This is a genomic window from Dyadobacter koreensis (assembly GCF_900108855.1).
GTDB lineage: Bacteria > Bacteroidota > Bacteroidia > Cytophagales > Spirosomataceae > Dyadobacter > Dyadobacter koreensis.
In genome coordinates this window covers 276,929-381,575 of record NZ_FNXY01000010.1, presented here as the reverse complement: position 1 = coordinate 381,575, position 104,647 = coordinate 276,929, and the positions used below count along the sequence as shown (strand labels likewise).

The window sequence follows — 104,647 nt, the reverse complement described above, 5'->3', positions numbered from 1 at the left end:
GCCTTTTTTTTTACTGCGCAAGTACAAGCCAAAAGTATTTTGAAAGTTTTTTTGAAAAAATTTGTAAAACACTCAAAATGAGGAAAATCTGCCCCGGATTTTTTTTGAAGTTTTTTTAGAAAGGTCAGGGCGGAAAAAGAAACTGGCATTATGAAGATTAAAAGCAGTCACTGATTACCTGGATAAATACTGGAAAAGATGTTCAATCGCTCATTAGCATGAAAACATAACTAATCTACCGTGTGGGAGGGATGTTTCCGCAGTTTTCATTCCTGTTATAAGGAAAGAGAAGCTATCAATCACTTTCCTTTTTCTAATACCAGATAAATTCCATTTTTATAACCATTATATAAGAAGGAAAAAACATTAGTTAATTGCTAAGCTTTTGTAACGATTGATAAAAATAAAATTGATACTGTGAGGAGCACAGAAGCGTAAATTCGTCTAGGGAAGTTTAAGCATATTTTAAAGAACGATAAACTGAAGGTGGCTCATGAAATACCCACAAGTTGTAATCGATATTTACTTATTGGATTTTTACGCTCGTATAAAAAAAGTTTCAGGGTAAATTCAGATTTTAATCATCCATACAGTAAGTCAGCCATTCCTTGACTTTTAAAATATATTGCCTGATGTCATGAAGTTTCAGGTATTTATCACATGAACAATTTCTGAAATGTCAAATCTTAATATAGATTCAGTTAAGGCGCGGACTTTTGACGCTATCGTGATTGGCACTGGAATAAGTGGCGGCTGGGCGGCGAAAGAACTTACCGAAAAAGGCTTAAAAACACTTGTTCTGGAGCGGGGAAAAGATGTTAAACATATAGTTGACTATCCCACAACCAATATGCAGCCGTGGGAATTTCCACATTTGGGGCAACCTACACTTGCACTTCGCGAACAAAACCCAATTGCAAGCAAGCATTATATATTCAGAGAAGATTCTGTGCATTTTGTGATGAAAGACGCAGAGCATCCTTATGTACAAGACAAACCTTTCGACTGGATGCGCGGATATCAGGTTGGTGGCCGTTCACTTTTATGGGCGAGACAAACCCAACGCTGGTCTGATTTTGATTTTGAAGGCCCAGCACGAGATGGTTTTGCTATCGATTGGCCGATTCGTTACGCCGATATTGCACCATGGTATAGCTATGTTGAAAAGTTTGCGGGTATTTCCGGAAATAAAGACGGATTGCCTCAATTGCCGGACGGAGAATTTTTGCCACCACACGAACTGACCTGTGTTGAAAAACATTTCAGCGAACAATCCACAAAAAATTATAAAAATACTCGCCCTGTTATAATAGGAAGGGCTGCGCATATCACCGATCCTCAGCCGATTCATACGAAACAAGGTAGGGCGAAATGTCAGCATAGGAATATTTGTCAGCGCGGTTGTCCGTTTGGAGGATATTTCAGCAGTAACTCGTCAACAATTCCCTGGGCGGAACGTACGGGGAATCTGACTTTACAACCCTATTCTGTCGTTCATTCCATTATATATGATGAAAAGAAAAAGAAAGCAACCGGTGTTCGCGTGGTTGATACGAACACAAAAGAAATGACAGAATATTATGCTAAAATCATTTTCCTGAATGCCTCAGCTATTAATTCCAATTTGATCTTATTGAATTCAACATCCGACCGCTTTCCAAATGGCTTGGGAAATGACAGTGGTGTTTTAGGAAAATATATTGGTTTTCACAATTATCGCGGCCGGGTGACCGCCGAATATGACGGATTTCTGGACTCAACCACAGACGGAAAAAGACCGAATGCGGCTTATATTCCGCGTTTTCGTAATGTTTTTAAACAAGAAACGGATTTTTTGAGAGGTTATGCAGCATCATTTTCCTCTAATAAAATGGGAAACTCGACCGATGGATTAATTGGAGAATCGTTGAAGGCAAATTTATTGAAACCAGAATCCGGCGGATGGACAGCCGGCGCTCAGATGATGGGTGAAACGTTGATGAAAGAGACAAATTTCATACAATTAGATAAAAATCAAAAAGATAAATGGGGAATTCCACTCTTGCGTATGTCCGTTGATTTTGATGATAATGACATGAAAATGGTTCAGGATTTCTATGTTGAACTTTCTGAAATGTTTGATAAAGCCGGTTTTAAGAATATCAAAACCGCTGACACCAAACGAAATCCAGGAAGTGAAAATCATGAAATGGGTGGTGCAAGAATGGGAAAAGATCCTAAAACATCCATTTTAAATAAATGGAACCAGATGCATCACTGCTCCAACGTGTTTGTAACAGATGGCGCTTCGATGGTTTCCAGTGCCACACAAAATCCGTCTTTAACCTATATGGCGCTGACTGCAAGAGCCGTTGATTATGCCATTAAAGAAATGAAAAAAGGAAATATCTAAGCGCTAGCTTTATCCGGAATAAAACTGTTTTCCCATAATTTGCTCTGGTACTCTAGCGGTGAATTATCTCAGCGAGAGATGTTATTTCTTTTCCGATTGGACTAACATAACCCCAAAACCTGTACAATATAAAGATAATTTGTAACTGATATTATATTTATCACTATGCTTTTGGATAGTGCCGGATATCCGATGAGTTATACCCCTAACTTTGAGATTAGTGTAAATTTCTAATCCAAATATCATAACTCACTGCTATGTCTAAAACAACGTGGAATGTGGATAACCTACATTCAGAAGTACTTTTTAAGGTAAAACACCTTGTTATCTCAACCGTTACAGGTTCCTTTAAATCATTCAGCGGATACGCAACAACAGAAGGTGATCAGTTTGAAAATGCTGCAATCGAATTTTCAATCGACGCGAATAGCGTGGATACCGGACAACCTGGACGTGATGAACATTTAAGAGCCGCAGATTTCTTTGAAACAGAAGAGCATCCACAATTCAAATTTACATCCACATCATTCAAAAAAGCGAAAGGAGATGTGTATAATCTTCTTGGAAATCTGACTATAAAAGGAATAACAAAGGAAGTTGAGCTTGAAGCAGAATACGGCGGAACAGAAAAAGACAACTATGGTAATATCAAAGTTGGATTTGAAGTTACCGGTACTATCGACAGAAAAGAATTTGGAGTTACTTTCAATTCTTTAACTGAAACTGGCGGACTTGCATTAGGCGAGAAAATCAAACTCGTAGCAAACATCCAACTGGCAAAACAGGCTTAATTAAATAAAACTGAACCGCAGAAAAGCGGTTCAGTTTCCAATTCAAATTAGTAAGCTATCATCTTGAAATCAAAATTTTTCGTAAAGATGGAACCCCGTCTATTGTTGTTATCTTCACCAGATAAATACCTACCTTAAGATTTTTCACATCAATATTATTCAACGGCATACTTCCTGAATCGTAAACAGAAATGCCACTGTTACTGATCAATTGTATGTTAGTTACCTTCTCCCAATTGCTTGCACTGATCGTCAGCAACTCAGCAACAGGATTCGGGTAAATTTCCAGTTTTACATGATCTAAACGAATACTGCGAATTGGCCCATAAGCATAGGTAAGATCCCTGTCTATCATTTTTAAACGGTAATAATTTTCTCCACCGGAGGGATCTTTGTGAGTAAAACCATACTCCTTTTTTACTTTGCTATCTCCGTTGGAAGTCGAAGCTCCTACCAATTTCCATTGTTTTCCGTTTAGGCTATGCTCAATATCAAAACGTTCGCTGTTTGTTTCTTCCGAAGTTGACCAGTTAAGATTCACCAGCCCGCCTTCTTTATGTACCTCAAAGGAAATCAGCTTTACGGGAAGCGGCAAACAGATCGTTACGGGTGCTGATTGAAGATCGTTTGTGGGTGTAACGTTACCCGAGGAAGGATTACCTAGATTTGCGTCCGTCTTAACCGTTGCATATACAATATTCACATCATCCTTTATACCAATCAGCGGTATGGAAACATAACCGTTTGCTCCTCTGGGAATTCCATTTGGGATAATAAGAACAATCACCGTAGCACCCACAGAATTGGGCAACTGGCTCGCGACGCTTACCGCAAATGGAAGATTTGAGAAATCAAGCGGACCATTTACTTTCAAAATAGAAGGTATGGTTACAGTAAAAGTTGCGTCATAAGGTGAAAGCGCCTTTCCGGCAGACAGTCCACCCGAATAATTACCTATTTGAACTTGCAGCGTTACTACTTCGCCAACTTGTACAATGGATTTGCTAAAAGTCATCCCGGCAGAACCCGGATCAGCCTGCGCATGTGCTTCGGATATTGAACAAAGAATAATAAGAAACAGTGAGAGAATAGATCTTGATTTCATAACTACATTTTAATTTTTGGAGAATAAGGCTTCAAATTTTCTAATTTTTGAGTGTATCGAAATTTTACGAGTGTACGCGCTTTCCGGAGATCAGGAATTTTTTAAGGCTGATTTCTTGCAGTATGGACATAGTAATTTCCTCCCGGAATCAAACGATCTTGGATCAAGAGAAAACGATGAATATTATTCATTAAGCCTGCCAATATCTGCACACAGAACTAATCAGCTTATTCTTTAAGCGATTATAGAAGATACCAAAGCGGAGATGACAATATGCAAGAAATGATGCAGCTGCATCACGAGGAGTCGTGTGAATTCATCTTCATTATCAAGTGTGTGTATATGTTAATATTTACTAAGCCAGAAGTCTCTGATACTAAAATTTTCTCTATAAATGCGATAGAAAAAGTTTAAAAATATCAGTATATTATAGAGACAATAAGACTTCAATAGTAAATATATGCAATTAATATTTTATATATAAGCAAATAATCAAAATTTTATATTGATTATTTAAATTTACCTGCTTCGTTTGATGTCTAATTTTTATAACTTTTTGTTATCAAAATTCCCAACCTGTGTCATAGCGAGTGCCCTTTGACCATCCAGCTTATTATCAAATTCTGTCATGATTATTCGTACAGAAATTATCTTATAAAAGAGGTTAGTTGTAGAAGTGCAGATTTCAAATTTTATCGATTGTCCTGATTTCCCCCTCTCATTGTCCTGAATACCTTCTCAGAAACTGGTATGATTTAAAGTTATTTGTATTGATTAATCAGCACGGATTTTCCAGGACTGTTTTGGATATACGTATTGTAATTGTCAGAAATTATGGATAAAACTGATAACAAAGCTTCAAAAAACGAAGCACCAGAATACCGCCCGCTTTATCCGTTTATTGGGAAATGGAATACGCATGGAAACGCCAAGGCGGGCAAAGGAGAACCAGACGTCAAAATCGAAGGTACTGATACGTATGAGTGGGTTGCAGGAGGAGCTTTTGTTTTACATACAGTGGATGTCAGGATGGGAGCGGAACGAAAAGAAAGCATTGAAGTGATCGGTTTTGAGAAATCTACCAATAAATATTTCATGCGCAGCTATGATGACGCTGGCGAGATAACAGAAATGATTGCAGAGTTTGGCAAGGGAACAATACGGTTTTTATCGGATGACTTACGTTTTACCGGAAGTTTCAGCGACGACGAAAAGGTGCTGTCGGGAGTCTGGGAACAACGTAATAATGAAAAATGGGAGCCATTGATGGATATAAAATTATCTAAATCTTAAACCAATAAATCCTTATGGAAACGTTCGAATTCAAAGAAAATATCGAGATTATTTGCAAGACAGTCACCACTTTCCCTAATCAGATCAAAGAAGCATTTGATGCTCTGGAGGGATCATTGCCAAACTGTGAAAAAAGAAATTGGTATGGTATTTCCCGCCCGAACGAAACTGGAGAAATAATATACAAAGCTGCGGCAACGGAACTTGAAGACGGAGAAGCAGAAAAATTGGGATATGAATCTTTTACAATAAAAAAAGGAGTTTATATATCTGAAACCCTGGCGGACTGGATGAAACGGCCGCAGGTTATCGGAGAAACATTCATGAGACTTCTTGAAGATCCAAGAATCGATAAGGATGGATACTGTCTTGAATGGTATAAAAGCGATGATGAAGTAATTTGTCTGGTGGGAATTACTGTTTAAATGGTGTGATAAATTCTATTCTTGCCCTCTCGGGTTCCCACGTTCTCCCTGCTGTCTCGAAGGCTGGCTCTGTCTAGGTTGATTCGTGGTCGGTTGCCTTGTTGGTGCGGGGCGTGCCTGGCCCGGATTCACTGATGTTCTGTTTACTGGCTGACGTTCTCTACCGGGCTGAGCAGAGGGTTGTCTGCCGGATTCAACAGGCCTTTGTACTGGCCTCGTTACCGGCTGGCGGTTATTTTGCCCGTTTCCTATCGAAGGTCTTGCTCTGTCAGGGAGTGAGCTGTTTCCAGAACCTATTGCGGGTCTCGTGACGTCAGGACGCTCATTTTGTCCGTTGCCAATTGCCGGCCGGTTCCGGTCTGGTAATGTATTATTACCCGAACCAGTAGCTGGCCGCCCATTGTTTGGTCGCCCATTTTGTCCGTTTCCTATCGTTGGCCGGCTTCTGTCGGGCAATGCAATATTTCCTGAACCCGTCGACGGTCGTCCAACGTTCGGAAGAGTACCTGGATTATTCCCTGTGCCGGGACGACCGACATCAGGTCTTCCCACATTATTTCCATTCGAAGGACGGCCTGGATTCGGGCGCGTCACCGGCCTGAAAACATTATTTCTCGTAGCGACTACATATTTTCGGTCGCGGTATAAGTTGTTATTAGCAATGGGTCTGCTATAACCACTTCCCGGTTGATTGTAAGATCGTCCGGGACGGTTCACCACCACGTTAGGCCTTGGGCGATTCGGATAGTCCGGGCCATTATATCCTGGTCTGTTTCCATAATATCCTCCATTCCAGCCCCATGGACGATGTGGCGGACGATAAGCAGGAGGTCCAAACCAGCCTCCGCTATAATGTGGGCGAGAATAACCATAATGATACCATCCGACATTAAAACCTAATCCAAAACTCATAGACCAGCCTGTCCATGGATTGTAGTGCATTCCAAATCCCCAGGTTGCCGGTCGCGGCCGATAGTACCTTCCCCGCCATGGGCGATAATGCCAGCCCGTCCCCCAAACCACCGTTGGGCCATAAATATAATTTCCCATATACCCCTGTGTATAACCAACGTATACAAATTGTGGAGTGGTTTCATAAATATGCACATATCTGGCATTGTAAGCACTGTTACTCGGAGGAATTCTGTCCACATCCGATGGACGTTCATTGGCTACCTGCCATGGCCCGAAAGCGTTATTGCTGATAAACCAAATACCATTTTCGAGTGCATAAAACATATTATTTGCTGCACGCATAACAGTGATATTACTGTTTTCAGCAACTGATAAATTTGTATTTTCAATTCGCTCAAAACGGGGCTCTCCGTCATAGTTTACTTCAACCCGTGCCGTAGCGCGATCGACTTTTGCGGTTTGAGGAATCTGCGCTTCCATAACGGCATCATTCGCTTCGTCCGTTCCGCCAACACTCGCAAGAACCCCATCTTTTTCAGAGCCGGCAGGAATATCAGCAAACGCCCTGGGCAAAGCTTCCTGAGAAACATATTCCCAAGGTCCATTCAAGGATGAACTGCGATACCATCTTCCGGCAATAAGTATATAATTTTTCTGAGTGTCGATATCCTTAAAAATCTCATCCAGCGAATTATTGACATACAAAAGCGGTGAACCTTGCACAGACTGATAGGTCGGTTTGCCTTCTGTCTGGATCAGTTCCGCTGGTTCTGTCACTACCAAAATTGTTGTCGGGGTCGAAAACTTACTGACATTATCATTTTCAGTTGACGCTTTCTTTTCCTCTTCCTTCATTTTTGTATCTAAAGACTTAATACGTGAAGGCAATTTTTTAACATTTGTCCAGCCGTCTTTCACACGCGATGAGCTATACCAGAAACTGCCGCCATAGAGATAATATTTATTGTCGTCCGGATTTTTGACGATCAGATAAGGCGTGTTGACAACTCTTGTTAGTTTAAGATATTCGTCTTTTTCTTCCATCGGTTCACCATCGAGCACAATAAGTGTCGTTGGCTTATCACGATAAATAATCAGTGGAGGATCGTTTTTCAGGCTTTCTTCACCTAACTCTTGTTTAATGGCAGCCTGCAAACTTTCTTTCGAAAATTGTACACGAAGACTTGGAAAACCTTTTTCGACAGCTTTTTTAAAATCACTTGCTGAAATATTTTCGTCTTCAGCGAATTTAGACTGCCTCACCATAACTGAACTTACAACGGAGTTATTTCCCCGTGAATCCAGTTTGGCCAGCACCCACATCGCTCCAAACACAGGCTCATCGCCGCTGCTTCTACGGATCGAAACAGCTGCACGAAGATCAAGATCATCGCCGTAAAGCCGCTCCGGCTGAGGCTGGTATATGGTTATTGCTCCTCCTCCTGAAAAAGGAATTTCCTTCGGCCAGGTATCCTGGGAAAAAACTTCTCCGCCAGCCAGAAAAATAAAAAACAGACTTAAAGATCTGATTATGGGCATCATAATTGAATTCGTTTATTTACTGCCAGTAAAATGGCAACTACAGTAACTACTTAACAAATCTTTGACACCTGTTAATACTAATACGTTGGAAAAGAAGATATACCATCTTACTTTCCGGCAAAACCAAGACTTTCCATTCTCCCAACGTTAAACTTCTCGCGATACGATTTCGGGGTCATTCCCGCACTTTTTTTAAACAACTGACGAAAAGCCTTTAAATCGTTATATCCTGAATTTAACATGACTTCCAAAATGCTTTGGTCTGTCTGTTCCAATAACTTTTTAGCCGCTTCGATCCTGGTTTTCTGCAGATATTCAATTGGCGTCACTCCTGTTGCCAGCTTAAATCTACGAACAACATTTCTGCGACTTGCAGGGATATCCTGAATCATTTCTTCAATGGTACTGACATCCTGATATGCATCTTCAATTCGCCTCTGCGCCATCGTTACAATCACGTCCCCATGATTGTGAGGGGGCTGAAAAGTACCAAAATAAGCCTGTTGTTCACGATCCATGTCGATAGCAAACAATTTGGCGATATGGATCGTTACTTCCCGTCCACAGTATAATTTGATCAGATGAAGCATCAAGTGAAAACTGCTCGTAGCGCCACCACTGGTATAAATCCCTTCCTCAGCTGTTACAATTGCGTCCCCATATAGACGGACTGCCGGAAAACTTGCGGCAAAATTTGTAGTCGCATTTACGTGAGTAGTCGCGCTTTTTCCGTTTAACAGACCTGTGGCTGCCAGTAAAAAAGCTCCTGTACAAAAACTGGCAATTTCGGCTCCTTGTTGATATTGCCATTGCAGCCATGGAATTAATTCCAGATTTTCACCAACAGCTTCACGTGTTTCATCGGAAGCAAACGCAGGAATCAGGATCAAATCCTGCTTTTCGGCAATCGCGATTGGGTTGAGTTTATATTGCCCGAAAGCCAGATTTTCGGATGGCTCCGTCACTGGTCCAAATAGTTTAATGTCAAAAAAGGGTACTTCGTTATGTGATTTGTAAAAACTGTTCACTGATTCAAAAACATCAAGAATTGCGGCTACACTCAACAAACGGTGCCTGTTCGTAATTAAAAGAGCTAGTTGTACCATGTTATTATGTTTAAAATCATGACTAATGTAAAAATTTTTGTCTCAAATACCCCGTAAAGTTGACTTTTTATCCCTTCATTTCGGATCACCAATATACTTAAATTTGTCCTGTACTATAATAAATTAATGCTATGAAATTTGACGTTGTCAGGTTTTTCAAAACATTAAATAACTGCATGACGAACATACAAAACAGACCTGTATTTGACGGCGGCGTAAATGTCGCAGTTAAAATCCCACTCGACCGATACGATAAAACGATTCAGTTTTATCGCGATATACTTGGTTTCAAACTGACTCCGTATTTTCATGAATTTACTGGTCAAAGTCATTATTGCCGTTTTGGGACTCTTACGTTATGGCTTGACCGGGTTGATTATTTTAGCCAGACGGATATTTGGTTCGAATTAAACACAGATAATATCGTACAAGCCAGAAATTATTTATCAGAAAATGGAGTAAATTTCAGACCAGAACTTGAGAAACTGCCTGAAGACCTGAAGGCAGACTGGATCTCTGATCCAGCCGGTGTGGTAATGATTCTCAAAGAAGATGAACGTTTAAAAAAAACAGAATAACCAAATATGCACCATGGATGCCATTTTTAAAAAGCTAAACCTAAAAAGCCAAAAGGAGGTCGTTGCGATAAATGCACCTGGATCCTTTGAGGTTAACCTGGATAGTATTGTGGAAGAAGCTTCGGTGATCACTTCGTTGGAAGGTCTTAAAGAAATTGAATTCATTCTCATTTTTGTTACTAAACAAAGTGAAATTGATGCATTAATTCCATTGGTTGCCCACCTTTTAAAGGGGGATGCTCTGCTTTGGATGTGTTATCCGAAAGGCACTTCCAAAAAATATAAGTGTGATTTTAATCGTGATACCGGCTGGTCGATCATGGGAACTTACGAGCTCGAACCGGTTAGAATGGTCGCTATCGATGAGGACTGGAGCGCTCTGAGATTCAAAAAAGTTGATTTTATTAAAACCATGAAAAGATCTTCGGTACATGCATTGTCAGAAAAAGGCAGAGCAAAGGCGAAGCAAGTTGATAAGCCTGAAAACGAAAAAATATGAGCAAGAGCAAATTTGAAATTTCACTTGAATCCGGTATTCATCAGCAACTCCACGCATTTATTGGTAACTGGGAAGGAATAACCAGAACATGGTTTGAGCCGGGTATTTTGGCAGATGAATCGCTTATGAAAGGCAGTATTCGTACAATCCTGGGTGGCCGGTTTGTCATCCATGAATATCATGGAAGCCTGAACGAAAAGCCTTTTGAGGGGATTGCGACCTATGGTTTTGATCTTGCCAATGACGTCGTCCAGTCCACATGGATAGACAGTTTTCATATGGGAACCGGCATGATGCTATCGCAGGGTAATATAACTGAAAAAGGATTTTCGGTTTTAGGCAGTTATGGTGGTGCCGACATCCCCGAGCCCTGGGGCTGGCGAACAGTTGTAGAACTGGCTGATGAAAACAATCTGATTATTACGGCATATAATATTTCTCCCGACGGGCAAGAGGACAAAGCTACAGAAACTGTCTATTCACGGGTTAGCTGAGATTTCACAATTGACACCTCAATTCGCTGATACTCCTGTTTCCCTAAATACATTCCAATTCATAAAATTTACGTTTTATTTATTATTTGCCTCTTCATGCTGTTTTACAGCCAACTAGATCGAATCCGATCGGCCAGTTTCGGATCGTCAACTGTCTGTTAATCGCTTTAATGATACTTTTTCGAAGATTGATGCGGGTATTCTAAATGGTATTTTCCAAGAATTCCAAATTGCTCATTTTCAGTAAATCATACATGTGTGTTTGTCGTTTTTAAACAAAAACAGTACATCCTTCGAAATACCAGTCATGGCATGAATTTATTACCACCTGCAACTATGGTAACTAAAACTCAGGTCATGAAACTATTATTCAGGTGCTTAGCCGTTGCTTTCGCCGTTATTTATATATCATCTTGTAAACCAGTTCCAGTCTCTCACTGGTTTCCCGTTACGCCGCAGGAGCATTACGAGCAGGAATTATACAAAGCAAAACAGGAGAAAACGATAGCGGGACAAACCTGGTTCCGGGTAAGTAAACAGGTTTTGAACGACACACTTTTTTCACTGGCGCCTTATCAGGAAAGATTTTTTCTTGGTGATTCAACACCTGCCCAGTCCATCCGTTTGAAAATTCCCGAAGGAAGAAAATTGGTGATAACACCATCTAAAAACGACGAAGATTCACTTTCAAAGCTGGTTCTGGAACTCTATCGTATCAAATCAAATGGGAAACCACAGCGGATTGAATATTTAAAAGCAAACGAAAATACATTGACTATCGCGGATCATGAAGGCGATACACTGTTGTTACGCCTACAAACAGGCTTGAATGAAACGCTAAAAGTTTCTTTGGCTCTAACAACATTACCGACGCTAACTTTTCCAATTGCCAGTTACGGTATGCAAAATCTGATCAGTTTCTGGGGAGCGCAACGTGATGGCGGAGTTCGTTCTCACGAAGGTGTCGACATTAAAGCACCTCGGGGAACGCCGGTGGTTGCTTCGGACAATGGTTTTATCACACAAACGGGCACAAATAACCTGGGAGGGAAAATAGTTTTTCTGTCGGCGAATGGAAGCCCTTATTCTATTTATTACGCACATTTGGATAGTCAGCTTGTGTCTGTTGGGCAACGTGTAGTGCGTGGCGACACATTAGGCTTGGTAGGAAATACCGGGAACGCAATCACCACTACACCGCATTTACACTTCGGTATATACGCACGTGGTTCCGGCGCTGTCGATCCTTTCCCTTTTATAAATGACAAAAAGGAAAAATTACCTGGCTTACCAGTAACTTCAAGATGGCTGCTGGGTGATTCAGTAAGGATTAAATCAAAAACAAATCTCTACCTTTCACCGGTTTTTTCCAATGACGAAAAGATACGTATAATTCCCAAAAACGAAACGATCCGGATCCTCGGTGAGTTAGCAAAAGGATACCGCGTGGAACTGGCCGACGGAACAAAAGGCTATATTCCAACCGTTGGGCTGGAATCAGACAAGCAGCTGTCGAAAAAATAAGATGATAAGGATACAGGCCAGTTTCTAAAAACCCGGCCTGCATACTTCCTGGCTTCCCAACCTTCAATCCCACTATATATTATTTTTTAATTCTGACTGCCACTGCTGCGCGAAATTTCTGGCAGCATTAGTTGGTGCTGGTCCCATACGATAGCAGAATTTCCATAAATCATTTTTCCCCTCGTACGTGCCGTTCACGAATTTTTTACGGTTATTGACAAGCTTCGTTTGCGCCGCAAAATCTATTCCCTGAGTTTTGGTCAAAAACTCTCCCAGTTTTGATGAAAGTACCTTTTTCGGATCCTTCCATTTTTCAAATTCTGCTGCGTTAGAACTGTTATTATTAACCAATTGACTTCGTTCCTGCGCTATCTGCTCCTGCGCCTGTTGTTCGGCAAACTGCTTTTTAAATTCCGTATAATCCGTTTTTAAAAGCAGTTGCAGCTTTTTATAGATAACGACATTACGCTTTCCATTGTCGATCTGTTTCTTGAATTCAGCACGCTGATCGGCGGGCAAACTACTTAACATGCTTCCCATTCCTGCAAAAGTTTCGTTGGACTGGATCTGTATGTCAAGAATCGGAGCAATATCGTTCGCCTTCATCATTTCCACATTACGCAACTTATCTGCTTTGATATCCGCAATTCTTCGTTCTGGAAGATCAGTTGATTTTTGTACAAAGGTTCTTGTCAACCACTCCTGATACCGTTTTTGAAAATCTTCGGAAGCATAGTATGCTTTACAAAGTTTTCCAATTTTTTGAACCGCCGCCGCCTGCTGGTCTGTGGCAATGGCACGGCAAGCAGATTTTACTGTACTACTTACATAAGGCACGTGCAAACCTGTTTGCTGCAGACCGGACCATAAACGTTCATTTACTTCACGGGAAGTTGTCTGAAATTCTGAAAACTCATCGGCAAACCGAAAGTTCAGAAAAAGGAGTGCGGCAGAATAGATTAATAAAGAAAGTATTACATTTTTCATGACTAATAGATATTATTATTTCTCAAAAGTAGAACTGGCTTTCGAGGCTTCATTTCTGTTACATACCGAGATGCCATAATTTGTTCACGAATTGTCATTTTTGCTGATGAAGCGGTATTACGACGATGACATCAAAGGAATCGTATCTTCAAAATGAAAGCTTGAGGAACTGGTTTAATTGCAGGGCGTTTTCAAAAATTCGTCCAAAGCATCTTTTGCAGCCCCCGAATAATAAGCGGGACAAGATTTGAAAAAGCTGTTGACCGCAGATTTATATGCTTCACATTTCGCCGTACTTGTCGGATCAGAAGCGTAAGCGGTGCCAGCTTCCGACACCTTTTCAGCATTTTTTTCGCAGGAAGTAGCCGCAACCGGATCTGATTTTGAGCAGCTGAAAGCCAACCCCATCGCAACAAAAAGCGCTGCAATTTTGACGCCGTTAAATAGATTTTTCATCGTAGTTGAGATAAATATATGTGAACTGATTATTTTTTGCTGGCAATAATTTCTATTTCCGACCCTTCATCGATTACGGTAACGGTCAGGATATTGTCTTTACTCCAATGGCCCACTTTTTCAGAACCATCGAAGAGATCGATACCATTTTCGCCTTTATCTTTCAGTGTGACATCTCCAAGATCGTCAGCTCCGCTATCACCATCTGCTGTTGTATATTTCATAACTCCGTTTACTTCATTTGCTGTCGTTTTAGACAATACCAGCGTTATAGATCTTCCCTCGGTAAGTGGCACGTTAGTGCCATCAATTCTTAATTTAGTCGCTTTGTAAGTTCCCTGAACACGTGAACTAAGTTCGGGCTCCGGGTCATTTTTGTCTTTACAGGAGAAAGTGAAAGCAACAAGCGTCAGTAATAAAATTATTTTTTTCATAGCTAATAAAATTGTTATTTTGATAAATGTAAATCATTTAAGATGAGCTAAATAACTCGCCTTTTGACATCACAAAGGTAAGTTCTCCCACGCGCCGGAATCAATCATGCAAAAGCACGATTTTCGAAAAATCATGCTTTTAGAGGATATTATTAAAAGGTTTTGTTTCAGACCTTTACCCTTGTAATTTAACAGCCTAACAAATTCTGGCTCCATCAATGAAATCAGTTTTTAGCAGCCTTTTTTCAATTCTCATTTATACCATATCCTTTGCACAAACGACGTTACCGAATTCGGACCGCAAGGCAATTTTGCAGCGTATTGAAAAGAGCAAGGAAGATTCAATCCGGGTGCTGGCTTATATTGAATACGGGCAATTGCTTGAAGGCGAAAATTTGGATAGTGCCGCGAAATATTATATCAAAGCAGGAGAGCTAAGTGACAAGATCAGTTATCCAACCGGGAGAATCCGGTTCAGGACAAACTATACTTATGTATTAAATCTAAAAGGAAAATTTGTTCAGGCGCTTAAATTGAATTTGGAAAGTCTGGCAATTGCAAGAAGTATTAATGATCAGATTTATATAGGAAAAGCCTTCGCTAATATCGGAGCCAGCTATACGTATCTGGGCAATTTTACAGAATCGATAAAGTATTACCAGAAGGCCGCAGCCATTTTCGAAAAAGAAGGGAAAAATGAATACATCCCGCAGCTTTATTCCAACATAGGTGCCGCTTTTGAACAGGCCAATTTATTTAGTAAGTCTTATGTGTATAAACAAAAAGCACTCGCGCTTGCAAGACCAATGGGCGACAGCCTGCAGCTTGCTGATCTGCTAACAAATCTGGGTTTATGCTTATTTAACCTGAAAAAATATCAGGAAAGCATTCCTTATTTTAATGAAGGATTAAAGATAGCCCAAGCGATTCAATCCGATATTTTTATCACGCAGGCGTACAGCGGGCTTTGTGGATCCTACCGGAAACTGAATCAGATGGACAAGGCGAAAGAATTTGGAGAAAAAGGGTTGTTTTTAGCTCGCAAAAACAATAACGTATTTATGGAGATGGCGTGTTTGCGAGCACTGATGTTCATCGCAGAAGATCAGCAAAAGCCGGAAGAATCTGCAAAATACACGGCACAGGCATTAAAAATTGCAGAGAAAAACGATATGAAAGACCATCTTGTGGAGCTGTATGAAGATTATGCGGCAGATATGGCCAGAGCAAACGATTATAAATCTGCATACGAATATTTGCAAAAATATGTGATCCTGAATGATTCCATACAGGGAAAAGAGGTTCAGAACCAGTTGCAGGAACTGGACACAAAATACCAGACAGCGCAGAAAGAGAAACAGATCATTTCTCTTGAAAAAGACAAAGAGGCAAGAAATACACTGATTTACAGTCTTGTCGCCGGACTTGCAGCCAGCATAATCATTGCAGGATTGGTATACAGAAATATTATGATCGGGAAAAGGATTGCTGAAAATGAAGTAAAACAATTGCAGCAGGAAAAACAATTAGTAGCAACAAACTCAATTTTAAAAGGCCAGGAAGAAGAACGTACCCGTGTTGCCCGTGATTTACACGACGGATTGGGAGGTCTGCTTTCAGGTATAAAACTGACTTTAAACTCTGTGAAAGGAAATGTAATTTTACCCGAATCGAGCGCGTTTGCGTTTTCCCGGGCACTCACACAACTTGATGGTGCAATCAGTGAAATGCGCCGGGTCGCACATAGCATGATGCCTGAAACTTTGGTCCGCTTTGGCTTGCTTGATGCGCTGAGTGATTTTTGTGATGGGATTAATGAATCCGGCCATCTAAAAATCAATATTCAAACATTCGGCTTTTCGGAGAGACTGGAATCTTCTGTCGAAATTGTACTTTACCGGATTGTGCAGGAATTGATCAACAACGTTATCAAATATGCCGAAGCTTCCGAAGTGCAGGTCCAGCTAACCCATATCGGTCAGCAGGTAAGCCTAACCGTTGAGGATAATGGTAAGGGTTTTGATGTGGAAATACTGAAAAATAAAAAGGGCGCCGGGCTGCAAAATGTTAAGGCCAGAGTCGACTATCTGAACGGTAAACTGGATATTCAGTCGAAACCAAATGAGGGGACGTCTGTATTGGTAGAAATTGTCGTATAGAAATCTTTTAACGTTCCCGGTTAAGGCATTTATGAAATCTTAAAAACTGAAAGATGGCTATTAAAATACTTATTGTGGACGATCACCCCTTGGTTGTTGAAGGTTTGAAATCTTTACTTCATGACAGTGAGGGCATCACAATCGCCGGGACAGCATCCAATGCATTTGACGCTATTGCTTTTCTGAAAAATAACGAAGTAGACATAGCATTTCTTGATATCAACCTGCCCGATGTTAGTGGAATTGACCTTTGCAAAAAAATAAAAGAGCAGTTTCCCAATGTTAAATCACTGGCTTTAAGCACATTTAGCGAACGATCTTACATATCCCGTATGATTCAAAATGGCGCTTGTGGTTATCTTATCAAAAGTTCGGGCAAGGAAGATATTCTGGAAGCGGTCCGGCAGGTGCAACAGGGCGGTTATTTTATGAACGTAAATTTTGACCAAAATCCCACAGCGGATATTACGCCCAAAACAATTCCTTTTTTGACGAGACGTGAAAAAGAGGTACTCGTATTGATCGCAGAAGGGCTTACAAATCCTCAAATTGCCGAAAAATTATTTATCAGTGTCACTACTGTCAACAGTCACCGTGCAAATCTGCTTATGAAATTTGACGTTGGAAACACAGCTTCGCTTATCAAAATTTCAGCAACATTAGGTCTGATCTAAAATAGACCGGCCAAACTTTCTTCAATGATCATCAGTCCTTCTGTCAGTACTTTTTCGTCGGGAACGTTCCCTAGCGCAACACGAATTCCGTTATAACTGGTGTCGCCGGTAACGTTATACGCTGCACTTGTTACCACATCAACACCTTTTTCAGATAATCTTTCACCAAACTGCCTGGCATTTGCAGACTGCGGTAACGGAATCCAAAAGTGATAACTTGACACCTGCGTCAAATATTTATATTTCTTCAAAACATTGGCAGCCAGTCTTTGCTTTTCCGCGGCGGCCTGACGTTTCTCTTCAATAACTTTTTCAACAATTCCTTGTTTTACCCAATTGCTTACAAGTCTGTTATATAAAGTTACCGAACCACTGGAAGTCATCCAAGCTGCATTTTCAGTCTGCGATTTCCATTTCTCAGGTGTTACTATGTAAGAAGTTTTTATACCCGGGGCCAATATTTTCGAAAAACTGTAAATATAAAAACCACGTTCAGGAGCCAAATGAGCGAAACTTGGCAATGCTCCAGAATCCAGAAATCCGTATGCGTCATCATCGATCAGCAGCAGATCAAACTGACGGGCGACCTCAACAACTTCCTGTCTGCGTTGCAAAGGCATAATATAACAAAGCGGATTATGAATGGTTGGCATCAGGTAAACAGCCTTTATATTTTCAGCCTTGCATAGCATTGCGATCACATCCGGCCGCAACCCATCTTCATCAACCGGGCAAGGAATTAATGTGATATTAAACATGGAGGACAACCCGATGAAACCGTTATAGGTAACAGGGTCAACCAGAACTTTTCCGCCGGATAATTCGGTAGCAAGAATAATCATTGAAAGTGCATGATGCCCGCCACACCCGATTACAACAGCATCTGCAGCAATAGGAAAGCCGGGTTTCGAAAGCCAGTCTGCCGCTACTTTTTTGTCTTCCGGATGCCCGCCCGGTACCGCCATTTTCATGTAACTTTCATCCTGCTCCAGCTCCGATAATGCCTGCATTAAAAGCTGATGCTGAGATCGAAGAATTGGATAATTATAGCGAAAATCGATCATAATCAGTAGAAAATAACAAAATAGAATATTAATTCAGGAGTATCAAAATACCATAATTCCTTCAAATTAACTTAAATTGACAGCCAATTATTTTGGATTTATAACCTTATGACCCAGTCCGGCGATTTGCTTAAACACAAACATTTTATGCACCGCTGCATCGACCTCGCAAACATTGCAAAAAATAATGGCGAAAGTCCGGTAGGTTCGATTATCGTCAAAAATGGAGAAATTATCGGGGAAGGCATCGAAGGCGGAAAGGCGCATCTTGACATTACTTTTCATGCCGAAATCGAAGCTATCCGAAAAGCATCGCAGTTTTTGAAAAGCCAGGATTTATCAGACTGCATCTTATATACGACACATGAACCCTGCATTATGTGCTCCTACATGATCAGGCATACAAAAATCAATACTATTGTCTTTGCATTGACGACAGGCGAATATGGCGGGTTTAGCTCGCAGCACCCATTGCTTTTGGATACCACAATTCACAAATGGGGAATACCGCCAGTTATAATTTCGGGAATTATGGAAGAGGAATGCAGAAAATTGTAGCAAACGAATTTATTTTCCTTCCTTCCCAAACGGGAATATTGCCGAAGGAATATGCGATTGCTTCATAATCCTGCCTAACTCTTTTGCTTTATCGGGAAACTCAGTTGCCACATTGACGCGCTCTGCTGAATCCTTTGAAAGGTCATAAAGCTCAACGGGCGCGTTTGGATTTTCCGCTGCTTTCAATTTTACTGCTTTCCAATTTCCCTGACGAACCGCCTGACGTCCGCCCTGTTCATGAAATTCCCAATATAAATGGTCGTGCTTTTTCTGAATTCCAGTTCCGGTCATTGACGGCACGAAAGAAATTCCGTCAATGTGTGCAGGTATTCTGGCCCCGGCCAGCTCCGCGAACGTAGGAAGAATATCCCAGAAAGCGCCGACAAAATTATTTGTTGTTCCCGGTTTGATAACGCCTGGCCAGCGGGCAGCAAATGGCTCACGGATTCCGCCTTCGTACAGATCCCGTTTAACGCCTTTAAAACTTCCACTGCTATGAAAAAATACGGGATCAGCTCCACCTTCGATATGCGGACCGTTGTCACTTGTGAAGATTACCAGCGTATTTTTATCGAGCCCTTTTTCTTTCAGCTTATCCAGAATCTGACCAACGTAAAGGTCAAGCCGGGAAACCATGGCGGCAAATGCTGCATGCGGATACTTTTGTGACGCATAACCTCCGTCTTTCGCGCCAGCACCATAATCGGCTCCTTTGTAGGGCTCCTCGTCAAATTTTCCTTTATAGTATTGAAAAATGCTGTCCTCAGGAACGACCAGTTCAGCATGAGGCAAGATATAAGGAAGAAACAAAAAGAATGGTTCTTTTGCGTTTCTGGATTCAACAAAATCCAGTGCCTGTTTCTGAATAAGATCGGGCGCGTATTGTTTGTTATAAATTAAATTTTGGTTTTCTTCCAAAACAACCTTTTTCTGGTTGTCCCACAAATGGTCGGGATAATACCGATGTGCAAGACTTTGGCAATTATATCCATAAAACTGATCAAATCCCTGCTTGTTCGGATCGCCATAAGAACCGACCGGTCCGAGCCCCCACTTCCCGAAAGCACCCGTGACATATCCAGCCTTCTTCAAAACTTCTGCAACGGTCACTACCGAGTCAGCGATAGGCTCCTGCCCTTCCGGATCGACGCCTTTATTTCCCCGGATGTAGGTATGTCCCGTATGTTTTCCGCTCAACAACGAAGAGCGCGAGGGAGCGCAAACAGAGGTTCCTGCATAAAACTGAGGAAATTTAACGCCTTCTGCTGCCAAACGGTCGATGTTGGGGGTTCTTATCAATTTTTGTCCATTGAAACCAACGTCACCATAACCGAGGTCATCGGCAAGAATGAAAACGATGTTGGGCCGTCTTGTTTTGGCTTTTTGAGCGTATAAATTTTCAAGTGAAATGAAAATTGTCAGGGACGCCAGGACTAGGAATTTTTTTATTATCATCACTGAATTATATTAAACCGGGTTTTCGTGTTTCGTCACTCCTGCAAAAGAATGTGCCGGTAGATGTTATATTTGTGTCTGCCTGAACCCGAAAAATTCAGATTTCTTAAAACGATCTGACATAAGAAATCGTTTTAGATTGTAAAGGAAGAAACTTCTGAGGTCTATCGGGCAATTGCTGAAAAAATTCGCCGCTCCTGATACCCAGCGACAGCCCAGCCGGGCAAGCTTGAATTGACAACCACCGAAAATCCGGCATGTCCGGGTTGCGCTGTCTCCCGGGTATCAGGAGTGGATATATCGTTGCACTCAATATCGTTCACTGTTCTCAGTTTGTAACGATGAATTTGCATTAAATACTCTACTTATTTGATAGACAAAGTAAATATTTTGTTTTGATACTCACAAGGGCTTTGGGGAATTATTTCAAATCAAAAGTACTCGTTTTAACCGCAACAGGCACGATGGTTTGATTTTGAGAGAATTGAGAAAGGCTGCCGGACAATAATATTCTTAGAATTTCGGATCAATAAATTCCCATTCCTTAACAGTCGCACTCAGATGTTCTTTTTTTACAATCGCTTCCAATTTTGCGATAATATCCGGATGCTTTGAGGCAATGTCTGTCGTTTCTTTTTCATCGGAACGCATATCATACAATTCCCAAGAAGCATTTTTATTTTTTCGCATATTACTTTTCACAGCTTTAAAATCAGCAAAGCGAATGGCTATTTCACCCGATTTTTCACTAAATTCAAAATATAAATATTCCCGGTCTTTTGGTTTGCCTTTGCCTGTTAATACAGGCAATAAAGATATACCGTCGGACGGAGGCGCCTGGATTTCTGCGATATCCGAGAAAGTGGCAAACATGTCAAACTGGGCAGATACAAAATCTGATGTTTTTCCGGCTGCTATCTTGCCAGGCCATCTGGCAATGAAAGGCTCACGGATTCCTCCTTCATAAATATCCATTTTCAAACCACGCAATCCGGCTACGCTGTTGAAAAAATCAGCATCTGTCCCGCCATTAAAGGTTGCGCCGTTATCACTGGAAAACATTATGATCGTATTCTCATCCAGGCCCAGTTCCCTAACCTGAGCCATGATTGCCCCAACCTGTTTGTCGAGATAAGTAATCATAGCCGCGTACGTCGAAAGCGGGTATTTCGTAGAAGCATAATTCTTTTCGCCGTGGTATGGCTTTTCATCAAACTTCCCGATATATTCTTTGACAGCCTCATCCGGAACTTGCAACGAGACATGTGGAATCGTCATTGGTAAATACAAAAAGAAGCTTTCTTTTTGATGATCTGTGATAAATTGCCGGGCTTTACCGGCAATTTTATCAATGGCGTATTCCTTGCCTTTAAAATAATTGAATGCACTATCAGGCGCATCTGCTGCGAGTTTTCTGTGTACATCAATGACAGGATTATTCAGCGTATCCCACTTTCCGTTTTCCCACAAATGTGTTGGATAATAGTTGTGTGCCTGTTTTTGATCCAGATATCCGTAGAAATGATCGAAGCCTTGTTTGTTCGGATCTCCGGTTGTGTTGGACATACCCAAACCCCATTTACCAAAAGCACCCGTTACATATCCGGCATTTTTCAAAACTTTTGCAATGGTTACGGTTCCTTCCGGCAAAGGCATTTGTCCGCCCTCTTTATCATCAGGAAAACCGCCCATTTCGTAATTTCCACGAATAAAGGAATGACCTCCATGGCGACCCGTCAGTAACATGCAGCGTGCGGGTGCACAAACGGGAGTGCTTGTATAATGTTTTGTAAAACGGATTCCCTCTGCGGCCAGTTTGTCAAGATTGGGCGTTTTGATTTTTTTCTGCCCGTAACATCCCAGTTCTCCGTAACCCATATCATCGGCGTAGATATAAATGATATTAGGTTTTCGTGATGCTTTTTGGGCAAGGGATAAATTTTCGCCGAGCAGCAGATGAACAACGGAAATTAAAACCAGCAACATTATCGCTTTACTTTTCATACTAAAAAAGTGATAGAATTTAGGAAATGTCAGGGTATATGAACGAGCAAGAGAAGTCAGGTTATGAAAACCCTGCTTCTCTCCTTTTCACTCTATTTTTAAGCAAAATTCAATTCTTCACAGCCGAACCCAATGGTCTGTTATTTTTCCCAGTTCGCTTCTGAATATCATCACCCAGATCTTCACGCGCAGCCTCGGCAATTTTTTCCAACTCAGCTACAATTTCCGGATTCTGGTCATATACATTATAGCGCTCACCCGGATCACGTGCAAGGTTGTACAGCGCAAGCGGAATTTCATGATTTTCAGGAGCAGGTCCCGGCTGACCGTTCTTACCAGGTAATGAGCCTTCATAAGTACGGCCAGGATGTGCGAAAACTAATTTCCAGTCATGTTTGCGTACAGCTTCCAGACTGTTTTTACGATAATAATAAAGCAAATTTTCACGCGGAGTTTTCGTATCGTCACCTTTCAGTAAGTCAACAAATTCAATTCCGTCGATTTTCTCTTTTGGCAATTTTGAGCCGGTCAGTTTTGCAAGCGTTGGCAGAATATCGATGTTCGACAATAATTTGTTCGAAACTCTTCCGGCAGGCACCACCCCTGGCCAGCGGATAATTGCCGGAACGCGCTGTCCGCCTTCATAGGACGTTCCTTTTCCTTCACGGAAACCACCAGCCGAACCTGCGTGATCGCCGTAATTTAACCAGGGTCCATTGTCACTCGTAAAGATTACGATGGTATTATCATCCAGCCCCTGCGTTTTCAGTTCTTTCATGATTTGTCCCACAGACCAGTCCAGTTCCGAAATTACATCGCCAAAAATCCCTCTTTCGCTTTTGCCTTTGAAGTTAGCAGAAGCGGCCAACGGAACATGCGGCATCGGCTCAGGAACATACAGAAAGAAAGGTTTTTTCTTATTTTTCTTGATAAAAGAAACTGCGCGTTCCGTTACACTTGGCGTGATGAAACTTGCATCGTCCAGGTTTTTAATTTCTTTCACCTGCTTGTTTCCTTCGATCCAGAAAAGCGGCGGATACTGCGCTTTTTCCTGCCATGGGTGCAGCGGCCACATATCGTGAGAATATGGAACGCCGTAATATTCATCAAAACCCTGCTGTAAGGGCAGAAAAATGGAATCACTTCCCAAATGCCATTTACCAAAAATACCGGTTGCGTAACCATTTGCTTTCAAAACTTCTGCAATCGTTTCTTCTTTCGGATTAAGTCCTACTCTTTCTTTTGGCCCAAATGCTCCGAAAACACCTACGCGATTTGGATAACAGCCTGTCAACAGCGCAGCACGGGAGGCACTGCATACGGCCTGTGCGGCCATAAAATTTGTAAACCGAGTTCCTTCGGCTGCCAGTTTATCAATATTCGGGGTTTTGTAACCCAAGGCACCGGTAACTGACAAATCGCCATAACCCATATCGTCTATAAAAAACAAGACAATATTCGGTGTTTTGGACGCTGGCTTCGGCGCCATAGCCACCATAAAAATTGCTAGACCTAAAACGAAACATGACAAAAGAGCGACTCTTATTTTTTTAACTATCAGCATATTACCAACCTGTATTTTGTGTTAACGATGGATTCAAATCTCTTTCTTTTTGTGGAATTGGCCACAGGTAATGACGAGCTGCGTCAAAAACTTTATTGACGGCAACAACCTGAATAGTTACCAAAGCACCCGTAGCATCTTTATATGTGATACCGTAAACAGGCCCTGGCATTACTTTCTCCGCGGTTTTCCAACGACGGATGTCAAATAAATGCTGGCCTTCGAAAGCGAGCTCAACAGTTCTCTCCCGACGAACGATCTCGCGTAAATCAGTTTGTGAAGTTGCTGTTACAGAAGGCTGCTTAACGTCACTTCTACCATTTCTAACCATGTTAATCGCACTTAATACAGACGCATCTATTTGTCCCAATTCAATTTTTGCTTCTGCATAAGTGAGCAACACTTCCGCGTAACGCAACAAAATGAAGTTAATCCCGCTGTTTGTCGGATCGGCAAAATCTTCGTTAAGGATATACTTTTTAATATTAAATCCTGTCGTCGAAGCAATGTAAGTACTCCCGACCGCATCCGCAGTTCCGCTCGTAGGCTGTGGTTTAAAAGCGATCCCGCTTGGCAGAATATCGCCATCAAGAAAAACCGAATATTTCAGACGTGAATCTCTGTTCAGATAGGGTGTTGCGGGACTATAACCGCTGCCTGCGTCTGTAATTTTCTTCCCATCTGAAGTTTCGTAAAGGTCTACCAACGCTTTGGTCGGCACATAACTGCTTTGACTGTTCTTTTGGCTATACGGTCCCAACAGATAAAAAACATTGATTCGATAATTGTCTTTGATAAATTGTCTGTCAAGCAAAACTTCCCTATTGTTTTCAGCAGCATAACTGAACAATTTTTCATACGAATCATATAGTCCGTAAACGCCCGATTTAATTACCTTATCCGCTGCGTCCGCTGCCTTTTGATAACGACCTGCAAACAAATTTGCTCTGGCTGCCAATCCTAACGCAGCTCCCTGCGTTACCCTTCCTTTTTCTGAAGCAGGATAAGTTGTCGGTAAAAGTGCCGCTGCATCAGTAAGTTCTTTATCAATAAAATCCCATATCTGAGAAACCGGGGTACGCGTCAAAGTTCGTCCTTCTTCGATTGTTATCGACGTCGTGACTAATGGAACATCGCCAAAAAATCCTGCTAGTTTTATGTACTGATAGGCACGTAAAGTTTTCGCTTCTCCTTTCAACTGGTTTATCAGAGCCGTATTGGTGGATGTAACTTTATCAACATTTTCAAGAAAATAACTGGCCGCACGGATACCGCGGTAAGCTCTTCTCCATTCATTGTAAAGTTTGGAACTGGTCGCGTCATACGCACCTAATTCAATATAAGCCTGGACATCAAAGTTCTGGTTCGTATGGGCGATCTCCGTCAGTGCATCCCAGGTCACAATGTTAGTGCTATCCAGATCCAGATACAATGCGTTGACAGCCAGTTTCGCATCATTTTCGGTTTTCCAGAAAACATCGACAGAAAGACGATCGTTTGGAACAGTTTCTAAAAGATCATTGTCGCACGAAACCAATGCGCCCGCAGAAATTGCCAGAACAAACAGAATCAGGGTTTTTATTTTATATTTTTTCATAATTATTCAGACTTAGAATATTTTTTACGATCAGAATTGAAGGTTTAAACCAGCCGTATATAACGCTGTTTGCGGGTAGTAAACCGCACGTCCGGACGGTGCCTCCGGATCCAGATTCCATTCGTTCAGCTTTGAAATCGTAAATAAATTAGTTGCAGAAACATAAACACGAACTCTGTTCAAATGGATTTTCTGTGCTAATGGTGTTGGCACATTGTAAGCCAGCTGCACATTTTTCAATCGCAAATAAGAGCCATTCAGGACCAGTCTGTCGGAAGTAGCCACGTTGCGCAGGTCATATTTAACCGGGCGTGGGAAACGTGCGTTCGGGTTTTCCGGAGTCCAGTAATTATTGGTGTAAATCTCATGCGTAAAACCTTCCTGATTTCCCATTTCGGCCAAAGCACCTGCCAGGCGTGAATCCACTTTTGCGGCGCCCTGGAAAAGGATATTCAGGTCGAAGTTCATGTAAGAAAAGTCTGCATTCACTCCGAAAGTATACTTTGGAAATGAGTTTCCGATATTCGTCATATCATTCGCGTCGATTTTTCCATCGCCGTTTAAATCGACATATTTAACATCACCCGGTTTTGTATTCGCCGCATAGGTCGCCTTGTAATCAACAATTTCCTGCTGTGTCTGGAACAAACCGTCAGTTTTATACCCCCAGAGCGTATTAATCGGCAAACCTTTTTTAATAATATAACGAGGGTCAATATCAGAACCTGCGATGTATGGACCTGTACCTTTCAGATCCGTGACTAAATTTTGGTTGATACTCAAATTTCCACCGAAATTGTAGCGGAAACCACCAGCTGACGGAGTGCCTCTATAATTCAGACTGAATTCCCAACCCTTATTCTCCACAGAACCTGCATTTTGCGGCGGAGCAGTTAACCCGATCGTAGAAGGAATGTCCAGATTCAGCAATATGTCGTCTGTTTGTTTACGATAATAATCAATGGTAAGATTCAATCTTTTGCGAAGAAACGATGCGTCCAAGCCTAAATCCAGCTGCGTTGTAGATTCCCATCCAAGATTCGTATTAGCCAAAGTATTCTGACGATATCCCTGAACCGGAACTCCGCCGAAACTGTATCCGGCAGCTGTCAAGGCTGCATAATAACTATAAAGATCTACCGACTGATTTCCGGTAACACCCCATGATCCTCTGAATTTCAGATCATTGACCGTGCTCTCCAGTCCCTGCCAGAATTTCTCTTTTGAAATACGCCATCCCGCAGAAAATGATGGAAAGAAGCTGTATTGTTTTGAACCTGTAAATTTCGAAGATCCGTCATATCGGCCATTCACTTCGAGTAAGTATTTTCCGTCGTAATCATAATTTACACGACCAAAAAATGATCTAAGACCATACTCAGCGTCTCTGCCGGAATTGTTTTTTGTAGCATCATTTGCCCCCTGACCGATCGACCCGATATCATTGCTGTAAAAACGCTCACGATAAGCCATTAGAAATGTTTGCGTATTTCCAATCTGAGAATAGCCTGCCAATGCTTTCAAATTATGATTACCAAAACCTTTCTCATAGGTCAGCAAATTATTGATTGTGTATTCACGCAGGTTATTCCTGTTTTCATACAGGGAATTGATCGCGACCGTTTTAGTTATGTTGGTGTTTTTATCCGTATTAACGTACGAATTTGTATAGTTTTTTTGCTGCGTAAAAAGCCCTCGACCGGCGATTTGTGTAGAGAAAGTCAGCCCTTCCGCAATTTCAAATTCTCCTTTTACGTAACCTGCCAGATAATCCGTTTTCTGTAAAGATTGTCCGCCAATTTCCAAAAACATCAGAGGATTATTTCCCTGGGTACTTAAACCATATGTTCCGTCAGCGTATTTGGGAACTGCCCACAAAGATCCGTGAAAGAAATTATTTAGCGGCTGGGTTACTGTTCCTGTAATCGGATCCGTATTGGTCGTTGGATTTTCTGTAACGTTATATCGATAATTAATATCTGCGCTAACACGGATTCGTTTAGAAACCTCGTAATCAGAATTCAGCCTGAACTCGCCGATTTTATTTCCAAAACCCTGAATGACACCATCCTGATCCTGGTAGCGTATACTTAGCCGTGTACGTAAAACATCATTCCCCCCAGCGATCGATAAACTGTGATTTTGCTGTGGGGCAGTGCGTAATAAAGTTTCAAACCATGTATTCGGCAGAGGATATTTTTCCCGGTCCGTTGCATTGACATAGGCCTGAATAGATTCTTCCGTAAAGCGCGCCGGAACCGCGGCTCCGGCGTTGGTAAAGGCTGCAACCTGTTCACGCATATAAGCTTCCAAACCCATCATTTTGGGAACATTATTTGATTTTTGAAGTGCATAATATCCATGATAATCCACCTGAATTTTGCTTCCTTTTGCTCTTTTTGTTGTAATCAAAACAACACCGTTTGTAGCGCGGGAACCATAAATCGCAGTTGAGGCTGCATCTTTTAAAACTGAGACCGATTCAATATCGTCAGGATTGATATCACTTAATTGCTGCTCTATACCATCAACAATAATTAATGCATCATTTTTTCCAAGATCGTAACCGCTTGTACTATTGCTGTTAATATTAAAAGTTGTTATGCCGCGAACCCGAATCGTTGCATTTGATTTCCCCGGCGAACCTCCCAGATCATTTACCGCCACACCGGGCATAAGTCCCTGAAACGACTGCTGAATATTGGAAACCGGCCGACGCGCAACGTCTTCGCCTGAAATAGTAGACACTGCATTGGTCAGACTATTTCTTTTCTGCGTTCCGTAACCGACTACAACAACCTCATCAAGCACACTCTGATCCGGAGCCAGTTTGACTGAGATATTATCGCTGTTCCCAATCACAACTTCCTGCGCTTTATATCCTACAAAAGAAAAAACCAGCGTTCCATTTTCCGGAGCATTAAGCTGGAAATCGCCGTTGATATCGGTTGAAGTTCCAACTTTGCTGCTTTTTACAAGAACATTAACGCCTGGCAAAGCTTCTCCTTTTTCATCCGTCACCTTACCTTTTATCAGAATATCCTTCGCATCAGCTGCCGGAATATTCACAACGTTAGCCTGTTTCGCCGGAACAGCCTTAACGACTTCTGACTTGATCAGTACGTAATTTCCTTCAACTTCATAGTCAAGATGGTTTGGCTTCAGAATACTGGTCAGGATCGATTTGACTGTTTGATTTTTGGCATTAACAGAAACTTTATTCGTCTTCTTCAAGACTTCGGCGGAATACATAAACTTCACTTTTGTCTGTGAAGACAATTGATCGAGCGTTTCCGCAAGCGATTTGTTCTGAACAGCAAAGGATGTTTTCTGTTCGAGAAGTTTTTGTGCCTGAGCCACATCCGAAAAAGCAACTGCGCTTGCAATCGTCATTATCAGCATAAAAACAGCGGATATCCTCATCGCAAAAAGATAAGATCGTTTGGTAAACGATATTGATTTCATACTTTTAAAAATTAAATTAAGTGTTCATGATGCGTGAAAAAGTGTTGGTTTCCGAGGCCTGACAATTTCACTGTTACCTTATCCATTTGATTTTGCTCCCTGTTTAGGCAGGGAGTTTTTTTAGTTATGGGGGATTCTGTTTTTTCATAGCAGATTAAATTGAAGTACAGCCAGCACCCGTGATATGATATGTGTCATCAATTTTTTTAAGTTTTGCGTCCATCAGCCTGGTCAACGCTTTGAGTGTTAAATCAACAGGCTCGTTACCAATTTGTGCATAAACGTTGCAGTTTTCCATCTTGGCATCGAGCTGGATATTAATGGCAAATTTTCTTTCGAGTACACGCGCAACTTCTCTCATGGAGTTATTTCTAAAATTCAGAATTCCATTTTGCCAGGCAATTTCGTCCGTGCTATCGCATTCACCCTTTTCCAGTTTGCCTGTTGCAACCGTATAGCTGGCTTTTTGCTGTGGCGTCAATAATACGGATTGTCCTTTTTCATTGGAATCTACTGAGACTTTACCAGTGACGACGGAAACTTCCATACGTGTGTCTTCCCTGTATGACCGGACATTGAAACTTGTCCCCAAAACCTGTATATGAAGTTGGTCTGTACGAACCACAAAAGGCTGATCAGATCGCTTGGTTACCTCAAAAAAACCTTCTCCTTCTAAGCGAACTTCACGACGTGTTCCGCGAAATTTATTCGGGTACCTCAATTTACTTCCGGCATTAAGCGTAACCTGAGTGCCATCCGCCAAAGTGATTTTCGATAATTTCCCGGAGGGGACCTGTAATTCCGTGTACTCAACCGGAGAAACTAAATTGAGGATGGAATCCCATTGTGTGTACGAAAGCCAGCCAATACCAAGCGCGAGCACGATCGACGCCGCCATAAGCAGAGTTCTGAACTGTACTTGCCGAATGATTTTCTTTTCCCGGTCTTTTTGAATTCTGGATGTGATTTTTTGAAAAATCTCACTTTCTAATTTTTCCTTACTATTTTCAGAAAGTTCGGGCGCAGATTCTTTGTCAAATGAATCGTCGTACGCTTTGAGGAGTTCATTTTCCTCTTGCGTTGTCTGATTATTCAAGAACTTATTTATCAGGTCAGTAAGTAACTGTTTATCCACTTAACTATTAGTCTATATACTAACTAGTCAAGCTAAAACAGAAAAGTCCTACGTGGCTTTGAAAAAAGTTTTATTTTTTCAAATGCGTGTTTTAAAAATGCAAAATTATAAATGCTGGATCGTTGGCAAGATTTGAGGATTAATTATTACGGTGCGCTGCACCTTTGGGAAAATGATTTATTCTGTTATTGCTACAAGTAGCTCGGTGCTACGCACCTTCTGCAAAAAACGAAAAGGTGCGTAGCACTGGAAATATTTGTAGAGCCAGAAGTATCTCGATAAATCAAAAAAGGTGCAGAGCACGGAAATAACCTATGGAACTTGATTATTGAAATAAAAAACCGACCAATATAAAAATTGTTAACAAAGCCTCCTTAATCGTATCAACCGCCTTGATTAACTGGTTTTGAACTGTTTTTTGCGTGATCTGCAATTTATCTGCGATGGCCTGGGTTGTTAATCCTTCTTCGTAACGGAGATCAAAAACCTCTCTTCTTTTAACAGGCATTTTATTTAATACAGACCCGAATTTTTCCTGTAATTCTGAATAAATAACATTTTGATCCGCCGACGCGAACGAGGCTTCGAACGAAGATAAATATTTGAAGTATGTGTCATTCACCTGCTGTTTTGAGATCAGGTTATAAACCTGATACCTTGCAGCTGTTTGCAGATAAGCTTTGAGGTTATCAATTGCCAAGGTTTCCCGCTGATCCCAAAGTTTTACAAAAATGTCCTGGACAACATCTTTGGCTTGATCTTCGTCACCCAAACGCTTATAGGCAGTATCATGAAGTAACTTCCAATATGTTTTATAAATTTCAGCAAAAGCACATTCATCACTTTGAGACAAAGCGTAAAGTAAGTGTTGCTCGTGTTGAATAGTATCTGCCAACTTATTTAGATTGTTTAGGTGGCAAATTTAATAATCTATTAATTATATAGGTTATATAAATTAATAAAATTTTATTCCAGTTGATACACCCTGAAATTGTCGATAAAATGCCTTGACTTTGTCGAGCGGAATCCGAAATAACCTTTTGTCAATGGAGCCGCATCTTTGTAAAAGAAAAATTTCTCCCCATCTACCCAAAATTCTGAAACTCCATTTTTGACTATAATTTTGATCCTGTATGTATGATTCGGCATTAATAAATGCTCTTTATCAAGATACTCCTGAATTAAAATGCGCTCGCCATTTCCCGGATATTTTCTAAATCTGGTCGTTGTATTTGCGTTTCCACCCATTCCAACGTAATACAAAGCCAGCGAATCATATGCTTCCAGGACGCCGTTTCGTGTAAACAAATTCCGGTTTTCAGGGTCATTGGCCATCCAAAACTGGTTCAAATCTGATAGTCTGTCATTTTTCCCACCAGCAACTATAACCGTCCAGTCATAATTGATTTCAACATTTCCAGCTAGAGGTCTATTCAGCCATACCGTGACTCCTCCCTGTGTATCCAGAATCAGTTTTCCCTGATCGACCGTTACGGTAGAATTAGGTTGCGGTGCAATTTCAGGTATCCAGGTTTTGGAAGTCAAAGTTTTTTCAAAGTTGTCAGAATAAATCAGTTTCCTTTTTTCCGATTGCCCGAAAGAGAAAACTACGGTAAATAATGAAATGACAACACAGATGAATATTGATTTAGTAATATTTTTCAACATAATTGGAAATGACATTTTCGTTGTTAAATTTTATCTGCCGTACAAAAGATGCAGATATTGTTTTTGCAAAGATGAAAAATAAGCCCGCGACGTAATAATTAAGATAATCAAAGATGCAACAAGCGTTGGATGTGGATAAGAATAGATGTTACCAGGATATATTCCGAGAAACCCCGCCTTCTGATTTTGCGTATGCAATATAATCCGTGGCTAATTAACATGGCGGTGATCATCGGAGCGGTCAAACCTAAGGGTGGGTAAAATCGTAGCCAATGTAAAAATCTAAAAATGGTTCTCAATTTCTTTCTGACAAATCATTTGTTATCATTCCCCGGATCCAATGACCAATATCTTTTTTTGTTATTTACAAAAGCCTGGCTACATTCGATATTATCTACTATTCCAATGCATTGCTTTTGCTGGATCTGGAAAATTCAGGTATTCAGATCAGCTATTAATTTAAACTAAATGGAAAAAAATTCGACGTATTTTGGTGTAAAGGAAATTGCCCGCAGAGCTAACGTTTCAATTGCGACAGTCGACCGGGTGATTCATAACCGCACCGGCGTTTCGGAAAAAACGAAAAAGAAGATCAATGAGATCATAAAAGAACTGGATTATCAGCCGAATATTCTGGCAAGTCGCCTGGCTTCAAAAAATATTATTATTCTGGCTGTACTTATTCCGCGTGTTTCCGAAGAAACGGATTTTTGGGAGGTGCCTTTACGCGGAATTCAGCGGGCCGATGCCGAAATAAAGCAGTATGGAATTCAGACGATCCCATATTTCTTTGATCTTAGCGATAAAGACTCGTTTGTGACGCAAGCCAGGTTGATCCTGGAAAGAGGTGTACACGGCGTTATGCTCTCACCTTCTTTCATCGAGCAAGCCAGGAATTTTACGGAAGAATGTCAAAAGCTTAAAATTCCGTACGTTTTTATCGATTCCAATATTCCTGAACAGCGCAGCCTTTCCTATATCGGTCCGCATTTGTTAAAAAGCGGGTACGTAGGTGCAAAATTACTGACTTACCGCATGAAAAGTAACAAAAAGGTCCTGGTCGTTAATATTTCAAAAGAAATCGAAAATTACAATTATCTGCAAATTGAGGAAGGTTTCAGATCTTATTTCAACGATAACCAAATGGGTAATGAAATTGTCAGGATCGACATTAAGGAAACTGATTATCTGTCTGTTGCCAAACATATGACTTCTGTTCTCCATGACCACACAGATATTGAAGCAATTTTTGTGACCAATTCCAGGGTTTTCACCGTTGCGACCTTTCTAAAAAATAAAAACAAAAACAATATATCCCTGATCGGCTACGACTTTATCAAAGAAAATATCCAGTATTTGAATGAAGGCATTATCGATTTTCTGATTTGCCACAAGCCGGAAGAACAGGCCTATCGCGCAGTTATGGCTTTGTATCAGACACTGGTGATGGGTGGCTCTGTTGATAATATCCAGTATATGCCTATCGATATTATCACTAAAGAAAATTACGAGTTTTATCAAAACTGAATTTCCGATAAAATAGTTGGTTTTACGTCTTATCGCATTACAACGATAGCCTATCATACATTTTGACAGAATTTATGATATATTTTTCAAAAAATGCTGGTATTAAAAATATGTTTGTATATTTACGGGTACGTACCCGAAATTAGTTTTTCGGAGCTATTCCTAAACCTATATCTTTATATTGATGGATTCTTATAAAAGAAGATCTTTCATTAAAACCGCTGTCTTTACTGGTATCGGCCTGCAACTCGTTGATAATCTCTCCGCTTTTGCCAGTTCAGCAGAGGGAAAACGAGTCGGGATTATCGGGCTGGACACATCGCACAGTGTAGCTTTTGCCAAGGCATTGAATGCTTCCTCGCCTGATCCCTTATATGATGGCTACAAGGTTGTAGCCGCTTATCCGCAGGGAAGCAAGGACATTGAGTCAAGTGTAAAAAGAATTGCAGGTTACACAGAAGAGGTAAAAAAACTTGGCGTTGAAATTACCTCTTCTGTTAAAGACCTGTTGTCAAAAGTCGACGTCGTTTTACTTGAAACAAATGACGGCCGGCTCCACTTGGAACAAGCGCTGGAAGTTTTCAAGGCGGGAAAAAGAATGTTTATCGACAAACCCGTCGCTGGAACTTTGTCGGATACGATCGCCATTTACGAGGCTTCCAAAAGATACAAAATCCCGGTTTTCTCGGCGTCTTCCCTTCGTTATATCAAGGGAATTGAAGGAATTGATAAAGCAAAAGTCCTTGGCGCAGATACGTATAGCCCGGCTACACTTGAAAAAACACACCCTGATTTTTTCTGGTACGGAATCCATGGCGTCGAGACATTGTACACCGTTATGGGCACCGGTTGCAAAAGTGTAAGCCGTGTAAGTACGCCGGATACAGATATCGTTGTCGGCGTTTGGGCAGATGGAAGAACCGGAACTTTCCGGGGGACCAGAACAGGAAAACACGATTACGGCGGAACGGTTTTTACGCAGGATGGAAACAAGATTTTAGGCCCATATGCTGGCTATGAGCCTCTTTTAATTGATATTATTAAATATTTCAAAACGGGAGAAGTCCCAGTGACACCAGACGAAACAATAGAGATTTTTGCTTTTATGGAGGCTGCTGATGAAAGTAAACGCCAGGGAGGAAAAAGTGTAACATTGGAAAGTGTGATGACCAAAGCGAAAAAAAAGTGAACAGGTAGAATTTGTGTGACACATAACAGACTGACGATGCCTAATTATCGTTTTTTTCAAATTTCACTTAAACGTATAACAGTTAAGGTTGGAAAATTACAAGCTGCTTTTTCAAACTTACCGGCTTGTTAATCAAAAAATCTGGCTTAAACAACAGAAAAACAAACCTTTACGACCCGATTTCCTGGCATCGAAGTATAAGTAAGTATCCTTCGATCATTACTTTTCTATATCTCTGGCAGATATTAAATAATTCTGCTCCTATTTGAAAATTTAAACACCTGACCGCATGGAAGATAAAAATGACATAAACAGCAGCGCTCTCTCGGCATCATCGAATTCTGGATCAGTTGATACCAGACGGGAATTTATAAAAAAGACGTTGGCAGGAACGGCCTTACTTTCTTTTGGCGGCATATTACCGGGTTTCAGTCCGAAAAGTTATGCGAAAATCGTAGGTGCAAATGAGAAAGTTCGGGTTGCGATGATGGGTGTAAACAGCCGCGGATTTGCGTTGGCAAGTAATTATGCCTTACAGCCCAACTGCGAAGTAGTTTCTGTGTCTGATACAGATTCAAGAGCGGCGGCGAAATGTATTGCAAAGGTCGAGGAACTTTCCGGTTCTAAACCAAAAAGCCAACCTGATTTCAGGAAAGCGCTGGAAGATAAAAATGTGGATGCACTTGTTGTCGCTGCTCCTGACCACTGGCATGCACCAGCTGCAATTTTGGCTTCGAAAGCTGGAAAACACGTTTATCTGGAGAAGCCCTGCAGTCATAATCCTAATGAAGGAGAACTTTTGGTTGCTGCCGCAAAAAAATATAAAAATGTGATCCAAATGGGCAATCAGCGCCGCTCTTGGCCGAATGTGGCGGCGGGAGTGAAGGAAGTTATCGACGGATCAATCGGGCGCCCTTATTTTGCAAAGGGCTGGTATACGAACAATCGAGCTTCAATAGGAATTGGAAAAGAAGTAGCCGTTCCGTCGTGGCTGGATTATGAATTATGGCAGGGCCCTGCGCCGAGAACCGCTTATAAGGATAATCTTGTTCATTATAACTGGCACTGGCTTTGGAACTGGGGAACGGGCGAGGCATTGAATAACGGGACACACATGGTTGATTTGATGCGTTGGGGATTAGGTGTTGAATACCCGACCCACGTCACTTCATCCGGCGGCAGATACCGTTACAAGGATGACTGGCAAACACCTGATACGCAGGTTATCAGCTGGGATTTCGGCAACGACAAAGGCATGACATGGGAAGGCCGAAGCTGTAATGGAAGAACCATCGAAGGTGCAAGTGTCGGTGTTGTTTTTTACGGAGAGACAGGATCCATTCAGATTGAACCGGGAAATTCCTACAAAGTTTATGACCTGGAAAACAAACTTGTAAAAGATGTCAAAAACGATTACAAGATTGATGCAAGAAATAAAATGGACCCATCTCAGGCGCTGGATGCCATCCATATTCAGAATTTTTTCGACGGAATAAAAAAGGGCGTCACTGTCAACGCCGAAATTGTAGGCGGCCATCAAAGTACGCTTCTTTGTCAGCTTGGCAATATCGCCGTCCGCTCTGGCGGTTCACTGGAAATCGATCCTAAAAACGGGCATATCAAAAATAACAAGGAAGCTGAAAAGTTGTGGAAACGGGAATATGCCAAAGGATGGGAACCAACCGTTTGATTTAGTTAAAAATTGATATAAATGAGTGCTCAATCCACCGCTATCCAGGTTAACCAGTTGAATAAAAGCGAAACGATGATCTCAATTCTGATCATTGGCTTGATGTTTTTTATCTTCGGATTCGTTTCCTGGGTCAATTCGATTCTTATACCTTATTTTAAGATAGCCTGTGAGCTTACCAGTTTTCAGGCCTACCTGGTTGCGTTTGCATTTTACATTGCCTACTTCGTGATGTCTGTTCCTTCCTCTTTTCTGCTGAAAGCGGTTGGATTTAAAAAAGGTATGATGATTGGTTTCTGGTGTATGGCAGCAGGAGCATTTATTTTTGTCCCTGCGGCCATGTCCCGGACTTACGAAATATTCCTGCTCGGACTGTTTACGATCGGGATTGGTTTGGCGATTTTACAAACTGCGGCTAATCCCTATATCACCATTCTCGGCGCCAAAGAACGAGCGGCGCAACGCATAAGTATTATGGGGATTTGTAACAAAGCTGCCGGAATTTTATCACCAATTGTTTTTGCAGCGGTGATACTCCGACCGACGGATACCGATTTATTCGCGCAACTGGGATCGATGACCGATGTGCAAAGAAGCGCAGCACTCGATGAATTAATACGCCGCGTGATTAATCCTTATATCGGCTTGGGAAGTTTTCTTTTTGTTCTCGGTTTTCTCGTTTACAAATCTCCCCTGCCTGAAATCGATACCGAACATGAGAGCGAAGAAATAGCAAGTGCAAATGCTGGTAAAACAAGTATTTTTCAATTTCCTCACTTGATTTTGGGAGCTCTTGCGATTTTCCTTCACGTGGGAACGCAGGTGATTGCCATTGATACGATCATCAGTTATGCCAATTCGATGGGAATTAATTTGTTAGAAGCCAAGGTCTTTCCTTCTTATACCTTATTCTGCACGATTTGTGGTTATTTAATTGGGATATCGCTGATTCCTAAAATTATCAGCCAGGTTAATGCTTTGAGAATTTGTACACTTTTAGGGACATTATTTACGCTGCTGATTATTTTCACCCGCGGCCAAATCAATTTCCTTGGTCACTCAACAGATATTTCGATTTGGTTTGTAGTGCTTTTAGGATTTGCCAATTCATTGGTTTGGGCGGGTATATGGCCACTGGCACTTGATAACCTTGGACGATTTACAAAACTTGGTGCGTCTATCATGATCATGGGCTTATGCGGAAACGCGATCATGCCGTTATTTTATGGATACATCGCAGACTTGTACGACGTAAGAACCGCCTACTGGGTACTTCTCCCTTGTTATCTATATCTGGTTTTTTATGCTGTCAGAGGACATAAAATCCGGGAATGGATGGTTTAGCGATAGGTATAAATCAAGTAACCTATTATCAAATCAGAAAAACGCTGACCAAAACTCCGATTTTAGATTCCGAAAAGACGACAATATTACAGGAAACAGCAGTCTTACACGGATCAAAACCTTGAAAGGTTGACAGAACTCAGATGACGACATACTGAAAATACTGTCTGATTAAATAAAAACAGAATGAGTTTAACTAAAATATTTAACGGAAAAATACTGACGCCTCACCGTGTTATCAGCGGCGGTTGTCTTATCCTCGAGGAAGGTAAAATTCTGGAAGTAAGTGAAAAAAATATTGAAGTTTCAAATGCTTTAGAGATTGATGCTTCGGGAAAATATATAGCACCAGGCTTTATAGATCTCCATATTCATGGTGGCGGAGGCTTTGATTTTATGGACGGTACCGAAGAAGCCTTTCTCACGATTGCAGAAACGCATGTGAAATATGGAACAACCGCAATGGTACCGACCACATTGACCAGTGAAAAAAAAGATTTATTAAAAACACTGGACCTATATGAAACAGCGAATAAAAGCAATAAAAAGGGAGCTCAGTTTTTAGGAATGCACCTCGAAGGGCCTTACTTCGCAATGAACCAGCGCGGCGCTCAGGATCCACGTTACATCCGCGATCCGGATCCGGAAGAATATCAGGAAGTGCTTGCACATTCCTCATCCATAACCCGGTGGAGTGCTGCACCTGAATTAAAAGGCGCCATCGAATTTGCGAAATATCTAAAATCGAAAGGAGTTTTAGCAGCCTTAGCACATACTGACGCAATCTACGAAGAGGTTTTAGAAGGCTTTGAAAATGGTTATACTCTTGCGACTCACCTCTATTCCGGGATGTCGGGAGTCACGCGCAGGAACGCGTTCAGATATGCTGGTGTGATTGAAAGTGCTTTTATTATTGATGCAATGGATGTGGAAATTATTGCAGATGGCATTCACCTGCCAGCCCCATTACTGAAATTAATCATGAAAATAAAAGGCCCTGACCGCATTGCTCTGATAACTGATGCCATGCGCGCGGCCGGAATGCCTGAGGGTGACAGTGTTCTCGGGCCTTTAAAAACAGGCTTAAAAGTTATCGTGGAAGACGGTGTGGCCAAGTTGCCAGATCGTTCGTCATTTGCCGGAAGTGTTGCTACCGCCGATCGACTGGTTCGAAATATGATGCAGTTGGCCGATGTTTCGCTATTGGACGCCGTCAAAATGATTACGCTGACGCCTGCCAGAATCATGAATGTCCATAACCAGAAGGGATCGCTTGTTGCCGGAAAAGATGCCGACATCGTGATTTTCAATGAAAATATCCAGATTGAAAAAACAATAATTGGCGGTCGTGTTGTTCACGACGCATTAAACGTAAAGTAAAATGAGTTTTAACACGGAATTCCGCTGCTCTCTATTAACAAAAACACGGCGTAACTCTGCACAGAACTACTTTGACTCCGCGTTTAAAAACCTAACCAATATCATAAAATGAAAGCCGGTAATCTAGAAGTAAAAATATACGAGACCCGACAGGAAATGGGTACTGTTGCGGCCCGAACTGTCGCAGCTAAAATCAGAGAATTGTTAAAAACAAAGGAATTTATCAATATCATTTTTGCTTCAGCACCTTCACAAAACGAGTTTCTCGCCGTTTTATCGCAAGAAGAAAATATTGCCTGGGAGAGAGTTAACGCTTTTCACATGGATGAATATGTCGGGCTTGCGGGTGATGCGCCGCAGAACTTTGGCTATTTTCTTAAAACACGGCTGTTTGATAAGATCCCGCTGCATTCTGTCCATTATCTGAATGGCAATGCAGTTGATATTGAAGCCGAATGTGACCGTTACGCAAAATTACTGACTGATTTCCCAACAGATATTGTATGCCTGGGAATCGGCGAAAATTGTCATCTCGCTTTTAACGATCCTCATGTGGCTTTTTTTGATGACGAGCTTATTGTGAAACAGGTGAGTCTGGATGATGCATGCAGACAACAGCAGGTTAACGATGCATGTTTTAATTCCTTTAACGAAGTTCCTGCTAACGCGCTGACCATCACGATTCCTGCTTTGTTGAAAGCCAAGTATGCTTATGCGATTGTACCCGGGCAAAAGAAAGCCGAGGCGGTCCAGCATACTATTGAAGATGAAATCAGTGAAGAATATCCATCCACGATTCTTCGAAACCATCCCGATGCAATTTTATATATTGACAAAGATAGTGCGGGGAGATTGACAGAAATTTCGTCTTATAAGTAAAAGCCGGGTTTCTTTTTATTGACCCGAACAGATAAGATTAATCATTTTCAACTTTCCACTGTCAATTAATATTACATGAAGGGAAAACTTTTGACAATCGCTTTAACCGGTATCATTGCATTGAATCAGGGATGTACTACCAAAAAAGAAGAAAAATCTGATCAAAAAGAGGAAAAACCGTTAAGTCTGATCGTTGTTGAACCTGGCCACTTTCATGCGGCTTTGGTACAAAAATCAATGTATGCCGATGTAAATCCCCTCGTGCATGTGTACGCTTCCGAAGGCCCGGATGTCAAAGCATATCTCGACAAAGTAGAAAAATACAATACGCGCGCTGAAGACCCGACTAAGTGGGAAGAGAAAGTATATACGGGTCCGGATTTCCTGGAAAAAATGCTGTCCGAGAAGAAAGGAAATGTTGTTGTTCTGGCTGGAAACAATCAGAAAAAAACCGATTTCATTAAGAAGTCAGTTGACGCGAGTCTGAATGTTCTGGCAGACAAACCAATGGCAATCGATGCTGCAGGGTTTGATTTATTAAAAGAAGCATTTACAAGCGCTGAGAAAAACAAAGTTTTGCTTTACGATATTATGACCGAGCGTTATGAAATCACTAATACTTTGCAGCGGGAATTAGCCGAACTTCCGGATATTTTTGGAGACCTGCAAAAAGGAACCCCCTCAGATCCGGCAGTTGCAAAGGAAAGTGTTCACCACTTTTTTAAATATATTTCAGGCGAAGCACTTGTTCGCCCAACCTGGTTTTTCGATGTCAACCAGCAAGGTGAAGGAATGGTGGACGTAACTACACATTTGGTAGATTTGGTACAATGGAGCTGCTTTCCGAACGTGACGCTCGATTATCAGAAAGATATAAAATTACTCTCAACAAAGCGTTCTGCAACTCAGATGACACCTTCGCAATTCAAGCTGGTCACAAAAAGCGACACCTATCCTGAGTTCCTGAAAAAAGATGTCAAGGACAGCATTTTGAATGTATATTCAAATGGGGAGATTAATTACACATTGAAAGGCGTTCATGCCAAAGTTTCGGTAATATGGAATTTCCAGGCGCCGGAAGGAACTGGTGATACACATTATTCGATCATGAAAGGCTCGAAAGCAAACCTTATCGTTCGTCAGGGAAAAGATCAAAAATATAAGCCAGTACTTTATATTGAACAAGTTTCGAAAGATAAGGGATATGAAGAAGCCCTTACGAAAAGCTTTAAAACTGTTCAGGACAAATTTCCCGGCATCGAGTTAAAGAAAAATACGAAAGGCTGGGAAATCACCATTCCTGCGAAATACGATACAGGTCATGAATCGCACTTCGCACAGGTTGCAAACAAGTATATGGAATATCTGAAAGCAGGAAAGTTGCCTGAGTGGGAAGTCCCTAATATGATCTCAAAATATTACACAACCACGCAAGCTTTGAAACAAGCGAAAGCTGGTAAATAAAATTTAATAACTTGTGAGGAAAGCGGTACGGAATCCAATTCCGTATCGCTTTTTCCTTAACGAGGCTCAGAAATCCTGAATTTCAATGGATTAGCTTTATCTATCTGTCTCCGTTTTGATTCAAAATGAATTCATCTATGGAAATTACCGGTATCGATCCGTTAGAATTTAACGGAACATACAGTTACGCCGGCAATGAAAATTATCGGATTAAAACCGTTCACCGAAACAGAGGTTTTAAGATCAGATGTTATTAATGGTATTAAGGTTCTGGTCAAAGAAATTTTTGATATCTAATACAACGGATATACTAAAAAAAATGCCCGCGTCAGAGATTCTGTGCGGGCATTTTTTTTCAAACAAACGATGCCTATCAGACTTTGCCCATCACAAACATATCTTCCATGGTTGGGCTTGGGCTTCCTCCTGTCTTTTCCAAAGTAATAGCAAATGCCACTGCGCCAGGGTTAGCTTGTTTCATTTTCAACACTTTGTTAGAAAATTCCTGATCAAGAACGCCCATGTCAACCGGTTTTCCGTCAACAATCGTCCAGAGCTGATACTGTTTTCCCGCCGGAGCTGCCGGTAAGTTCTGAACGTCAAGTAATACGTCATTAGTCTTCACATCCCAAATGGCAGCCACAACACTTTCCGGCGATTTTTCCAGGCCTGCCATTCTTACCACCTTATGATTTGGATTTCTGTAAAGGCTTGCCAAAGCCTCCTTATACTGCGCCTCTTTTTTCATGGCATCCATATCGGATTTCAACATATCCATGTCAGCAGCGTATTGTTCATTTTGCTTTTTAACACCCGACATTTGCAGTGCAGACCAGCCGAATAAAATGGCAAACAAAATGGACGCTGCCACAGCAAACTTAGCCCAGGAAGGATAAATGACCGTCGCACCACCGTTGGCAGTGGTCATATCCGCGTAAACTTCCTGCGCCGATACCGGTTGTGTTTCCGCTATCAAGTCATTTTCAACAGGTAATTTTTTTATATTATCATCAGCCTGCACCAATGTTGGTTCAGCGCTGGTTAATTCAGCAGATTCAGGTTCTTCTGTGACCTCATCGAAATTCATCTGAGCAAAAAGCGTTTCTTTTAAAGAAGCCGGTGGTGGTGTCTGATGTTTCAGTGCATATTGCTCCAAAGCGCTCTCGGTGCGCATCAACTCCTCTTTTATCTCGGGATAAATATGAGACATACACTCCACTTCCTGCTTCTCCTGAGAAGAAACGGTGCCCAATACATATTCCTCTAATATACCGGACTCTATGTAGGCTTGGATATTCATACTGAAAAGTATTGTTTTAACTCTTGTAATGCTGTTCGGATTCTCGATTTCACCGTTCCCAGCGGGATCTTTAATTCTTCGGAAATTTCTTCATGAGTATAGCCCTGGAAATAAGCCATATCAATAAGAATCTTCCGCTCGGGCCGAAGCATATTAACGATTGATTTTATCTCGGAACTTGCGGTACTCAACTCTTCACTGGTGTCACGTTCATTTAACGCGGCCCGATCGTCGATATCGTCCATGACCGGTTTTCTGCCCTCAACACGAGCGGCATCAATCGCACCATTACGGGCAATATTTAAGATCCATGTAAACAGTCTTCCCTTTTCCGGATTATAAGACGCAATGTTTTTCCAGATTTTCAAGAAAGATTCCTGAAGAACATCAGCAGCCCGCTCCTCATCACGCAATGTTTTGCATATTATATTAAATAATGCCCCAGAGTAGTGATCGTAGAGGAATTCAAATGCAGCCCTCTCATTCCGTTTGAGAGCAACCACAAGTTCTTCTTCCGAATATTTTACTTTGCTAGTCGCCAAGAGTCGCTTAACATTTAATTTAACATTTCTTATTGGCAAGCTAATAAAATTTTCCAAGATCTGGTCTACTGGTAAGTATATAATTACCTGCCTTTGAACATAATCAGAAATCGTTAGTAATCCGGGCGGTGAGGCCCCAATCGTCAAACTTAGTGAATTGATCATCGTAGTGTGCTTTTTATTATATACGTGAAAAGCAGATTCTTAGATCAATTCAGATTTGCAAGATCAAAGAGAATATGAAAAACTTTGCCGGAGTAAGTACGAATATTAATATTAGTTGTAAACAAATGATTTTTTTGCATTTCCAAGATCAGAAATCAACGGCAACTTTAACTATTATTAACAGGATTTACCACAAGTTTTCCGGCCTTGCTACTTCCGGAGCGCTTCAACACGCCAATGTGTAAGGAAAAGAAAAAAAATCATCAGACTGAAAAGATAAATTACATTTCGTGAATCTACCAATCCTTTGCCCAGTGCACGGTATTGTTCATCGAGTGCAGTCCATGAAAAAATGTCAGCCGCAAATCCGCTCCCAAGCAAGGCCGATATTGATCCAAACCCAACATACCAAATGAATGCAAGAAAAACTCCGAGAATGAAAGCTACAATTTGATTTTCATTCAGTGAGGACGACCAGATTCCCATAGATACCAAAACACCGCTGAACAGGAAAAGGCCAATATAGGAACCAAAAACCGCAGCAGAATCGATATTTCCGCTGGGATTTCCCAGTTGATAGACACTGATGTAATACAGTATTGTCGGCAGAATGGTAAGCAGTACCAAGATCCAGTTTGCGAAAAACTTGCCCAGGATCAACTCCCAGTTTTTTATTGGTTTGGTCAACAACAGTTCCAAAGTTCCCGTCCGGCTTTCTTCTGCCAGGGAACGCATCGTTATGGCGGGAATCAGAAAGAGAAGTACATAGGGAGCAAGGCTAAAAAAAGCATTCAGATCGGCATACCCGTAATCCAGAACATTGGAATCAGGAAATACCCAGACGATTAACCCAACAGCAATCAAAAAGACTGCCATAACCATGTAGGCAACGAGCGAATTAAAAAAACTACCTATCTCTTTCTGAAAAATTGCAAACACTTTTTTTAATAAAAAATGGAGAACTGAAAATCATGAATTGTTACAAATCACAACGGATTCAATACTGTTTATATTTCAAAATAAATTTGTTGCCGTAATAATCAGAAAGCATTAATCAAAAACCGGTTTTTCACGGCGAAGGATCGCAGCTATGATTAATGAAAAAATAAAGCCGATAAAAAGAAACCCGAAAACACCGGCCGCAAACATTATTCCCGGAGAACTGAATTTCTCCGACAACTCCATGTAATGGTCGATCTGTGAATCGTCGAGCCCCTGCGCTTCCATATCTGCTCTCGCTTTGTCCAGTATCTGCGTTCTGATCGTGGTATCAATAAAACGGATATAAAACATCGAAAACATCGATGAAAAGAATCCTAAAATAGCCGAAACAAGACTTCCCAAACCTAATCCCTCTCCATACCCCATGAACCCTTTGTTCGTCTCCCGGAATTCTTTCATCGCCAGAAAGATGCCAATGATCATAATCAGATACGACACCATGGCCAGCCATTTATTCTGCGACTGCCCGGATACGTTCGTTATCGTTGTGTAAATGATAATCGCGACGGATGTCAGAATTCCATATTTCAGAGCTGTGCGTGCGGTGGATGCTTGTTCTTCCATAATGATTCGTGTGTAATTTTAGAGCATGAAGAGGTTTTGAAATGTGATCGTCAGTAAATTTATGATTTATTGTGAAATACACCGTAATCCTGTTTCCTGAAAATCAATGATATAATCAGAATTGGAATAATTGCCATAACCGTTTTCTTACTGATTTCGTCTGTGATGACTTCGGAGGGTTCCATAGCTTGTATGCTGGCATACATTTTCAGGAATTCGGAATTGCCTATATTTTTAACCAATTCTTCTTTCCCGGACATTAGAAGTGTGCCCATTTCCTGAAGATAATTTGTAAAAACAGCAGGATCAATATACGTTATAAACAAATAAATAAGCCAGCCGTTTATAAATGCACCAACAGTGTTAATGACATATCCTATTGTCAGGGCTTCCCACAAATGCAGAAATCCATTTCCAACTTTTTTACGAAAATACCAGCAACCTCCCGCGATCATGATCACGTGAATACCAATATCCATCACTTTGTTGTTCCCCAGCGGCACAATTCCAATGGCGTAAAGACCTAGAAAAAATGCGAATGCCAACACACCCGTGATCAAGCCAAAAACCAACGATACTTTTAAAAGTGGTTTGTCAAAATACTCTAATAATGATTTCATGATAAGTAATGATAGAATGACAGGTAAACAAACCGAAAGTCCGATTTGTTTACCTGTCATTCAGAAATGAACTTAAAACCAGTCCAGGCGGCCGTTGTTGAATACTCCGCGAACGGTACCTTTCAACTTTTGCCCTAAGAATGGCGTATTTTTTGATTTCGAATATGTTTTTTCAAAAACCCATTCCGTTTCCGGTTCAAAGAAGGTAAGATTTGCCGCTGAACCCTCGGCGATCATGCTTTCTTCCAGCCTTAGTATGTGCCGTGGCTGTGAAGTAAGTTTTTCAACAATATCTTCTGTACTCAATCCGCTAAACATAGTGGCGAGTGAGAACGCCGTTTCCAATCCGGTGATACCAAAATCGGCATGATCAAATTCCAGATTTTTACTTTCCTCATCGTGCGGGGTATGATCTGAAACGATCGCGTCAATTGTCCCATCCAGTAATCCCTGGCGAATCGCATCGTGATCTGTTGCGGAACGGAATGGAGGATTTACTTTCAAATTGGTATCAAAATCCAGAAGATCTTTGTCTTCATAAGCAAGCTGATGCGCAGCCACGTCGCAGCTTACCGGCAACCCTTTTTTCTTCGCTTCCCGGATCAAGTCAACGGCTTCCCGCGTAGAAACAAGAGAAATATGCAGGATTGGCTGACCTGTTAATTCGAAAGATGATTTTTCCAGCGCATATTCCAGCAATTTCAAATCACGGTTAAGCATCATTTCCTCAGCAAGCGACGGCATACCTTTCATACCGATCAGCGTGCTCGTAATGCCCTCGTGCATTTGCCCGAAAACTGTAAGCTGACGGTCTTCCGGACGGTTCATCAGCAACGCATTCAGAGGCTGTAAGTATAAGATCGTTTTTAGAAAAAGATCTGCGTTCTGGACCGGATGATCTCCATCTGTAAAAGCTATGGCTCCGGCGGTATGCAGATCGATCATTTCTGTAAAATCCACTCCCTGCGCTTTCCGCGTTACCGCAGCAGCTACATGAAGTTTAACCAAGCCACCGCGACCGGAATTCTTTATATAATTTAAAGTGTCTTTACTATGGACAACAGGCTCAGAATTTGGCAGCAAAACAATTTCTGTAAAACCGCCATGAACCGCTGCTTCATGAACAGAATCCAGGTCTTCCTTATGCTCAAAACCAGGATCCCGGGAAGCGACTCTCATGTCCACCCAGCCGGAGGAAACACACAAACCTTCACTTTCTTTTATATCGGCCCCATCTTCCGGCAGCGCCTCACCTATCTGAGTTATTTTTCCATCCCGGATCAGTATATCTTTAACCTGCCCGTTAAAAGGCGATTTTTTATCAATGATTCGAACCGATCGAATTAATACTTTCATAAATTATTGTAACCGCAAAACGTGAATCTATTCCAAAAAATAAACGAAAGGAATCTCCGTCCGTTTAGTCTGAATAATTCTTTATTTAAACATCTTCTTTTTTAACAGGCAAAAAAAAAGCTCCCTTCGGAGCTTTAAATCTTTCGTCAGGCACCAATGAATTGTTTGTAATCTTCAACAGAAAGTAATCCTTCGGTATCGTCAGGATTTGCCAAAGTTATTTTAACCATCCAGCCACGTCCGTAAGGATCAGAGTTTACCAATTCAGGTTCACTATCCAACTCATCGTTCACTTCGGTTACTGTTCCAGCAACCGGAATAAACAAGTCCGAAACTGTTTTGACAGCCTCAACTGAGCCAAAGACTTCTCCCTTTCCGAGCGAATCCCCAACTGTATTAATGTCTACATACACGATATCACCCAATTCTTTCTGAGCGTGATCTGTAATTCCGATAAATGCCGTATCTCCTTCAATACGGATCCATTCGTGATCTTCTGTGTACTTTAGTTCTGAAGGGAAATTCATGATATAATTAGAGTAAGTTTTGAAACGTATTTCAGACGCAAATTACAGGATGTAGTTTGTATTTTCCAAATCGAATTTTATTCAGCCAGATTGAACTTCAACTGAACCCCGCCGGACGTACTCGAACGATAAAACGAGTTGGATACTAACGGGTCATTAAATGTCCTGTCAAAATAGAACTGGCAGCTTAACCTGTTGTTCACAACATAATTGATCGTCGGATGCAGCTGGAAGTTAATGTTACCGGCAATTGGAATATTTTCTCCGTCAAACTTACGCTGAATATGGCGGGTATCCCGGAACGTCAGGCCAAGCTGCATGGTCATATCGTTTTTCAGTTTCTTCTTCACACCGTTGATCTTGAATGGAAGCGGAACGTTGTTTTTTGTAAAACCGATATTAACTGTCACGTCCTGATTAAAGAGTTCGGCAACTTGTGAATTCGATAAGTTCAGTGCTACGGTCCGGTCACGGTTATAGTCGATACTTCCCGTGATTCTGCTTTGGGTGCGGAATGTGACACCCACTAATGGAGCAAATTTTTCTGAAAGCGTAATCGTGCTCATCGAGAAAACAGGAACATACTGACCTAGATAATTTGTCTTGGAAGATAACGGATAACCTGTCACAGCAAGGTTCACATACAATGCTTCATAATCCAGATTAGATGTAAAGTTCCCTACGCTGTAAGTCGACGAATATCGATGCTTCATGGTGAAGCTGCTGAACAATCTTTTAAATGCCGGAATTCTTGCCAGACCGTCGTAATTGATATCCCAGTTCGGCATCGGGAATTTAAGGAATGGATTCGTACGCACCGTCTGAGGATCTTTACCGGTATAAGCCGCAAAGAATGAAGAGATCAAAACGTCCTGGGAATTTTCATTATATTCCCCACCTCCATTAAGATTTTCAGCATTCAGACGATCACGTAATATCGCACGGTATGATCTGAACTTATCAAAAACGGGAGAGGAATTATCCTTTCTGATTTTAGCAAATGCAGTTCTGAACGACATGAACGACATACTGAACTGACCGTTTCTCAAAGGGTTCTGGTGCGCATAATTCCCGGTTGAATCTGGCCGGTAAAATTCCTGGTAGGCATCCTGACGCGTCAATCTGACTTCAATCTGCATTCGGAAATCCTTGAATGGTTCCAGTGAAGTATTAGCTGCAAAGTTTTTGGCAATGGTTTGCTGGAACGGCTGATTTTGCTCTCTACTCTTTGTAATCCAACCGTTGGCGGCAGCTTTTGTCTGGAAGTTCCGATCCTGTTGCCCCATAACAAAGCCCAGTCCTGGTGCATTTGCATTATCCAGACCAAAATATTTTGGAGCACGCAGATAACCAGGAAGCGCCGTTGTTTCCTGCACCGAATAACTAACGTTAATACCACGGACAGTCATCAAAATACGGGTAATGTTTTTCAGAAGATCAGTCGTACGCAAATCGATATCTTCAATATCACCCGGACTTCTTGCAAAATTCTTACGTTGTGCGGATGGCGTATTGGCAAATTTCAGGTAACGTAATTTATTATAAAGCATTACGAAATCGACCTTGCCAGTAATTCCTCTTTCACGGCTGTTACGAATAATATCTCCAAAAGGAAGACTATCGGCATCCATCAGACCAAACGCATTTGCCTGGTAATTGTAGCCAACCGAATGAGAATAATCGGCTGTCATCCAGTCAAGCAGTGGAATTTTATCCAACGGCAGACGGTAAGTAAGCTTTATTTTCTGATCAAAATTCTTGATCCGACCCAGATTTTTGAAATTACTCCAAAGCGAATCTCTTTTTTGCGACGTGTTCAAGTCGCCCTGCGGCTCGTCGATGATCGCATTGGCAGAGGCATTATACATCAGCGTCATGTTTTTCGTCAGGTTCCAGCCAAAATCATAATAACGGTTAAACCAGAAATATTTCTCAAACATCGGCGTCATTCCTTCCGTTGTCAGATCTGCATTGCGAAGCTGGGTTCTTGCAAAACGTCGGTCAACATCCGCACGCACTGAAACCATATTCGGAAGCAGCGTCACGTTAAAGTCCCTTACAAATTCAGCATAACGATTGGTTGCTTTCATCTTTTTGAAAGGTTCGAATGGCTTTGGCTGACTGCTGTATATGTAGGCAATCCCTCCCTTGTACATTCGCTGCGAGTATTCCTGCGTCAGGATATTTCTCCTTGTATCATCACTGAATGCATAGGTAAAGGCAAAATTCTCAAAGTCATAAAAATGATTTTTTGCACCAGGTCTCGTCTTGATTTTTCTGACGTTAGAGAAGTTGATTCCTCGTCGAACAGCATTTTCTTCCACCAGTCTCCGGTAACCATCCCGTTCTTCGTCCGATTGCAAGTTAGCCAGCGAAGTAGACAAAGGGGTATCCGGGTCGAGTGGATCAAAATGAGGTTTTACATTTCTCCTGTCATAACTTACAAACAATGGAATACTGAATCCCCACTGCTGCGGTAACAATTTATCAACTGCGATATTAGAAGAAAAACCATACTCTGTGGTCAGGTTACGCGAGCGCTCGCCGATGCGCTGCTGAACACTTCCGAACCCGAAAGTTTCCACACGACCCGAAGCCGTCACGGTTGCAAAATCTGCAAGTTTCGCATTTAACTGCGCAATTGCTGCCCACCCGCCTTTATCATCGAAACCTTCTGCGTGCATTTCATCGGTCCAGATACAGAAAGTTTTGGCGCGTTCATCCGCAGATTTCGGATTGCGCATACCAATCATCATCACACGTACCGCACTTAAATCAGGATTACCGACAACCGTGATCTTGTATCTGCCATCGCTCGTAGTGATCGTATAAGGTATGCTTTGATTTTTGTCGATAGTGCGATTACGTTCTGCTTTGGCGCGGATCAAATCATCCAGCGCAATGTTCAGTTCATTGTTTTCCGGCCAGATTTCTTCACGTACCGCAGTATTTTCACGGGTTGATTGTAAACCTGAAATATCAATTTCATAATAATTCTGCGTAAGGTCAGTACCAAGTCTCATGAACGCGCCAACCATTCCGTTTTCGTTGTCGTCATTCTGCATATGGATATACATACGCAGACGCTTACGGAACAACAAGTCCAGATTAACGTTTTTGTAAACTGCTCTTGAATCGCCATCACGAAGATTGGTCACACAAAGGCTCATCGATTGCTCATTCAACTGCAAACTTGGTCTTTGCGTAAAATCCTGATCACGCTCCCAACCCGGAGGTAATTGGTAAATGTACTTTTTATCTGTACTGTTTGCCGGATTTACCGCCACACCATTTTCTTCAATACTTACTGTTCCAACTGTAAATTTAGCATCATAAGGTTCAGGAACTTCCTGTAAACCAGCCGCATCAAGATTGTAAGTATATTTTCTGTACTGTTGTCCGATCATCTGCAGCTGAGCGAAACGTAACACAACCGGCTGCTGGAAATCAGCCAGATACATACGCATGAAGCGGATTGATTTGAAGCCGCTTATCGTTCCAACCTGGCCTGTAAATTCCTTGATCGGCACACGGAACAAATACCAGTTCTGAGTACCGCCGTCACCAGTGGTAGTCGTTTTATCCACAATGAAACCGTTACCGACACTAAGCTGATTAGGTTTCAGGTCAATTGAATATTCATAATACGCTTCGTTGTCATTGATTGTGTTATCAACGTTCATATCTTCCCCATCCGGAATACTTCCTGATGCCGGTGTCACCTGAGAAGAATTGCCAAGACTTTCCGGAGAGTTATTTTCCATACCGATATAATCTTTATACCGCTCAAGAATTTTTAAATCTTCTGCGTCCTGCTCTTCTCCCAGAAAATATTTAAAGTCATCACCGGAAGGGTCAGCAAGTATTCTCGCTCTCGCTTCAGCGGTAAGGTTTGCAGGCAGACGATCGAGATATTCTTTAAAAAATGTCCGTTCTTCTTCATTACTCAAACCGTCCAGACCGACATCCTGCTTTTGGCGTGCTCCCGTTTCATTACTGAATGCATTGATCAGATACTGTGATTTTGTTACCTGCCCCCAAACCGTCTGCTCTACATTTTCACCTACAATTTTTTCAGTAAGAGGTAGGCCATTCTCAAAATTGTAGCGCTCGTCAGGAATCACATCTTCTGAAATATCACCTAAATTGAATATAAGCTTACCGCCCGTAGTGTTATTCTGGGGGTTAGCTGAACCATCACGTACAACACCGTTTGGTCCTGTTACAAACGGGTCCAGCATCCAGAATTCAATACTTTCAATGTTGGCATTATCGAAGTCGTTATCCGAGGTAATCGCACGGCTTAATCCACCAAAATTCTGTCTTGGGTTTTTCAAACGCCCATTGGCATCCAGGTCGGTGTTATAGTTATACATACCACGTTCACTAGGATAATAGGCGATATCCAAGACATTTTGTGGATAATTTATCAACCCGGCAACCGAACGATTCGGGAAAATATCTTTTGGCAGATACAACTTTTCATAAACATTTTTGCGGTCGTCATCCGTAATATTGGCCGGAGATTGCGCAGCACCACCCAAACCGGTTGCTCCTCCAAAAAGGTTGTCAATAACATAAGCGGAGATCTTTGCACGTTTATATCCGTAGTCCAGGGTTTTTCCATCAAAGCCTTGACGATATTGCGGCGGAACAGTAGACAAACGCCATTTTTGCGGCTGGCGGGCCAGATCATAAATTGTCCTTGTAGATTCAAAGTCATCTATCAGCGAACGGTTGTTCACTTCCTTAGAAACACCCGGGAATAATTTAGCGAATTCTGCCTTGAACTGAATGCTGGACATTTCTTTCGTTTGCAGAAAAGGAAGCGCATCAAGCCAGCGTGTCAGGAATGGAACATTTTTTCTGATGTTCACATTGAATCCAAGCATTGTATTGTTAACAGGTTCGTTGCCTATCGCAACACGGGTAAGGAATCCGGCAGGTTTTTCCTTATAGCGAATGGCTGTCAATCCCAGACTGATATCACGGTTTACAACATAATCGAGATGTGTTCCTAAAAGTGTCCGGATCTGGTTCTGGAACATATCAGGACGTTCATATTCAATGACGATCTCGCGGCCTGAATTCATAACGCTGCTGTTCAGAATACGAACTCTGCCAATCTGCGCTTCAACAATATAATCAGAACCGGCTGACAGGGGAACGCCGCCGGAAGTTACAGTCACCGAAGTCTCGAGAACGCCGTAAGGCAATGAAACTTCTGCGCCGCCACTGGACTGGTATGAACCTTTGATGTAAAATTTATTGTGCTCGGTAACCTGTTGCGCATCGATCATTGTCGTGCGGTAAAGCTCGTCAAACACATATTTTTTTCGAAATGCGTCGTCGCTTAATCTCGCATTAAGATTAGAACCAAAAGGCTCCAGGACAGGGAAAAACACACGACCCGTTTTGGTATCAATCGTGACACCATCCACAAAGTCAAAATTTCCGTCTGGCTGCAAGTCGTTCACAGGATTCAACCGATCCAGGCCCATCACACGGATCAAGGGAATGTTGGCAAGATTACTTTCCTGTAAATTCGGGTTATCAATACCCGTCAAATCATCTTTGTAGATAATACGCAGCTGAAATCCCGTTTTACCAATCGAGCTTGTTCCCAACGTATAAACGTTTTTCATCATCAGATCCCACATCGGCAATTTCGTATTGTTACGAATTGTGGATGATTTGATCAATTTTAGCGCAATTACTTCATCATCCTGGCGATTTTGATAATCTTCGGTAAGCTCTCCTACTTTATATGATCTGCCGTTATAAGTATACTCATAAGCAACGGCAAGAACTTCATCGTTTCTCAACGGAGTTGTTAAAGAAATATAACCCAATTGTGGACTGAATGTATATTCCCGTTCAGCAACCAGTCTTTTAGCTCCTCTTAATAATTCATAATCAACTGTTTTTTCAAACCCCAAATTGGTAATTGCCGAATTGGTATTATCGACCTGACGGAAACCGGGGTTGTCAGTTAATGTCTTGTACAAACCATTTGTTGCATTGTCAGCAGGCTGATTTGCACGGATCGGCTGGATGTTAGGATTTCCCGTTTTATATGGAGCCGGTTCACCAAGATCTGTGAAACCAACAATATTTCTCAACGATTCCGTTGTAGTTGTTCTGTTCGTAACATAAACCTCCATCCGAGTCACGGTCACGCCAGAAGTGATCTGAGGTGTGTTTCTTAAAGCACTTTCGTACTTATTTCTGAAATACTGAGACAGGAAGAAGTTTCTGTTTTCGTCGTAGTTATCTACCCGGATTTCAAATTCACGACTTTGAGCTCCGCCGCGCAACACAATTCGTTCTTTGCTTGAACGCTGTTGAGAAGCTACAAAAGTTGCACTCAAACGCCCAAACTGGAAATCTGTTTTTAAACCAAACAAATTTTGAACACCTGGAATCAACTGACTATTGATCGCCCAGTTGATATTTCCCGCTTCGACTTTACGCAGAAAACTCTCCTCCGGATTCTTATAATTCAGTTTAAGAGCATTTTCAAAATTGAAACTTGCTTTTGTATCAAAATTGGTAAGAAAACCCAGCCTGTCGCCCAGATTCGCATTGAAATTAATTGCGATCTGTTCGTTGAAAATAAAATTGGTATTACGTCGCTGACGTATCGGTAGCGCTGGATTGTCAATAAACTGGTTCATTACGCCAATGTCAAGGGCGACGAAACCAGTCGGTTTGAAATCCAGGAAATTATCTCCAAGAATCTTCGAAAGCGCAGGCGGCACATCAAGTTTAGGCAAAAGACCTCTTGCGCCCATCGCACTTTTTCCATCCTGCCGGGACGAATATTCCCGCAGCAAACTTTTGAAAGCGCGATCTTCCAGTGCCTTGTCATATGTTTCCATATCCATACTCTCAGGCGCCCGGTAATCAAGGCTTCCGGATGGAGTCTGAATATTTTCTGTTACAGCAATTTTGCCGGAACTATCCAATAAAATATTGGTGGAAATATTGGCCGGATCTTTCAGGTAAAAAGGAGAACGAGGCCTTGGCTGTGCAAATTTGTTGGAATAGAAATCTTTCCAACGCATAATAAGCTGATTGCCTGAGCGATCAACATTTTTGCGGGTCGTATCCGGAATCGTGTCCGTGAGAATTGCCCAATCGGCAAGAACCTCAGAATTTGATTCAGTTTTATCAAAAGAAGCCGTTGCCAGCAGCAAAGCTCCGGATGAGATCGTAATAGCCTTAAAGAGGGATGAGTAAACCGTTGATGACAAAGCTTAATACTTTATTTTTTGAGGGTTTCTGCAATAATCAATGTCAACATATCCAACGAAACGGTAAAAATCTTTTTCATATTCCCGTACGACTTATTTAAAAATCCTGACTAGCGGAGCGCTAATTTAATCAACTGCTCAACCGTTATCTCGTACCCTTCCCGTTTGATGATAACATCTAAACTTTTTTCTGCGGTCGCTTTCGGGATACCCAGAGTCACCAGGGCAGCCAAAGCTTCGCTTTTCAACGCATTATTCGAACTAGCAGGGGTTTTCACTCCCGTAGTGAGCATTGCATCTTTCCGCATTTTGTCACTTAATTCAAGAATTACTCGCTGGGCTGTTTTTAATCCAATTCCTTTAATAGACTGGATCAGACGTAAGTCTTCGTCGATGATTCCCTGGCGGATTTCCGGAGACGAAAGGGAGGAAAGCATGACTAAAGCAGTCGATGGCCCTACTCCCGAGATACTGATCAAATCTAAAAAGAGGCTCTTTTCATCGCTTTCCAAAAAGCCGAAAAGCACATGAGCATCTTCACGTATATTTAGATAGGTTACTAATTTGCACCGCTTACCAACGTCTGGCATGGCGGTGTATGTCTGCAATGAAATACGAACTTCATAACCCAGACCCTGGACATCAATAACGGCAAATGCAGGATCTTTATAGGTTACAGTCCCGTCAACGTAGGCAATCATATGTTTATAGTATGTGCGTTAAAATAACTCGTTCTAGCTTGAAACGATCAGTTTCATACCAGGCTTAATCTCGTTCCCTCTGATTTTATTAGCTCTTTTCAGGTAATCTATCGGCAGTCCGTAACGCTGGGAAATGTTCCATAGCGTATCACCCTGCTGGACAGTGTGGTAACGCATTTTGATATGTCTTGATCTTCTTTGTTCTTCTTTCTGTGCCTGCTGCGTTTTTGCAGAAGCAACCAGGGTTACAGGCACAACCTCTTTAACTTCCTTATAAACAATTAATTTTTGTCCACTTTGGATAGCGCTTCTACGAATATTATTCCATTTCCTCAACTCAGCGATTTCGACATCATATTTTCTTGAAATAGATTCCAGTGTTTCGCCGCGTCTGACTGTATGAGAAGATTTTTTTTGCTTAATTTTCGCAACAGCAGCCACTTCCTGTTCATCCGAATCCGTCTCCTCAGTCTCTTCGTTTACAGCCAGCGTTGTTTCCGCAGTTGTATCGGTTTTAACGTGTTCTTTTTCTACTTTTCCAGAAGCTATCAGCATCGGCCTGACGGTAACTTTTACATCTTTATAAACCACCAGGCGCTGGCCCCTCTGCAATGAATTTCTGCGAATACGATTCCATCTTTTCAACTCAGCAACCTGAACTCGGTATTTTCTTGAAATCGATTGCAGCGTCTCTCCTCTTTTAACGGTGTGAGAAGATTTCTTGGAAACTACTTTTGTGTTAGCTGCAAATTCATCGCTATCCTCGTCCCCATTAACATAAGCATAGGGAAACGCTCCGTTTGATTTGTCAAGTCCTGCCAAAACTGCTCCGGCTGGAATATACCTGCGTGTGCAGGAATCCATAATCACGCTTCTGTTGCTAACCAGATAAGTATATTTTACACTTGGTACTTTAAGAACAAAATCACGCGTCTGCTCAGGAAGCATTGTTTTCGTCAACTGAGGATTCAGTTTGTTAAGTTCCGCAAAATCAATTCCACTTTGCTGGCAGAATGTTGCAAGATTTATATAGCCATTGATATGGATTGTATCATTAGGAATCTGATATTCCGGATTTTGTGCATAAACGCCGTGATCATTTCCATAATTCATCATATAGTTCATCGCCACATATTGCGGAACATAAGATCTTGTTTCTTTTGGAAGCGCGTTATAAATTCCCCAGAAGGTTGTTCCATGTGAACGACGCATTGCACGTTTAACATTTCCCGGCCCTGTATTGTAAGAAGCCAAAGCCAACTCCCAGTCTCCAAAAATATTATAAAGCTGTTTAAGATATTTACACGCAGCCTCAGTCGCTTTTACAGGTTCGAAACGTTCGTCGATGTAACTATCCTGGTATAAACCGAACTCACGACCCGTCGCAGGCATAAATTGCCAAAGTCCGCCGGCTCTGACGCGGGACAGTGCTGTAGGATTTAATCCCGATTCGATCATTGACAGATATTTAAGCTCTGTAGGCAGACCGTATTTTTGAAGTGTTTTTTCAAATAAAGGGAAGTATAATGGCATCTTTTCCATCATACTGATTGTGAAGTTTGTCTTTTTATAAATAAAGTATTCAACAAATTCGTGAGACGACTTATGATAAGTCAGAGGAATCGATTTTTCCAGTTTCGCAAAACGCTCTCTTAATAATTCTTCCGGAATAGCAGGTGTCAAACCTATTTCTTCAACGTCAGGCATGGTTGGAATTTCGGCATTTTCATCAGCTACCGCTGCGATTCCGAGCGTATCCGGCCCAATAATTTCTAATTTCTCTCTTTGTATTGTCGCCATAACCGGCGAATTCCACAACCCTGCACACACGGCTCCAAGCCACAATACTCTTTTTGAAATCCTCATTAATTAAAGCTTTTTGATGGGTTAGCGATTCCTGTTATCAAATAGTCAACGTCTGATGATGAATACCTTATGTAAATAACTTTCTTACTATCTATAATTTCGTGCAAATAATTTCTGAAAAATCACCTTACAGGCACGATTCTTTTATTGAAACATTGGGTAATAATAAAGACCGGACTGCTTACAGTCCAATAAATACTTACAAAAAACCAGATAAAAAATTATTTATCAGGCTTGGAAATTATGCTTCTATATTTTCTTTCAAAGTTAAAGAAAGATGGTTAGCAAACGACAGCATTTTTTCTTCTTTGAAGAAGGGCGCCATAATTTGAATACCAATCGGCATACCATTTTTGTCTAAACCATTCGGAATTGAAATGGCAGGATTTCCTACAACATTAGCCTGTACCGTAAAAATATCAGCTAAATACATCTGTAAAGGATCTTCCGTTTTCTCTCCGATCGTAAAGGCAGTGGTAGGCGTAACAGGTGAAATAAGAAAATCAAATTTCTCAAAAAACCGCTCCGTTTCTTCCCGCACCAATCTTCTAACGCGTTGCGCCTTGGTATAGTATGCGTCGTAATAATTTGCACTTAAAACAAAAGTACCTAATAATATTCTTCTCCTCACTTCTTCACCAAAACCTTCTGTCCGGGTATTCTTATAAAGTGCCTCCAAATCTCCGTTTTCTGCCGCTCTGCTACCATACCTTACACCATCAAATCTTGATAGATTTGAACTGGCCTCAGCGGTGGTCAGGATGTAATAAGTTGGCAATAAATAATCAAGGAGCGGCATTTCAACCGGCGTGACTTCGTGTCCCTGCGAACGGAGACGATTTAAAACTTCGAGTGTCTGCTCACGGATTTCAGGAGCAATCGCTTCATTTTCAATCGTATCAAGAATGTAACCAATCTTTGCCTTTCCATTCCAACCAAGATTTTCAGTGTAAGAAGGAACATCTTTGGCAGAAACGGTACTATCGAATTCGTCGGAACCTGCCATGATTTCCAAAATCAAAGCAGCATCTTCAATACTTTTCGTAATCGGTCCGATACAGTCAAAGGAAGACGCATAAGCCAGAAGTCCCCAGCGGGAAACACGACCATAAGAAGGCTTAACCCCAACTACGCCACAAAAAGCGGCAGGCTGACGAACTGAACCTCCAGTATCACTTCCCAAAGATGCGTGGCACAATCCAGCCTGAACCGCAACCGCCGAGCCACCGGAAGATCCACCCGGAACCTTTGTATTATCAGCCGCATTAAGAACAGGACCGAAAGATGAATTTTCATTAGAAGACCCCATGGCAAACTCGTCACAGTTTTGACGACCTATTACAATAGCGTCTTCGTCCAAAAGACGTTGAACCGCTGTTGCTGTATACGGGGAATGGTAAGTATTCAAAATCTGACTTCCAGCCTGAACGCCGTGCCCTTTATGAGCCAAAACATCCTTTAAGCCGATCACCAAGCCGGCAAGTCTGCCAGCAGTTCCATTCTGAATTTTAATGTCTACATCAGCCGCGAAGCGAAGTGCTTCCTCTGAATAGACGTCAACGAAGGCATTTAAATGGGCATTGGACTCAATCCTTTCCAAATAATGATTCACCAACTGCACGCAGGTTAAACCTCCTCCACGCAAATCATTTTGTATTTCGGTCAGCGTCGGGTACTCTTTCAACGTAATTATTTTTGGCGGGTAATAAATAAAGAATCAGAGCCATTTAAGTGTTTACTAAACGGCTCTGTTATGTACTCAATACAATGGAAAGATTACTTTGTAGTATCTTCCATGCTTTTCTCAATATTCTCTTTTACGTCTTTGGTAGCATTTTTAAACTCGTTGATACCCTGGCCCAAACCACGCATCAACTCAGGAATTTTCTTCGCACCGAAGAAAAGCAAAACGAACAAGGCTACCAGAAATATCTCTTGTCCACCCAACCCCATAATTCCACCTAAAACAGTTACTGATTCCATATCTATTCTTTGATTATATGTTTACAAAAATACTTATTTTTTGGAAAAGACCTAAAATAATCAGGCACTTTATCCGATATTAATTGTTTTTTCGTTCTTTTCCCATTCGCTGAATTTCGCAATATCGTCGCCTAATGTCTTAATAAGCCACAAAACAAGCGCGACATCGTCTGTAATTCCTATAACCGGCAGAAAATCAGGGATAAGATCAATTGGAGAAACAAAATAGATTAAAACAGCGACTATCGAAACAAGGCTTTTCCAGGGAAGCGTTCTGTATGCTCCCGACGAATATGCTTGCACCATACGAATCAGCAGTCTTACGCTGCCCTGAAACTCGGCCAGATTGCCTTTGAACCCAACATGCTTCAATTTACCCGCTACCTCACTAACCAACTCCATAAGGCGACTTGCGTTACTGGCATACCTGCCTGCTTTACCTGTTGCCTTTCTAAAAAAAACAGACTTTAAGGTCTTTGCTATCAATGATTCGTTATTCATTTTTCTAAATAAAGAAAAAGTGGTTTGAAATGCCAATATAACTATCTAATTACGTAAAAAATTGCATTACGGATCGAAGCATACTACATTTCATACAAAATTTAAATCTCCGAGTGGTTTTAACAAATTATGTAACCTATTTTTAGGGTATATTTCAAAACATTAATTTTTACACAATTAAATACATTTTTTTATGAAGATTACTGTCGTAGGCGCTGGCGCCGTGGGTGCAACCACAGCCGACAATATCATTCGTCGCGAATTGGCGGAAGAATTAGTGTTGCTGGATATCAAAGAAGGTGTAAGTGAAGGAAAATCATTGGATATGTACCAGACCGCTGCGTTACTTGGTTTTAATACCAAACCGGTTGGCTCAACTAATGACTATGAAAAAACAAAGGGATCCGATGTAGTCGTAATCACTTCAGGTATCCCGCGCAAACCCGGCATGACCCGCGAAGAACTTATCGGTATCAATGCAGGAATCGTAAAATCAGTAACTGAAAATATTTTAAAATATTCTCCAAAGGCCATAATCATTGTTGTTTCAAATCCGATGGATACAATGACTTACCTTGCATTTAAAGAGGCAGATATTCCTAAAAAACGGATTATCGGTATGGGAGGAGCATTGGACAGCGCACGTTTCAAAACTTATCTTGCTATGGCAATGGATGTTTCTCCAAGTGACATTCACGGTATGGTAATTGGCGGACATGGTGACACAACCATGATACCGTTAACCCGCCTGGCTACTTACAACGGGATTCCGGTAAGCCGTTTTCTTTCTGCTGAAAAACTTGAGCAGATAGCAGCGGATACGATGATCGGCGGTGCAACGCTTACAAAATTGATCGGAACATCAGCATGGTATGCACCCGGAGCTGCAGCAGCGATGATGGTGGAAAGCATTGTTCGTAACCAAAAAAGGATTGTTCCCTGCGGTGTCTATCTGAATGGAGAGTATGGACAGAAAGATATTTGCATGGGCGTCCCAGTTGTTCTTGGACGTAATGGCTGGGAGAAAATCATCAATCTGCGTTTGAGCGACGCCGAAAAAGCAGCATACGAAAAATCCGCCGAAGCCGTACGTGCGATGAACGGAGCTTTGACGTTCTAGCCAAAAGAGGAGTCAGTTTGGTAAAACTGGCTCCTCTTTTACTCATTTTATTCACAGTCTAGATTGATATCTGATACTGTAATATCCAGGATGCTTTTCTCCCGTCTTTAACTAATTCATTAAATTCCACTCCGTTTTTATAAACTGGCCTATTCTCGTAATTTAATGTCAATTTTGAATTATTTCCTTTAATGACCCAGTTGACGCCCAGATTGTACAGATTCATCGGATCTTTCAAACGTTCATAATCTGAATATTGCCAGGAAGCGAAAGGCATCAGCGTCCCCTGGCTTCCCAACAGCCCCTCTTTGAATTTAAATCCAGCCTGTGCATAAGTTACATTCCCTGTTCCAAACATAGGGTAAGCATTTCCGTGTGTACCGCTAACACCGGCGATCGGTAAATTAGTGCCTGTTGCAGGATTCATACTCCCATTATAGCGAAGATATCCTTTCCCATATTCTGTATGAAAATATCCTAAATATGCAGACACCGCTGTCCCTTTATCCTTGTTAACCGGCATGTCGAGATAAGAAGCAACGGACCATAAATTCATGCTGCTATACAGCGTGTCAGCATTTTCTTGTCTCCAAGTCGCATTTTTTTGTCCGATGAAGCCCGCCTCAATATTCCAGACTTTTCGCTTTCCCAGATAAGTACCCGTCATGTACCCTGGAGTTGTGTTGTCTTCTGTATCAAAAATATTGTAGATCAATAATCCGTCAAACTGTTTTTTATGTTTTTTCTGAGCAAAAACAGAATTTACGCCCAAAGCAGCGGGGACGCCTCCACTTGTTTCGACTGGAAACGGGTCAGCAATACTTAAACGATAATTAATTTTACCAATCTGTCCACGACTGTAAATGGCAAGTTTTCTTGAAAACTGATCGGTCTGATCTACCGTTGCCTGAGCGAAAATCGGCACATCCATTGTCATGATCGTTCCGATACTTGGCTGAGAGAAACGGGAAAGTCCATTTACGATCGTCAGACCGCCTCCCACGCGAATGAAATCAGAGCCCTTTCTCAGCACTTCATATTCCCCTACCGCATCATGAAAAAAAGCAGCAACCTTTCTGTTACTTGGCGTTCCGGCTGTATTATAACCCGGGAAACCATTTGTTTTGTTAAAGTTGTTAAGACCAAACTGTGTATAAAAAAAGACCCTGTCAGTAATCTGGCCAAACAATTGCATACGAGTCCTTCTCAATCCGATATCAAATGTTTGAGAAGCGGGATCACTTAAAACTGTTGTTCCCGGATTATTTTCATTCAGTCGAAGCCAAACCTGATTTGTAAAGGTGAATTTTACATAATGCGATCCGGAAGGATTGAGACTATATCTGATATCACTTTTGTTATTATCATCCGTTGACTTCACTTGAGCGAATCCAGCTGATGTGGCTAATAAAATTAAACAAAGTACTTTTTTCATTCCACGCGTTATTTTTTTCAGATACGAATAACGTATCTTACCTAAATTAGTTAAAAGTTGCTAAAAAATACTCTAAAAATGATTTGCCCTTTGGAAAAAGGAGATGGCTCGATCGCTCCTTTTTACTATAATACCAAAAAACATAAGCACAAATTAAACGGGGTTTTACTCCTTTTATTTGTGTTTTTTTCTTCTGTGTCCGCTCAGGAGACACCTCCTCTTGTAAATTTCCAGAACACGATTTATAAGGCTCATAATCAAAACTGGGCAATCGGCCAGAGTAAAGATCACATCATTTATACGGCTAATTCTGATGGTTTGCTTGAATATGACGGTGCTGTCTGGAAGTTATTTCCATTCCCTAACCGGCAGATCGTACGTGCTGTTTTGTGCGATACGATGCCAAACGGAGGTTCAAGAATTTACGTTGGTGGCTATTCAGAGTTTGGATATTGGCAAAAAACGACAAAGGGGCAGTTAATCTATCATTCTCTTAGCAAAGCTGCTAATTTCAAGAGTTTACAGACGGAAGAAATATGGCACATTCTGAAAGATGGTAAGGATATTTATTTCCAGTCCTTTGCCCGGATATACCGTTACGACGGCCAGAAGATCACCGAGCTTAAAACAAGGGATAATTTTATGTTCATGCGAAATGTCAGAGGCAGATTGTATGTTCAGTTTTTAAACAAAGGACTCTACGAGCTGATCGGAAATAAGTTTGTGATGCTGAAAGGTTCCGGTTTTCTTGCGTCTGCGGTGGTTTCAAGTATCCTGCCTTTTCCGGGAAACAAGGTTTTAGTCACCACTACTAAACAGGGCATTTTCATTTGGGATAATGAGAAATTCACCGAATGGAAAATACCTCTCGCTGAGGAATTAAAACAAAACATCATCAATAAGGCGGTCGTGCTCAGCACCGACAGCAGTTATGCTTTTGGCTCGATATCAAAAGGATTATACGTAGTTGATAACAGCGGGAGTTTGAGATTCCATTTCAAGAAAGAAAATGGATTACAAAATAATACGATACTCTCCCTCTTTGAAGACAGTAACGACCATTTATGGCTCGGGCTGGATCAGGGAATTGACCTTATCAAGCTTGCTTCTCCGGTCATTTCATATCAGACGAACGACAACCCTCTCGGATCAACTTATGCAGCAGCCATTTGGAAAGGAAACTTATACGTAGGGTCCAATAATGGTGTTTTTGTTAAAAAGTGGATGTCATCCGAACCCTTTCGCCCTATACGCGGACTGGAAGGCCAAACCTGGACTTTGAAAGTTATAAACGATCAATTACTGTGCGGCCACAATGATGCAACGTTCCGCATTGAAAAAAACGGCATCAAAAGAATATCACCGGTAAATGGTGGCTGGCAATTTCTCCCGGTCGTCACAAAAAGCGACACGGTTTTATTACAGGGATCTTACACAGGCCTTCACATATATAAGAAGGATAAAGCCGGACAATGGACTTATCAATTTCCTGTCAAAGGAATTCCACCAATTCCTGCCAAACAAATTGTTCAAACAAATGAAGGTTCTTTTTGGATAGCCCACGCTTATCGCGGGTTATATCACATCGAATTAAATGCAAAACTTGACTCTGCGATTTCCTGGAAAGAGTACAAAGCGCCAATCGATATTCCAAGCGAATTTTCCATTGAGATCACACCCTGGCGCGGAAAAGTGTTGATCAGATCAGGAAATAACTTCTTTCAACCTGACAGCGAAAACAACCTGCAGCCCTATAAAAACCTAGGGGTTAAAGAGGATGACGAATTTAAGATTCGCTCCGGCATAGATCAGGATTGGTTTAAAATATATTTGAACCGGATTAATTTTTACAGCAATACTGAACCCAAAACGCTGCAATTATCACTTGTCAGAAATAGTGAAACGATAATTCCGCTTTCAAACCAATACTACTTTTTTTGTCTGGATAATGGTTACGCACTGTATGATCGAAAATTAAGTGACACACACACCTCGGCTGTTTTGACTCCGACCATCAGAAAAGTTTATAACCTAAGAAATCTGACCGAAGTATTTGAAACCAAAGCTGAAACTACATTGCCTGTTGATGTCCGTTCGATCCGAATCGCGTATGCCCTCCCGATTTTCGGTCAGGATGTTCAGTTTAAATATCGCCTCAAAGGCCTTTCAGATCAGTGGTCAGAATGGACAGATAAGAGTTATGTTGAATATACCAATTTATCGCACGACCAATATAGCTTCGAACTTAGGAGCAGTTTAAATGACGAAGTTACAACTTACAAATTTTCGGTTGCACCTTACTGGTATGAAACGGTTTGGGCGAGGCTTCTTTTCGTGATCCTCGCAGCTGCTTTCTTAACCGGAATTATCATTTTTCAGGAAAAACGTCTGGTAAAACACCGACAGAAATTGCTGGAAGAACAGGAAGAAAAATTACGTCAGCAAAAACTGATAAATGAAAGAAGAATCATTGAGATCCGGAATGAAAATCTTCAAAGTGAAATCAAAAACAAAAGTCAGCAGCTAAGCAATGTCGCGATAAATGTAGTTCGCAAAAATGAAATATTACAGGAAATCCGGGATGAGCTGCAGCAGGTCAAACAAGAGCTTGGGCAACAGTTACCCAATATTCATTACCAGAAGCTACTGAACAGTATTGAGAGAAACGTTGCCGGAAAAGACGACTGGGTTTTGTTCGAAGAAAATTTCAATGAAGTTCATGACGAATTTTTCAAAAAGTTAAAAAACATTTGTCCGTCTATATCACCTTCTGAACTTCGTCTGGCGGCATGCCTTCGAATGAATTTGTCGAGTAAGGAAATGGCGCCGGTTCTCGGAATTTCTGTTCGCGGAATTGAAATTAAACGCTATCGTTTACGCAAAAAGCTCGAACTCGAGAACGATTCCAACCTAACCGAATACATGATGGATGTGTGAAATGATGAGACAAAACCAATATTTTTGCAATTAAATAATATAATTTGTTGTATTATTCTCATTGATGTAGTGGTGATGTAGTGCTAATTTTGACAATGGTAGCTATTAGTACTTAGCTTTGAAGACAATTTAATCTTCTTAAAGTTCAATACCTAACTAGAAACCAATGAAAGCAAATGTACGATCACTGTACTTGTTGATTGTTTTTGCGTGCGTAACCACACTAGCATTCGCGCAGGAAATCAACATAACAGGTAAGGTCACTTCGGCATCAGACGGCTCCGGACTTCCAGGGGCCAGTGTGTTACTTAAAGGAACAACCACAGGGGTTCCTACTGACACAGACGGTAGTTTTAATATTAAAGTCCCATCCTCCACTTCTGTTCTGGTCATTTCTATGATCGGGATGACTTCCCAGGAAATAACGGTTGGCTCTAACTCCGTTATCAACGTCGCACTTCAGGAGGATGCCCGCGCGCTAAATGAAGTTGTGGTCGTAGGATATGGATCGCAAAGAAAAGTCGACGTAACCGGTTCGGTAGTTTCCATTAAAGGTGCAGAGATCTCGAAACAATCCTCTATAAATGCGGTCAGTGGTTTGCAGGGAAAAGTTGCCGGTGTACAGGTGAACAATTCAGGAAAACCAGGTGAGGCACCTCAGATTCGTATACGTGGTGTAGGTACTGCTTATGGTAGTCCAAATCCTCTTTATGTTGTTGACGGAGTTTGGTTTGACGATATAAGCTTCCTGAATTCGGCGGACATCGAAAGTATGAATATTCTGAAAGATGCTTCAAGCCAGTCTATCTATGGTGTTCGTGCTGCAAACGGTGTGGTTTTAATTACTACAAAAAAAGGAAAATCCGGAAAAGCGGTGGTCGATTATAATGGATTTGTCGGAATGCAAAAAGTGACAAACCAGATCAAAATGGCGAACGCAAATGAGTATGCCACGATGATTAATGAGCTAAGCGCAATAAATGGCGGCCAGAATATTTTGAATCCGGCCAGCTACGGAGAAGGAACAGATTGGTACAAGCAAGTTCTCCGCGATGCTTTTATAACGAATCATCAAATTTCTGTGAGTGGTGGCGGAGAAAAATCAACCTACAATTTCTCTCTTGGTTATTTGAAACAGGATGGTATAGTTGAGAAAAACAATTTCAAACGTTATACTGCCCGTTTTCAGAACGATTTCCAGGTTGCTAAAAATCTGAAAGTGGGATATACCGCAACAGGTGCATTCAGCAAGTCACAGGATGAAGCCGGTGGAATTTTTAGACAATTATACTCAGCGGCGCCTGTTCTTTCTGTTTATAACGCAGACGGGACCTATGGTGATCCGTCTAAATTAAACCTTGGAGATGGTGCAAACTTCAATCCTCAGGTAACGCTTGATTATTATAATCAGAATACAAAGAAGACACTTCTGACTGCAAATGCTTATGCAGAATTGTCTTTTCTAAAAGATTTTACCTTCAAAACAAGTCTGGGCGGTCGTTATTCGCAGGATGAAACGAGAGCTTACGTTCCTGTTTATGCTGCTACGGTTGCACAGCGTAACACAAACAGCCTCTTGACCTTTACCCGCCCACAGGCGCGCTACTGGATTTTTGAAAACACTTTGACCTACACAAAAGAAATCGGCAAACACTCTATTACTGCCCTTCTTGGTCAATCCGCACAACGCGATCAATCATACAAGCTAACGGCCTCTGCTCGTGACGTTCCTTATGCAAGCGAAGGAGATTTATATCTGACATTAGGAAATGTTGACGGACGTAACGTAACCGATGAAGGCGATCTGGCAACGTATTCCTCCTATTTCGGGCGTGTCAATTACGGTTTTTCCGATCGTTATTTAATCAATGCTTCTTTAAGAGCGGATGGATCATCTAAATTTTATCAGGGTGGAAATGCCTGGGGTTATTTCCCATCGGTCGGTGCTGGCTGGGTTATCAGTAACGAAGCGTTCATGGGTGATCAAAAAGTTTTTGACAACCTGAAATTACGTGCAAGCTGGGGTAAAATCGGTAACGCATCCGTTCCTTCTAACTTGTCTACCTTGACGGTTGCAACAGGTGGTACCCTTGCTGCAATCTATGGCGGGACGGTTAATACGGGTGCGAGTATCAACTCTATTATTCCTCCCGTTACTGTTTGGGAACGTGGTGTAGGAACTGATATCGGCTTAGAAGCTTCGTTGATGAAAAATCGCTTGTCTTTTGAACTGGATTACTATACCAAAAAGACCGAACGCGCGATTTTTGACATTCCTGTACTCGCTTCAATCGGAACTGCCTCTGGTAAAATTATTGGTAACCAGGCCGATTTCGAAAACAAAGGTTTTGAAGCAGCGATTACATGGAGAGACGAAATTGGCAAAGATCTGACATACAGCATTGGTATCAACGGAAGTATGAACAATAACAAAGTTCTGTCAGTATCTACCGGAGCTAACCCGATTTATGACGGAGGTGTTGGTTTGACAGGTGGTGCTCTGGCAACAAGAACCCGAGTAGGCGATCCGATTGGATCATTTTACGGATACGTTGTTGATGGAATTTTCCAAAATCAAGCAGAAATTGACGGATCAGCACAAAAAACGGCTAAGCCAGGTGATTTCAGATACCGTGATATCAGCGGATCCAATGGAACTCCGGATGGAAACATTACCGGACTGGACCGTCAGGTTATAGGAAATCCAAATCCTAAGTATACTTACGGTATCAATACGAGCTGGAATTATAAATGGTTTGATTTGATGCTTGATTTCCAGGGTGTAGCCAAAGTTGATGTTTATAATGCAAACCTTGGATGGCGTTATGGAAATGAAAATTTCACAAAGGATTATTTCGACAATCGCTGGCATGGAGAAGGAACTTCAAATACTTACCCTTCTGCTAACATTGGCGGTGGATCAAATTATCTCGCGAATTCATTCTTTGTTCAAAACGGAAGTTATTTCAGAGTTAGAAATGCTCAGTTAGGATACAGTTTGCCGGCAAAAGTGACAGAACGTCTAAAATTGAAAAAATTGAGAATTTATGCAAACGCTCAGAATGCACTTAACTTTTTCAAATACAAAGGACTTTCTCCGGAAGTTAGGGCAAACGAAAATAAACCAACGCAGGCAGGTATTGACGCTAACGTATATCCGTTGTCAGCAACCTACAACTTTGGTATAAATGTTACTTTCTAAGACGATCAGGAATATGAAAAATAGAAATTTTAAAACTAGACTTGGAAGAATCGGGCTGTATGCCGGCCTGACTTCTTTGACACTTTTTCCGCTGGCATGTCAGGAAAGTTTTTTGGATACTGATCCTCAGGGAAAACAATCGGGAGATGTTTTCTGGCAAAATGAAGGCGATGCAACAAAGGCTGTTAATGCGATGTACGCGAACCTTCGGAGCTGGACAAACATTTCTTTTGCACCGATTGCTATTGAAAGTATTGGATCGGATGAAACCGAGAAAGGTAGTTCGGCATCCGATGCGACTTTTTTCAATACATACGACAATTTTTCAGTTGGATCCACTGAGGGACAATTGGCGGATTTCTGGAAAGGGCAATACGAAAATATCAATTATGCCAATCAGGTATTGGATAATGTTCCGGCAATAGAGATGACTGCTGCCTTGAAAGAAAGATATCTGGCAGAGGCCAAATTTGTACGTGCATATTCCTACTTCCGATTGGTACGTGCTTACGGCGATGTTCCGTTACGACTAACGGTTCCGGCAGGTACGGCAGAATACAATATTCCACGTACTGCCAAAGCTGAGATTTATGCTGCCATTGAAAAAGATTTGACAGAGGCGGCAGCAGTTCTTCCTGCTACTTATGGTGCTACTGATATTGGCCGTGCCACAAAAGGTGCTGCACTTTCACTACATGCAAAAGTTTCAATGTATCAGCAAAAGTGGCAACAGGTTTACGATCTGACAACGCAGGTTATTGGATCAGGACAATATTCTCTTTTTGCCAATTACGAGCAACTATTCAGAGTCAAAAATGAAAACGCTCCTGAATCGATTTTTGAAATTCAGAACGAGTTGGTTTTAGAAAACAAGGACGCTTCGAATTCTCAATACTCGCAAGTGCAGGGAACAAGAGGTGTTGTTGGAGGCGGATGGGGTTTTAATGTACCTACAAAAGAACTGGCTGCAAGTTATGAAACGGGTGACCCAAGAAGAGATGCAACAATTATTTTCCGCGGCGAAACCACTCCTGATGGCGACATTATTCCCGCGACAGGCGACAACCCAATGTATAATCAGAAATCGTATGTACCATTCAAACTTTTTGTATCGGGATTTAACGAGGGAGCTCAGCAAAATGTTCGTGTAATCCGCTACGCCGATGTTTTGTTAATGAATGCAGAAGCGGCTAATGAACTTGGCAAAACAACCGAAGCTTTGGCATCACTTGAACTTGTCCGTGCAAGAGCAAGAGGGACAAGTACAACAATTTTGCCAAAGGTTACTGCGACAGACAAAGCAACTTTACAAAAAGCAATCTGGCGTGAACGTCAATCTGAGTTGGCGCTGGAGTACGACCGTTATTTTGACGTTATCCGCCAGGGAAGAGGAACTGAAGTCTTTGGACCAAAAGGTTGGCAGGCGAATAAAAATGAAGTTTGGCCAGTGCCACAGAATGAAATTGATCTTAGTGGTGGCGTATTAACACAAAATACCGGCTACTAAAAGCCGGCTTAATTTATACCAGCCCGCAGGGCGATGAAAGAAATCAGACTTCTGATATTCCGGAATATCGTTCTGCGGGCTGTCTGTGTTCAATAGTGCCGAAACATATGCAACTCCGCTTATCTTATAATTAACCAATTAGCTTGCCGTGAAAAACTGTTATGTAATTCTTCTTTTTCTTCTCGCAGCTTTCAGTTGTAAAAATGAAAAAGTTGAAGCTCCTGAAACGATCAGGCCGGCCACTTTCGAAATTGACTCAACCGATAAATTTCCCAGGATATCGGATGAAGCCTTATTAACGCTCGTGCAAAAACAAACTTTTAGATATTTCTGGGATTTTGGACATCCGGTAAGCGGCTTGGCAAGAGAAAGAAATACTTCCGGAGACGTAGTGACCTCAGGCGGAAGCGGCTTTGGCATTATGACAATTCCGGTAGCGATCGAACGAGGATTTATTACACGAGCGCAGGGTTTGGAGCGATTACAGAAAATGGTAACGTTTTTAAAAGGTAACGCTCAGAAATTTCATGGTGCTTTTCCGCATTGGCTTAACGGAGCTACCGGGGCAGTTGTACCATTTAGTACCAAAGATGACGGCGCAGATTTAGTTGAAACTTCATTTCTGATTCAGGGATTATTAACGGCACGTCAGTATTTTAATGGAAATGACGCATCGGAAGTTTCTTTAAGAAATGATATTAATATCATCTGGCATGGTGTGGAATGGGATTGGTTTAGAAAAAACAATGAAAATGTACTTTACTGGCATTGGAGTCCGAATTTTGGCTGGGATATGAATCTGCCTATTAAGGGCTGGAATGAATGCCTGATAACATATGTGCTTGCGGCCTCCTCTCCAACCCACCCTATTTCTAAAATTGTTTATGACAACGGCTGGACTGGAAACGGCTCTTTTGTAAACGGGAATAATTATTACGGGTTGAAGTTACCATTAGGAAGTGCATACGGAGGTCCGTTGTTCTTTGCGCATTACTCTTTCTTAGGATTAAATCCGACGGAATTAACCGATAAGCATACGAATTATTTTGACCAAAACCGGACGCATACGCTAATCAATTTCAATTACTGCAAAACAAATCCCCTCAACTATTATGGATACAGTGAGGATTGCTGGGGATTAACTGCCAGCGATATTCCCGATGGTTATAACGCAAATTCGCCAACAAGCGATAAAGGAGTTATTACACCTACCGCCGCGTTATCTTCTTTCCCATACACGCCTCTTGAGTCTATGAAAGCTTTAAAATTTTTCTACTACAAGCTGGGAGATAAGATCTGGGGAGATTATGGATTTTACGACGCATTTTCCTTACAACAACCTTGGTTTGCAACTTCGTACCTGGCAATCGATCAGGGGCCAATTATTATTATGATTGAAAATCACCGAAGCCAGTTACTCTGGAATCTATTCATGAGCAATCCGGAAATAAAGACCGGAATGAGTAACCTCGAATTTCAGAGTCCCAATTTAAAGTAGTAACAACAACTACCTCAACAAAGAAATTAATTAGCATAATATGAAATATATACTCTTTCACCTAAGCATTCTGGCATGCATACTCTTTTCGACAACCGATAGTACTGCGCAAAAGAAGAGGACCTCAACAGCTGCTGCCACTTTTAATCCGGCGAACCGACCAAAAAATCTATCCGATACGGCATTACTCGAATTGGTTCAAAAACAAACATTTCGTTATTTCTGGGATTTTGGCCATCCGGTTAGCGGCATGTCCAGAGAGCGAAGTAATGTTGCGTTTGATTATGGAGATGAAGTTGTAACAACTGGGGGTACAGGATTTGGAATTATGGCTATGATCGTCGCAGCTGAACGAGGCTGGGTTCCGAGAGATTCGGTCTCTAACCGTCTGCTAAAAATGGTTAAATTTTTATCGAAGGCTGATCACTATCATGGAATTTTTCCACATTGGCTAAATGGCGGAACCGGGAAAATTATTCCTTTCGGGCGTAAAGATGATGGAGGAGATCTTGTAGAATCTTCATTCCTTTTTCAGGGTTTACTTTGTGCAAAACAGTATTTCAACGGAAACAACAATGTTGAACGTGATTTGAGGAACCGGATCACCTGGATTTGGGATGAAGCAGAATGGGATTGGTATACGAGAGGAAATCCTGATCAGTTATTCTGGCATTGGAGCCCAAATAACGGCTGGGCAATGAATTTTGAGTTGAGAGGCTATAATGAAACCCTGATTACGTATATTTTGGCAGCGTCCTCTCCGAGGTATCCAATTACTGCACAAATTTACAATAAATGCTGGGCTCAAAGTGACCACTTCAAAAACGGAAAAGAATTTTACGGAGTAAAACTCCCGCTTGGCTTTGATTTTGGCGGTCCTATGTTTTTTGCTCATTATTCGTTTCTGGGCCTTGATCCGCGAAACCTGAAAGATCAATATGCCGATTATTGGGAACAAAATGTTAATCATACGCTGATAAATTATAAGCATTGCGTTGCGAATCCTGGAAAATTTAAAGGTTACGGTGAAAATAGTTGGGGGTTAACCGCCAGCGATACCTACGATGGTTATAATGCTTTTTCCCCAACAAATGATTTTGGCACGATTACCCCAACGGCCGCATTATCCTCTTTCCCCTATGCTCCTGAAAAGTCAATGAAGGCGCTTCGCCATTTCTATGATGATCTGGGCGACAAAATATGGAGCGAATATGGATTTACCGATGCCTTTAATGAATCACAGAACTGGTATGCGAAGTCACATTTGGCAATCGATCAGGGCCCAATCATCGTGATGATCGAAAATTACCGGACTGGGTTATTATGGAAATTATTTATGAGCAACCCGGATGTCCAGAACGGTTTAAAAAAGTTAAATTTTGAAAGTCCGGCATTGAAAGCGATCAGCAAAAATTGACCAGTAGTTTCCCGAAATTTGCAAGAATTTCATGGGACTAGTGATATTTCGAATTTATAAAATAAATTGTACCTTGATGGTAATTAATAGTTTCCCAGGCACCGTTTCGGTGCCTGGAATTATTTATACCGGGACAATTTATGAAAAGCATCTTCTACAAAATCGGAGCATTTTTACTGGTCATCCATATGATGACCTTTCGTGCTGAAGGCCAAGTCTGGCGAGCGATAGAGCCAGAGAATCTCCCGGATAAGAGACATGAAAATGCCATGTCCCATGCGAACGGAAAACTTTATCTGCTTGGAGGCCGAGGGCTAAAATCTGTCGATGAATATGATCCTGAAAAGGATACCTGGGTAACGCTCAGCAAAACACCCCTTGAAATGAGCCACTTTCAAGCCGTTTCTTTTAAGAACGAAATTTACGTACTAGGTGCCTTTACCGGCAGCTATCCCCATGAAGTACCAATTCCTAATATCTATATTTTCAATCCTGTCAAAAATGAATGGCGAAAAGGTCCTGAAATCCCGGAAAACAGGAGACGTGGGGCGGCCGGAGCGTTCACTTTAAATGACAAAATATACCTTGTCTGCGGAATTCAGGATGGTCATTGGGATGGTCAGGTAACTTGGTTTGATGAGTATGATCCGGCAAAAAATACCTGGAAGCAGCTCGCCGAAGCTCCTCGCCCGCGGGACCATGTGCAGGTAGCGGTTATTGACAATAAACTTTATTTAGCCGGAGGTCGATTGTCTACTGCCAGGATCAATCAAGTCTTGAATACTACAATCGCGGAGGTAGACGTTTACAATTTCAAGACCGGCAAATGGTCAACCCTTGATGCGTCAAACAATATTCCTACAAAGCGGGCTGGTAATACGGCTGTTGCTTTTGGCAAAAAAATCCTGATCATTGGCGGAGAAAGCGATGCTCATGTAGAAGCCCACAATGAAGTCGAAGCATTTAATACGCAAACCCAAAAATGGGAAAAATTCCCTTCGATGCAACAGGGAAGACATGGAACCCAGGCAGTTTTCTTACATAAAAAAGTTTATATCGCGGCCGGTTCTGCCAATCGGGGCGGTGGCCCTGAGCTAAATGCAATGGAAGTTCTTGAAGAATAATACACAGATACAATACCATAATCTCCTATTAAATGTTAAAAAAAATCCTTTCCTTTTGCCTGATATTAAGTCCATTTTTATCGAGTGCCCAAAACCAAACAAAATTCACACACGCAGACACGTTGCGTGGAGCGATCACTCCCGAGCGGGCGTGGTGGGATCTCACTTACTATCATTTGAGCGTGACGCCAAATGCGCAGGATAGCACACTAAAAGGCAGCACGGTCATTAATTATAAAGTTTTAGAGCCGAAGCAAACAATCCAAGTCGATTTGCAGGAACCGCTTCAACTTGAAAAAGTGATTCAGGATGGCCAAACGCTGACTTACAGGAGAGATGGAAACGCTTTTTTTATAACCCTAACTAAGAAGCAGGAAAAAGGAAAGTCTGAATCTATTGAAGTTTTTTATTCGGGAAAGCCGCGTTTAGCAAAAAGACCGCCCTGGGATGGCGGCGTACAGTGGGTTCCGGACGGAAAAGGAAACACGATAATTTCTACCTCATGCCAGGGCCTTGGGTCAAGCGTTTGGTGGCCATGCAAAGATCACATGTATGACGAACCAGATAGTATGATGGTAAGTATTACAGTTCCGAAAGCGGTTACGGATGTCTCCAACGGAAAACTGCGTAGTGTTATTGATAATAACAATGGCACACATACTTTCAATTGGGCAGTTGTTAATCCGATCAATAATTACGGGGTCAATATGAATGTTGCTCCTTATGTAAATTGGAGCGAGACGTATAAAGGTGAAAAAGGTGATTTGCCGGTGAGTTTTTATGTATATCCTGAAAATCTTGAAAAAGCAAAAGTTCAGTTCGATCAGGCCAACAAAATGCTGAAAGCTTTTGAACATTGGTTTGGACCATATCCATTCTACGAAGATGGATATAAGTTAGTCGAGGTGCCTTATCTGGGTATGGAACACCAAAGTTCTGTTACCTATGGAAACGGCTATAAAATGGGATATCTGGGACGTGATTTGTCCAAAACAGGTTGGGGGCTAAAATGGGATTTTATCATTATTCATGAAAGTGGTCATGAATGGTTTGCAAATAATATCACCTATAAGGATGTCGCCGACATGTGGATCCACGAAAGCTTTACTAATTATTCGGAAAACTTATACACCGAATTCTATTTTGGAAAACAGGCTGGTGCAGATTATGTGATTGGTACGAGGGCCTTGATCGCAAACGATATACCAATTATCGGCACTTATAATGTTAACCAGGAAGGTTCAAGGGATATGTATTACAAGGGTGGAAATATGCTCCACACCATTCGTCAGGTTGTGAATAATGATGATAAGTGGCGCCAGATTTTACGTGGCCTCAATAAGACTTTCTACCATCAAACTGTTGAATCCAGACAAATTGAGGATTATGTGAGTAAAAATGCCGGCCGAGATATCAGTAAAATATTTGACCAGTATTTACGAGATACCCGCATCCCTACTCTTGAATATTCTTTTAAAGGGAACAGCGTTCAGTACCGCTGGACAAATGTTGTTGCTGGGTTCGATATGCCGGTTAGAATAAAACTTGCGGATGGAAATGATCAGTTCATTTATCCTACAACAAACTGGAAAACATTGAAAACGAAAGGCGAAAAAACGCTGCTTGTAGATCGTAACTTCTATGTGGAGTCAAAAAATATTTAGAGATTTAGTCCCAACATTCCATAATTAATAAATCACCTTTAAGGGCGGAAATTCGAACCATACCATCAGTTTCCGCCTCATTACTATTTCCGGTCCTATGCCCTAATGTCAATGTTTCATCATTTAGATTATATTTTAAACCTGCTGTTTTAATACCTTCCACAACTCCGATAGGGATAAGCGAAATTGGCGTACCCGCGACATACCACTTTTCAAAAATCCCCGCCAACGGAAATATTTTCGAATAGTCGTCAAATAATACAAGGCGGATAGTTTCTTTGTAGCGGACCAGATTGGTAATATTTGTTATAGAATGATCAGCGCGACGACCTGTTGCCCAAACAATATTTGCAGCCGGAAATCCCTCGGCCACTAAATAGTCAATTGCTTTTTCAAGATCTGTTTTTTCCTGATCCGGTGTATGAACAATTTTGAGAGGATACTGCCTCGATCTAATCTCGTCGAAATCATGATTCTGATCAAAGTCTCCTAACCAAACGTCTACTTTTATTCCTAATTCGAGAACTCTGTAAATAGCATGATCCAGAACCAAAACCAGTGGGCTCCATTCTAACAATTGCCCCAACAATTCTTCACTGCAAGCTTCTCCGTTGGCAATAATTAGTGCAGGTTCCTGCTTTTCTCTGATAATATGATGTGAAGACATTACTAATCTTATTTCGCTTTAATGAGTTCGACAAGTAAGTCAAATTTTCCATTAAAGTTACTTTCCATCTTATCAAATCTTTTATCTATCAAATTAAAACGCTCATCCATTTCATGACGGATATCTTTTAAATCCTGTTGAATAATGGCAACATCGGATTTTAAAGTTTTGACATCATCTTTCAAGACGCTGACATCTTCCTTCAATTCACTAACATCAATTTTCAGGATATTAACATCAGTCTTGAGGATATTAACATCTATTTTCAGGATATTAACATCAGTCTTCAGGATATCAACATCAGTCTTTAGGATATTAACGTCAGTCTTCAGGATATTAACATCAGTCTTGAGGATATTAACGTCAGTCTTCAGGACATTAACATCAGTCTTCAAAGATTCAATATCCGTTTGTGCACCGGACAAACCTTTCTTTAACAAAGAAATATCTTGCTGCATCAAGGCGTCTCGCTTTTTCCATTCAGCGAAACCCTTATGCACAACAGTTGTCAGCTTGGCCAATCCCTCTGCAATCATCTCTATCTGCTTTCCCTGATCCACGGATATGTTTTCTAACTGTGCAATTCGGTCTTCGATGTACATTTTAGCGTGTGTTAATTATCAAGTAATGTTCAGAAAATTGAAACATTATTCAATATCAACAAGAAATATTCTCGGTGCAAACCGTATTTCAACTATGAATAATTATTTTACCGAAGCTGACAATTACAAAATAGTGACCCCTTTAAATCTGCAACGCTTTAGCCCGATTCCAATATTCATCCATTTCCGAAAGTGTCATTTCGGTCAATGACTTTCCATCCGATTTTGATGCTTCTTCCATATATTGAAACCGGCGGATAAACTTTTTATTGGTCCTTTCTAACGCCGTTTCAGGGTTAATATCGACAAATCTTGAATAGTTAACCAATGAAAAAAGTAAATCTCCAAACTCTCCTTCGGCTTCCTTCTGGTCGATTACGTCTTGTGTTTCTATGTTAAAGTTTTCTTTAAATTCCTGCAATTCCTCCTCAACTTTTGCCCAAACCTGCTGTTTTTCATCCCAGTCAAATCCAGCTCCACGAGCCTTTTCCTGAATGCGCATAGCCTTTACAAGCGCAGGAAGAGATGCGGGCACGCCAGACAAAACCGACTTGTTGCCTTCTTTCAATTTTAATTTTTCCCAATTTTGCTTCACCTGCTCCTCGGTATCCGCCTTTGTATCACCATAAATATGAGGATGACGCGAGATCAGTTTTTCACAAATTCCGGTCAAGACATCGGCGATATCAAAATGATTTTCCGTTTCTACATTTTCTGAGGCGATTTTGGCATAAAAAACAATATGCAAAAGCACATCCCCCAGTTCTTTTTTTATTTCAGGCAAGTCATTTTCCAGAATCGCGTCAGATAACTCATAGGTTTCTTCAATCGTAAGGTGCCGTAAACTTTCCAGGGTTTGTTTTCGGTCCCAAGGGCACTGTTCCCGAAGTTCGTCCATAATTGTAAGCAAGCGATCAAAAGCCATGAGCTGCTGCTGGCGACTTTCTGGTAAGTCATTGAAGTTTTTTTCCATGTAACAAAGGTAATATTTAAGCTGCTAAAACTCTGCCGGTCAAAACAAAGTATCTGATTAAGGGCAGCACGAAAAGCAATTGATTTTTAAAGAACTTTTTTCGTAACAAAATGATTTACAGAAAGTCACCATACTTATTATAACTATTGAAGAAAATTCCGGCATCCAAGTCGTTCAAAACAAAAAAAGAATCCTCAGAATCCTTTAAAAAGCGTTTTTCCGCTTTACAAAATCTCCCTCGTTTTTTCCGTCTGGTTTGGGAAACCAATAAGCTGCTCACATCAGGAAATATTATCTTCCGTCTGATAAAGTCTGGCCTTCCTTTATTAATGCTTTACATCGGTAAAGAAATTATTGATGAAGTTGTCCGGTTAATCAACCATCGAACGGATTCTCATGATTATCTGTGGATGCTTGTCGGCGCGGAATTGGGACTGACCATTATTTCAGATCTTTTAAATCGTTGTATAAATCTGTTTGACAGCCTTTTAGGTGATTTGGTCGCCAATAAAACTTCTGTTGATCTGGTACATCACGCTGCGAAACTGGATCTATATCAATTTGAAAATCCTGTTTTTTATGACAAACTGGAAAGAGCCCGGCGCCAAACTGCTGGCCGCACGGTCCTGCTTTCTCAAACATTGGCTCAGATTCAGGATATTTTAACCCTGCTTTCACTTGGAGCCGGATTAGTTGTATTTAATCCCTGGCTGATTTTAATATTAATTATCGCAGTAATCCCTTCTTTTCTGGGAGAAACGCATTTCAACGAAAGGACATATTCATTAACCCGGAGCTGGACTCCGGAACGGCGTGAACTGGATTATCTTCGCTATCTGGGCTCAAGCGCGGAAACAGCCAAAGAAGTCAAGGTTTTCGGACTTGAAAATTATCTCGCAAGACGTTTCAAGGAATTGTCCGAAGAATATTATCTGGCGAATCGAAAAATTGCGATCAGCCGTGCTGGCTGGGGATATTTCTTATCCGCCATCGGCACGGTCGCTTATTATGCAGCTTACGTTTTTGTGTTGATACAAACCCTTGGAGGACTGATTACGATCGGAACCATGACATTTCTTTCGGGATCATTTCAGAGAATGCATGGTATGTTGCAGGCCATTATGAGCCGGTTTTCCGGTATAGCAGAAAATGCACTTTATCTTAAAGACCTATTTGATTTTTTTGAAATTGAACCAACAATTCTGGCGAATGAAAACGGACATACTATTCTCCGGCCGATCAAAAAAGGAATTGTATTTGAAAATGTTAGTTTCAAATATCCGGAAAGTGATTTCTGGGCGATAAGAAATCTTTCATTCACCTTGAATCCTGGGGAGAAATTGGCACTTGTGGGAGAAAACGGTGCCGGAAAAACAACGCTTGTCAAACTTCTGGCCTGTCTTTACAAACCAACCGAAGGACGAATATTAATCGATGGAATTGATATTCTTGACTACAATTTAGCTGATTTAAGAGCCAATATCGGGATTATTTTTCAGGATTATATTCGCTACGAAATGACTGTTTCTGATAATATTGCAGTTGGAGATATCGATAATATAAATGATAAAGAAGCAATTCAAATAGCCTCTGATATGAGCATGGCTAATGAGGTGATAGAACGGCTTCCCAACGGATTCGAACAGGTTTTAGGCAAAAGATTTAAAGAAGGTACAGAGTTGTCTGGTGGTCAATGGCAGAAAATCGCTTTGGCCCGTGCTTACATGCGGGATGCACAGCTGATCGTACTGGATGAACCTACGTCAGCGCTTGACGCCAGAGCTGAACATAAAGTTTTTCAGCGTTTCAGCGAATTAATACACGGAAAAATGGCCGTACTTATATCACATCGGTTTTCAACGGTAAGGATGGCAGATCGAATTCTTTTTATGGAAAAAGGAAAATTAATCGAATATGGGTCACATGAAGAATTGCTGAACCTGGACGGAAAATATGCCGAACTTTTCCAGCTGCAGGCGCAGGGTTACCTATAGTTAAAAAGGAATTTTCAGGCCGGTTTGAATTAAATTACTGCTGCATTTTGCAATAATCAAACCGGCGGTATTTGTTATGACACCTTCCACGTGAATTATATTTTTCCCCGCACGAACGACTTTCGCGTCTGCAAGGATAGTTTCATCTGTTTTCGCAGCATTAAGGAAATCACAATTTAAATTAATGGAAGTGTAAGCAAAATCCCTCCCGAGTGCATAAACCATTGTCCCCACTACATCATCGAGAATAGTAGCTGCAATTCCTCCATGCAAAACGCCCATAGGATTTGACATATCTTCACGAACCACATACTCAACCTTCATGGTTCCGTCCTGAATGTCCAGCAGTTTTCCATTAAGCCATCTGCCGACCGGAGACAAGCTATCCTGCATCGATTGGCCTATGAAAGTCTGCATATATTCCAGCCGAGTTTCGTTCTTTTTCTGGGGCGAATTATCGGAATCGGTCATTTTACACATTGGTTAAGTAGTGAAATATAAACATGGATATATTCCGAAAATATTAATTATCGTAGATTTAACTATTACAATAAGTCAATACTAGTGATTTTATTGCTACGTATCAAAGGTAATTGCTACCTTTGCCCGAGTTTTTCGAAGACTTAAAAGAGTATCCAAATATGAATTTTACGTTATCACAAGTTCCTTCCCGTTCTGAAAAGCCTCGTGAAATGGGAATTACGATGGTTATGGATAAAGGGCTTAGTATCAGGGAAACCGAAGATATGCTTTCCAGCGCCTCCACATTTATAGATATCGTAAAGCTGGGATGGGCCACTTCCTTTGTAACATCTAACCTCGACGAAAAATTAGCGGTATATAAAAATGCCGGGATTCCGGTTTATTTTGGCGGAACATTATTTGAGGCTTTTGTTGTAAGGAATCAGTTTGATGACTACCGTAAACTGCTCGATAAATATGATCTGAAATATGCGGAAGTTTCGGATGGATCAATAGAAATGGCGCAGGACGTTAAATGTGAATACATTCGCAAACTTGCACAGCAAGTAACTGTCTTGTCAGAAGTTGGGTCAAAGGATGAAAATAAAATCATTCCTCCTTATAAGTGGATCCAATTGATTCAATCTGAATTGGAAGCTGGTGCCTGGAAAGTAATCGGCGAGGCAAGAGAATCCGGTAATGTTGGACTTTTCAGAGCAAGCGGCGAAGTGCGCCAGGGTTTGGTTGAAGAAATTTTAACGCAAATTCCATTTGAAAAAATGTTGTGGGAAGCTCCACAAAAATCCCAGCAAGTTTGGTTTGTTAAACTTTTAGGGGCGAATGTAAATCTTGGAAATATCGCGCCAAGCGAGCTTATTCCATTAGAAACAATTCGACTGGGATTACGTGGAGATACTTTCACACATTTCCTGAATGCAAAAACAAAGAAAGAATGGAAAGTTGATTCGAAATAACTGTTTTAAAGCTCACCTTTCATATTTATAACTAATCGGTTAAACTTAAAAAAGCAATGGAATTTTTAACTCAGTTTATTGATTTTTTCCTTCACCTGGATAAGCATTTATTTGATATCGTGCAGGAATACGGTACGCTTACGTATGTGATCTTATTTCTGATTGTCTTTACAGAAACTGGTTTGGTTATTATGCCGCTGCTTCCCGGCGATTCACTTCTTTTTGCAGCTGGCGCGATCGCCGCCAACGAAGGAACAGGATTGAATGTCTTCCTGATTATCGTAATTCTGATTATCGCTGCATTATTAGGTGATAATGTGAATTATTTTATGGGTAAAAAATTCGGTGGCGAGATTAAAAAACGTGAGAGAATATTGTTCCTTAAAAGAGAATATCTCGAAAAAACGGAGGCTTTTTATGAAAAGCACGGTGGAAGCACAGTGATCATGGCCCGTTTTATTCCAATTGTTCGTACAGTAGCTCCTTTCGTTGCAGGCGCAGGAAGTATGAATTATTCAAAATATATTGGTTACTGTGTACTGGGAGCAGTTCTTTGGGTACCATCTCTTACGCTGCTTGGCTATTTCTTCGGAAATATGGAGATCGTGAAAAAGAATTTCGAATTGGTTATTTTCGGAATTATTGGATTCTCGATATTGCCAATGATCTATCAATTTCTTAAAAGCAAAATGACGAAACAGAACGTTGCAGCATAACGAATCTGTTTTTAAACTTTAACGAAATGCCCTGTCAGTCGACAGGGCATTTCTGTTTTCCGATAACTGAAAAATCTATTTTGAAGAATAATTCGGCGCTTCTTTCTGAATCATAATATCGTGAGGATGACTTTCTTTGAACCCGGCAGATGTAATTTTCACAAACTGTGCTTTATTCAGTGTAGATATGTCCGCTGCTCCACAATAACCCATTCCGGCTTTCAGACCTCCCACCATCTGATATAGAATCTCAGAAACCCTGCCTTTGAATGGCACCCTGCCAACAATTCCTTCCGGAACAAGTTTCTTGACGTCATCTTCTGCATCCTGGAAATAACGATCTTTTGAACCGTCTTCCATTGCTTCCACAGATCCCATTCCACGGTATACTTTAAATTTTCTTCCCTCGTAAATAACGATTTCACCCGGTGCCTCATCTGTCCCGGCAAGCATTGAACCGATCATCACTGTGCTCGCGCCACCTGCTATTGCTTTTGTAACATCCCCTGAAAAACGAATTCCTCCATCTGCAATAACAGGAATACCAGTACCCGCCAGAGCCTCCGCTGCCGAGATAACGGCTGTTAATTGAGGAACACCAATGCCGGCAATGATCCGGGTGGTACAAATACTTCCCGGCCCGACCCCTACTTTTATTGCATCAGCTCCTGCATCTGCCAACGCTTTTGCGGCAGCGCCCGTCGCTACATTTCCTGCGATGACCTGTAAATCAGGAAAATCAACTTTCAGTTTTCTTACAGATTCAATGACGTTAATATGATGACCATGAGCAGTATCCAGACTCACAACATCGACTCCCGCTTTTATCAATGCCTGAACTCGGTTATGCAAATCCGCAGTCACGCCCACAGCTGCACCTACGCGCAATCGTCCATATTCATCTTTGCAGGCATTCGGATGCGATTTTCTTTTTAGTATATCCCTGTAAGTGATTAACCCGGTCAGCTGATAATCCTTATTGACGATCGGCAGTTTCTCTATTTTGTATTCTTCAAGAATTGTTTCAGATTCCTCTAAACTAATGCCCTCCAAAGCAGTAATCAAGCGTTCCTTTGTCATAATTTCCGTCACCGGCTTAGACAATTCACGTTGAAAACGAAGATCTCTGTTGGTGAGAATCCCGATAAGTTTTTTTGATTGATCGACAACCGGAATCCCGCCGATTTTAAATTCTCTCATGATTTGATAAGCATCCCCGAGCGTCGCCGTGTCTGTCAAAACGATTGGATCCAGGATCATTCCACTTTCCGAACGTTTCACTTTCCTAACCTGTTCCGCTTGCGCGTCCAGGCTCATATTTTTGTGAATAATTCCAATTCCGCCTTCCTGGGCCATCGCAATAGCCAGCTCGTATTCTGTGACTGTATCCATAGCCGCCGAAATGAACGGGATATTCAAAGAAATTTTTCTGGTAAGCTGTGTTTTGGTTTTTGTATCTCTGGGAAGTACCTCTGAGTAGGCTGGTAAGAGAAGAACGTCGTCGTACGTGAGAGCCTCAAAGAGGACTTTGGTGGGATTTGTGTTCATAGCAAATAAAGATTTCTTATTTGCCAGATAAAACTAGTCAGAAATTTGGAATTCAGCAAAATCGCCGGTATCAGACAATGATATAATTTCTTAAAATCAGGAATTTAAACATTATCATCTGTCGATGAGTTATTAAAAATAATTACTGAAAACATCGGACAGAAAAAAATATTTAAAATATTGATAAAACGCATTAGGGATTTTTGTCCTTTGTTTGACCATACCTTTGTACTCTCATTTCTGAGCTCCGGATGAACAAGTTATTAACCGATGAACAGCTGGTTATTAAACTGATGGAAAGCAGTAAACCTGCCTTCGGGGAAATCTATGACCGATACTGGTATAAATTGTTCTGCATTGCCTATCACCAGATCGGCACCCGCGAGGAAGCAGAGGAACTTGTCCATGACCTGTTTGAAAGTTTGTGGAACCGCAGAACAGAGAGCAATATCAGACACCTGAGCTCTTACCTTGTTCTGTCGATGAAACACCTGATCACGAATTTTATAAAATCTAAAATAACGTGGCGGAAGTATAAGGAATACATCCTTCTTCAAAAAATGCAGGAAGCTTCGATAACGGAACAGGATGTTGAATTTACGGACTTGTCCGCCGCACTGGATAATGCTTTAAAAAAGCTGCCGGAGAAAACGAGCAGAATATTTCAGTTAAGCCGTTTTGAAAATCAGTCGGTCAGAGAAATTGCCAGGGATATGAATCTATCGGAAAAAGCGGTGGAATATCATATCACCAAATCGCTTAAAATTTTAAAAGATCATCTTTGGATCTATCACACACCTAATTGATACACAAAAAAAGAAAAATGAATCAGTTTGAATTCGATATTTTGTTAAAAAAATACCTTGCCGGCGAACATTCTCCGGCAGAGGAAAAATTTGTACAGGAATATCTTGATAATAATCCTTTTGACGAGTCGCCCGTTTTCGAGTTTGAAAAAGAAAAAATAGGAAACCGGATCAGGAAACAGCTAAATAAAAGCACTGGTAATGAGCGCTTTCTGATACCTTTTTCTTCGTGGCTGAAAGGAATGGCCGCTTCTCTTATCCTTGTGGCCGGTTGCTGGTTTGGGTTTCAGTACGTTAGTAAAAAAGAAATATCCGAAATCCAGACGATCGAAAACGAGGGCGTTATTGAAATTAAAAACACATCAAACAGTCCGCAAAGGATTCCGCTGGAAGATGGGAGTATCGTTATACTTCAAAAGAAAAGCAGTCTAAGTTATCCCGAACATTTTGGCGAGACAAAACGCCTGGTTTATCTTCATGGCGAAGCATTCTTCCAGATCAAGAAAAACCCTGCAAAACCCTTTATCGTCTCCACGGAGAATTTAGTCACGCAAGTTCTCGGAACCAGCTTCACCGTGAAATCATACGACGAGGCACGTTCCATTGAAGTTCAGGTAGCCACTGGCCGTGTTTCGGTTTATGAAGTTGCAGAAAAAGCTTCCACAAGCAGCAATGGCGTAATCCTCACCCGAAATCAGAAAATTGTTTTCGATAAAAAATCCAAGAAAATGGAACTGGCCATTGTTTCAAATCCCATACTGAATCAAACAGCCATACCGGCAGATCGCGGTTTTTCCTTTCTCGAAACGCCTGTCAAAGATGCTTTTTTAATGCTCGAAAAAGCCTATGGAATTGATATCGTAATCGAAAATGACGCTGTGGAATCATGCCTGTTCACAGGTGACCTAACAGATCTGACATTATTTGAACAGCTTGATCTGATCTGTAAATCAGTTAATGCGACGTACGAACGGCGAGGAACAACGTTGTTTGTACGCGGAGAAGGATGTCCCAAATAGTTTTTTAAAATGGTACCGGAATGCGCCAACATTACCGGCACCTGAATTTCCCTGTTGAAAATCAGCAGGTTGTTTTCACGTTTTTGCATTTCGTTAACCACAAAAACTCTTAAAATTATGAATAAAAAAATACCCCTCAAAAGGGTTGTTTACAAAGTCATGAGTACTACTGTCAAGCAACTTTTTATTGCAATTTTATGCTGTGGTATCTCCATGGCCCATCCCTTACGCGGACAGGAATTGTTAAGTAAAGAAATTTCACTGAAAGTGGAATCGATGGAAATCAAAAAGGTATTGAACCTGATTGAAAAACAGGCCGATGTAAAATTTGTGTACAGCACAAGTAGTATCCAAAATTCACAAAGTACTTCTTTGAAAGAGCTGAAAGGCCCGCTTTACAAGGTTTTAGATCAGATATTAACTCCGCTGAATGTCTCTTATGAGGTAGTTGGCACCACACGTATCCTGCTTCGAAAAAAGGTTGCCGGACTATCCGCTCAGCCTCAAGGATCGATTTTCCCAAGCAAATCCATCGAGCGGAAAATTTCCGGTAAGGTTACAGATGAAAAAGGCGAAGGCTTGCCTGGCGTAAACATACTTGTTGTCGGCAGCCAGACCGGAACTTCTACCAATGAAAGCGGGGAATACCAATTATCCGTTGCGGATGATGCCACGGCCTTGAAATTCTCCTTCATCGGATATGTCAGTCAGGAGGTAAAACTGGAAAAAACGGATGTACTTAACATATCGCTTGTTCCGGATGTGAGCGCGTTGAATGAAGTGGTTGTCGTCGGATATGGCACGCAAGAAAAGAAAGATGTAACAGGGGCAGTTTCTTCTGTAAAGGGAGCTGATTTCCAAAATCTTCCGTCCGGCGGAGCCCAGCAGGCACTTCAGGGAAGAGCTGCCGGTGTCAATATCGTGCGTAATGGCGGAGCTCCGGGAGATGCCGGGACCATTCAGATCCGCGGCTTCGGTACCGTAAATAATGCTTCTCCGCTTGTCGTAATCGACGGTGTTCCATCAGGAAGTATGAACGACGTCAACCCCAACGACATTGAATCCATTGAAATTTTGAAAGATGCTTCCGCTTCCGCTATCTATGGAACGCGGGCGGCGAACGGCGTTATTATCATTACAACAAAACGCGGAAAATTCGATAATCCGATCGCGCTTTCTGTGAATGCGTATGTAGGGGTAACAAACAGGATCAAAACGTTGGACGTATTGGACGCACCTTCTCTGGCTATGTTAAAAAGAGAAGCATATCAAAACGATGGCCTGCCAATTCCGGCGATCTGGCAAGATGCCAGGTACCAGACTCAGCTTACAAACTGGCAGGATGAGTTGTTACAACAGGGAATCACACAAAATTATGATGCGTCCATTCGCGGTGGCGGTAAATATTCATCGTTCTCAATTTCGGGAGGATATTATAATGAAAAGGGTATCATTGAAAAATCAAACTACAAACGGTTGAATTTCCGTATTAACTCGGATCATAAAATTGGCTCTAAAATAAAGATCGGCCAGAATTTCCAGTTTACGAATACGCATAACAGTTCTCCGGATACAAAATCTTCACAAACAGGTTTGCTATGGAGCGCTATTCGTTTCCATCCCGGACTACCTGTTAAAAATGCGGACGGCACATACAGCTCTACACAGGGAATTGGTGCTTTTGGAGATATTAACAACCCTGTTTTCACAGTCGACAACCAGGATACGGATAATGTTCGCAACCGTTTTCTTGGCAGCGTAACAGGAGAGCTTGAAATAATCGAAGGATTAAAACTGCGCGCAAATGTTGCCATGGATGCGACGTTCAGCGAAAGCCATACTTTCGACGTAAAAATTAATGACCAGTTCAGAACAAACGCTTATAACCAGCTTGGACTAAGTCATGACAAAAACTGGTCCTTTTTGCAGGAATATTTTCTGTCTTACGACAAAAAATTTGGTCAGCATGCATTGAGTCTTGTCGGTGGCTACACCTCCCAGACTTTCAATGATATTTATGCAAATCAACGCGGACGTGATTTTGCAAGTGAAGACCCTTCGCTTCGATATATGCAATATGCCGGAACGATCGTATCGATTCCTTTGAGCGATGGCGGAAACGGCGGCCGAAGTTATGATGCCCTTGCTTCTGTTTTCGGACGTGTCAATTATTCTTTCAAAGACCGTTATTTATTTACAGCGACTGTTCGTAGTGATGGTTCTTCCAAATTTGCTCCCGGAAATCAGTGGGGTTACTTTCCTGCGTTTTCTGCCGGATGGAGAATTTCGGAAGAATCGTTTTTCAAAAATGCTTTACCTGTTTTCAGCAACTTCAAGTTGACAGGCGGTTGGGGACAACTGGGCAACCAGAATGTGGCTTCACTGCAATATCTCGCATTGATCAATTCTTCTTACCGTTATGCTTTTGGAAACGGAGGCGTACAAAACCAGATCGCCGGCTCAGCGCAAAGCAGATTGGCAAATGTTAATATCGGTTGGGAAACTGCCGAAATGAGCAACTTCGGACTTGAAGCCGGTTTGATGAAAAACAGCCTGTATCTATCCGCAAATTATTTTATCAAGGATACAAAAAAGATGCTTCTCGCGCCTCCATCAATTGGTACGATCGGAACATCGACTATTCCTGACCAGAATATAGGAGAGCTTAGAAATCAGGGTTTGGAACTGGAAGCATCTTACCGTCACACATTGGGAGACTTTACTTTCAATTTGAGTGGGAACGCGACTTTTATTAAAAACAGAATTACCAAACTGGCAACACCAGGTGGTTTTTTGGCTACACAGTTATACGGACGCGGTCAACAGGAAATCGTTCGTACCTATGAAGGACAGCCATATGGCACTTTTTACGGATACAAAACTGACGGGCTTTATCAAAATCAGGGACAAATTGACTCAGATGCGAACATTGCAAATGATTTGCGCCGCTCAGATGGTCAGATTCAACCAGGCGATGTACGCTTTGTGGATTTGAACAATGACGGTATTATTGACGATCAGGACAGAACGATCATCGGGAGTCCTCAGCCGAAAGTTAATTACGGATTTTCTGCGGGTCTTAACTATAAAGGTTTTGATTTCAACTTGTTTTTTGTCGGCGTTGGCGGTGTTTCCATTTACAATGCAGACCGCATGCAGGGACTTGACGCCAGTTATTCGTTCAACCTGTATGCCGACGCTATGGACCGCTGGAACGGTGACGGCACAAGCAATTCGGTTCCTAGGGTAAGTATAGATAATGCAAACCGCAACTTCCGCCCTTCGGACCTCTTTGTTGAAAAAGGAGATTTCTTACGATTGAAAAATATGACGCTTGGCTATACACTGCCAAAATCTGTTACCGGAAAGTTAAAAATGTCGCAGGCGCGGATTTATGTTACAGGCCAGAACATTATCACATTTACGAAGTATTCCGGACTGAACCCAGAACTTGGCTATGTGAGCGGCGGAACAGGACAATATAATCAGCTTAATGTTGATTACGCGCAATATCCCCTGGCAAGAACTTTCACCATCGGAGCGTCTCTGTCATTCTAGTTTAACCGTTCAGATTATACCAGCAGAATTTATATTATTATGAGAAAGATAACTACACTTGCCGGATATATTTTTCTTGCAACGTTATTCAGTTGCCAGGATAACTTACTGGAAACAACGCCGTATGGCCAGGTTACGTCACAGCAATACTGGCGGAATGGCGATGACGTAGTGGCTGCCACGAATGCCATCTATGCGCCGTTGCTTAATGAAGACGGCTTCGCACACACCGAATACACCTTCGATAACTGCTCCGATGATATGAACCGGGCCGGTGATCATGCCGATGAAACTGCTCTGGAAATGTTCACTTTTGATGCTTCCAATTCTCATATACTGGCGACGTGGTCAACAAAATATGAAGTTATTTCAAGGGCCAATGCAGTGCTCATCAATGCTCCGAAGGTAACAATGGACGAAACTTTGCGAAACCGTAGTATGGGTGAGGCCTATTTTTTACGTGGTTTTGTATACTGGCGACTTTCGCTCATCTACGGTGAGGTACCAATTCTTTTGGAAGAAGATGCATTGAATCAAACATACAATAAACCAAAATCTACGCTTGCACAAGTAAGAGCGCAGGCGGAAGCTGATTTCCAGAAAGCTGCAACACTTTTGCCTGTTGCGTACGAAGCCACTGAGGCGGGTCGTGCAACGCAGGGCGCTGCTTACGGTTTTCTTGCCAAATTGTATGTCTACCAGGAAAACTGGGCAAAGGCGATCGAAGCCAGCACCAAAGTCACGTCGAATGCTGCCTATAAACTGGCAACGGAATTCAATCAGAATTTTGAACTGGTGACAGAAAATAATTCAGAAACCCTGTTTTCGCTGCAATATGAAACGGGCTGGACAACAGACAATTCGCCTGCTTATTATCACACGCCTCAGACATTTGGAGGCTGGGGATTTCATGAGCCAATTCAGGATTTGGTGAATGAATTTGAAGAAGGCGATCCCCGCAAAGCCTATTCTATTTTCAGCCCTGGTGATAAGGTAGAAAGAGGTTCTCTTGGTGAAACTGAATTTACCGCCGACATGACGCGTGTAACAGGTTTTGCGTTTAGAAAATATTCTCAGTTTACTTCAACAGGTGACATGGATCAAAGTCTGAATGCTCCTTTTTTACGCTCAGCAGATGTTTATCTTTTGGCGGCGGAAGCTAAAATCCGCTCGGGACAAAATGGTGATGCAGAACTTAATGCGGTCAGAAAACGTGCAGGCGTGAAAGAAATTACCGGCGCTACGATGAAGGATATTATGCATGAGCGTCGTGTCGAACTTGCAGGCGAAAATGAGCGTCATCAGGATTTGATGCGTTGGGATAAGGCGGGCTTAATTGACATCACTGCGCATTATAAAATCGCCCGCGGACCTTACAAGCCAAGCCGCAATTTCGTCAAACCTAAACACTATTACTTCCCCCTTCCTCAACGCGAGGTCGACCTTAGTAATGGCGTGCTGATTCAAAATAGCAATTATTAAGCATTAAGAAATATAGTTAATATACCCGGAAAGTCCCCGGCATATTTTGGAAGAAGTCAACATAGGGATATCGTCCTTTCGAAAGTTGGCTTCTTTCTTTTTTCAAATTGAACACATTCAAAAAACGTGAAAAAGACATTCGTGCTCCTTTTGCTGATTTTAATATTGACACAATGTGCGACTAAGGAGAGACAAATTCAAGGCACATGGAAGACCGATTCCATATCAAACTTTGTCAATGGTTTTTCCCATACCAATAATTCTCAGGATGAACATTGGTCAAACTTTGAATACAACGAAAAGAACGAAGTTTTTGAGCGGAGAAAAGCCGAGTTTCGTAAGTATGATTACAAAATAGTATCTGGTGATTCGCTGGTGTACCTCGACTCGGCAGGCAACTTTTTGAACGGTTATAAAATTCTCAAACTGGACGAAAGTCACCTTATTTTAAAGAAAGACCAAAAGCCTTATCTTCCCGGAAAAAATCAAAAACTTTACGAGATACGCTTTTTCTCCAAAATATCCTCTGACTCTATTTCTGCACTAAAATGATTAAAAAACTGATCTTGTTTTTACTATACGGCACTATAATTTTCAGCTGCAAAAAGAAAAATCAAGATACGTTATTTGAATTGGTGTCCTCTGAAAAAACAGGAATTAAGTTTTCCAATGACCTTAAAGAGGATGAAAAACTGAACATTCTTACTTACGAGTATTTTTACAACGGCGGTGGTGTCGGAATTGGAGATATCAATAACGACGGACTTCAGGATATTTTTCTTGGTGGAAATATGACCGAAAGCCGATTATATCTGAACAAGGGAAACCTTCAATTTAAGGACATTACTGAATCATCCGGAATATCACTTGCCAACAGCTGGTCAAGAGGAATTTCCATGGTTGACATAAATTCCGATGGGCTTCTTGATATTTACGTCTGTAGGGCCGGGCCGCAGCCGGCCGGTACTGTTGATCCGGAAAATTACTCCCGCCCAAATTTGCTTTATATCAACCAGGGAAATAATAAATTTACCGAACAGGCAAAAAAATATGGTCTTGATTATGCAGGGAATACTACGCAGGCTGCATTTTTCGACTATGACCATGATGGCGACCTCGATGTATTTCTGGTAACCAATGTGATGGAGCGTAAAGGCCCAAACGTTATCCGTCCTAAACGGGCCGACGGCTCAGCGCTCAGCACAGATAAATTGTTCAGAAATGATGGAGTAAAAAATGGAAATCCTGTTTTTACGAATGTTTCCCGGGAAGCCAATATTCTTGCAGAAGGGTTTGGGCTTGGCGTTTCAATTGTCGATATCAATGAAGATGGCTGGCCCGACGTTTATGTTTCGAATGATTACCTTTCCAATGATCTTCTGTATATAAACCAGCAAAACGGTACGTTCAAAAATGAGATCACAGATTATTTCCGTCATCAGAGTTACTCTGCCATGGGGAACGACGCAGCGGATATTGATAACGATGGTCTGGTAGATTTCGTTACGCTGGATATGTTACCCGAAGGAAATGTACGTCGTAAAAACATGTTCGGTCTGATGAATTATGACCGGTATCTTTCCGAACAGCGAATGGGTTATCAACCCCAGTTTATGCGTAACACTTTACAGCATAACAATGGTAACCGTCCCGGAACGACCCATCCGTTTTTTAGCGAAATAGGAAGATTTTCAGGAATACAAGCTACGGACTGGAGCTGGAGTGCATTATTTGCAGATTACGATAATGACGGAAAAAGGGACCTTATGATCACAAACGGATATCCGAAAGATATAACGAACCGTGATTTCGTCGTATATCGGATGGCCCAACATCAGGAACAGATGCAATCAGGAAAATTGGATAACGCCCCTACCGTTGCAGCTTTAAAAGAAGTGGAAGGTGCTCATATAGCGAATTATCTGTTCAAAAATAACGGCGATTTAACCTTTAATAACCAATCCGAATACTGGGGTTTTGATACGCCTTCATTCTCAAACGGCGCTGCTTATGCGGATATGGATAACGATGGCGATCTTGACTTAATCATCAATAATATTGACCGTGAAACATTTGTATATAAAAATAATTCTGACAAATTTCCGGATCATCACTATCTGCGAATAACCTTGAAAGGAACAAAAGAAAACCCACATGGTTATGGAGCGAAAGTGAGTGTGTTTTACAAAAATGAAAAACAATTTATCGAACATTCTCCATACCGAGGTTATCAGTCAACAGTTGAAAATACACTTCACTTTGGTTTGGGAAAAATCAACAAGGTGGATTCAATACGTATTGTCTGGCCCAACCAAAAATCACAGCTTTTAGAAAATATCGGTGCGGACCAGGTATTGGCGATCGAATATAAAAATGCTGAATCTTATCAAAAACAGAAAGCAGCTGAGCAGCCAATTTTTTTTACAGAACTTTCTGAAAGTTTGGGAATCAAGTATAAACATACTGACGAACTCTATATCGATTTTAAAGTACAGCCACTTTTACCGCATCTTCTTTCCCAAAACGGCCCGGGCATCTCCGTAGGTGATATCAATGGAGATACCCGAGAAGATTTCTATGTTGGAGGCGCGTTCCGCCATTCCGGAAGCTTTTTTATTCAGAATGCACGGGGGGAATTTACTGAAAAACCATTGACCAAAGAAAAGAAATTTGAAGAAGACATGGGCTCCTTGTTGTTCGATGCCAATGGTGATGGAAGTCCGGATCTATACATCGTGAGTGGCAGCAGTGAATTTCCGGCCGACTCCAAATATTATCAGGACAGGCTCTATTTTAATGATGGAAAAGGTAATTTTAAACATGATATCTCTGCATTACCAATCAACACGACGAGCGGATCTTCTGTTAGCGCCATAGATTTTGACAGAGACGGAGATTTGGATTTGTTCGTCGCAGGCAGACTAACACCCGGACAATATCCCGCAGCTCCTAAAAGTGCGATCTTACGAAATGACAAAGGAAAATTTACCGATATCACTTCTCAAATCTGTCCAGATTTAAATTCGGTCGGAATGGTCACTTCCTCACTTTGGACAGATTTTGATCAGGATGGCTGGATTGATTTAATTCTCACAGGAGAATGGATGCCGCTAACTTTTCTTAAAAATAAAAACGGAAAACTAGTTAATGTTACGACATCCACCGGCCTTGCCGGCACGACAGGCTGGTGGAATAGTATCGTTGCAGGAGATTTTGATGAAGACGGTGATATCGATTATGTTGCAGGAAATGTTGGGTTAAACACCGAAGGAAAGCCTTCTGCGAAAAAACCGTTAACCATGATTGCAAAAGATTTTGACAAAAGCGGCTCAATGGATCCTGTTATCTCACAATATTTCGGAGATATCCTATACCCGATCCACCCACGGGATGAAATGACAAGCCAGATGAACTTTCTTAAGAAACGTTTTGTGTATTACAGCGACTATGCAAAAGCAGGCATCTCGGATGTGTTTACAACGGAGGAGCTGAAAGATGCGACACGTCTTATATGTCAAGAGATGAGAAGTGTATTACTGGAAAATTCTGGGAATGGAAAATTTAAAATCAAGCCACTTCCAACGGCCGCTCAGCTCGGGCCTGTATATGGCATTACGACAAATGATTATAACGCAGACGGACATCTGGACCTGATTCTCACAGGAAATTCCTATGCGCCGGAATCAATCAGCGGAAGACTGGATGCTTTTAACGGTTTGCTGTTGGTAGGAAATGGTAAAGGCGGCTTCACTCCTGTCTCATCCGCATCAAGCGGTTTTCTGGTAGAAGGCGATGGAAAAGGACTGGCCGAATTGACATTGTCAGATGGAAACAGGTTAATTCTGGCGGCGCAAAATAATGACAATCTTAAAGCCTTCCGCTCCGTGGATAAGCGAAAAGATCAAATTACAATCCGGCCTCATGCGAATGAAATCAGAGCAGAAATTATTTTAAAAAATGGTCAGAAAAGAATTCATGAATGGAATTATGGCTCAGGTTATTTATCACAATCTTCCCAAGTATTTAGGCTTTCAAAAGAAAATATAAGTAAAATTAATATTTACGACTCACGAGGAAAAACGAGAGCTTTCCCGGTAAACCAGTAACTAGCTGACCAAAACCCTCACTTTTTTAATCCTCTTCTTGTCTGCTGACTGCACTTTGAAAGTAATTTCCCGGTGCGTTGCAATTTCTCCTGTCCGAGGTAACCTTGAAAAAAGTTCCAATAAGAGACCCGCCAGCGATTCACTGTTTCCACGAACTTCATCAAAATAATCAGATTCAAGATCGAGAATACGACACAAGTCGTTGATCAAAACTTTACCTTCGAAGACATAAGTATTTTCATCAACTTTGGTATAATTCACTTCATCCTCTTCGTCATATTCATCGTTGATATCTCCGAAAATTTCCTCGATAATATCTTCCAGGGTTATAAGGCCACTTGTTCCTCCATACTCGTCAATCACAATTGCCATATGAACGCGCCGGTTCTGAAACTCCTTCATCAGGTCGTCAAGCCGCTTGCTTTCCGGAATCAGGTAAGGTTCGCGAAGCAGCTTTTGCCAGTTAAAATGTTCGTTGTGATGCAGGTAAGGCAATAAATCTTTTACATTTAAAGTTCCTTCCACGCTATCCAAAGTATCTCTGTAAACAGGAACACGGGAATAACCCGACTTATTGATTTTATCCATGAGTTCATGGAAGTTTAATTCAATATCAAACGCTGTGATATTGACACGCGGCTGCATCGCTTTCCGCGCATTCGTCTGCCGAAAATTTGCCAATCCGCGCAGAAGATCCGTTTCCTCCTCACTCTCTGCCTTCGCTTCCAGCCTTTCCGTAGATATTTCGGAGCCCTCGGGCGTTAAAATCCCGAAGAAATAACCCAATCGTGTAATCGGTTTTGTTAAAGGCTCGCAGACTTTTATGATTAAATGTGTTGTCCCGGCAATTTTCGGAATTAATTCAGAAGCATTTCGAGCAGAAAAAAACCTCACCATCACATCAAGCCATATCCAGGAAGCCAGGGCTCCCAGCGAGATCCAGTGAAAAATAGTTTCGTCGTTATTTTGAACTTGCAACCAGGTAAATCGCGCAGCCAGTAACAGTGCAAGTAAAGTAACGCCGCGCTGAATAATTGAAAGTGCTAATTGCTGAATGCGCGTAGGCAGATGGTTTTCCGAAATACTTTTTCGCTCCCAGGGATTTTCCATCGCGCCGGCTGTTGCGTAAGAAGCTCTGATCCCGGACAGAAAAAGAGAGACAGCCAAAAGAATGAAGACAAGAATTAATTCGTAAACAGCGTAGCTGTCAATGGGTATGACCATACCGGCCAGTAATGGAAGCGCACTTTTAGCGGGATAATTTATCCCCGTACGCTTTCGAGACAAAGGATCGTCACTATCAGCAGTTTCTTTCACAAAAAATTTGAAAAGTTCATAATAGACCCAAGATAAGAATTCTACCCAAAAAACTTGTTGTCAAAGGACTTTGCGACAGAAAAAACATGTTTTTCAGGTAGAAAACTTTCGAAATCAGAACGGCAGATCGTCATCATCGTTTCCTGCCGCCATAGACGGTGGGATAGGATCCGATGATCTTGGAGCTTGGTTTTGTCTCGGTGCGGCAGGTTGGGAATAGCCCTGATTTCCCTGATTATTATTTTCTCCACCACCATTATTAGGTCCTCCCAACAAGGTCATGCTGTTTGCACGGATCGTCACACCCGATTTCTGGACACCTTCTTTGTCCGTCCAGTTATCTGTACGTAGTCTTCCTTCTATATATACAGAATTCCCTTTCTTAAGATATTTCTCAGCGACTTTTGCAAGTCCTTCCCATAACTCAATGCGGTGCCATTCTGTGTTTTCAACTCTTTCACCGCTTTTGTTTGTATAAGCTTCCGTTGTAGCAATGCTGAATTTTGCTACGGCTGATCCGCTCTCCAGATATCTGACTTCCGGGTCGCTGCCTAAATTTCCGATAAGAATTACTTTGTTAACACTTGCCATGATTTTGTGCGCTTGTGATGATTGTGGATAATTAAATTCAATATACCGGATATTAGTTCAAATATACAAATTCAAATTTTGCATAAAGAGATAAAGGGCTATTTCCGATAATCTGGATCAACTTTTCACACATCCTGCTCACTGATTTTTCCGGTAATTTTATTTTTCAGGATCAATTTATTGCGCCCATCATGCGTCACTTCACGTTTGATTAAATAATGTTCCTCATCATGTTCAACATAATTGGAAGGTTTAGTTACACCTTCCTGTCCACGCCAAACCGGCAATTCAACTTTCTCCCACAATTTGGTTTTGGAAGAACGATAAGCAGCGTCAATAACTGCATTTACAACATAACCGTCGTAAAATGTTTCAGCTGCATCACGACCTTCTTCTGCCGCATTAAACATATCGGTGAACATATGATTGTAACCCAGATCGTTCACTTCATCGCCGACCGGAAAAAGCCAACCACTTTTACTTTCTGCTTTTTCCGCAACATAATCACCACCTCTACCAGACGTATACATTTCAAATCCTGTCCGCAGAAAATTATTAATCCAGATTGTCCCTTCCGTCCCCATTACTTCATCGCGTAAATCCATACCGCCTCGGAACGTCCAGCTCACCTCAAATTGTCCGATCGCACCATTTTCATATTTAACCAGCGCAATCGCATGATCTTCGGCATCAATCGGTTTCACCTGCGTATCTGCCCAGCACATGACTTCGACCGGACGAATATCTTTCCCAATGAAATTTCTTGAAATTTCGATGCAGTGACAGCCCAGATCCAGAATACATCCGCCGCCGGCCTGTTCGATATCCCAGAACCACTCGCTGTGCGGGCCCGGATGTGCTTCTCTGGATTTTGCCCAGATGATCCGCCCCAATGATCCGGATTTTACGCTTTCGAGCGCTTTCAAAAACTTAGGACTATAACAAAGATCTTCCAGATAACCGGCGAAAATCCCGGCTTCTTCCACGGCCTGCATCATACGAAGTGCTTCCTCCGCATTTCTTCCCAAAGGTTTTGTGGAAACAACGGCTTTTTTATGTTTTGCACAAAGCATTACGGCCTCTTCATGAAGATTATTTGGAAGGGCAATACATACCATATTAACACTCGGACTGGAAATAATCTCTTCCATACTGATCGACCAGAAATCGCAACCGTAATCATCCGCAAATTTCTTTGCGCTTTCTTCGCGACGCGCATAAATCGCGACAACCCGGTCGCGGCCACGTTGGCCGTGAATGGATTCCGCATAAAAACGTCCGATGAAACCGGAACCGAGCATGGCAATTTTTTGCATAAGGATTAATTGGGTTAGGTGAATTGGTATCTGGTAATCAAACCTTCGAAATTAAATAATATTTCGGTGCTCTGCACCTTAGGAAACCTTCTCTTTTGCTTATTCCTACAAGTAATGCGGTACTCTGTACCTGATATAAGTTAAGTGCAGAGCACCCAAATATTTGTAGCAACCAATAATATTAACGGGCCAAAGGTGCAGAGCACCGTAATAATCTATTTATTCGTATTTTCTCAATTCCGTTTTGATTCTTGTTCCTATTCTTCGTTTTCAAAAGCTGTTATATTCCGTTCCGAAACCGGATGATTTGGAACGATGTTGTCTTGAAAATAAAGTAGCCACGGATGCACGAATTCTTCACGAATAAAATACAGCAACATTTGTGAAAAATTCGTGTATTCGTGGCATGAAAGAAAGATTATAAGTACAATTCTTCTTTTAAAACCGTATCCATTAAAATGGGTTTCGGCAATTCTTCCACTTCACTTCTCGAATAATACGCCATATCCTCCGGCAGTTTTAAAACCTCATCTTCCGGAACTATAATCCACCAGAATCTTACTGTCAATCTTTGATGAGTCAACAAATGCGTATACTCTTTCAGAACGGGGCGAATTTGTCCCTTATTTTTCCAGTCTTCAAGAATGGTGTCTTTTGGCAAATCATCCGGCGTGTTAATATCAGACGACGATTCAATTAAATAAAAATCATACAATCCTTTCCATATATCTTTTTTAAGGCGCTCATGCATGGCAAGGCTATCGCCTTTTTGTAAAATGAAATAATTGAAATAGCGGTTTTTCACTGCATTCTTTTTCATCTTCACCGGCAGCTTGTTCTGCATATTAAACTCGTATGCGTAACACATATAAGTAAAAGGACAAACGGAACAATTCGGCGAAACAGGTACACATTGCAACGCACCGAATTCAATCATTGCTTGATTGTAAGTGGCAGGATCGTCCTGAGGAATGATCTGTTTTGCCAGATTTGTGAATTCATTTTTTGCACCTGAACTCAGTATATCGGTAAAAATTCCAAACAGACGGGACATAACCCGATATACATTTCCATCAATCGCAGGAACCGCTTCTCCAAATGCAAACGAAGCGATAGCTGCGGCTGTGTAAGCCCCTAAACCTTTTAACTTGGCAAGTTTTACAGCACTTTCCGGGAATTTCCCCTCCCACTCTTCCACAATATGCCTGGCAGTAAAATGCATGTTTCTGGCGCGCGAATAATATCCTAAACCCTGCCACAGCCTGAGTATATCACGCTCATCCGCAGCAGCCAGATCAAAAACTGTCGGATAGTTATTCAGGAATTTTTCATAATACGGAGTTCCTTGTGCGACACGGGTTTGTTGTAAAATAATCTCTGAAAGCCAAATTTTATATGGGTCCGTTGTTTGTCTCCAGAGAAGTGGACGATGGTTTTCAAGGTACCAGGATTTTAGTTTTGCGTTAAATTCAAGTAGTTGTAAATGATCGGGTAGCATAACGTTTTGACTTATATACACTGTTTTTTAACCAATTAGAAAAAAAATGAAAATGCTAACCTTTTAAATTATGGTAAAATTACCCTACCTTTGTGTTCCCAAAAATTAGAGGAGGAAATAAATAAACGAAATAATATCCACTTAAAGTAAACAATCAAAGTGACTAAGGCAGACGTAATCGCACAAATTTCCGAGAAAACAGGTGTAGACAAGGGCGATGTTCAACAAACGCTAGAATCGTTTTTCACCGTGGTAAAAGACTCGCTTGCAGAGGGTGAAAATCTATATGTTAGAGGTTTCGGTAGCTTTATTAATAAAAAGCGTGCCCGTAAAGTAGCTCGTAATATCTCACAAGGTACTTCAATGATCATTGACGAGCATTTTGTACCAAGCTTCAAGCCAGCAAAAGTATTTGTTGAGCAAGTTAAAGTGAGTGACAAATTGAAAGATCTAGCTGAAAAATAATTTGCCTTAATTAGGTTTGATTAAAACAGTATGAAAAAGTCTATAATTCTTTCTTGCGTATTAGCACTAGCCCTGGTAGGAACACTTTACAGTCTTCCGAAGGTGGTTGTGAATACAAAAGCAAAAGAAGTGGACACCGAGAAGAGTGAGGTGACGGCAGCACCCGGTGCTTCGGCATCAGCTACTCCGGCGCCCGAAACTCCCTCAAACATGCATGATGGAGCCACTTTATCCCCTGAGCAGCAAAAAAATGTTGACCAGCTGAGAAGTGGTTTCACTCAGGCAAGTGGAAAAGAAAAAATAGCTGCCGGATTAAAATTGTCTGACACGTTTTCAAAACTTCAAAAGTTTGACAGCGCTGCGCACTATGCAGAATTGGTAGCACAGTTATCTCCTTCGATTGAGAATATCACAAAGGCAGGTGACCGTTACTATGAAGCGTATGGCTTTGCGGTGGATGATGCCAAGGCCAAAAACCTTGGTAGCAAAACGCGTGAATTCTACGGAAAAGCGATTGAAAAAAATCCGGGTTTGCTAGCTGCAAAAGCTAATATGGCCATGACTTACGTGAACACTGAAAACCCGATGCAGGGCATTATGATGTTGCGCGAAGTTTTGGATACAGACCCGACAAATGAACTAGCTTTGTTTAATCTTGGTATTCTATCTATGCGTTCGAACCAATACTCGAAAGCAGCAGACAGGTTCAGACAAATATTGACTAACAACCCTGCTAATACAAAAGCAAAATTCTATTTAGGATTGACACTTGTTGAATTAGGGAATAAAGATGAGGCTCGTAAAGTATTGGCAGAAGTTAAAAAAGAAGAGAAAGATCCCGTTATCCAACAGGCTCTTATCGAACTTCAGGAGCGTCTTGACAATTAAATAAGTAAAACAATTATTTTTTATTATATAAACGACATAAATTTATGCCTTGCGGAAAGAAAAGAAAGAGACATAAGATTTCCACTCACAAGAGAAAGAAACGTCTTAGAAAAAATAGACATAAGAAGAAATAATTGATATGTGACCGGATTTGTATGATTATGAATCCGGTCATATTATCTCTTACGATATATATGTTGCCTGTCTTTAAATGTAAAGCAGGAGGTTGAGTATTAACTTTATATAGCCATTTGGTTGGTTGAACATTGAGTAACGAATTACTAATAAATTCTACTCAAAAGGGAGAACGTATAGCCCTTTTGCAGGATAAACGTCTGTTAGAATACCACGTCGAAACACCGGATCAGAGCTTTACCGTTGGGGATATCTACCTTGGTACAGTAAGGAAACTTGTGCCTGGGCTTAATGCCGCATTTGTAGACGTGGGATTTGAGAAGGATGCTTTTTTGCATTATCTGGATTTAGGACCTAACATCAATTCTCTCAATAAACTAACCAAAGATGTAATCTCCAAGCGTGTCAATTCCGGGAAGTTGAGTAACTTCAAAATGGAGCCCGAAATTGAGAAACTTGGCAAGATTGATAAAGTACTTTCCAAGAATCAGGCTATTCTGGTTCAGATTGTCAAAGAACCTATTTCTACAAAGGGCCCCCGCCTATCGTGTGATATTTCCATTGCAGGCCGTTACATCGTTCTGGTTCCTTTCTCAAACTCGGTAAACCTTTCTAAAAAGATTACTGACAAACAGGAAAGAACGCGTTTGCAGCGACTGATGTCTTCCATCAAACCAGCCAATTTCGGTGTTATTATACGTACCGTTGCTACTGGAAAAGATGTAGATGAACTGAACAAAGATCTTCAGGATTGTCTTGAAAAATGGGAAAATGGTATCAAAACGCTTCGTGATGCCAAGCCCCGTGACCGTGTGATCGGTGAAATGAATCGTGCTTCTTCGATAATCCGTGATATGCTGAACGAGTCGTTCGACAGCATTACCGTGGATTCGAAAGAGGTGTACGAAGACATTAAAGCCTATATCCACAACATAGCACCGGACAAAGAAAATATCCTGAAACTGCATAACGGCAAGAACAAGATATTTGAACAATTCGGTTTAGAGAAGCAGATCAAGTCTCTTTTTGGCCGTTCGGTAAGTTTACCAAACGGTGGTTATCTGATCATTGAACATACAGAGGCTTTGCACGTTATCGACGTCAATAGCGGAAATAAGTCCAATTCAGAAGAAGATCAGGAAGCTACTGCGCTCAGCGTAAACATTGAAGCAGCGAAGGAAATTGCCCGCCAGTTGCGCTTGCGTGATATGGGTGGAATTATCGTTGTCGATTTCATTGACATGAAGAAAGCGGAAAACAAACGCGTTCTTTTTGATATGATGCGCGACGAAATGAAAGGAGACCGTTCAAAATATACGGTTCTTCCGCTTTCGAAATTCGGGTTACTGCAAATCACACGTCAGCGTGTAAGACCCGAAATGAATATTGTTACCCGCGAAACCTGCCCAACTTGCGGCGGTACGGGAACGATTCAGGCAAGTATTCTGGTAACAGATATTATCCTTTCAAACCTGGATTATATTCTTTCCAAACAAAATGAACGTGGTATCACCATCGCGCTTCATCCGTTTATCCATGCCTATTTCACGAAAGGAATAATTTCTGAGCAGGTAAAATGGCTTTTCCAATACAAAACCTGGGTGAAACTAATTAAAGATACTTCATTAGGCGTTATCGATTTCAAATTCCATAATAAGTATGGGGAGGAAATTGAGATTGTTCCGGGAAGTTAATTTATTAGCTTTCGGCTTTCGGCTGTCGGCAATCAGCTTTCGGCGTTGGCTCGGTGTAAGTTTTTGGTAATTCTGCTACTTTCCTTTCCAGATTGGATTCCGTTTTTCTTTGAATGCGGCTGTGCCTTCTTTTGCGTCTTCGGATTTCAGGAGTTTATCCAGTTGGGATTTAAGATAATTATGGCGATCGTTTTCGGCTATATCTGATATATTTTGAAGTGCTTCTATTCCTGATTTGATGGCATATGGAGCATTTGAGCAAATTACATCGGCAAGTTTGTGCACTTCCTTTTCGATTGTTTCCTTGTCTGAAATTTGGGTAACGATACCTAAATGAAGCCCCTCTTCTGCTGAATAACTTTTCCCGGTTATAGACATTTCAAGTATTTTTCTTTTGGGAATAATATCAAGCAGTGAAGCCATAACCTGCATGGGCCATATTCCTCTTTTCACTTCGGGTAAACTGAAATTTGCTTCCGGTACACTTACAACAAAAGTACATCCGCAGATAATCAGAAACCCTCCTGCAAAGACTGAACCTTCAACCTGAGCAATACACGGCTTGTGTAAACTGGCAAAAGCCTCACCCAGTCTGACCTCTTCTATTGATTCGGGAAGTGTTAGATTTTTTTGATCTGCCATTGGATCATGAAAAGCGTTTAAATCAGCGCCGGCACAGAAAACAGGACCTTCTGCTTTCATAATAACACAACGGATTTCAATCTGACCTTTTGCATAAGCCAGCGCGTATGCAATTTCATTCGCCATTGTTGGGGTGAAGGCATTTCGTTTTTCCGGTCGGTCAAGCGTGATTTCAAAAATATTTCCTTTCAAAAAAGTTTTGATATACAGAAATTGAACTGTATCAAATTTTGAAATGTCTTCTTCTTTGAAAAAAAGCATAATTGGCAAGTATTAATGTGAAATTACTTAGTCACAACTTCTTCCAGCATACTGATATATTGTAATATACCTGCCTCAATTTCATGCAGATAAATAAATTCATTGGCGGTATGCGAACGCTCCGAATGTCCCGGTCCCATTTTCAATGACGGACAATCAAGTAATGCCTGATCCGAAGTTGTTGGTGACCCGTAGGCTGTTCTGCCTCTTTTCAAACCTGCCTGCACGATCGGATGCTCCATCCGAATACTTGAAGGGCGCAGGCGAATGGAACGCGCACTAACTTCCGACTGAATATTTTCCTGGATTACTTCAATGATTTCTTCCAGAGTATATTGATCCGTTGCCCTTACGTCAATTGTAAAAACGCAGGTATCCGGAACAACATTATGCTGCGTCCCGGCATTGATAATTGTGACCGACATTTTTATTGGTCCCAAAGTCGGGGAAACTTTTGGGAATTTATAATTCCGGATCCACTCTATATCCCGGATCGCTTTATAAATCGCATTATCACCCTCTTCTCTCGCTGCGTGTCCTGATTTTCCTTTGGCAGTGCAATCCAGTACCAGCAAACCTTTTTCCGCTACTGCCAAATGCATTTCCGTTGGTTCGCCAACAATCGCAAAAGCTATTTCCGGAAGTTCCGGAACAACAATTTCCAAACCTTCTTTTCCTGAAATTTCCTCCTCTGCCGTGGCAGCAATAACGATATTATAGGTTAAATTCTGCCTATTATAGAAATGACAAAAAGTTGCAATCAGCGAAACAAGACAACCACCGGCATCATTGCTGCCTAAACCAAAAAGCTTATCATCTTCAACCAAAGCCTGAAAAGGATCGAGTGTCCAGGATTTATTTGGTTTCACTGTATCGTGGTGGGAATTTAACAGGACGGTCGGTTTCGCAGCATCAAAATATTTATTGTAAGCCCAGATATTGTTTTTCTTAGTTTGAAAAGGAATCTCTTTTTGTCTGAAAAAATCCTGAATCAATGCAGCTGTATTGTCTTCTTCTTTGCTGAATGACGGTGTTTCGATCAGCTTTTTAAGTAAAGAAATTACTTCCTGCGTAAGTTGTTGGATATTTTCAGAATCAATTAAAGAAGACATAGTTGGGCTTTCTGGTACGACAATATTTTGGGCAAAGGTATAAAAAGAAAAAATGCCACGAATACACAAATTTTCACAAATACATTTGGATGAATATTAGTAAAAATTCGTGCATTCGTAGCAAATGAATAATATTTTATGCCTGCATTTAATAACTGTGATTTAATTCGTTTTCTA

Annotated in this window: 79 protein-coding genes; 38 read left to right on the top strand and 41 right to left on the bottom strand. The window is 41.4% G+C overall.

What is annotated here, in order from left to right:
• The first annotated feature begins 676 nt into the window (after positions 1 to 676).
• Positions 677 to 2,392, top strand: a complete 1,716-nt coding sequence (locus tag BMY70_RS28500) for a GMC oxidoreductase (RefSeq protein WP_090341464.1) — start codon at positions 677 to 679, stop codon at positions 2,390 to 2,392.
• A 257-nt stretch (positions 2,393 to 2,649) separates the two neighbouring features.
• A complete protein-coding gene (locus BMY70_RS28495; protein WP_090341462.1) occupies positions 2,650 to 3,183 on the top strand; it encodes a YceI family protein in 534 nt (177 codons plus the stop codon).
• A 58-nt stretch (positions 3,184 to 3,241) separates the two neighbouring features.
• Here the strand turns inward: BMY70_RS28495 and BMY70_RS28490 are convergent, their stop codons facing one another.
• Positions 3,242 to 4,288: a T9SS type A sorting domain-containing protein gene (locus tag BMY70_RS28490; protein ID WP_090341461.1), complete on the bottom strand. Its 1,047-nt coding sequence runs from the start codon at positions 4,286 to 4,288 to the stop codon at positions 3,242 to 3,244.
• A gap of 834 nt (positions 4,289 to 5,122) precedes the next feature.
• On the opposite strand from BMY70_RS28490, the gene BMY70_RS28485 reads away from it, so the two are divergent.
• Together BMY70_RS28485 and BMY70_RS28480 are read left to right on the top strand one after the other, a co-directional pair.
• Positions 5,123 to 5,581 (top strand): DUF1579 family protein, encoded by a 459-nt coding sequence (locus tag BMY70_RS28485; protein ID WP_090341459.1) that lies wholly within the window; start codon positions 5,123 to 5,125, stop codon positions 5,579 to 5,581.
• A gap of 14 nt (positions 5,582 to 5,595) precedes the next feature.
• Positions 5,596 to 6,006, top strand: coding sequence for a hypothetical protein (locus BMY70_RS28480; protein ID WP_090341457.1), 411 nt, complete (start codon positions 5,596 to 5,598; stop codon positions 6,004 to 6,006).
• A gap of 15 nt (positions 6,007 to 6,021) precedes the next feature.
• On the opposite strand, the gene BMY70_RS28475 is transcribed toward BMY70_RS28480, so the two are convergent.
• Both BMY70_RS28475 and BMY70_RS28470 read right to left on the bottom strand, forming a co-directional pair.
• Positions 6,022 to 8,463 carry a hypothetical protein gene (locus tag BMY70_RS28475; protein WP_090341455.1) on the bottom strand — a complete coding sequence of 814 codons (2,442 nt, stop codon included), beginning with the start codon at positions 8,461 to 8,463 and terminating at the stop codon, positions 6,022 to 6,024.
• 107 nt (positions 8,464 to 8,570) lie between these two features.
• A complete protein-coding gene (locus BMY70_RS28470; RefSeq protein ID WP_090341453.1) occupies positions 8,571 to 9,569 on the bottom strand; it encodes a GlxA family transcriptional regulator in 999 nt (332 codons plus the stop codon).
• 176 nt (positions 9,570 to 9,745) lie between these two features.
• On the opposite strand from BMY70_RS28470, the gene BMY70_RS28465 reads away from it, so the two are divergent.
• The 4 genes from BMY70_RS28465 (at position 9,746) to BMY70_RS28450 (ending at position 12,664) form a co-directional block, all read left to right on the top strand.
• Positions 9,746 to 10,147, top strand: a complete 402-nt coding sequence (locus BMY70_RS28465; protein WP_177197151.1) for a VOC family protein — start codon at positions 9,746 to 9,748, stop codon at positions 10,145 to 10,147.
• Positions 10,148 to 10,160: 13 nt separating this feature from the next.
• Positions 10,161 to 10,646 carry a hypothetical protein gene (locus tag BMY70_RS28460; protein WP_090341449.1) on the top strand — a complete coding sequence of 162 codons (486 nt, stop codon included), beginning with the start codon at positions 10,161 to 10,163 and terminating at the stop codon, positions 10,644 to 10,646.
• Positions 10,643 to 11,140, top strand: coding sequence for a DUF1579 domain-containing protein (locus BMY70_RS28455; RefSeq protein ID WP_090341447.1), 498 nt, complete (start codon positions 10,643 to 10,645; stop codon positions 11,138 to 11,140). The genes BMY70_RS28460 and BMY70_RS28455 overlap by 4 nt, the downstream gene beginning before the upstream one ends.
• A 357-nt stretch (positions 11,141 to 11,497) precedes the next feature.
• Positions 11,498 to 12,664, top strand: a complete 1,167-nt coding sequence (locus BMY70_RS28450; protein WP_090341445.1) for a peptidoglycan DD-metalloendopeptidase family protein — start codon at positions 11,498 to 11,500, stop codon at positions 12,662 to 12,664.
• 72 nt (positions 12,665 to 12,736) lie between these two features.
• Here BMY70_RS28450 and BMY70_RS28445 read toward each other — a convergent pair whose 3' ends face one another.
• From BMY70_RS28445 to BMY70_RS28435, 3 genes are all read right to left on the bottom strand, one after another.
• The gene (locus tag BMY70_RS28445; RefSeq protein WP_090341443.1) at positions 12,737 to 13,651 is read right to left on the bottom strand and encodes a hypothetical protein; all 915 of its coding nucleotides are present in this window, start codon (positions 13,649 to 13,651) and stop codon (positions 12,737 to 12,739) included.
• A gap of 174 nt (positions 13,652 to 13,825) precedes the next feature.
• Complete coding sequence (locus BMY70_RS28440; RefSeq protein ID WP_090341440.1) at positions 13,826 to 14,107, bottom strand: hypothetical protein; 282 nt, start codon at positions 14,105 to 14,107, stop codon at positions 13,826 to 13,828.
• A 29-nt stretch (positions 14,108 to 14,136) separates the two neighbouring features.
• Positions 14,137 to 14,541, bottom strand: a complete 405-nt coding sequence (locus tag BMY70_RS28435) for a hypothetical protein (RefSeq protein WP_090341438.1) — start codon at positions 14,539 to 14,541, stop codon at positions 14,137 to 14,139.
• A 218-nt stretch (positions 14,542 to 14,759) separates the two neighbouring features.
• On the opposite strand from BMY70_RS28435, the gene BMY70_RS28430 reads away from it, so the two are divergent.
• Both BMY70_RS28430 and BMY70_RS28425 read left to right on the top strand, forming a co-directional pair.
• Positions 14,760 to 16,700, top strand: a complete 1,941-nt coding sequence (locus tag BMY70_RS28430; protein WP_090341436.1) for a tetratricopeptide repeat-containing sensor histidine kinase — start codon at positions 14,760 to 14,762, stop codon at positions 16,698 to 16,700.
• Positions 16,701 to 16,753: 53 nt separating this feature from the next.
• The gene (locus tag BMY70_RS28425; protein ID WP_090341434.1) at positions 16,754 to 17,374 is read left to right on the top strand and encodes a response regulator; all 621 of its coding nucleotides are present in this window, start codon (positions 16,754 to 16,756) and stop codon (positions 17,372 to 17,374) included.
• Here BMY70_RS28425 and BMY70_RS28420 read toward each other — a convergent pair.
• The gene (locus BMY70_RS28420; RefSeq protein WP_090341432.1) at positions 17,371 to 18,438 is read right to left on the bottom strand and encodes an aminotransferase-like domain-containing protein; all 1,068 of its coding nucleotides are present in this window, start codon (positions 18,436 to 18,438) and stop codon (positions 17,371 to 17,373) included. The two genes, BMY70_RS28425 and BMY70_RS28420, sit on opposite strands and share 4 nt — an antisense overlap.
• Positions 18,439 to 18,546: 108 nt before the next feature.
• Between BMY70_RS28420 and BMY70_RS28415 the strand changes: the two genes are divergently transcribed.
• Positions 18,547 to 18,996: a nucleoside deaminase gene (locus tag BMY70_RS28415; RefSeq protein WP_090341430.1), complete on the top strand. Its 450-nt coding sequence runs from the start codon at positions 18,547 to 18,549 to the stop codon at positions 18,994 to 18,996.
• Positions 18,997 to 19,005: 9 nt separating this feature from the next.
• Here BMY70_RS28415 and BMY70_RS28410 read toward each other — a convergent pair whose 3' ends face one another.
• From BMY70_RS28410 to BMY70_RS28370, 9 genes are all read right to left on the bottom strand, one after another.
• Positions 19,006 to 20,445, bottom strand: a complete 1,440-nt coding sequence (locus BMY70_RS28410; protein WP_374754730.1) for an arylsulfatase — start codon at positions 20,443 to 20,445, stop codon at positions 19,006 to 19,008.
• 170 nt (positions 20,446 to 20,615) lie between these two features.
• Positions 20,616 to 20,804 carry a hypothetical protein gene (locus BMY70_RS28405; RefSeq protein WP_090341426.1) on the bottom strand — a complete coding sequence of 63 codons (189 nt, stop codon included), beginning with the start codon at positions 20,802 to 20,804 and terminating at the stop codon, positions 20,616 to 20,618.
• Positions 20,805 to 20,964: 160 nt separating this feature from the next.
• On the bottom strand, positions 20,965 to 22,455 hold the full coding sequence (locus tag BMY70_RS28400) for an arylsulfatase (RefSeq protein WP_090341424.1): 1,491 nt from the start codon (positions 22,453 to 22,455) through the stop codon (positions 20,965 to 20,967).
• A 109-nt stretch (positions 22,456 to 22,564) separates the two neighbouring features.
• Positions 22,565 to 23,953 (bottom strand): sulfatase family protein, encoded by a 1,389-nt coding sequence (locus BMY70_RS28395; RefSeq protein WP_229209814.1) that lies wholly within the window; start codon positions 23,951 to 23,953, stop codon positions 22,565 to 22,567.
• A gap of 67 nt (positions 23,954 to 24,020) precedes the next feature.
• Complete coding sequence (locus BMY70_RS28390; RefSeq protein WP_090341420.1) at positions 24,021 to 25,616, bottom strand: RagB/SusD family nutrient uptake outer membrane protein; 1,596 nt, start codon at positions 25,614 to 25,616, stop codon at positions 24,021 to 24,023.
• 30 nt (positions 25,617 to 25,646) lie between these two features.
• Positions 25,647 to 29,081, bottom strand: coding sequence for a TonB-dependent receptor (locus tag BMY70_RS28385; RefSeq protein WP_229209812.1), 3,435 nt, complete (start codon positions 29,079 to 29,081; stop codon positions 25,647 to 25,649).
• Between the two features lie 154 nt (positions 29,082 to 29,235).
• Entirely contained in the window at positions 29,236 to 30,177 is a 942-nt protein-coding gene (locus BMY70_RS28380; RefSeq protein WP_177197149.1) for a FecR family protein, read from the bottom strand.
• Positions 30,178 to 30,541: 364 nt separating this feature from the next.
• Positions 30,542 to 31,111, bottom strand: coding sequence for an RNA polymerase sigma factor (locus BMY70_RS28375; RefSeq protein ID WP_177197148.1), 570 nt, complete (start codon positions 31,109 to 31,111; stop codon positions 30,542 to 30,544).
• 71 nt (positions 31,112 to 31,182) lie between these two features.
• Positions 31,183 to 31,899, bottom strand: a complete 717-nt coding sequence (locus BMY70_RS28370) for a DUF6250 domain-containing protein (protein WP_090341412.1) — start codon at positions 31,897 to 31,899, stop codon at positions 31,183 to 31,185.
• Between the two features lie 453 nt (positions 31,900 to 32,352).
• On the opposite strand from BMY70_RS28370, the gene BMY70_RS28365 reads away from it, so the two are divergent.
• The 7 genes from BMY70_RS28365 to BMY70_RS28335 all read left to right on the top strand — a co-directional run bounded on the left by BMY70_RS28365 (position 32,353) and on the right by BMY70_RS28335 (position 41,357).
• The gene (locus BMY70_RS28365; RefSeq protein WP_090341410.1) at positions 32,353 to 33,411 is read left to right on the top strand and encodes a LacI family DNA-binding transcriptional regulator; all 1,059 of its coding nucleotides are present in this window, start codon (positions 32,353 to 32,355) and stop codon (positions 33,409 to 33,411) included.
• Positions 33,412 to 33,595: 184 nt separating this feature from the next.
• Positions 33,596 to 34,600: a Gfo/Idh/MocA family protein gene (locus tag BMY70_RS28360; RefSeq protein ID WP_090341408.1), complete on the top strand. Its 1,005-nt coding sequence runs from the start codon at positions 33,596 to 33,598 to the stop codon at positions 34,598 to 34,600.
• A 289-nt stretch (positions 34,601 to 34,889) separates the two neighbouring features.
• Positions 34,890 to 36,290, top strand: a complete 1,401-nt coding sequence (locus BMY70_RS28355) for a Gfo/Idh/MocA family protein (RefSeq protein WP_090341406.1) — start codon at positions 34,890 to 34,892, stop codon at positions 36,288 to 36,290.
• 21 nt (positions 36,291 to 36,311) lie between these two features.
• Complete coding sequence (locus BMY70_RS28350) at positions 36,312 to 37,634, top strand: sugar MFS transporter (protein ID WP_090341404.1); 1,323 nt, start codon at positions 36,312 to 36,314, stop codon at positions 37,632 to 37,634.
• Between the two features lie 186 nt (positions 37,635 to 37,820).
• Positions 37,821 to 39,014, top strand: coding sequence for an N-acetylglucosamine-6-phosphate deacetylase (gene nagA, locus BMY70_RS28345; RefSeq protein ID WP_090341403.1), 1,194 nt, complete (start codon positions 37,821 to 37,823; stop codon positions 39,012 to 39,014).
• Positions 39,015 to 39,122: 108 nt separating this feature from the next.
• A complete protein-coding gene (locus BMY70_RS28340; RefSeq protein ID WP_090341401.1) occupies positions 39,123 to 39,893 on the top strand; it encodes a glucosamine-6-phosphate deaminase in 771 nt (256 codons plus the stop codon).
• Between the two features lie 75 nt (positions 39,894 to 39,968).
• Entirely contained in the window at positions 39,969 to 41,357 is a 1,389-nt protein-coding gene (locus tag BMY70_RS28335; RefSeq protein WP_090341399.1) for a putative oxidoreductase C-terminal domain-containing protein, read from the top strand.
• A gap of 373 nt (positions 41,358 to 41,730) precedes the next feature.
• Here BMY70_RS28335 and BMY70_RS28330 read toward each other — a convergent pair whose 3' ends face one another.
• The 13 genes from BMY70_RS28330 to BMY70_RS28270 all read right to left on the bottom strand — a co-directional run bounded on the left by BMY70_RS28330 (position 41,731) and on the right by BMY70_RS28270 (position 59,740).
• The gene (locus BMY70_RS28330) at positions 41,731 to 42,657 is read right to left on the bottom strand and encodes an anti-sigma factor (protein WP_090341397.1); all 927 of its coding nucleotides are present in this window, start codon (positions 42,655 to 42,657) and stop codon (positions 41,731 to 41,733) included.
• A complete protein-coding gene (locus tag BMY70_RS28325; protein ID WP_229209811.1) occupies positions 42,654 to 43,199 on the bottom strand; it encodes an RNA polymerase sigma factor in 546 nt (181 codons plus the stop codon). The genes BMY70_RS28330 and BMY70_RS28325 overlap by 4 nt, the downstream gene beginning before the upstream one ends.
• A gap of 375 nt (positions 43,200 to 43,574) precedes the next feature.
• Entirely contained in the window at positions 43,575 to 44,303 is a 729-nt protein-coding gene (gldF, locus tag BMY70_RS28320) for a gliding motility-associated ABC transporter permease subunit GldF (protein ID WP_090341395.1), read from the bottom strand.
• 111 nt (positions 44,304 to 44,414) lie between these two features.
• Positions 44,415 to 44,930, bottom strand: coding sequence for a DUF4199 domain-containing protein (locus BMY70_RS28315; protein WP_090341393.1), 516 nt, complete (start codon positions 44,928 to 44,930; stop codon positions 44,415 to 44,417).
• Positions 44,931 to 44,989: 59 nt separating this feature from the next.
• Complete coding sequence (locus BMY70_RS28310; protein WP_090341505.1) at positions 44,990 to 45,550, bottom strand: DUF4199 domain-containing protein; 561 nt, start codon at positions 45,548 to 45,550, stop codon at positions 44,990 to 44,992.
• Positions 45,551 to 45,622: 72 nt separating this feature from the next.
• Entirely contained in the window at positions 45,623 to 46,906 is a 1,284-nt protein-coding gene (locus BMY70_RS28305) for a dihydroorotase (RefSeq protein ID WP_090341391.1), read from the bottom strand.
• A 146-nt stretch (positions 46,907 to 47,052) separates the two neighbouring features.
• Complete coding sequence (gene gcvH / locus BMY70_RS28300) at positions 47,053 to 47,433, bottom strand: glycine cleavage system protein GcvH (protein ID WP_090341389.1); 381 nt, start codon at positions 47,431 to 47,433, stop codon at positions 47,053 to 47,055.
• 77 nt (positions 47,434 to 47,510) lie between these two features.
• Positions 47,511 to 54,689: a T9SS outer membrane translocon Sov/SprA gene (gene sov / locus BMY70_RS28295; RefSeq protein ID WP_090341387.1), complete on the bottom strand. Its 7,179-nt coding sequence runs from the start codon at positions 54,687 to 54,689 to the stop codon at positions 47,511 to 47,513.
• A gap of 110 nt (positions 54,690 to 54,799) precedes the next feature.
• Positions 54,800 to 55,390 (bottom strand): Holliday junction branch migration protein RuvA, encoded by a 591-nt coding sequence (ruvA, locus tag BMY70_RS28290; RefSeq protein ID WP_090341385.1) that lies wholly within the window; start codon positions 55,388 to 55,390, stop codon positions 54,800 to 54,802.
• A gap of 33 nt (positions 55,391 to 55,423) precedes the next feature.
• A complete protein-coding gene (locus BMY70_RS28285; RefSeq protein ID WP_090341383.1) occupies positions 55,424 to 57,256 on the bottom strand; it encodes a LysM peptidoglycan-binding domain-containing protein in 1,833 nt (610 codons plus the stop codon).
• 241 nt (positions 57,257 to 57,497) lie between these two features.
• Positions 57,498 to 58,940, bottom strand: a complete 1,443-nt coding sequence (gene gatA, locus BMY70_RS28280; RefSeq protein WP_090341381.1) for an Asp-tRNA(Asn)/Glu-tRNA(Gln) amidotransferase subunit GatA — start codon at positions 58,938 to 58,940, stop codon at positions 57,498 to 57,500.
• Positions 58,941 to 59,032: 92 nt separating this feature from the next.
• Complete coding sequence (locus BMY70_RS28275; protein WP_090341378.1) at positions 59,033 to 59,239, bottom strand: Sec-independent protein translocase subunit TatA/TatB; 207 nt, start codon at positions 59,237 to 59,239, stop codon at positions 59,033 to 59,035.
• Between the two features lie 69 nt (positions 59,240 to 59,308).
• Positions 59,309 to 59,740 (bottom strand): YkvA family protein, encoded by a 432-nt coding sequence (locus BMY70_RS28270; protein ID WP_229209810.1) that lies wholly within the window; start codon positions 59,738 to 59,740, stop codon positions 59,309 to 59,311.
• A 193-nt stretch (positions 59,741 to 59,933) separates the two neighbouring features.
• Here BMY70_RS28270 and mdh point away from each other — a divergent pair, with 193 nt between their 5' ends.
• Complete coding sequence (gene mdh, locus BMY70_RS28265; protein WP_090341376.1) at positions 59,934 to 60,860, top strand: malate dehydrogenase; 927 nt, start codon at positions 59,934 to 59,936, stop codon at positions 60,858 to 60,860.
• Between the two features lie 58 nt (positions 60,861 to 60,918).
• Here the strand turns inward: mdh and BMY70_RS28260 are convergent, their stop codons facing one another.
• Complete coding sequence (locus tag BMY70_RS28260; protein WP_090341374.1) at positions 60,919 to 62,295, bottom strand: hypothetical protein; 1,377 nt, start codon at positions 62,293 to 62,295, stop codon at positions 60,919 to 60,921.
• Between the two features lie 78 nt (positions 62,296 to 62,373).
• Here BMY70_RS28260 and BMY70_RS28255 point away from each other — a divergent pair, with 78 nt between their 5' ends.
• The 7 genes from BMY70_RS28255 (at position 62,374) to BMY70_RS28225 (ending at position 75,644) form a co-directional block, all read left to right on the top strand.
• Positions 62,374 to 65,232 carry a two-component regulator propeller domain-containing protein gene (locus BMY70_RS28255; protein WP_090341372.1) on the top strand — a complete coding sequence of 953 codons (2,859 nt, stop codon included), beginning with the start codon at positions 62,374 to 62,376 and terminating at the stop codon, positions 65,230 to 65,232.
• A 166-nt stretch (positions 65,233 to 65,398) separates the two neighbouring features.
• Positions 65,399 to 68,434 (top strand): SusC/RagA family TonB-linked outer membrane protein, encoded by a 3,036-nt coding sequence (locus BMY70_RS28250; protein ID WP_090341370.1) that lies wholly within the window; start codon positions 65,399 to 65,401, stop codon positions 68,432 to 68,434.
• A gap of 13 nt (positions 68,435 to 68,447) precedes the next feature.
• Positions 68,448 to 69,941 carry a RagB/SusD family nutrient uptake outer membrane protein gene (locus BMY70_RS28245; RefSeq protein WP_090341501.1) on the top strand — a complete coding sequence of 498 codons (1,494 nt, stop codon included), beginning with the start codon at positions 68,448 to 68,450 and terminating at the stop codon, positions 69,939 to 69,941.
• Between the two features lie 148 nt (positions 69,942 to 70,089).
• Positions 70,090 to 71,439 (top strand): glucoamylase family protein, encoded by a 1,350-nt coding sequence (locus BMY70_RS28240; protein WP_090341368.1) that lies wholly within the window; start codon positions 70,090 to 70,092, stop codon positions 71,437 to 71,439.
• A 40-nt stretch (positions 71,440 to 71,479) separates the two neighbouring features.
• A complete protein-coding gene (locus BMY70_RS28235; RefSeq protein WP_090341366.1) occupies positions 71,480 to 72,856 on the top strand; it encodes a glucoamylase family protein in 1,377 nt (458 codons plus the stop codon).
• 140 nt (positions 72,857 to 72,996) lie between these two features.
• Positions 72,997 to 73,980 (top strand): Kelch repeat-containing protein, encoded by a 984-nt coding sequence (locus BMY70_RS28230; RefSeq protein ID WP_090341364.1) that lies wholly within the window; start codon positions 72,997 to 72,999, stop codon positions 73,978 to 73,980.
• A 32-nt stretch (positions 73,981 to 74,012) separates the two neighbouring features.
• A complete protein-coding gene (locus tag BMY70_RS28225; RefSeq protein WP_090341362.1) occupies positions 74,013 to 75,644 on the top strand; it encodes a M1 family metallopeptidase in 1,632 nt (543 codons plus the stop codon).
• Between the two features lie 4 nt (positions 75,645 to 75,648).
• On the opposite strand, the gene BMY70_RS28220 is transcribed toward BMY70_RS28225, so the two are convergent.
• From BMY70_RS28220 to mazG, 3 genes are all read right to left on the bottom strand, one after another.
• Positions 75,649 to 76,311, bottom strand: a complete 663-nt coding sequence (locus BMY70_RS28220) for a thiamine diphosphokinase (protein ID WP_090341360.1) — start codon at positions 76,309 to 76,311, stop codon at positions 75,649 to 75,651.
• Positions 76,312 to 76,319: 8 nt separating this feature from the next.
• Positions 76,320 to 76,913, bottom strand: coding sequence for a hypothetical protein (locus tag BMY70_RS28215; RefSeq protein WP_090341357.1), 594 nt, complete (start codon positions 76,911 to 76,913; stop codon positions 76,320 to 76,322).
• 142 nt (positions 76,914 to 77,055) lie between these two features.
• Positions 77,056 to 77,886 (bottom strand): nucleoside triphosphate pyrophosphohydrolase, encoded by an 831-nt coding sequence (gene mazG / locus BMY70_RS28210; RefSeq protein ID WP_090341355.1) that lies wholly within the window; start codon positions 77,884 to 77,886, stop codon positions 77,056 to 77,058.
• A gap of 146 nt (positions 77,887 to 78,032) precedes the next feature.
• On the opposite strand from mazG, the gene BMY70_RS28205 reads away from it, so the two are divergent.
• Positions 78,033 to 79,880, top strand: a complete 1,848-nt coding sequence (locus BMY70_RS28205) for an ABC transporter ATP-binding protein (RefSeq protein WP_229209809.1) — start codon at positions 78,033 to 78,035, stop codon at positions 79,878 to 79,880.
• Here BMY70_RS28205 and BMY70_RS28200 read toward each other — a convergent pair whose 3' ends face one another.
• Positions 79,881 to 80,351 (bottom strand): PaaI family thioesterase, encoded by a 471-nt coding sequence (locus tag BMY70_RS28200; RefSeq protein WP_229209808.1) that lies wholly within the window; start codon positions 80,349 to 80,351, stop codon positions 79,881 to 79,883.
• Between the two features lie 170 nt (positions 80,352 to 80,521).
• Here BMY70_RS28200 and BMY70_RS28195 point away from each other — a divergent pair, with 170 nt between their 5' ends.
• Together BMY70_RS28195 and BMY70_RS28190 are read left to right on the top strand one after the other, a co-directional pair.
• Positions 80,522 to 81,316, top strand: coding sequence for a phosphosulfolactate synthase (locus BMY70_RS28195; protein WP_090341353.1), 795 nt, complete (start codon positions 80,522 to 80,524; stop codon positions 81,314 to 81,316).
• Positions 81,317 to 81,372: 56 nt separating this feature from the next.
• Positions 81,373 to 82,032, top strand: coding sequence for a DedA family protein (locus BMY70_RS28190; RefSeq protein ID WP_090341351.1), 660 nt, complete (start codon positions 81,373 to 81,375; stop codon positions 82,030 to 82,032).
• 75 nt (positions 82,033 to 82,107) lie between these two features.
• On the opposite strand, the gene guaB is transcribed toward BMY70_RS28190, so the two are convergent.
• The gene (gene guaB / locus BMY70_RS28185; RefSeq protein ID WP_090341349.1) at positions 82,108 to 83,580 is read right to left on the bottom strand and encodes an IMP dehydrogenase; all 1,473 of its coding nucleotides are present in this window, start codon (positions 83,578 to 83,580) and stop codon (positions 82,108 to 82,110) included.
• A gap of 251 nt (positions 83,581 to 83,831) precedes the next feature.
• Between guaB and BMY70_RS28180 the strand changes: the two genes are divergently transcribed.
• The 6 genes from BMY70_RS28180 to BMY70_RS28155 all read left to right on the top strand — a co-directional run bounded on the left by BMY70_RS28180 (position 83,832) and on the right by BMY70_RS28155 (position 94,551).
• The gene (locus BMY70_RS28180) at positions 83,832 to 84,386 is read left to right on the top strand and encodes an RNA polymerase sigma factor (RefSeq protein WP_090341348.1); all 555 of its coding nucleotides are present in this window, start codon (positions 83,832 to 83,834) and stop codon (positions 84,384 to 84,386) included.
• Between the two features lie 17 nt (positions 84,387 to 84,403).
• Positions 84,404 to 85,405, top strand: a complete 1,002-nt coding sequence (locus tag BMY70_RS28175) for a FecR family protein (RefSeq protein WP_143072164.1) — start codon at positions 84,404 to 84,406, stop codon at positions 85,403 to 85,405.
• Positions 85,406 to 85,522: 117 nt separating this feature from the next.
• Positions 85,523 to 88,963 (top strand): SusC/RagA family TonB-linked outer membrane protein, encoded by a 3,441-nt coding sequence (locus BMY70_RS28170; RefSeq protein ID WP_090341344.1) that lies wholly within the window; start codon positions 85,523 to 85,525, stop codon positions 88,961 to 88,963.
• 39 nt (positions 88,964 to 89,002) lie between these two features.
• Complete coding sequence (locus tag BMY70_RS28165) at positions 89,003 to 90,445, top strand: RagB/SusD family nutrient uptake outer membrane protein (protein ID WP_090341342.1); 1,443 nt, start codon at positions 89,003 to 89,005, stop codon at positions 90,443 to 90,445.
• 126 nt (positions 90,446 to 90,571) lie between these two features.
• On the top strand, positions 90,572 to 90,997 hold the full coding sequence (locus BMY70_RS28160) for a hypothetical protein (RefSeq protein ID WP_090341340.1): 426 nt from the start codon (positions 90,572 to 90,574) through the stop codon (positions 90,995 to 90,997).
• Positions 90,994 to 94,551, top strand: a complete 3,558-nt coding sequence (locus BMY70_RS28155) for a VCBS repeat-containing protein (protein WP_090341338.1) — start codon at positions 90,994 to 90,996, stop codon at positions 94,549 to 94,551. The genes BMY70_RS28160 and BMY70_RS28155 overlap by 4 nt, the downstream gene beginning before the upstream one ends.
• Here BMY70_RS28155 and BMY70_RS28150 read toward each other — a convergent pair whose 3' ends face one another.
• The 4 genes from BMY70_RS28150 to mutY all read right to left on the bottom strand — a co-directional run bounded on the left by BMY70_RS28150 (position 94,552) and on the right by mutY (position 99,273).
• Positions 94,552 to 95,868, bottom strand: a complete 1,317-nt coding sequence (locus BMY70_RS28150) for a transporter associated domain-containing protein (RefSeq protein ID WP_090341337.1) — start codon at positions 95,866 to 95,868, stop codon at positions 94,552 to 94,554.
• 114 nt (positions 95,869 to 95,982) lie between these two features.
• Positions 95,983 to 96,459: a single-stranded DNA-binding protein gene (locus tag BMY70_RS28145; RefSeq protein ID WP_177197146.1), complete on the bottom strand. Its 477-nt coding sequence runs from the start codon at positions 96,457 to 96,459 to the stop codon at positions 95,983 to 95,985.
• A gap of 125 nt (positions 96,460 to 96,584) precedes the next feature.
• Entirely contained in the window at positions 96,585 to 97,775 is a 1,191-nt protein-coding gene (locus BMY70_RS28140; protein WP_090341333.1) for a Gfo/Idh/MocA family protein, read from the bottom strand.
• Positions 97,776 to 98,193: 418 nt separating this feature from the next.
• Positions 98,194 to 99,273, bottom strand: coding sequence for an A/G-specific adenine glycosylase (gene mutY / locus BMY70_RS28135; protein WP_090341331.1), 1,080 nt, complete (start codon positions 99,271 to 99,273; stop codon positions 98,194 to 98,196).
• Positions 99,274 to 99,432: 159 nt separating this feature from the next.
• Here mutY and BMY70_RS28130 point away from each other — a divergent pair, with 159 nt between their 5' ends.
• The 3 genes from BMY70_RS28130 (at position 99,433) to BMY70_RS28120 (ending at position 102,455) form a co-directional block, all read left to right on the top strand.
• Entirely contained in the window at positions 99,433 to 99,738 is a 306-nt protein-coding gene (locus BMY70_RS28130) for an HU family DNA-binding protein (RefSeq protein WP_090341329.1), read from the top strand.
• 30 nt (positions 99,739 to 99,768) lie between these two features.
• Positions 99,769 to 100,626, top strand: a complete 858-nt coding sequence (locus BMY70_RS28125) for a tetratricopeptide repeat protein (RefSeq protein ID WP_090341327.1) — start codon at positions 99,769 to 99,771, stop codon at positions 100,624 to 100,626.
• 266 nt (positions 100,627 to 100,892) lie between these two features.
• A complete protein-coding gene (locus BMY70_RS28120; protein ID WP_177197145.1) occupies positions 100,893 to 102,455 on the top strand; it encodes an Rne/Rng family ribonuclease in 1,563 nt (520 codons plus the stop codon).
• 75 nt (positions 102,456 to 102,530) lie between these two features.
• Here BMY70_RS28120 and BMY70_RS28115 read toward each other — a convergent pair whose 3' ends face one another.
• Together BMY70_RS28115 and BMY70_RS28110 are read right to left on the bottom strand one after the other, a co-directional pair.
• A complete protein-coding gene (locus tag BMY70_RS28115) occupies positions 102,531 to 103,358 on the bottom strand; it encodes an enoyl-CoA hydratase/isomerase family protein (RefSeq protein ID WP_090341323.1) in 828 nt (275 codons plus the stop codon).
• 23 nt (positions 103,359 to 103,381) lie between these two features.
• Positions 103,382 to 104,470, bottom strand: a complete 1,089-nt coding sequence (locus BMY70_RS28110) for a M20 family metallo-hydrolase (RefSeq protein ID WP_090341321.1) — start codon at positions 104,468 to 104,470, stop codon at positions 103,382 to 103,384.
• Positions 104,471 to 104,647 lie beyond the last annotated feature (177 nt).

Excerpts from the sequence above, each read along its gene's own strand:
- ruvA (WP_090341385.1), bottom strand. The coding sequence starts at position 55,390 with ATGATTGCCTACGTTGACGGGACTGTAACCTATAAAGATCCTGCATTT.
- BMY70_RS28275 (WP_090341378.1), bottom strand. The coding sequence starts at position 59,239 with ATGGAATCAGTAACTGTTTTAGGTGGAATTATGGGGTTGGGTGGACAA.
- BMY70_RS28485 (WP_090341459.1), top strand. The coding sequence starts at position 5,123 with ATGGATAAAACTGATAACAAAGCTTCAAAAAACGAAGCACCAGAATAC.
- BMY70_RS28125 (WP_090341327.1), top strand. The coding sequence starts at position 99,769 with ATGAAAAAGTCTATAATTCTTTCTTGCGTATTAGCACTAGCCCTGGTA.
- BMY70_RS28360 (WP_090341408.1), top strand. The coding sequence starts at position 33,596 with ATGGATTCTTATAAAAGAAGATCTTTCATTAAAACCGCTGTCTTTACT.
- BMY70_RS28110 (WP_090341321.1), bottom strand. The coding sequence starts at position 104,470 with ATGTCTTCTTTAATTGATTCTGAAAATATCCAACAACTTACGCAGGAA.
- BMY70_RS28500 (WP_090341464.1), top strand. The coding sequence starts at position 677 with ATGTCAAATCTTAATATAGATTCAGTTAAGGCGCGGACTTTTGACGCT.
- BMY70_RS28260 (WP_090341374.1), bottom strand. The coding sequence starts at position 62,295 with ATGAAAAAAGTACTTTGTTTAATTTTATTAGCCACATCAGCTGGATTC.
- BMY70_RS28480 (WP_090341457.1), top strand. The coding sequence starts at position 5,596 with ATGGAAACGTTCGAATTCAAAGAAAATATCGAGATTATTTGCAAGACA.
- BMY70_RS28355 (WP_090341406.1), top strand. The coding sequence starts at position 34,890 with ATGGAAGATAAAAATGACATAAACAGCAGCGCTCTCTCGGCATCATCG.
- mazG (WP_090341355.1), bottom strand. The coding sequence starts at position 77,886 with ATGGAAAAAAACTTCAATGACTTACCAGAAAGTCGCCAGCAGCAGCTC.
- BMY70_RS28395 (WP_229209814.1), bottom strand. The coding sequence starts at position 23,953 with ATGGTGGCTATGGCGCCGAAGCCAGCGTCCAAAACACCGAATATTGTC.
- BMY70_RS28350 (WP_090341404.1), top strand. The coding sequence starts at position 36,312 with ATGAGTGCTCAATCCACCGCTATCCAGGTTAACCAGTTGAATAAAAGC.
- BMY70_RS28190 (WP_090341351.1), top strand. The coding sequence starts at position 81,373 with ATGGAATTTTTAACTCAGTTTATTGATTTTTTCCTTCACCTGGATAAG.
- BMY70_RS28230 (WP_090341364.1), top strand. The coding sequence starts at position 72,997 with ATGAAAAGCATCTTCTACAAAATCGGAGCATTTTTACTGGTCATCCAT.
- BMY70_RS28235 (WP_090341366.1), top strand. The coding sequence starts at position 71,480 with ATGAAATATATACTCTTTCACCTAAGCATTCTGGCATGCATACTCTTT.
- BMY70_RS28455 (WP_090341447.1), top strand. The coding sequence starts at position 10,643 with ATGAGCAAGAGCAAATTTGAAATTTCACTTGAATCCGGTATTCATCAG.
- BMY70_RS28335 (WP_090341399.1), top strand. The coding sequence starts at position 39,969 with ATGAAGGGAAAACTTTTGACAATCGCTTTAACCGGTATCATTGCATTG.
- BMY70_RS28340 (WP_090341401.1), top strand. The coding sequence starts at position 39,123 with ATGAAAGCCGGTAATCTAGAAGTAAAAATATACGAGACCCGACAGGAA.
- BMY70_RS28155 (WP_090341338.1), top strand. The coding sequence starts at position 90,994 with ATGATTAAAAAACTGATCTTGTTTTTACTATACGGCACTATAATTTTC.
- BMY70_RS28315 (WP_090341393.1), bottom strand. The coding sequence starts at position 44,930 with ATGGAAGAACAAGCATCCACCGCACGCACAGCTCTGAAATATGGAATT.
- BMY70_RS28365 (WP_090341410.1), top strand. The coding sequence starts at position 32,353 with ATGGAAAAAAATTCGACGTATTTTGGTGTAAAGGAAATTGCCCGCAGA.
- BMY70_RS28370 (WP_090341412.1), bottom strand. The coding sequence starts at position 31,899 with ATGTCATTTCCAATTATGTTGAAAAATATTACTAAATCAATATTCATC.
- BMY70_RS28270 (WP_229209810.1), bottom strand. The coding sequence starts at position 59,740 with ATGAATAACGAATCATTGATAGCAAAGACCTTAAAGTCTGTTTTTTTT.
- BMY70_RS28490 (WP_090341461.1), bottom strand. The coding sequence starts at position 4,288 with ATGAAATCAAGATCTATTCTCTCACTGTTTCTTATTATTCTTTGTTCA.
- BMY70_RS28165 (WP_090341342.1), top strand. The coding sequence starts at position 89,003 with ATGAGAAAGATAACTACACTTGCCGGATATATTTTTCTTGCAACGTTA.
- BMY70_RS28180 (WP_090341348.1), top strand. The coding sequence starts at position 83,832 with ATGAACAAGTTATTAACCGATGAACAGCTGGTTATTAAACTGATGGAA.
- BMY70_RS28170 (WP_090341344.1), top strand. The coding sequence starts at position 85,523 with ATGAATAAAAAAATACCCCTCAAAAGGGTTGTTTACAAAGTCATGAGT.
- BMY70_RS28330 (WP_090341397.1), bottom strand. The coding sequence starts at position 42,657 with ATGAATATCCAAGCCTACATAGAGTCCGGTATATTAGAGGAATATGTA.
- BMY70_RS28420 (WP_090341432.1), bottom strand. The coding sequence starts at position 18,438 with ATGATCGATTTTCGCTATAATTATCCAATTCTTCGATCTCAGCATCAG.
- BMY70_RS28175 (WP_143072164.1), top strand. The coding sequence starts at position 84,404 with ATGAATCAGTTTGAATTCGATATTTTGTTAAAAAAATACCTTGCCGGC.
- BMY70_RS28390 (WP_090341420.1), bottom strand. The coding sequence starts at position 25,616 with ATGAAAAAATATAAAATAAAAACCCTGATTCTGTTTGTTCTGGCAATT.
- gcvH (WP_090341389.1), bottom strand. The coding sequence starts at position 47,433 with ATGAATTTCCCTTCAGAACTAAAGTACACAGAAGATCACGAATGGATC.
- BMY70_RS28250 (WP_090341370.1), top strand. The coding sequence starts at position 65,399 with ATGAAAGCAAATGTACGATCACTGTACTTGTTGATTGTTTTTGCGTGC.
- BMY70_RS28415 (WP_090341430.1), top strand. The coding sequence starts at position 18,547 with ATGACCCAGTCCGGCGATTTGCTTAAACACAAACATTTTATGCACCGC.
- guaB (WP_090341349.1), bottom strand. The coding sequence starts at position 83,580 with ATGAACACAAATCCCACCAAAGTCCTCTTTGAGGCTCTCACGTACGAC.
- mutY (WP_090341331.1), bottom strand. The coding sequence starts at position 99,273 with ATGCTACCCGATCATTTACAACTACTTGAATTTAACGCAAAACTAAAA.
- BMY70_RS28465 (WP_177197151.1), top strand. The coding sequence starts at position 9,746 with ATGACGAACATACAAAACAGACCTGTATTTGACGGCGGCGTAAATGTC.
- BMY70_RS28285 (WP_090341383.1), bottom strand. The coding sequence starts at position 57,256 with ATGAGGATTTCAAAAAGAGTATTGTGGCTTGGAGCCGTGTGTGCAGGG.
- nagA (WP_090341403.1), top strand. The coding sequence starts at position 37,821 with ATGAGTTTAACTAAAATATTTAACGGAAAAATACTGACGCCTCACCGT.
- BMY70_RS28445 (WP_090341443.1), bottom strand. The coding sequence starts at position 13,651 with ATGAAAAATGTAATACTTTCTTTATTAATCTATTCTGCCGCACTCCTT.
- BMY70_RS28430 (WP_090341436.1), top strand. The coding sequence starts at position 14,760 with ATGAAATCAGTTTTTAGCAGCCTTTTTTCAATTCTCATTTATACCATA.
- BMY70_RS28145 (WP_177197146.1), bottom strand. The coding sequence starts at position 96,459 with ATGGCAAGTGTTAACAAAGTAATTCTTATCGGAAATTTAGGCAGCGAC.
- BMY70_RS28215 (WP_090341357.1), bottom strand. The coding sequence starts at position 76,913 with ATGTACATCGAAGACCGAATTGCACAGTTAGAAAACATATCCGTGGAT.
- BMY70_RS28220 (WP_090341360.1), bottom strand. The coding sequence starts at position 76,311 with ATGTCTTCACATCATATTATCAGAGAAAAGCAGGAACCTGCACTAATT.
- BMY70_RS28225 (WP_090341362.1), top strand. The coding sequence starts at position 74,013 with ATGTTAAAAAAAATCCTTTCCTTTTGCCTGATATTAAGTCCATTTTTA.
- BMY70_RS28475 (WP_090341455.1), bottom strand. The coding sequence starts at position 8,463 with ATGATGCCCATAATCAGATCTTTAAGTCTGTTTTTTATTTTTCTGGCT.
- BMY70_RS28495 (WP_090341462.1), top strand. The coding sequence starts at position 2,650 with ATGTCTAAAACAACGTGGAATGTGGATAACCTACATTCAGAAGTACTT.
- BMY70_RS28305 (WP_090341391.1), bottom strand. The coding sequence starts at position 46,906 with ATGAAAGTATTAATTCGATCGGTTCGAATCATTGATAAAAAATCGCCT.
- BMY70_RS28200 (WP_229209808.1), bottom strand. The coding sequence starts at position 80,351 with ATGACCGATTCCGATAATTCGCCCCAGAAAAAGAACGAAACTCGGCTG.
- BMY70_RS28115 (WP_090341323.1), bottom strand. The coding sequence starts at position 103,358 with ATGCTTTTTTTCAAAGAAGAAGACATTTCAAAATTTGATACAGTTCAA.
- BMY70_RS28255 (WP_090341372.1), top strand. The coding sequence starts at position 62,374 with ATGATTTGCCCTTTGGAAAAAGGAGATGGCTCGATCGCTCCTTTTTAC.
- BMY70_RS28400 (WP_090341424.1), bottom strand. The coding sequence starts at position 22,455 with ATGAAAAGTAAAGCGATAATGTTGCTGGTTTTAATTTCCGTTGTTCAT.
- BMY70_RS28450 (WP_090341445.1), top strand. The coding sequence starts at position 11,498 with ATGAAACTATTATTCAGGTGCTTAGCCGTTGCTTTCGCCGTTATTTAT.
- BMY70_RS28440 (WP_090341440.1), bottom strand. The coding sequence starts at position 14,107 with ATGAAAAATCTATTTAACGGCGTCAAAATTGCAGCGCTTTTTGTTGCG.
- BMY70_RS28435 (WP_090341438.1), bottom strand. The coding sequence starts at position 14,541 with ATGAAAAAAATAATTTTATTACTGACGCTTGTTGCTTTCACTTTCTCC.
- BMY70_RS28460 (WP_090341449.1), top strand. The coding sequence starts at position 10,161 with ATGGATGCCATTTTTAAAAAGCTAAACCTAAAAAGCCAAAAGGAGGTC.
- BMY70_RS28385 (WP_229209812.1), bottom strand. The coding sequence starts at position 29,081 with ATGAAATCAATATCGTTTACCAAACGATCTTATCTTTTTGCGATGAGG.
- BMY70_RS28425 (WP_090341434.1), top strand. The coding sequence starts at position 16,754 with ATGGCTATTAAAATACTTATTGTGGACGATCACCCCTTGGTTGTTGAA.
- mdh (WP_090341376.1), top strand. The coding sequence starts at position 59,934 with ATGAAGATTACTGTCGTAGGCGCTGGCGCCGTGGGTGCAACCACAGCC.
- BMY70_RS28470 (WP_090341453.1), bottom strand. The coding sequence starts at position 9,569 with ATGGTACAACTAGCTCTTTTAATTACGAACAGGCACCGTTTGTTGAGT.
- BMY70_RS28310 (WP_090341505.1), bottom strand. The coding sequence starts at position 45,550 with ATGAAATCATTATTAGAGTATTTTGACAAACCACTTTTAAAAGTATCG.
- BMY70_RS28405 (WP_090341426.1), bottom strand. The coding sequence starts at position 20,804 with ATGCAAATTCATCGTTACAAACTGAGAACAGTGAACGATATTGAGTGC.
- BMY70_RS28140 (WP_090341333.1), bottom strand. The coding sequence starts at position 97,775 with ATGCAAAAAATTGCCATGCTCGGTTCCGGTTTCATCGGACGTTTTTAT.
- BMY70_RS28245 (WP_090341501.1), top strand. The coding sequence starts at position 68,448 with ATGAAAAATAGAAATTTTAAAACTAGACTTGGAAGAATCGGGCTGTAT.
- BMY70_RS28195 (WP_090341353.1), top strand. The coding sequence starts at position 80,522 with ATGAATTTTACGTTATCACAAGTTCCTTCCCGTTCTGAAAAGCCTCGT.